Consider the following 111101-nt stretch of genomic DNA (forward strand, 5'->3'; position numbering starts at 1 on the left):
CTGCAGTGCGATGGAACGCTGCGTCGATGCGTCTGCGCCGGAAATGGACATGGTGTGGATCCTCGAGAAAAAGAATGAATGGATGAAGAAAGGGACGATGTCGCGCCACGCGGTGCGCGGCGCCATGGACATCAGTTGGGAGCCAGGCCGGACAGACCCTTGCCCATGGCGCCGATGGTCTTGGCGTTCATTTCCGCCATTTCCTTCTGGAAGTTGAGCAGGGCCTGCTTGGCCATGTTGCGGGTGCTGGCGTCGGTCAGCGCCTCCTGGTTGCGCATGTTTTGTTCCTGCAGTGCGATGGAACGCTGCGTCGATGCGTCTGCGCCGGAAATGGACATGGAAAACTCCTCAAGAATGTTGCGGCGTGAACCGCGGTTAGCGAAGACCGCACCTTGCGGTCTCCATCCGGGAGGCGCGCCGGCCATGCCGCCGCGCCGTGTCTTGTGTCGCGTGCCGTCCGTCAGTGGATGACCGGCTTGTGGGTGACCCTGCCCAGGAAATGCAGCACCCCCTGGGCGGCCTGCCGCACCGGCTGGTCCGCGCTGGTCGCCAGCACGTTGTCGATCCAGTGCCGCCAGGCGGGGTCGCCGTTGAAGAGCAGCGTGAGCGCCAGGGCGACCTTGCTCACGCCGTCGTCCGGGTGGGACTCCACGTGGTGCAGCAACTGGTCGCGCTCCTTGCCGCGCTGGCCGGCCATGGCCAGCACGATGTTGCGGTAGAGCAGGTAGGTGCTCGAGTCCTCCAGCGTGGCCTCGACCGCCTGGCTGATCGTGTCCGCGTCGCTGCCGACGCGGTACACGGTGCCCAGCAGCGCGACGCTCATCAGGTTGCGGTAGATCACCGGGTAGGGCGCGGCAGGCGCCTCGGCGGCCGTGTACGCGGCGGGAGCGGGGTGGGGTGCGTGGATCATGGTCGTGCCTTTCTCACACCGCCAGCGTCGTGCCGTGCAGGGTTTCCCAGATCTTGCGGATCACGCGCTGCGATGCCTGGAAAGCATCGACCAGCTGGCCGATCAGTTGGCGCTCGGCGTCGATCTGCGCCTGGATCCGCATCGCGCTGCTTTCGCGGGCCACTTCGTCGAAGTAGCGGATCATGGCGCGCGCACGGTCTCCGCTGAGGTCTTCGCTCAGGGCCTGCTCGAGGTTCTCCAGATCGCTGAAAATGGTGGATTCGATGGATGCGGTCATGGTCTGAAAAGGTCTCTTGGGTTTGTTATCGGAAGGACGCCGGCTGGTCGGCCGAAGCGATCCGCGAACCGGACGTGAGCGAAAGGTGCTTCACCCCATCCCGGGTCTGCATGTACTGCAGGCCGTCGGTTTCCATCAGCGCGCTCATGGCTGGCGGGCTGGTCGGGGGACGCTGGGTCGCGGCCACGTCGATGCCGCGCACGAGCGGTGCCAGATCGGTGGCCACGCGGGTGGCGTTCTGGCGCAGGGCGGGCAGGTCCGCCACCTCTCCGGTGACCGTGAACAGGCCGTTGCCGTGGTGTGTGATGCGCAGGCCGGGCTGGCCGAGGGCATCGGCGATGCTCTGCGCGACTTCCGTGGCCGACGCGAAGGACTGCACGATGCGGTCGCCCTGGAATGCGGCCAGGCGCTGGCGGAGGGCATCGGCGTCGGAGGGCTGGCGCAGCAGGCCGCGCACCACCACGCCGTCGCCCTGCTGGGCCACTTCGTAGCCCGCCACCGAGGTTTCCGCCAGGGCGCGCTCCACGCGCATCTTCAGCGGCTCGGGCGGCAGCACCGAGGTCAGCGCCTTGCGTTCCGCCTGGTTCTGGCTCAAGGGGGCGACGGCGGCGCTCAGCGCGGCCGTCATGAGCGCCGTGCCGACCACGGCGGAGGTGACGCGGGGCCACACCGACCGGATCTTGGCGGGGGCGGCCGGCGGTGCGGCCACGACGGCGGGCGACAGCCGGGCGATGATGTCCGCGTCGGCGGGCCAGGTGGCATCGGCGGGTCCGGTGCACAGCACCACGTCGCCGAAGCGCCGGGGCGTGAAGTCGGCCAGCACGGCGGATGCCTGCCCACCCTGGGATGCCGTCGCGATGTGGACCATGCCGTCCTCTCCAGCGCCGATGACCACCGGTTCGGCGGTCCAGTCGAGCAACTGGATATCCGCCGCTTCGTCCGCGCCGATCTGGTGGCGCGTTGCAGTCAAATTTATGCGGGCCCCGGCATGCCGGCCGGTCAGGATACGAAGTTGCTTCATGGCTTGCGAACCTCCGGGGAGATCGAGGAAACGGTGGTCGGTGCGTCCTGCGCGATGACGCGCGGCGTGATCAGGAACAGGCGCTCGGTGCGGCGGGTGAGGCGCTCCGTGTTGCGGAAGACCCCGCCCACGACCGGCAGCTTGGACAGGCCCGGGACCGCGTTGTCCTGCGTGTTTTCCGATTCGACGGTGATGCCGCCGATCAGCAGGCTCTCGCCTTCGCGGACGTGGGCCTCCGTGCGGATCTCGGTCTTCTTGACGAGGGGGATCTGGTCCACCACGTTGGTCTCGAACGCGCCGTCCTCGATGTAGAGACTCAGCTTGATGTTGTTCTTGCCATCCACCGGGGTGACCTGCGGCGTCATCTGCAGCAGCGTGCCGGCCTCGATCTGGAAGAGGTTGGCCTCGAGGTTCCCCGCGACGCGCACGGTGGCCACGCGCTTCTCGCGCATCACCGCCGCCCGGTTGGCGACACCCAGCACCGAGGGCTTGGACAGGATGCGCGCCTTGCCCTGCGCTTCCAGCGCGTTGACGTTGGCCAGCAGGTGGCGGCCCGCGTCGAGCACGATGGTGCTGAGCGCGGCCGGCGTGCTCGGGCCCGGCAGGTTGGTGGAGATGCTGCTCGTGCCGGCGCGCAGCGACCAGTTCACGCCCAGCGCATCCACGCTGTCGGAGTTGACCTCGATGATCGTGGCCTCCAGCTCGACGAGCTGCGGCTTCTGGTCCAGGCGGCGGATCAGCGATTCGTATTCGTCCATCCGGTCGGCCCGGCCGTACACGACGACGGAGTTCGTCCCCTCGTCGGCCTCGAAGCGGGGCGGCGCCTCGTCGGACTTGTCCGCGGCGGCGGAGCTGGGCAGCGACACCGGCTCGGGCGGGCGCGTGCCCTCGGAGGGGTTGACGCGCGGCAGCGGCGGCAGGAACTGGTTGGCCGCGGGCACGGGCACGTAGGCGCTCATCTTGCGGCGCGTCTGCTGCTGGATCTTCTCGATCACCTCGGCGCTCGTCGCCTTGGACGTCGCCAGCCCTTCGCCGTCGTCCTTGCTGTAGAGCTTGCGCAGCGTGGTGGCCACGCCGGGCACCACCGAGTCGCCCATCGAGCGGTCGCTGGCGGATGCGAACTGCAGCGAGAAAACGCGCACCGTGCGCTCGGCGCTGGCCGTGACGCCCGCATCCAGGGCTTCCAGCGCGGAGCTCACCAGCTCCACGTGCCGGGGCGGCCCGGAAACATAAATCGTGCTGCTGGCCGCATCGAAGCGGATGGGGTAGCGCTTGTCCCCCACGTCCAGGGACTGCAGCATGGCCGTGAGCTGGTCGCGGCTGAATCCCTTGATGCGGAACATGCGGCTTTGGATGGACTTGCCCGGGTAGAAATACAGCGCCGAGCCGTCGTGGTACCAGAGCATGTTGTAGGCGCGTGCCACGCTGTCCAGGAATTCCCGGGGCCTGGCGTCGAAGTTCGCGTTGACGATGCCGTCCAGCCCGTCCGCCACCACGGCGGGGATGCCCTGGCTGGCGGCGAAATCCTGCAGGACGTCCGTGAGGCGCTTGTTCTCGGCGCGGTACACGAAGCGGCCGCGGTTAAGGGCGTCGGAAGCCCGCGAGGCGGGCGTGAGCGTCTCCAGTGCCCGGGCGGCGGGGATGGCCGGTATCGCCACGGGCGCCGTGGCGGCCGGAGCGGGCGCGCTGGCGGCGGCTGCGCCGACGGCGCCTGCCGAGAAAGTCGCCGCTGCCAGCGCATGGTAGGGGGTGTGCTTGCGTGGCTGGGCCTTCTGCAGCGTGTTGCTGCGCTGGGCCGGGGCGGAAGCGGCGGCCGGGCTGGAGGGCGCGGCGTCCGCGCCGGCCGTGGCCAGCTCCGCGGCCGGCACCGCCAGGGCGGCGCCCGCACCCGCCGAGGGCAGGCTCGAGAGGCTGGCGCTCAGCCGCAGCGAGGAGGCCTGGGCCGCGGGCAGGCCGGCCATGCCCAGCGCGAGTACCGCGCCGGCCAGCAAGCCGCCGGTCATGCCGGCGGCTGCATGCCGTGGTCGGGGGGCGGAAATTTTGGGCATCACTGGAGCGCTCCGTTCGGTGTCTTCGTGTGAGGGACAGCTTAGGAGCCGGTGCCGGGCGGCACGCGCAGGGATGCGAAGCCGCGCGACGGCTTGCGAAGCCCTCGCCGCCGCGCGCCGTGCGGCGGGCTCCTTCGCCTTTCGGGCCATCGCTTCGAGCTTGCGGCCGCTGCCCGCGCGGTGTCCGTTTGCAATCGCGATGCGGGCACCCCCGCGCGCCGGATCCACTCGCGCGCGGGCCATGCCCTTCGATTGCGCTCCCGGATCGCCGCGCGGCCCCGGGGCATTTCTCCCTCAGAAAGGAACGACGATGTCACTCCCCCGCACCGCGGCGAACGAACTGGTCTATACCCACGGCTATTACGAGATCCTGTCTCCCGGCGTCATCGCCGCCGCCCTGGAATCGCGCGGGCAGCGCGCTCCCGACCTGCAGGATCCGCTGTGCTATTTCGAGCTGGGCATGGGCTTCGGTGTCTCGCTGCTCGCCCATGCGGCCAGCTTTCCGCACATGCGCTTTTTCGGCAACGACTTCAATCCCGCCCACGTGGCCTACGCGCGGAACCTCGCCCGCGAAGCGGGCCTGTCGAACGTGGAAGTGTTCGAGGACGGGTTCGAGGAATTGCCCGACCGCGACCTGCCGATGATGGACTGCATCGTGATGCACGGCGTGTACTCCTGGGTGTCTCCGGCGCTGCGGCAGGCGATCGTGCGGTTCATCGAGCGCCGCCTCAAGCCCGGCGGCGTGGTCTATGTGAGCTACAACACGCTGCCCGGCTGGGCCCCGCTGCTGCCGCTGCGCGAGCTGTTCCACCTGCACGCTTCGCGCGTGGCCGACCCGGATGCCGGCGCCGCCGAGCAGCTGCAGGGTGCCCTGGACTTCATCGGCCGGCTCGCGGCCTGCGGGGGCGGCTATGTGCAGGCCCATCCGGCCGTGGCAGAGCGCCTGCGGCATGCGCAGGCGGAAGGGCCGAATTACGCGCTGCACGAATACGTGGGGCCGGACTCGCACCCGCTGTACTTCCACCAGGTGGCCGCGGAATTCGGGGCGGCCGGACTGTCGTTCGCCGCGCCGGCCCTGCTGGCCGAGCAGGTGGACGCCGCCTGCGTGCCGGAGGAACTGGCCGCGCTGCTGGAATCGACCCCCGACCCCGTGCTGCGCGAAACGCTGCGCGACTACGGTCTCAACCGCTCCTTCCGCCGGGACCTGTTCGTGCGCGGGGGGCAGGCGCTGACGCCCGCCGAGCAGACTGCGCGCATGCTGGAGCGGGAGTGGCTGCTGGCCGCGCCGCGCGATGCCCTGCCCCAGTGCGCGGCCCTGCGGCTGGTCGGCCAGTGGCTGGGCGAGGCGGCCAGCGCCGATCTGCTCGATGCGCTGGGCGAGGGGCCGGTGCGGCTGCGGGACCTGGCGGCCAGGCCGCTGCAGCGTGGCCTGCCGGCGCAGTCCATCCATGAGGCGCTGCTGCTGCTGTCCAGCAGCGGCGTGGTGATGCCGGCGCTGCCGGCCGCGCTGCGCGCCACGGCCCGTGCGTCGGTGCAGGGTTTCAACGCCGCGGTCCTGCAGCGCGGCGGTGCGGACGGCACGCGCCACCTCGTGTGCGGAGCCTCGGGGCTCGCGACCGAATGGACGCCCGCCGCGCTGCGGCAGATCCGCGCCGCGCAGCGCCATGGCGGCGATCCGGAGGCCATCGCGCGCGCCGTGGCGGAATCGGTGGGCGGCGACGGCGTGCTGGATGCCGCCGAACTGGCGGAGAGCGCCCGGCAGTACCTCGCGCAGCGCGCTCCGCTGCTGCGCCGCCTGGAGGTGGTGTGATGGCGCGGACTGCATCCCGAACGCGTGTTGCCCGCCACATGCTGGCCGGCGTGTTCGCCCTGTCGGCCGGCGCGGCCGTGGCGGCGGGCGCCTACGACTGCCGGCTGCCCGGTGGCTCGGCCCTGCTGGTGGTGGGCGCGGACATCGCGCAACGCTTTCCCTCCATCGGAAGCTCGTGCAGCGCGGCCGCCTGGACGCCCGCGCGCGACGTCGCGCTGCCCGGCTGGCCGGACACCTCGGCGATCGCCCCCGCACGCGTGATCCACGCGCCCGCGCCCCGCGACATCTACGCGCCCACGGCCAGCGCTGCGCTGCCGGGCATGCGGTGGCCGGGAGGCGGCGCGCGGCGCGGCCCCGGCATCAGCCCCCGGGCCGATGCGCTGTCGCCCATCATCGAATCGGCGGCCCAGCGCCACGCGATCGATCCGCACCTGGTGCGCGCGGTCATCCAGGTCGAATCCGGCTATGCCCCCCGCGCCCGGTCGCCCAAGGGCGCGATGGGCCTCATGCAGCTCATGCCGGCCACGGCCGCACGGTTCGGGGCCGCCTCCGAGGACGACATCCTCAGCCCCGCCGTGAACGTCGATGTCGGCGTGCGCTACCTCCGGTTCCTGGCCGACCGCTTCAACGGCCGCACCGACCTCGTGCTGGCGGCCTACAACGCGGGCGAGGGCGCGGTCATCCGCCACGGCTACCGCGTGCCGCCCTACCGCGAAACCCAGGATTACGTGCGCAAGGTCCTGGACCTGTATCCGCTGGCGAAACGCTAGTCAGGGGGCGGCAGCCCCTGGAAAAAAGAAAGGCGGACCGACCGGTCCGCCTTCATGCGGCGCCAACGCCGCAAGGGTCGTGTTCGCCGCGCCTACTGCAGCAAACCCTGGAAGCCCGCGAACTGCTGTTCCGCAGGCTCCGCCCCCGGCACCAGCGCATCCGGGAGGGGCAGGTCGGACAGCAGCCACTGCACCAGCGTCCGGACGCCGAGCCGCGATGCCAGGGCGCCGGCATCCTGCGACAGCGTCGCGGCCTGGTCTCCCAGGTCCTGCTGTGCGAGCGCCCTGGCGGCTTCCAGCAGCAGCGCCAGGCGGTCGCCGTCCGGGCCTGCCGGCCCCGCGTCCGGCAGCGTGTCCAGGCGCCGCGCCGCCTTGGGAATCTCCGCCAGGCGGACCAGCCCGGCGATCAGCGCGGGCGAGGGACGGGCGTTGTCGAAGCCCCGCTGCGCATCCACCACCAGCCAGTCGTGCTCCAGGTCGATGTCCACGAGCCGGGGCAGGGACGGTGGGTCGGCATCGGCATGGCCGGTCAGGCTCTGGAAATCGGCGGTACTGGCGAACACGTGCGTGAGGCGGCCTTCCACCAGCATGCGCAGCGTGTGGTTGGCATCCCTGCAGCGGCCGGCGCCGGCCATCGATTCCAGCCGGATCAGCAGGCCGTGCATGGCCATGTGCAGCAGCGCCAGCGAATTCATGCCGCGGGAAAAGCGCAATTGCGAGGACACCCACAGGCCCGAAGCCTGCGGAAAGCCCTCGTCCAGCAGCAGGGGCGGCTCGACGAGCGAGACCAGGCGCAACTGGACGCCGGGCCTGCCCCCGCAGGAGACCAGCCGGTTCGCGCCGGAGCGCCATGCCGCCGGAATGGCCGACGGCGGGAGGGACGGGGTCAGTGTGTGTGCGTGCATGGTGCCACCTCGGCGGATGGAGAAACGGTGCCGCGCGCACGGCGGCGGAAGGGGTAGGCGGTCTTGCGCGTACCGCCCTGGGGCTCGAGCCGGTAGAGCAGATCGCCGTCGCGCTCGCCGGTGCGCTGCCAGCCGTGCCGGTCGAGGAAGCGCAGGCAGCGGGTGTTGTTCCGCTCCACCGCGACCGTGATGTCCGGCCGCAGCGCGAACAGCCACGCCAGGGCCGGCTTCAGCAGCAGGGCCCAGCGCCCGTGGTGGGAGGGCAGCACGGCGATGTGCGCCTCCTCGCCGTCGAAAAGGATGCCTCCGATGGGCTGCCCGTCGGCCTCGAAGCCGATCGAAGGGCAGTCCGCGTAGAACGCCGCGAAGCGCTCGCGCGTCACGGTTTCCGTGTAGCCCTGGTCGCCATAGCGCGCGGCGTCGGCGTCGTAGAACACGCCGAGGTCCGCGCGGTCCGTCAGTTTCAGCATGGGATGCTCCCTGGTGCGCGTCCGGCGGTCAGGCCGCGAGCGCGGCAGGTTCGTCTTCGGGGTCCATCTGCAGCAGCTGGCGCATCGCCTTGCGCACGTGCGGATCGTCGCTTTCCAGGCCCTGCTGCGCGTGGTAGTGCCATGTCGGGTCGCCCAGGATGTTCAGGCACAGGGCCTTGAGTTCCGGCGCTGTGTCCTCGCCCAGGGTGTTCAGGTACTGCAGGGCCTCGGTGATGTAGCCGCGCTGGATGGCGATCAGCACCGGGAAGATCAGGTGCTCCTCGGTTTCGGGGTTCAGCGCGTTCATCTCGTCGAGCAGCGTCTCGGCCTCGTCGAGGCGGTCGTCGCGCAGCGCCTCCACCAGGCGCACGGCCAGGGCGGCGACAGGGTCATCGGGAAGTTGGGTTTCGTCCATGGCTTGGCGTGCCTTTGCAAAGGAAGTGGAAATGGGGCCGGGCAGGGCGGGTACGGGCCGCCCGCCCGGCGGCGGGCCGCGTCAGGCCCGGATCTGGTAGTGGCTGATCTGGGCTTCGAACTGCACCTGCAGCGTTGCCGCCGTGGGGCTGCCACCCAGCGCGAGCTTGTCGGCGAGGCCCTGCTCGACGGTCTGGCGCGCGGCCTGGCCGATGGCGCCCTGCACCGCGTCGAAGACGCTGCGCGAGGCCTGCTCGATGGGCTGCATCGCCGCGTTGCGGGTGATGCTCGCCAGGTCGCCGCCCAGGGCGCGGGCGTTGTTGCCGCCGCCGCCCGTCAGGCCCTGCAGCAGGCGCTGCCCGATGGCATCGGTGGCCTGGCGGGTGGCCTGGTCGATGGCCATCTCGATGGACAGGCCCATCTGCTGGCGGATCTGCGCGGCGGCATGGCGCGCCATCTGGACCGGGCCTTGTCCGGCGGGGGCATCGGTGTCCGATGCCTCCGACAGCGAGGCGAAGCCCTTGAGCGACGACGCGTCCATCTGGCCGAGCGCGCTCTGGATGGCGTCCAGGATGGTGCGTGCGACCACCTGCTGCACGAACTGGTCCACGGCCAGCAGGACGGCCCCCTTGGCGGCCGCGAGGGCGGTGTACGGTGCCATCGGCGGCAGTGCGCCGTCCACGCCGCGCTGGCGGCCCGTGAAGGCATGGTTCACCGCGGCGCCGGCCACGCCCGCGGCGGCGTCCGTGCCGATGGCGCCCAGGGTGGAGCCCAGGCCCGTGCCCGTGCCCGCGCCTGCGCCCAGCGGCGACAGTTGCTGGTAGATCGCACCCTGGACGGCGGTCTGCGCCGAGACGTTCAGGCTGTCGAGCGCGGCGTCCGTGGCGGCGGTCTGCACACCGCGCAGTTGCTCGCCGGCCGTGGCGCGCGTGCCGTCGGCGCGGCGGTGGCCGGCGGTGGCCTGGAAGAGGGCGGCGTTCGCCGCGTTGTCGAAGGCGTTCGCTCCTGCTTCGCCCACGCGCGAATCGCCATTGGGGTCCAGGGTCATCTGCACCTTCATCGTGAGCGTGGACACCTGCTCCTGCGCGAAGCCAAGGGCGGCCGTGCGCGCCGTGTCCTGCACGGCGTGCTGGGCACCCTGAACCATGCCCGTGGCGCCCGTGCCGCAGCCCGCGAACCGGCCGGCGCGCGATCCGCCCAGTCCCCCGCCCACCGCCGCGCCCACCATATCGGTGGCGAGCGCTCCGAAGCGGGAAGTCCCGTTCGGGTCCAGCACCCTGGAGGCGAGATTCGTGGCTTCCTGGCCTGCCATCCCGATGGCGGCATCCACCGCCATGCGGGCCATGTTCTTGGCGACGCCGCCGGGGCCGAAGTTGGACGCCGTGTCCACCACCCCCATGGCCAGCTGTGTCAGGCCCTCGAAGGCTTTGGAGAAATTGCCCTTGGCGATGCCCTTGACCGTGTTGAGCACGCCGTCCTTGATGTTGGAGAGGCCTCCTTCCACGCTGTCCACCACGGAGTCGGCCAGCTTCTGCGCGGTTTTCTGCACCTTGTTCAGCACCTTGTCGAGCGCGCCGTCGAGCAGCGTGTTGGCCGCCATCGCTGCGGGCATGAGGTTCATGGCGCCGCGCGCCATGGTCAGGGTGGCGTCGGCCAGGCCCTTGAGGCCCTGGGCCGCGGCCTTCAGGTTCAGCGTGACGATTCCCTTGGCGATCTGGCCGACGCTGTTGACGGCTTTTTCGATTCCCTTCCCTATTGCCTGGAAGGCTTTCTTGATGGCACTCATCGGTAGTGGCTCCTGGTGTTGACGTGGAAAAAAGCACCGGTGCACCCAGGCACTTTCACCATCGGAGGGGGAATCGTGGATCGGTGGACCAACGCGACTACCACTGTGCGGGCGCGGCCCGGCGCGGCATGCAGGCGGTGCGATGCCATGTAAGAGGATGCGAAGCGACCGGCCCGTCGCCGTGGCAGGCGCCGCATGCGCTCGTCAGCGCGTACGAGAAGGTTTACCGGGCCGCGGGACCTTGCGTCGGCGCAGGGCCTTCAGCTCGTACGGGTGTCCGATTTCTGCCGCCATGCTCGGTTGCCGCCAGGGGTGCTGCTCGGCGACAGTGCCATGGCGTCAGTCCGCAAGACCCGCAAGCGCAGAACGGCTCCAGCAGTGGGCGCCGTATAACGGCACGCTGTCCGGACCGGGTGTGGACGACTGCAGACCTCGTTGCTGCTCGGCCGATGCCGGCGCATCGCGGGAACACCGCGACAATGCGTCCGGTTACGGGGTGGCTGCGGTGTGCTCGAAGGCCTGGCCTGCGAATGGGCTTGCCGCAAGTCGAACGCATCGACAGTGCCACCCTTGGGCATTACACTCAGGCGGATCCGGTTCGCGGCCTGCGCAATGGCTGCTGGACCTCCAACGACCAAACCGGCCGAGCATCATGACCTGCAGCGCATCGTTCAACGTAGCCAAGTGGTGGCGCTTCTCGTAGAAGCGGCGCACCGCTGCGGTCCCCACGACCGCAGGTTTGCCGCCCTGACCGGTGGCGGCATGTTCCCGGCTCCCGGCACGGCGGCTCTCACCAAGGAGAGTGTCTTGCCCCCATTTCCCCATTGCTTCCATGCCATCCTCGCCGGACGCGCGCGTGGATGGTTTCGTGCGCCGGTGGGCCGGACATCCCGGGCCGATGCACCGCTCGCCACCGCATCGCTGCGCGCCCGGAGCGCATCTGAAAATTAGCAATTGAATCAAGGACTTAAGTCAATGACAGTTCTGATGGTCGACAACTACGACAGCTTCACCTACAACATCGTCCAGTACTTCGGAGAACTGGGCGCCCAGGTGGAAGTGCACCGCAACGACGAGATCACCGTGGAGGAGATCGCGGCCCGCAATCCGCGCCATCTCGTCATCTCGCCCGGCCCGTGCTCGCCCGCGGAGGCCGGTGTCTCCGTGGAGGCCATCCGCCACTTCGCGGGCAAGCTGCCCATCCTGGGCGTGTGCCTGGGCCACCAGTCCATCGGGGCGGCCTTCGGCGGGCGCATCATCCGGGCCCGCGAACTGATGCACGGCAAGACCAGCACCATCACCACCACCGGCCAGGGCGTGTTCGCCGGGCTGCCGGAGCAGTTCACCGTGAACCGCTACCACTCGCTGTCCATCGAGCGCGAGTCCTGCCCCGAGGTGCTGGAGGTCACGGCCTGGACAGACGATGGCGAGATCATGGGCGTGCGCCACAAGGAACTGCCCATCGAAGGCGTGCAGTTCCACCCCGAGAGCATCCTCACCGAGCATGGGCATGCCATGCTGAAGAACTTCCTCTCGATGAAGGCGTGACCGCCATGGACGCCTCCCCGGTCTCCACCGGTCCCGCGCCGGCCGCCGCCGGTCGCCGGTAAGGATTCGCCGTGCCGGATTTCCACCATCTGCTGCTGTTCGTCGCCGCGGGCTGGCTGCTGAACCTCACGCCCGGGCCGGATGTCTTCTACATCGCCACGCATGCCCTGCGATCGGGGGCGCGCGCCGGCATCGTGGCGGGCCTGGGCGTCACCGCGGGCTGCTTCGTCCACGTGGCCGCCGCGGCGCTCGGCGTGGGGGCGCTGCTTGCCACGTCGGCCACCGCGTTCTCCGTGCTCAAGTGGGCCGGTGCGGCCTACCTGGTCTGGATGGGCGTGCGCATGCTGCGCGCCCGGCCGGGCGGCGGCCTCGCGGCCGTGGCCCGCACCGCGGGACCGGCGGGCGAGGGCGCCGCCGCTGTGGACGCCGCAGCCGGCGCGCCGCTGCGCAAGGTCTTCCTGGGCGGCTTCTGGACCAACGTGCTCAACCCGAAGGTGGCCATCTTCTTCCTGGCCTTCGTTCCCCAGTTCATCGCGCCGGGCGCGGAGCACAAGGCCCTGGCCTTCGTGCTGCTGGGCACGCTGTTCAACCTCAATGCCATCCCCGTGAACGTGGGCTGGGCCCTGGCCGCCGCCTGGATTGCGCGGCGCGCCGCCCTGGTGCAGCGCCGCATGCACTGGCTCGACCGCGCGGCCGGCGCCATGTTCGTCGGCTTCGGCATCAGGCTCGCGCTGTCCGAGCGGCCGGGCCCCTGAATCTCCCGATCTCCAGAAAAAGGCTTCCCGCCATGTCCATCACCCCCCAGGAAGCGCTGCAGCGCACGATCGAGCACCGCGAAATCTTCCACGACGAGATGCTGCACCTCATGCGCATGATCATGCGCGGCGAGCTGTCGCCCGTGATGACCGCGGCCATCGTCACCGGCCTGCGCGTCAAGAAGGAAACCATCGGCGAGATCACCGCGGCGGCGCAGGTGATGCGCGAGTTCTCCCGCAAGGTGGCCGTGGCCGACACCACCCACCTGGTGGACATCGTGGGCACCGGCGGCGACGGCGCCAATACCTTCAACATCTCCACCTGCGCCATGTTCGTGGCCGCGGCGGCGGGCGCCAAGACCGCCAAGCACGGCGGCCGGGGCGTATCGAGCAAGAGCGGCAGCGCCGACGTGATGGAGTCGCTGGGCGTCCATATCGACCTGCCGCCCGAGGCCATCGCACGCTGCATCGCCGACACGGGTATCGGCTTCATGTTCGCCCCCAACCACCACCCGGCCATGAAGAACGTGGCGCCCGTGCGCAAGGAACTGGGCGTGCGCACGCTCTTCAACATCCTCGGGCCGCTCACCAACCCTGCCGGCGCGCCGAACATCCTCATGGGCGTGTTCCACCCCGATCTCGTGGGCATCCAGGTGCGCGCGCTGCAGCGCCTGGGCGCGGAGCACGCGCTGGTCGTCTATGGCCGCGACGGCATGGACGAGGTGAGCCTGGGCGCGGCCACCATGGTGGGCGAGCTGAAGAACGGCGAGATCACCGAATACGAAATCCATCCGGAAGACTTCGGCCTGGCGATGTCGAGCAACCGCGCCCTCAAGGTGGAGACGCCCGAGCAGTCGCGCGAGATGCTGCTGTCGGTGCTGCGTGGCGAACCGGGCTCCGCGCGCGAGATCGTCTGTCTGAACGCGGGCGTGGCGCTCTACGCGGCGAACGTGGCCGCGACCATGGCCGACGGCATCGCGCGGGCCCGCGCGGCGCTGGACTCCGGCGCGGCGCTCGCGCGGCTGGAGCAACTGGTGGCGCGCACCCGGGCCCTGGCCGCCGGCGGCTGAGGCGCCAGCCGGCCGGAACCGCCCATGTGGCGCGACAGCGGAACCTGGATCGCCCTCGGCGTATCCCTGCTATTCATCGTGGCGGGCATCGTGATGCACCGCGTCTTCATCCACATCCTGAAAAATGGTGCCCCCGAAGCGGAGGCGCCTCCTTTGAAGAAAGCACCGGAACATGAGTGACATCCTGAACAAGATCGTGGCCGTCAAGCGCGAGGAAATCGCGGCGGCGCAGAAGAAGATCCCCCTGGCCGCCATGCGCGCCGACGCCGAGAGCCGCGTGCTCACGCGCGATTTCGAGGGCGCCCTGCGCGCGAAGATCGCCGCGGGCCAGGCGGCGGTGATCGCCGAGATCAAGAAGGCCAGCCCCAGCAAGGGCGTGATCCGCGAAAACTTCATCCCGGCCGACATCGCCCAGAGCTATGCCGAAGGCAATGGCAAGGTCAGCGCGGCCTGTCTCTCGGTGCTGACCGACAGGCAGTTCTTCCAGGGCCAGCCCGACTACCTCAAGCAGGCCCGCGCGAGCTGCGCGCTGCCGGTGCTGCGCAAGGACTTCATGGTCGATGCCTACCAGATCTACGAATCGCGCGCGATGGGTGCCGACGCCATCCTGCTGATCGCCGCCTGCCTGGAGGATGCGCAGATGGCGGAGTTCGAGGCCATCGCCCACAGCCTGGGCATGGCCGCGCTGGTGGAGGTGCACGACGGCGCCGAACTGGACCGCGCCCTCAAGCTGCGCACGCCGCTGGTGGGCATCAACAACCGCAACCTGCGCACCTTCGAGGTGTCGCTGGACACCACCGTCTCGCTGCGCAAAGCGGTCCCGTCCGACCGGCTGCTGGTGGCGGAATCCGGCATCCTCACGCCACAGGACGTCAAGACCCTGCGCGATGCCGACGTGCATGCCTTCCTCGTGGGTGAAGCCTTCATGCGGGCCCAGGAGCCCGGGGCCGCGCTGGCGAAGCTGTTCGCCTGATCCCGCCCACTCCGCCACCGCTGCCGGGCCCGCCCGGTATTTGCCCACCGACCATGACCCCATCCGCGCACGCCCCCTCCGCCCCGCCTTCGCAGTTGCAGAGCGCCGATCCCGCCGACTGGCCGGTGGCGTCCGGCTGGCAGCCGCTGGTCGATGATTTCTTCGCGAGCGCGCGCGGGCAGGCGCTGCTGGGCTTCCTGCGCCAGCGGCTGGATGCGGGTGCGGTGATCTTTCCGCCTCGGCCGCTGCGCGCGCTGGAGCTCACGCCGCCGGAGTCGGTGCGCGTGGTCATCCTGGGACAGGACCCCTACCACGGGCGCGGCCAGGCCGAAGGGCTGGCCTTCTCGGTCGCCCCCGGCGTGGCCCTGCCGCCCTCGCTGCGCAACATCTTCAAGGAATTGCAGCGCGACCTGGGCACACCGTTCCCCGCCTGGCCCGAGCCGGGCGGCAGCCTCGTCAAGTGGGCGAAGAACGGCGTGCTGCTGCTCAACACCTGCCTCACCGTCGAAGAGTCCCAGCCCGCAAGCCACGCGGGCAAGGGCTGGGAGCAGCTCACCGACGCCGTGATCCGCAAGGTGGGCGAGGGCGACCGGCCCGCGGTCTTCATGCTATGGGGATCGCACGCGCAGTCCAAGCGGCCGCTCATCGACGCCAGCCGCCACCTCGTGCTGACCGCCAACCATCCATCGCCCCTGTCCGCACTGAGGCCGCCCGTGCCCTTCATCGGCTGCGGGCATTTCGGCCGGGCGCGGGAGTTCCGCGAGCAGCAGAGCGGCTGACGCGTTGCGGCGAAGCGTTTCCGGCGGAGCGCCCCACGGACTCGCGTGCAGTACGTGCATGACAGTAAGCGGGAGGAAGACACCATGAGGGCCGTGTGAGCCGCTCCGGATCGCAGGGCGGGCAGTTCGCGCAAAGGTGAGCGGCTTCGCCACGGGCGGAGCGCCGCCCCGTGCGCGGGCGCAGCATGGTGCCTCCTCGGGTGGGGAAATCCGTGCGGGGTCGCGGGCTGCCCGAGCGGTCCCATCGTCAGGCGGTCTACCGTGCAATCAACAAACATCAACCGGAACCATGGCGCCCACCGCAGTGGTGCATTGCTCCAGCAGCGGACTTCCGGCGCGGGCGACGCTGCCCGGCGCGCCAGCACACCGGCACCACAGGGCGATGCACCGGCGCCTATCGCCCCCCGCACGCAGGCCGCGAGGCTGTCGCCGGAAAACCGGGCGCAGGACCGGCCGCCGAGGGCTGCGCTGCCCGCGCGGGTTCGTGCCGCGCCTCCAGCCATGAGCGATGAGACAGCGGGCGGCGTGGTCGACGAGGTCATGACGTATTTCCAGAAGTATCAGAAACTCAGGTCCAGCCCGGCGGTGTCTAGCGATGTCGCCGCGCGCATGCTGCCCGGTGCACTGAAGATGGCCCGGCGCGGCCTGGATGCCGTGCCATTCCTGAGCTTCATGCAGGTCAACAGCGTCCAGGGCCAGCGTGCACGGCAGTTTCTTCCGCAGCAGCTGGCGACCTTGGCCGGTGACCTCTCGGATGAACTGCTCAACGCTTTCTACGGGGAAAACACCGGAGGCAAGCTCCAATGGCGCATGGATGCGGCCGCTGCCGACCGGAGGCGGATGACACCGGATTTCGATCGGGAACTCAACGACTATCTGCGGGGCCTGGACGGCACTCTGCGGCAGCTCGAACCCTGCATGGACGCGATGTCGGTCGCGATCAAGAGCATGGGCACGATGGAGGAAGTCAAAACCGACGCGGACATGGCCGGTATTCTCAAGCGCGCCGTGGTCGACCTCACGGAAATGCGGTTGAACCGGATCGAGCGGCACCTCGAAGGCATCCGGCTGTGCCTCCAGCGCCTCTACATGGAACCGGAGCTGGTCGGTACACCGGCCGGAATCGCGCTCGGTGCGCTGAAAACCCTCACCGCCGACCATGAGGAAATGCTGAACGCACTCGACGTGCTGCTGGATGCACGTGCTCCCATCTCCCCCGATAAAGCGGCGCAACTGCAGAGGCAACTGGACGCGCTGCTGGGCGCCGCGCGGGCATTCGTGGAGGCCGCCGGCGCGCAGTTCTCCTCCGAAGGTGACGATCCGTACATCCCTACCGTGCGCCTGGCGCCGCACATCCTGCATTCTGTCGCGCGCATCGCTGGCGAAATGGAGGACGCCCTGGGGGCCTACAAGCTGCCGCCGTCCGTGGTCAGGCACGTGCAGGGAACCACCTATATGGGCCAGGCCATCGGCCGGCATGCGGCGATCCGCCATCCGGCCGACAGCGTGGAGTCCGCCGGAAAGATGGAAGTCGCACCCGACACACCGGCTCCCGTGGCACCGCAACGGCGCAAGGCGCAGGCACGGTCCAGAGTGCACAGGAAGGCTCCGCAGAGCGACAGCGGAACCTCGACCTCCGGCACGCAGGACACTGCGTGCGGTGCCCTGCTGCAAATGGCTCGCGAACGCCTGGGCGCCTTCAATCGCCCGCCCCAGGCCGGGGTGACCAGCCTGGACGACGTGGTCGCGGTGGGTGCATCGCTCCGCAAGGACACATCGGCCCTGCAGGTCTATCGCAACGCCGACAGCGATCCGCTGGAAGTCGGCAGGCAGATGCGGCTGGCGATCGACAGCTGGTTTGGCCATGCGGGCCGCTGGAAGGGCGTGCAGGACCAGTTGCAGGCATTGCAGGACAGTGACGGCGGGGCGCTGGCGAAAGACCTCCTGAGGAAAATCCGCGAGGAGCGGATCGAGCCGCTCAGGCAGCTGCACGCGCAGATCGATGCCGTGGAACTGGATCGGGTCAAGACCTTCGCGTATCCCCGGCTCAAGCACGTGGAGCACCTGATGCAGGCCGACCCACAGGGCCGGATCCTGAAGGTCGGCGCGCCCGTACCGCTGCGCTCGCAGGGCTTCGACGGCCGGAACCGCGCCACGCTCTTCGAGGTGACGCTGGATATCGGAACGCTCGCGAACGGCCAGCCCGCGCCGCCGCTCTACGTGCACCTGCACACCCGGCAACCGGTCACGGCCGAAACCTGCCGCACCATCGCATTCGACGACCTGGACGCCGTTCACGTCAAGAATGCGGAGCAGCGCGGAAAGGGGCGCACCTGGGAGGTGCTCAACAACGCCCTCGACAGCGTGCACCGCGGCCCCCTGGACGCGAAGGTGCTCGAGCAGCTGCAGCAGCGCATGGCCCGGGACTGATGCCGCCACGGCGGGCGCCGCGCGGGCCGCGCACCTGCAAGAATGCCGTCTCCATCCGAACGCATTCCTGAAGGAGACAACGCACCATGACTGCACCCCACGGCGACCGCGCCATCGACTGGACCCTGCCCTATGCCTCGCACCGCAGCGCGGTCATGGGCCGCAATGTCGTTTCCACCTCGCAGCCCCTGGCCGCCCAGGCCGGGCTGCGGATGCTGCAGGCGGGCGGCAATGCGGTCGATGCGGCCCTGGCCGCGGCGATGGTGCTCACCGTGGTCGAGCCCACGGGCTGCGGCATCGGCAGCGATGCATTCGCCATCGTATGGGACGGCCAGAAACTGCACGGCCTGAACGCCTCGGGGCGGGCCCCCGCCGCCTGGACACCCGGCTACTTCGCCGAGCGCGGCGGCATCCCGGAGACGGGCTGGAACGCCGTGACGGTGCCGGGCGCCGTCTCGGGCTGGGTGGCGCTCTCGCGGCGCTTCGGCCGCCTGCCTTTCGCGCAGCTCGCGCAGCCGGCCATCGATTACGCGCGCGGCGGTTTCGCCGTCTCGCCCACCATCGCCCGGCAATGGGCGCTGGGGGCCGCCAGGCTGGGGAGCCAGCCGGGGTTCGCCGAATGCTTCCTGCCCGGCGGCCGCGCGCCGCGCGCGGGCGAGATCTTCCGCAGCGAAGCCCATGCCCGCACGCTGGAGCGCATCGCCGCCACCGAAGGCGAGGACTTCTACCGGGGCGAACTGGCCCGGCAGATGGCCGCGCACGCCCGCGCGAACGGCGGCGCGATGACCGAGGACGATCTCGCGGCCCACCAGGCCGACTGGGTGGGTACCGTGAGCCGGCGCTTCGGGAACTCCGTGATCCACGAGATCCCGCCCAACGGCCAGGGCATCGCTGCGCTGATGGCGCTGGGCATGCTGGACGCGGCCGGCATCGGTGCGCAGCCGGTGGACCACGTGGACACCGTGCATGCGAGCATCGAGGCGATGAAGCTCGCGCTGGCGGATCTGTACCGCCACAACGCCGACGCGGACGCCATGCGCGTGGCCGCGCGCGACCTGCTGTCGGATGCCTACGTGCGCGAGCGCGCCGCACTCATCGACCCGGCCCGCGCGGGCGACCCCGGCCACGGCACGCCGCGCCCGGGCGGCACCGTGTACCTCGCCGCGGCCGACGAGAGCGGCATGATGGTCTCCTTCATCCAGTCCAACTACATGGGCTTCGGCTCCGGCGTGGTGGTGCCGGGCACGGGCATCAGCCTGCAGAACCGCGGCCACTGCTTCACCGCCGAAGCCGGCCACGCGAACGAGGTGGCGCCGCGCAAGCGCCCCTCGCACACCATCATCCCGGCCTTCGCGATGGATGCCGACGGCGCGCCGCGCATGGCCTTCGGCGTCATGGGCGGGCCGATGCAGTCGCAGGGCCACGTGCAGATGGCGCTGCGCGTGCTGCGCTACGGCCAGAACCCCCAGGCCGCTGCCGATGCACCGCGCTGGCGCGTGACGGGCGGCCGCGGCGTGGCCGTGGAGCCGGCATTCGATCCCGCCGTGGTCGGGGCGCTGCGCGCGCGCGGCCACGACGTGGCGGTGGAGGCGGGTGATGGCGTCTTCGCGTTCGGCGGCGCCCAGCTGGTGCTGCGGCTGGACAGCGGTGCCTATGCCGCGGGATCGGACCCGCGCAAGGACGGGCACGCCGTCGCGTACTGAAACCAGGAGGGCGGGAAGCCCCTTCGCACCGCCGTGCAGGGGTTCGCATGGGGCTCCACGCGAAGACGGCGGCAAGCGGATCATTGCGCTACTTCCGCAGTGCGGGAAACGGATGCCGGTCATGCCCTGCATTGCGTGAGGCCCGGCATTGCCTCCACCTCACTGCACGACATTCACCCATCATGCGAAACTTATTCATTGGATCCGGTAGCAGCAGCCGCCGTGCTTCACGGGCAGAGCAGACTCCGGAAGAGTTGCGTCCCGGAAGCGCGCAAAGAGCAGCCCTGTTTCACAATATCGACAGCAAGCTGGAAGCGCTTTCGTCCAACCGCTCCCGGATCACCAATGTGCTGCAGCACCAAACGTCCCACCTGATCCCTCCCAGGGATCTGCGGTCGCTGAAGCATGAGCTGAACGCCATCGGACACGACCGCCACCAGCTGGAGTTCGCGCGGGCGTTGCTGGAGGACGCGTCCCATGTCAGGCCTCGTCCGAGTCCGCTGGACGTCGTGGCCGGTGCCTACGCAGCCTTGAACAGCGCCAACCGCCACCTTGCTCGCGTCGATGACCAGAGCGTCCTGGACGATCGGGAGATCGTCCGGGGGCTCCATGAGTTCGATCCGGAGTTCCTCTATCCGCGCGAAAGGGACTGACGTCCCTGCGGCGGCCGCGACGGACCCACGTCAACGCCGCGCCAGCAGCATCGCGTCCCCGTAGCTGAAGAACCGGTAGCGCTGCGCGATCGCGTGGCGGTAGAGGCCCATGGCATGGTCGTAGCCCGTGAAGGCGCTGATGAGCATCATCAGCGTGCTCTTGGGCAGGTGGAAGTTGGTAATCAGCAGGTCCACCACCTGGAAGGCGAAGCCTGGCGTGATGAAGATGTCGGTATCGCCGGTGGCCTGCCCGCTGCGCGCCCAGGATTCGAGCGTGCGCACCGTCGTCGTGCCTACGGCCACCACGCGGCCGCCGCGCTGCCGGCAGCGCTCCAGCGCGGCCAGCGTGGCCAGCGGTACCTCGTACCACTCGCTGTGCATGCGGTGGTCCGCCAGGCTCTCGGTCTTCACGGGCTGGAAGGTGCCGGCGCCCACGTGCAGCGTGACGCTCGCGCGCTCCACGCCGCGCGCCGCCAGCGCCGCCAGCACTCCTTCGTCGAAATGCAGCGCCGCCGTGGGCGCCGCCACCGCGCCCGGCGCGCGCGCGAACACCGTCTGGTAGCGCTCGGCATCCTCGGCCGCATCGGGATCGCCGCCGCCTTCCTGGTGACGTTCGATGTAGGGCGGCAGCGGCATGTGGCCGTGGCGCTCCATGAGCGCATGCGGGCCCGCGCCGTCGGGGCTCGACAGCGCGAAGCGGAACAGCGGGCCGTCCTCGTCGGGCCAGCGGCCCAGCAGCGTCGCGCCGAAGCCCCCGCCCGCCGGGCCGCCGGCCATGTGCAGCGTGGCCCCCACGGCGGGCTTCTTGCTCACCTTCATGTGCGCGACCACCTCGTTGCCGGCCTCGCCGCCGGGGCCCACGAGCACCCGCTCGATCAACAGCTCCACCTTGCCGCCGCTGGCCTTCCCGCCGAACACGCGGGCCTTGACCACGCGCGTGTCGTTGAACACCAGCAGGTCGCCCGGCTGCAGCAGTTCCGGCAGCTCGCGGAAGATGCGGTCCACGGGCGCCTCCGCGCGGCCATCGAGCAGGCGCGAGGCGCTGCGCTCGGGCGCGGGGTGCTGGGCGATGAGTTCGGGAGGCAGCGAGAAATCGAAGTCGCTGAGGGTGAAGGCGCGGGGTGGCTGGCTGGCGGACATGGGGGCTTGAGGGCCGGACGGGCCCGTTCCAAGGAGAGGGATCAGGAAGACGAAGCCTCCGATTCTCCCATGGAGGGGTGGGCGCTTTGTCGGGCCAGGTGCCGGCGGCAGGGCGTTTGATCGCTGATCGGCGCCTTGGCGCGGGCGACTTACAGGCGGCGGTCTTCGATGGCTTTCTCGCACCGATGCGGATCGGCGATCCCGAAGCGGACAGCGCAGTAGTCCCGGAACGCCTGCTGCCGTGCCGCGTCCAGGGTGTCGAAGGCATCCCTGTCCAGCCCCTGTTGCGCAGGTTCTTGAAGAGCAGTACCCACGTGGGACGAGACTTGAGGAATGGCTCCCATGCGCTTCCAACCTCATGGTCTCCGACGTATCGGTCGAAGCCGACCCACAGCCAGCTGCCGAACAGCAGCACGGTGGCAATTCCCAGAGTGGCTCGGACCTTCACGGTGGCATGAGTCCGAAGTGGGTTCGCAATTGTTGGGCCATGGCGAGCCCGTGAACTCCCGGGCATGCACGGCTGCTGCCCGCCGCCGCTGCAAATTCTCGGTGCCCGCCCAAAGCCTTGATGGGGAAGAACTCTTTCAAGGTGCTCACCAAATTTTCTGCCGCTCTTCGCTGAAGGTCAGAGGGCTAATCGTTGGAGAAATCGAGCATGTCTTTTTGCACGCCTAGAAATTCGGAGACTCCCCCAGGCATGCCCCGCTTTTTGAATTCCTGTGTCCTGGGTGGCGGGCGGCCTCTCGCGGGCCGGTGCCTGCCACTGTAGGAGCGGCCTGGGCGCCGCATGCGGACGATTCAGCGCAAGACTTGGACGCGATCAGGGGAAGCGGCCTCGCCCTGCAGTTCCCGCAGCCGCTCCGTGCGCCAGTCGCGCGGGCTCAGGCCGTGCCACTGGCGGAAGCGCCGCGCGAAGTACGCCTCGTCCGCGAAGCCGCAGCGCCGCGCGATCTCGCCGATGCGCTCCCCGGTGGCCAGCAGCAGTTCCTGCGCGAGGGCCAGCCGGCGCTCGGTCAGCAGTTCGGTGAAGGTCCGGCCCGTTTCCTTCTTGATGAGGTGGGCGAGGTAGTTGGGCGAGAGGCAGGCCGCCTCGGCCGCGCTCGCGAGCGTGGGCTCGCCCGCCAGTTCGCCGCGCAGGTAGCGCAGCACCCGGGCCAGGGCCGCGCGCCGGCTGCCGCGCTGTGCCTGGTTGGCCGCCAGGGCACGCAACTCCACCTCCCGGTACCGGCAGGCGCGCGCCAGCAACTCCAGCAGCCCGCCGCGGATGCGCGCCGCCGATGCCAGCCGGCGCGACGTGTTCTCCTGTTGCAGCATGTCCAGCACCGCCAGCACGGCCTGCCAGTCCGCGCCACCGAAGGTGAAGTCCAGGTGTTCCTGGAACTGGAACGGAGCGAGCTCGGGCGCGAGCGCCAGCGGAACGTCCTCCAGGTCCAGCGGGTCCACGCGCAGGTCGGGCCAGAGAAAGCGCTGGCTGAAGTTCACCACCAGCCAGCGCGTGCCGGGCGGATGCGGCACCAGGTGCATGCGGTGCGGCAGCACGAAGCTCAGCGTCCCCGGGGTGAAGGGGCGCACGGTGCCGCCCACGTGGTGCTGCGTCGCCCCCTCGAGGCTCACCTGGATCTGGAAATACTCGTGCTTGTGCGGCTGCGTGAGCGGCGCGCGGCCGCTCTGGTCGCGTATGTCGAAGTCCAGGTGCCGGGAGCGCTCCGCCATCGCATACGTGCGCACGGCCGGGCACGCGCGTTCCGGACGCGCCCGGCTCATCCGGCCGTGCCCCCGGGCCGCGCCCAGAGATCGACGAGGTCCGGGAAGCGCCAGGTGTCCGGATCCTCGCGCGCGACGATCTTGTCGCCGCTCCCGGCCGCCGAGAGATCGACCACCTCGGGCGGTATGCGCAGGTCGGACCTGGTGGAGAAGAACACCTTCACGCGCGGCGAGACCAGCGAGGCGGACTGCTCCATCACCACCCCGATGCGGCCCGAGGCGAGCCGCACCAGCGAGCCGACGGGATAGATGCCGATGCTCTTGACGAAAGCCTGGAACAGCCGTGCGTCGAAATGCCCGTGCGTCCACTCGGCCATGCGGCGCAGCGACTCGGCCGGGTCCCAGCCGCGCTTGTAGGGCCGGTCGGACGTGATGGCGTCGTACACATCGCAGATCGCCGTCATGCGCGCGATCAGGCCGATGCCCTCGCCCGCGAGCCGGTGCGGGTAGCCGCTGCCGTCCATCTTCTCGTGGTGGTGCAGGCAGGCGTCCAGCACCTCCTCGTCCACGCCGCCGCAGGCCAGGAGCATCCTGTGGCCGTGCTCGGAGTGGCTGCGGATCACGTCGAACTCGTCGTCGGTGAGCTTGCCGGGCTTGTTCAGCACCGACAGCGGGATGCGCGCCTTGCCGATGTCGTGCATGAGGCCGGCCATGCCGGCGGTGCGCAGGCGCTCTCCCTCCAGGCCGATCTGGCGGCCCAGGGCCACCATGAGCGCGCACACGGCCACCGAATGCATGTAGGTGTAGTCGTCCGCGGTCTTCAGGCGCGCGAGACTGATGAGGGCCGACGGATTGCGCGTCACCGAGTCCGAGATTTCCTCGACGAGGCTGCGGGCCTCGGTCGAGTCCACCACCCGGCCCATGCGTGCCTCGGTGAACATCGAGGTCATCGTCTGGCGGGCGTGGCTGGTCAGGGCGGCCGCATGGGCCAGTTCCTCGGACATGCTGGCCGGCCGCGTTCCCCGTGGGCGCGCCTGGATGGGAGGAGCTGCCGGGGAAGGCGGGGACGGCGCGACCTTGAGCTCCGGCATGTCCTGAAGCTTCTGGAAATCCGTCTCCCTCCGGGCCTCGGCCTGCTCGGGCGTGACGGCCTCCACCCCGGCGGCGACGTCGCGCCCCTTGGACACGTCGATCCAGACCTCCTGGATGGCCGTCGCGTGGATGCGCGCGAGATCCGCCGCATCCTGAAGCACGAAACCCGTGCGCCAGAATGGATGGTCCATCCAGGACCCGCAGAACTGGTGCAGGTACATGCCCAGGGTGAGGTGCTGTACGCTGATTCGCTTGAGCATGGGGCGGAAAAAGGGGCTGGGACAGGAGGATCGGCCGGCTGCGAGAGCATGTTAGCCTTTTGCGCGCGCCCGTGGAGCGTGCGGCAAGCCGTTTCCATTTTTGCATTTATTGCGGATTTTGCCATTTCTGCGCGGCAAGCAATGTTTCCTCCGCTCTCCCGTCGTTTCGCCCATGCCCGCTCCCGCGCCCAGTCCCGCCCAGAAAGCCCTCCAGAAGCTGGGACTGTCGCGCGACATCGACCTCGCGCTGCACCTGCCCCTGCGCTACGAGGACGAAACCCGCATCACCCCCCTGCGCAACGTGCGGGATGGCGACACGGCCCAGATCGAGGCCACGGTCACGGCGAGCGAAGTGCAGCTGCGCCCGCGCCGCCAGCTGGTGGTGACGGTGGACGACGGCACGGGTACCTGCGAACTGCGCTTCTTCAGTTTCTATCCTTCCCACCAGAAGACCCTGGCCGTCGGAGCGCGCCTGCGCATCCGCGGTGAGGTCAAGGGGGGCTTCTGGGGGCGGCAGATGCTGCATCCGGCGTTCCGGCTGGCGGGCGGCGAACTGCCCGCCGCCCTCACGCCGGTCTATCCGACCACGGCCGGCCTGCCCCAGCCCTATCTGCGCCGGGCCATCGTGAGCGCCCTGCAGCGCGTGGACCTGTCCGAAACCATTCCCCCGGGGCTGGAACCTCCGATCCCGCGGTTCCTGGGCGAAGGCGGCGGGGGCCGCTCCTGGTGGACGCTGCGCGACGCGCTGGTGTTCCTGCACCATCCCGCACCCGACGTGGCCTTGGCCACGCTGGAGGACCACAGCCATCCTGCCTGGCAGCGGCTGAAGGCCGAGGAACTGCTCGCGCAGCAGCTCTCGCAGCTGGAGGCCAAGCGCGAGCGCGACCGGCTGCGCGCGCCGGTGCTGCGGCCCGCGCCGGGCGGGGAGGGGGGAGCCGCGCTGCACGAACGCCTGCTGGCCGCATTGCCCTTCGGCCTGACCGCCGCCCAGCGGCGCGTGTGCGCCGAAATCGCGGCAGACCTCGCCCGCGCCGTGCCCATGCACCGGCTCCTGCAGGGCGACGTGGGCTCGGGCAAGACCGTGGTGGCTGCGCTCTCGGCGGCCGTGTGCATGGATGCCGGCTGGCAGTGCGCGCTCATGGCGCCCACCGAGATCCTGGCCGAACAGCACTTCCGCAAGCTCATCGGCTGGCTGGAGCCCCTGCTCGCGGCCAGCGGACGGCGCGTGGCCTGGCTGGCTGGCGGCCAGAAGAAGAAGGAGCGCGCCGCCATGCTGGCGCTGGTGGAAAGCGGCGAGGCGGCGCTGGTCGTGGGCACCCACGCGGTGATCCAGGAGCAGGTGCGCTTCCGCAACCTCGCGCTGGCCGTCATCGACGAGCAGCACCGCTTCGGCGTGGCGCAGCGGCTCGCGCTGCGCCGCAAGCTCGCCGACCAGGGCATGGAGCCGCACCTGCTGATGATGAGCGCCACGCCGATCCCGCGCACGCTCGCCATGAGCTACTACGCCGACCTCGACGTCTCCACCATCGACGAGCTGCCCCCCGGCCGCACGCCCATCGTCACCAAACTGATCGCCGACAGCCGCAAGGACGAGGTCATCGAGCGCATCGGCGCGCAGGTGGCGTCCGGCCGGCAGGTGTACTGGGTCTGCCCGCTCATCGAGGAGAGCGAGGCGCTGGACCTCTCCAACGCCACCGCCACGCACCTGGAACTCAGCGAGGCCCTGCAGGGCGATCCGGCGCACGGGCAGGCGCCGGTCATGGTGGGCCTGCTGCACTCCCGCATGCCCCCGGCCGAGAAGAAGGCCGTCATGGAACTGTTCACCGCCGGCACCATGGGCGTGCTCGTCTCCACCACGGTGATCGAGGTGGGCGTGGACGTGCCCAACGCATCGCTCATGGTGATCGAGCATGCCGAGCGGTTCGGCCTCTCGCAGCTGCACCAGCTGCGCGGCCGCGTGGGCCGCGGGTCGGCGGCGTCGGCCTGCGTGCTGCTCTATTCGACGGGCGAGAGCGGCCGGCTGGGCGAGACCGCGCGCGACCGCCTGCGGGCCATGGCGGAAACCCAGGATGGCTTCGAGATCGCGCGGCGCGACCTGGAAATCCGCGGCCCCGGCGAATTCCTCGGCGCCCGCCAGTCCGGCGCGCCGATGCTGCGCTTCGCGGACCTCGCCACCGACACCCTGCTGCTGGAGTGGGCGCGCGAGACGGCCCCGCGCATGCTCGACGGGCATCCCGGCGACGCGCGCCGCCATGTGGGCCGCTGGCTCGGCGGCAAGGCCGATTACCTCAAGGCCTGATCCGGCGGCCCTGCATCCGTGGCAGACTTGGCGGCCCGCCGCCACGGTCCGCATTCCGTGTCGCGGGCGCACAATCGCACCTTCCGCATTGCCGACCCTTCAGACAATGACCCTCACAGAACTCAAATACATCGTCGCCGTTGCACGGGAGAAGCACTTCGGCCGCGCGGCGGACGCCTGCTACGTGTCGCAGCCCACCCTTTCGGTGGCGATCAAGAAGCTCGAGGACGAGCTGGAGGTCAAGCTCTTCGAGCGCAGCGCGGGCGAGGTGTCGGTGACGTCGCTGGGCGAGGAGATCGTGCGCCAGGCCCAGAGCGTGCTGGAACAGGCCGCCGCCATCAAGGAAATCGCCAAGCGCGGCAAGGATCCGCTGGCCGGCGTGCTCACGCTGGGCGTGATCTACACCATCGGTCCCTATCTGCTGCCCGAGCTGGTGCGGCACGCCATCGCCCGCACCCCCCAGATGCCGCTCATGCTGCAGGAGAACTTCACCGTCAAGCTGCTGGAGATGCTGCGCACCGGCGAGATCGACTGCGCCATCATGGCCGAGCCTTTCCCGGACACGGGCCTCGCCATGGCGCCGCTCTACGACGAGCCTTTCCTGGCGGCGGTGCCCTCGTCCCACCCCCTCGCCGAGCGCAAGAGCATCTCCGCTGCCGAACTCAAGAGCGAGACCATGCTCCTGCTGGGCGCCGGCCACTGCTTCCGCGACCATGTGCTCGAGGTCTGCCCCGAATTCGCGCGCTACGCGAGCAACGCCGAGGGCATCCGCCGCACCTTCGAGGGCTCGTCGCTCGAAACCATCAAGCACATGGTGTCCGCGGGCATGGGCGTCACGCTGGTGCCGCGCCTGTCCGTGCCGCGCGACGCGCTGCACACCGGCACCAAGCGCCGCAAGAGCGACGACACCCACATCCGCTACCTCCCCATCGAGGAGGACGACGGCAGCCCGCCGCCCATGCGCCGCGTGGTCCTGGCCTGGCGCCGCAGCTTCACGCGCTACGAGGCGATCGCGGCGCTGCGCAATGCCGTGTACGCCTGCGAGCTGCCGGGCGTCACCCGCCTTTCCTGAGAAGGGCCGGGCCCGTTTCCCCCAAGGCCCGCGGGGCTCCGGGGGGAAACGGCGCGATTGCGATACAGTTTCCCTGATTTCCAGCCCATCCAACGAAGGAGCTACTCCATGGCCAAAGCCTCCGGCAAGTCCGTCGCATCCCGGTCTCCCGCCACCGCGCCGCGCATCAACATCGGCATCAGCGACAAGGACCGCGCCGCCATCGCGCAGGGCCTCTCGCGCCTGCTCGCCGACACCTACACGCTCTACCTGACCACGCACAATTTCCACTGGAACGTGACGGGCCCGATGTTCAACTCGCTGCACACCATGTTCATGGAGCAGTACACCGAACTGTGGAACGCCGTCGATCCGGTGGCCGAGCGCATCCGCTCGCTGGGCCATCCCGCCCCCGGCTCCTATGCCGAGTTCGGCCGCCTGACCTCGCTGGCCGACGTGCCGGGCACGCCGCCCGCGGCGCTGGACATGGTGCGCATCCTGGTCGAAGGCCATGAAGCCGTGGCCCGCACCGCGCGCGACCTCTTCCCCGTGGCCGACAAGGCCAGCGACGAGCCCACGGCCGACCTGCTCACCCAGCGCCTGACCGTGCACGAGCAGACCGCCTGGATGCTGCGCTCGCTGCTGGAGGACTGAGCGGCCGGCACGACCCTTCTGGCGTCGTCGTCGCATCTTGCCGTACCGCCCGTACTGCCTGCGATGCGATGCCTCGCCAGAACCGCTTCGCTGGACCGTGTCAGCCGCTCCGAGCGCCATCCAGCCCACGCCCGCCCGCCGCGGGCGTTTTTCATTCCCGCCGCACGCCCATGCAGAGCACCGCACCGCACCGCCCCCCCCAGCCTTCGCGCCTGGCGCTGTACCTCGACCTGATCCGCTGGAGCCGGCCCGCCGGCTGGCTGCTGCTGCTCTGGCCCACGCTGTCGGCCCTGTGGATCGCGGCCGGAGGCTTTCCGGGCTGGCACCTGCTGGCCGTCTTCACGCTGGGCACCATCCTCATGCGCAGCGCGGGATGCTGCGTGAACGATGTCGCCGACCGCGACTTCGACCGGCACGTCAAGCGCACCGCGCAGCGCCCCGTCACCAGCGGCGCCGTGTCGGTGCGCGAGGCGCTGGGCGTGGGCGCGGTGCTCGCCCTGGTGTCGTTCGGCCTCGTGCTCACCACCAATGCGGCCACCATCGCCTGGTCGCTGCCGGCCCTGGCGGTGACCATTGCCTACCCGTTCGCCAAGCGCTTCGTGTCCATGCCCCAGGCCGTGCTCGGCGTGGCCTTCAGCATGGGCATCCCGATGGCCTTCACCGCGGTGGGCGGCGCCGTGCCGATGCTGGCTGCCTGGCTGGTGCTGGGCAACCTCTGCTGGGTGCTGGCCTATGACACCGAATACGCCATGGTGGACCGCGACGACGACCTGAAGATCGGCATGAAGACCTCGGCGATCACCCTGGGGCGCCACGACGTGCCGGCCGTGATGGCCTTCTACCTGGCGTTCGTCGCCCTCTGGGCCTGGGCGCTGGCGCCCTTCGGCCTGGGCTGGCCCCTGCATGCCGTGCTGGCCGCCATGCTGCTCCAGGTAGCGTGGCACTGGCGCCTCATCCGGCACCGCACCCGCGAAGGGTGCTTCCGCGCGTTCACCAGCAACCACTGGCTGGGCTTCACGCTGTTCGCGGGCATCGTGGCGGGGTTCGCGCTGCGCTGATCCGCCGCCGGCGCGCGTCCTTCGCGCCCGCCGGCCCGGCGGGCTGCTACGGCGCGAACGGCCCCTGCTGCACATGCCGGCCGCTGCGCCGCAGCAGCTCGCCGAAGGCCTCGGACATCAGGTAGGCGAACTCCACCGGCCGCTGCGTGCCGATGGCATCGCCATGCACCACGTCCGTGGCCGGATGGCACATCAGCAGCCCGCCCTCCGGCAGGCGCGGCAGCCACGTCGCCATGCGCGCCCCGTAGGCCTGGGCATCGGGCGCATCGAAGCCGTAGACCCCGCCGAAACCCGGGTTCGTCGCCAGTCCCGCCCGGCGCCAGCGCCGCGTGGCCGTCCAGCCGCCGAGCAGGGCGATGATGGATGCCTTCGGATCGCGCCACAGCCCCGGCGCGGGCGCGGTGGAGCGCACCCAGGGGCGTTCGTGGGCCGCATAGCGGGCCTGCAACTCGGCCAGCAAGGCATCGCGCGCGCGGGGCAGCTGGTGCACGTGCTGGTGGCCGTCGATGAAGTCCGGTGGCGTACGCATCGCCCGCTCGAACGCGTCCAGTTGGGTGCGCCATGCGGCGCGCAGCACCGCGACGGGGATCTGCCGCGCATAGGCCTGCAGCAACAGTGGCCCCAGCGCCCGGGCGCCGGCATGCGCACCGCCATGGCTTTCGGTCAGGTCGAAGTGCAGGCCCACCGCCAGCTGCGGACGCAGCGGCGCGAGGCATGCCGCCGCGGCCTGCCAGCGCGGCGAGGCCGTCATGCAGCTGGTGGCCGACAGGCGGCCGGCCCGCGCGAGCTGCTCCACGGCCTCGTCCACGAGGGGGTGCAGCGCATAGTCGTCCGCGCAGAGCAGCACGGCACGGGATGCACCGGGAGAGCCGGGAGGGTTCATGCGCCGCTTCCGGAGGGCGCCTTGAATGCCCAGAACTTGCTCAGCACGAAGGTGCCCAGGGCCACCAGTACCAGTACGCCGGCCTGGCTCCAGAAGTAGTGCCAATGCAGGATATGCAGCGCAGTGAAGTACATCAGCTCATTGGCTGCGAAAGTCAGGCAGGCCACCGCGAAATAGCGTGCCATGGCCGTGGGACCTCGCCTGCGCGAGGCGGCGAACGTCAGCAGCGCATGGCCGTTGTAGCTGACGGCGAATGCCACGAGGAAAGCCAGCACGTTGGCGGCCAGGGGCGGCATGCCGGCCAGCGCGACCAGCAGCCCCATCGTGCCCAGGTGCGTGGCGGCCGCCGCGCCGCCCACCAGCACGAATTGCACGCCCTGCGGCAGGCGCCGCAGCAGCACGGCCGGGCTGGACGGGCGTGGAAGCGTCACGGTTGCTCGCGCAGGGGGCTGCGGTCCTCGTCGCACGCGACCAGGTAGAGCGGGCGCCGCTTGACCTCGTCGTAGATCCGCCCCACGTACTCGCCCAGGATGCCGATGGACATCAGCTGCACCCCGGAAAACAGCATGATGCTGGCCGCCAGCGTGGGCCAGCCATCCAGCGGATTGCCGAAGACGAGGGCGGAAACCGTGATCCATGCTCCATAGACCAGTGCCGCCAGCGAGATGCAGCCACCGGCCATGCTCCACACCCGCAAAGGCAGGGTCGTGAATGCCGTGAGCCCCGACAGCGCCAGCGAGCCCAGGCCCCGCAGGTTGAAGCTCGACACGCCGCCGGCACGGTTCAACGGCACGAAGGGCAGGGCCGCCGACTTGAAGCCCACCCAGGCGTACAACCCTTTCATGAAACGGTTGCGTTCGGGCAGTGCCTTGAGTGCATCCACCACCCGGCGGTCCATCCAGCGGAAGTCGCCTGCGTTCGGCGGAATCTTGACCTTGTTCCCGGCATTGAGCAGCCGGTAGAACGCCCGCGTGCCCATGCGCTTGGCTCCGCTGTCGCCCGCGCGGTCGGCGATCACGCCGTAGACCATGTCGTAGCCGGAAAGCCACAGGGCGTGCATCTGCGGCAGCAGGTCCAGCGGATGCTGGAAGTCCGCATCGATCAGCAGCACTGCGTTGCCGCGGGCATGGTCGATGCCGGCGGACAGACCGGCCTCCTTGCCGAAATTGCGCGACAGAGCGAGATAGCGCAGGGGCAATTCACGTGCGAGCTTCATGGCGACCGCATGCGTTCCGTCGCGGCTGCCATCGTTGACGATGACGATCTCGAAGTCCGGCGTCAGTGCCCCCGCCGCCCGAGCGAGGGCATGTACGAACTCTTCCAGGTTGGACTCTTCGTTGTGCGCCGGCACCACGCAGCTCAGCCGCAGCGGAGCCCGCGGCAGCAGGCCATCGGGAGCGGCCTGCGCGAACTCGCTCTGGTACTCCGAGGGGGGCTGCGGTGGGGGCAGGGCCGTCATGGCAGTATCCAGGATGGTCAGGTGGCGTTTGCGCATGCGTCGGGCACGTAGGTGCGCCAATGCATGGTGAGCGGCGCTCCGGCGCCCCGGTACGGCCAGTGCACCTGTACCTGTCCCTGCCGCACGCGCATCCCCGGGGCGGCGTCCAGCCGTTCGAGCAATGCCGGCACGGCAGGTTCGTCGCCCAGTCCGATCCACAGTGTGCCCTTCGATTGGAGGCGCTCCAGCGTGATCCAGGGAGAGAACCGGTCGTCTCCGGTAACGAAGACCGAGGGCCGGCCAGGCAACTGTGCCGCCACCAGGCCGGTCGCCCAGTAGTCGCCCGACACGGAATCCAGCGGGCAGCGCGACTGCGCTTCCCAGAGCGACTGCACTTGCTGCGCCACCGCGGCCTGCGGCCAGTCCGTGCGCGCCGGACGCTTGCGCCACTGCGCGCCATAGGCCAGGAACGCGCCGCTCAGCACGGAAACCAGCACCAGCCACACGGCCAGTCCGCGCAGCAGCCGCGGCCGCAGGGCCGGCAGCCAGGCCCCGGGTAGCCACGCCGCCACGAGCAGGCCGCTATACACCCACATGGGTACGCCCCACATGTCCCGCAACCGCAGCCCCAGCACGACGCCCAGGGCGCAGGCCAGCAGGCAGGGGCCCAGCGCCAGGACGAGCAGGTAGCCCGGCATGCCGGCATGCAGCCGCCACGCGATGGGCCGTGCGTCGGCCATCCGCTGTCCGCGCGTGTTCCACAGCGCCGCCAGCACGATCAGCGCCAGGGGCAGATGGTTCAGCGCCTGCGTTGCGAGGAAAGACAGCGCGTCCAGCCGGGACGCGAGGAGCCCGGCGCCTTCCGCGGCGGCGCGGTCCCGTGCGTAGGCCATGGGCAGCCATCCGGATTCCCGCAGCCAGTGCAGGTGCGGAGCGAACACCAGCAGCATCGCCGCCAGCGCGAGCCACGGCCCGGGGCCCGCCAGCACGCGGCGCGCAGGCGTCAGCAGCAGATACAGCGCCAGCGCCGTCAGCAGCAGGCCGACGGAGTACTTGGTCAGCAGGCCCAGGCCCGCCACGATCCCCAGCGCCAGCCAGTGCCGCAGCCGGCCTTCCTGGAGCGCCGCCAGCAGGCAGTAACCCGCCGCCGCCCACAGCGGCATCTGCGCGATGTTGTGGTTGAACTCCAGCGCCGGCCGGGTGTAGTAGGCCACCCCCATGGTCAGCAGCGTGCCCAGCAGGGCGCGCTCGCGCGACACCAGGCGGCATCCCGTGAGCCATACCAGCCACAGCGTGGCCACGATGAACAGCTGGCTCAGCAGGAACGGTCCGACGCGGCCGAGCGCGCGGTAGGACACCTCCAGCAACCAGGGCGCCAGCGGCGGATGCTTGTAGTAGCCCCACTCCCACTCCCGCCCCCAGGACAGGCTCTCCACCACGTCCAGCGGCAGGCTGGAGCTCAGCAGGGGCGGCAGCAGCGACCAGGCGAGGACATAGAGCGCCGCCAGCAGTGCGAGGACTCTGTAGGAAATGCTGGACGGTGCGGTGGTGGCGATGGGCATGCAGGCGGGCGTGGCAGGCGCAGGCAAAAGGACCTGCGATTGTAAAAGTTGCAACGCCCTGCCGGTATCACCTTCCGAACTCGTCCCCCAGTTCCCGGGCCCGCGCCTGCGCGGCCTTCATCGCCCGGATGAAATGCTCCGGCACGCCCGCCTGTTCCATCGCCTGCACCGCCGCGAAGGTCGTGCCGCCCTTGGAGGTCACACGCTGGCGCAGCACCGCGGGCGACTCGTCCGAGCGGCGCGCCAGTTCCGACGCCCCCGTGAACGTACCCACCGCCAGCTGGTGCGCCTGCTCCGGCGCCAGGCCCATTTCCACCCCCGCGCGCGCCATCGCCTCCAGGAACAGGAAGACATAGGCCGGGCCGGATCCCGACAGCGCGGTCACGGCGTCGAGCTGTGGCTCCTCGTCCACCCAGAGCAGTTCGCCCGTGGACGACAGCACCTGCTGCACGGCCGCGCGCTGCGCGGGGCTGACCTGCGGGCGGGCATAGAGCGCCGTCATGCCGCGCCCGATCAGCGCGGGCGTGTTCGGCATGGCGCGCACCACGCAATCCGAGCCCAGCCAGGCGGCGATGCTGTCCGACCGGATGCCGGCGGCCACGCTGAGGTGCACCGCATTCGCCGTATGGGCGCGTGCCTGCTGCGCCGCCTCCTTGAACGTCTGGGGCTTGACCGCCCACACCACCACGCCGGCGCGCTCCAGTGCCGTCCCGGCCTCCGGCAGGGCCTCGATTCCGTGGTGCGCGCGCAGGGCGGCCCGCGCTTCCTCCCAGGGCTCGACCACCTCGATGCCGGAGGCCGGCATGCCCTGCCGGATCAGCCCTCCGATGATGGCGCTGGCCATGTTGCCGCCGCCGATGAAGGCGATCGCGGGTTGCTCGGATGCGGGGGAGGGGGTGTCGGGCGTCATGCGTGCGAAAGGGCGGGGCCGGCGGGCGGCCGTGGAAGAAGGGAAGGCCCGCGACGGACGCGCCGCCGCGGGCCGCGGCACCGGATGGTAGCGCTTCCTCCCGGTCAGTCCAGCGCGGCCTGGCGCACCGCATGCTCCCAGCGCGCCATGCATTCCTGCGCGCGCGCGGCGCTCAGCGTGGGCAGGAATCGACGCTCTGCGCGCCACAGCGCGGACAGGGCTTCCGTGCCCGCATAGACCCCGCTGGAGAGACCCGCCAGGTAGGCGGCTCCCAGCGCCGTGGTCTCGATCACCGCCGGCCGCACCACGGGAATGCCCAGCAGGTCGGCCTGGAACTGCATCAGCAGGTCGTTCACGCAGGCGCCGCCGTCCACCCGCAGCTCGCTCACGGGCGCGCCGCCGGCCGCCACCGCGTCGCGGCTCATCGCCTGCAGCAGCGCCGCGCTCTGGTAGGCGATGCTCTCCAGCGCCGCGCGCGCGATATGGGCGATGGTCGTGCCGCGGGTAAGGCCGGTGATGGTGCCCCGGGCGTCAGGCTTCCAATACGGCGCGCCCAGCCCGGTGAAGGCCGGCACCATCATCACGCCGCCGGAGTCCGGCACGCTCTCGGCCAGCGACTGCACCTCGCTGCTGCTCGATATGGCGCGCAGCCCGTCGCGCAGCCATTGCACCACCGCGCCACCCACGAACACGCTGCCTTCCATGGCGAAGGCCGGCTCCGGCGCCCCGTGGCCCGCGCCGGGCCGGGGAGCGATCTGCGCCGCGCTGGTCGTCAGCAGGCCGTTGCGCGAGGTCTGGAAACTGCTGCCGGTGTGCATCAGCATGAAGCAGCCCGTGCCGTAGGTGTTCTTGGCCATGCCGGCGGTGAAACACGCCTGGCCGAACAGCGCGCTCTGCTGGTCGCCCGCCACCCCGCCGATCGGGATGGCGCCGCCCAGCAGCGCTGCGTCCGTGGCGCCGAAGTCGCTCGCCGAAGGCTGCACGCGCGGCAGCAGCTTCCGGGGGATGCGCAGCAGCGCCAGGAGATCGTCATCCCAGTCGTTGGAATGGACATTGAACAGCATGGTGCGCGAGGCATTGCTCACGTCGGTCACGTGCACCTTGCCGCCCGTCAGCTGCCAGATCAGCCAGCTGTCCACCGTGCCGAAAGCCAGCTCGCCGGCCTCGGCGGCGGCGCGCGCACCAGGCACCTGGTCCAGCAGCCAGCGCAGCTTGGTCGCCGAGAAATACGCGTCGATGCGCAGCCCGGTGCGCTCCTGGATCATCGGCTCGTGGCCCTGTTCTCGCAGCTCGGCGCACAGCGGCTCGGCCCGCCGGTCCTGCCAGACGATGGCGTGGTGCACGGGCTGCCCGGTGCGGCGGTTCCACAGCACCGTCGTCTCGCGCTGGTTGGTGATGCCCAGCGCCCGCACGTCGCCGGGGCCTATGTTCGCCTGCGCGAGCGCCTGCCGTGCCGTGGCGAGCTGCGTGCGCCAGATGTCCACCGGGTCGTGCTCCACCCAGCCGGGCTGCGGGTAGATCTGCGGCAGCTCCTGCTGCGCCTGCGCGACGATGTGCCCGCGCTCGTCGAACACGATGCTGCGCGAGCTGGAGGTGCCTTGGTCGAGGGCGAGCAGATAGGTCATGGCGTCCGGGGGTATGCGATGTTGAAATGGGAGGGGGAGATGGCGGGCTCACTCCGCCACGTCGAGTTCCACCCCGGCGTCGCGCAGCAGGGCAGGAAAGGGATCGGGGGGGCGCGCGTCCGTGAAGAGCCGGTCGATCTGCGCCAGGGTCGCCACCTGCACCATGGCGGGCCGGTCGAACTTGCTGTGGTCCGTGGCCAGCCACACCTCGCGGGCCTGGGCGATGATGGTCTGCGCCACTTTCACTTCCCGCAGGTCGAAGTCGCGCAGCGAGCCGTCCGGCTCGATGCCCGAGATGCCGATGAGCGCGATGTCCACCTTGAACTGGCGGATGAAGTCCACCGCCGCCTCGCCCACGATGCCGCGGTCCCGCGCACGCACCACGCCGCCCGCCACGATCACTTCGCAGTCCGGATTGCCCGCCAGGATCGCCGCCACGTTCAGGTTGTTCGTGATCACGCGCAGCCCCCGGTGGTGCAGCAGCGCCCGCGCGATCGCCTCGGTGGTGGTGCCGATGTTCAGGATCAGCGAGCAGTTGTGCGGCACTGCCTGGGCCACGGCCCGGGCGATGCGCGCCTTGCCTTCGGCATGCAGGGTTTCACGCTGGGTGTGGCCCAGGTTCTCCGTGGTGGAGCTGGGCACCCGCACGCCGCCGTGGAAGCGCAGCAGCAAACCGCTGTCGGCGAGCTTCTGGATGTCGCGGCGCACGGTCTGCAGGGTCACGCCCAGCGTATCCGCAAGCTGTTCGACCGTGGCCGTCTGGCGGGCGCGGACTTCTTCGAGAAGCAGGAGCTGTCGGGGATTGGTGTTCACGCGAGGGTAGGGTGGCCGTCCGTGGAAAAGGTTCGGAACGGCAGAGACCCGACTTTAAAACGAACGAAAAAGAAAAAACCAAGGGTAAACCTGGAGGCAAAGCGAATCCAAAAGAACAAAAATGAACGCAATCGAAACGTATGCGTCACTGGAGATGCGCGTTCCGGCAAAACGCGCAGGTACACCCTGCGGTTCAAAACGACAGGAAAGGTGCGGGATGCAGCTGGTACTCGAGCGCATCGGCAAACAGGTGGGTGCACAAACCTGGCTCCACGGCATGGACATGGCCCTGCAGCCGGGCGCCGTCACGGTGCTGCTGGGCGCCACCCAGGCGGGCAAGACCAGCCTCATGCGCATCATGGCCGGGCTGGATGCGCCCACCGAAGGGCGGGTGCGGGTGGACGGCAAGGACGTCACGGGCGTGCCCGTGCGCGAGCGCAATGTCGCCATGGTCTACCAGCAGTTCATCAACTACCCCTCGATGACCGTGGCCGACAACATCGCCTCGCCGCTCAAACTGCGGGGCGACAACAACGTGCAGGAGCGCGTGCGCGCCCTGGCCGAGCGGCTGCATATCGACATGTTCCTGAACCGCCATCCGTCGGAACTCTCCGGCGGGCAGCAGCAGCGCGTCGCCCTGGCGCGCGCGCTGGCCAAGGGCGCGCCGCTCATGCTGCTCGACGAGCCCCTGGTCAACCTCGACTACAAGCTGCGCGAAGAGCTGCGCGACGAACTCACCCAGCTCTTCGCCGCGGGCGACTCCACCGTCGTCTACGCCACCACCGAGCCCGGCGAGGCGCTGCTGCTCGGTGGCTACACCGCGGTGCTGCACGAGGGCGAACTGCTGCAGTACGGCCCGACCGCCGATGTGTTCCATGCTCCCGCGTCGCTGCGCGTGGCGCGCGCCTTCAGCGATCCGCCCATGAACCTGCTGCCGGCCGAAACCGTGGCGGGCGGCGTGCGCGTGGCCGGCCGCGACGTGTTCGCCCTGCCCGAGCCGCTGCCGGCCGGCGCGGCCTCCGGACTCACCGTCGGCGTGCGCGCGAGCGCCCTGCGGCTCACCGCGCGGCCGGGCGACGTGTCCGTGCCCGGCACCGTGGAATTGGCGGAAATCGCCGGCTCCGACACCTTCGTGCATGCCCACACGCCCTGGGGCGAACTGGTCGCCCAGTTCACCGGCGTGCACGATTTCGCCCTCGGCTCCGCCCTCACGCTGCACCTGCAGCCCGGCGATGCCTACGTCTTCGGCGCCGACGGCGCCTTGCTGCGCGCCCCGGCGCGCCGGGGAGGGCGCTGACATGGCCCGCATCCAGCTCGAACTCGCGCACTCGTACAAGCCGGACCCGCAGCAGGACAGCGATTACGCGCTGCTGCCGCTGTCCATGGAATTCCGCGACGGCGGCGCCTATGCGCTGCTCGGCCCCTCGGGCTGCGGCAAGACCACCATGCTCAACATCATGTCGGGCCTGCTCGTGCCCTCGCAGGGCCGCGTGCTGTTCGACGGCCGCGACGTCACCCGCGCGAGCCCGCAGGAGCGCAACATCGCCCAGGTGTTCCAGTTCCCGGTCATCTACGACACCATGACGGTGGCCGAGAACCTCGCCTTCCCGCTCAAGAACCGCAAGGTGCCAGAGGCGCAGATCCGCCAGCGCGTGGGCCAGATCGCCGAAATGCTGGAGATGAGCCACCAGCTCGACATGCGCGCCGCCGGCCTCTCCGCCGACCAGAAGCAGAAGATCTCCCTGGGCCGCGGACTCGTGCGCCCGGACGTCTCGGCCGTGCTGTTCGACGAGCCGCTCACGGTGATCGACCCCCACCTCAAGTGGCAGCTGCGGCGCAAGCTCAAGCAGATCCACCACGAACTCAAGCTCACCCTCATCTACGTCACCCACGACCAGGTCGAGGCGCTCACCTTCGCCGAAGAGGTGGTGGTGATGACGCGCGGCCGCGCCGTGCAGGTGGGCTCGGCCGACGCGCTCTTCGAGCGTCCCCAGCACGTCTTCGTCGGCCACTTCATCGGCTCGCCCGGCATGAACTTCCTGCCGGCGCAACTGGAGGGCGGCGGCCTGCGCATCGGCAACCAGGCCCTGCCGCGCCCCGCGCGCGAACTGCCCGACGGCCCGCTGCAGCTCGGCGTGCGCCCCGAATACCTCGCCGTGGTGCCCGAGGGCACGCCCGGCGCGCTGCCCTGCACGGTGGACAAGGTGCAGGACATCGGCACCTACCAGCTGCTCACCGCGCGCCTGGACGGCCAGCCGCTCAAGGCCCGCGTCGCGCCCGCCGAGCTGCTGCCCGCGCCCGGCGGCACCGTCTGGCTGCAGGTGCTGGGCGCCCACACCTGCTTCTACCGCAACGAGGAGCTGTTGGCATGAGCCAGACCACCAAGCCCGTGAACCAGAAGGCCTGGTTCCTCATCCTGCCCGTCATCCTCTGTGTGGCCTTCTCGGCCATCCTGCCGCTGATGACCGTGGTGAATTACTCGGTGCAGGACATCATCTCGCCCGAGCGCCGCGTGTTCGTCGGCACCGAATGGTTCGCGCAGGTCATGCGCGACGAGGAACTGCACGGCGCGCTGCTGCGCCAGCTCGGCTTCTCGCTGGCGGTGCTGGCGGTGGAGATCCCGCTCGGCATCTGCCTGGCGCTCTCCATGCCCGCGCAGGGCTGGAAGTCCTCCGCCGTGCTGGTCACCGTCGCCCTGTCGCTGCTCATCCCGTGGAACGTGGTCGGCACCATCTGGCAGATCTACGGACGCGCCGACATCGGCCTGCTCGGCGCCGCGCTGCAGTACGTGGGCATCGACTACAACTACACCGGCAATGCCACGCACGCCTGGCTCACCGTGCTCGCCATGGACGTCTGGCACTGGACGCCGCTGGTCGCGCTGCTGTGCTTCGCCGGCCTGCGCTCCATTCCCGACGCGTACTACCAGGCAGCGCGCATCGACGGCGCTAGCAAGTGGGCCGTGTTCCGCTACATCCAGCTGCCCAAGATGCGCGGCGTGCTCATGATCGCCGTGCTGCTTCGCTTCATGGACAGCTTCATGATCTACACCGAGCCCTTCGTGCTCACCGGCGGCGGCCCCGGCAACGCCACCACCTTCCTCAGCCAGTACCTCACGCAGAAGGCCGTCGGCCAGTTCGACCTCGGCCCGGCCGCCGCCTTCTCGCTGATCTACTTCCTCATCATCCTGCTGCTGTGCTTCATCCTCTACAACTGGATGCAGCGCGTGGGCACCGACACCGCCACGGAGGACGGCCATGCATGAGAACCGCTTCCGCAAGCGCACCCTGTTCCTGATCGCCTACCTCGTCTTCGCGCTCCTGCCCATCTACTGGATGGTGAACATGAGCTTCAAGACGAACTCCGAGATCCTCTCGACCTTCTCCTTCTGGCCCGAGCATTTCACCTGGGACAACTACCGGACCATCTTCACCGACGAGTCCTGGTATTCGGGCTACATCAACAGCCTGATCTACGTCGCCATCAACATGGTGATCTCGCTCACCGTGGCGCTGCCGGCGGCCTACGCGTTCTCGCGCTACCAGTTCCTGGGCGACAAGCACGTCTTCTTCTGGCTGCTCACCAACCGCATGACCCCGCCGGCCGTGTTCCTGCTGCCGTTCTTCCAGCTCTACACCACCGTGGGGCTGATGGACACGCACCTCGCCGTCGCGCTCGCCCACCTGCTGTTCAACGTGCCGCTCGCGGTCTGGATCCTGGAAGGCTTCATGAGCGGCATCCCGCGCGAGATCGACGAGACCGCCTACATCGACGGCTACAGCTTCCCGCGCTTCTTCCTCACCATCTTCCTGCCGCTCATCAAGGCCGGCGTGGGCGTGGCCGCGTTCTTCTGCTTCATGTTCAGCTGGGTGGAGCTGCTGCTGGCCCGCACGCTCACCAGCGTGAACGCCAAGCCCATCGTCGCCACCATGACGCGCACCGTCAGCGCCTCGGGCATGGACTGGGCCACGCTCGCCGCCGCCGGCGTGCTCACCATCGTGCCCGGCGCCATCGTGATCTGGTTCGTGCGGCACTACATCGCCAAAGGCTTCGCCATGGGGAGAGTATGAGACACCCCCCTGCGCGGCTTCGCCGCTCCGTGCTTCCGCCAGAGGCGGCTGCCCTTCGTGCACGTCCAAGCCTGCGCAGGCAGGCTCGGAGCCGCGGCACTCAGCCCCCGCTCTCGCCGCGCTGCGCGCAGCGGGCAGGGGGACGACGCTGGTGGCCCGGCGAAGCCGGTTCCACGGCGTCTGCTGGTGTGGCCTGCTCCGCGGCCATCGGACGGGTGAGGCCGCGCCGGTTGTCAGGGATACCTAGCTGCGTACCCGTGTCATTTCGAATTCTGCTGAAAGGCTCCAAACATGTTTGACTGGATGGCCTGGACCACGCCCGTGGCCGTGTTCTTCGTCTGCATCGTCCTCATGCTCGCGGGCATGACCGTGTGGGAAATCAAATCGCCCACGACGCTGCGCAAGGGCTTCCTGCCCATCGCCACCACGCGCGGCGACCGGCTCTTCATCGGCCTGCTCTCCGCGGCCTACGTCAACCTCGCCTACGTCGGCCTGTCGGGCCGCATCGCGGAATGGATGAAGCTGGAGCAGGAACCTTCGGTGTGGATCAGCTTCGTGGCATCCATGCTCTTGCTCGCACTCATCCTGCGCAAGGGCTGATTTTTCACGGCCGTGCGGCTCCCCGTTCCCCGGGGCCGGCGGCCGATCGCAATGGCAGCAGGGGACACACCTAACAAGGAGACAGTCATGAAGATGCGTTTGACCGCCCTGGCGTTCGCCGCCACGGCCCTGGTGATCGGGCAGGCCGCATGGGCGGGCGAGGCGGAGGCCAAGAAGTGGGTGGACAGCGAATTCCAGCCGTCCACGCTCAGCAAGGACCAGCAGATGGCCGAGATGAAGTGGTTCATCGAAGCCGCCAAGAAGCTGCAGGCCAAGGGCGTGAAGGAAATCTCGGTCGTCTCCGAAACCATCACCACGCACGAATACGAATCCAAGACCCTCGCCAAGGCGTTCTCGGAAATCACCGGCATCACCGTCAAGCACGACCTCATCCAGGAAGGCGACGTGGTCGAGAAGCTGCAGACCTCGATGCAGTCGGGCAAGTCCATCTACGACGGCTGGATCTCGGATTCCGACCTGATCGGCACGCACTACCGCTACGGCAAGATGATGAGCCTGACCGACTACATGGCGGGCGACGGCAAGGAATGGACCAACCCCGGGCTGGACCTGAAGGACTTCATCGGCATCAAGTTCACCACCGCGCCCGACGGCAAGCTCTACCAGCTGCCGGACCAGCAGTTCGCCAACCTCTACTGGTTCCGCGCCGACCTCTTCGCCCGCCAGGACCTGAAGGACAAGTTCAAGGCCAAGTACGGCTACGAGCTGGGCGTGCCGCAGAACTGGAGCGCCTACGAGGACATCGCCGAGTTCTTCAGCAACGACGTCAAGCAGATCGACGGCAAGCCCATCTACGGCCACATGGACTACGGCAAGAAGGACCCGTCGCTGGGCTGGCGCTTCACCGATGCCTGGCTCTCCATGGCCGGTGCGGCCGACGTCGGCACGCCCAACGGCCTGCCGATCGACGAATGGGGCATCCGGGTGGCGGACGACAAGTGCACCCCCGTGGGCGCATCGGTGTCGCGCGGCGGCGCCACCAACTCGCCGGCAGCGGTCTATGCGCTCACCAAGTACGTGGACTGGATGAAGAAGTACGCGCCCAAGGAAGCCCTGGGCATGACCTTCACCGAAGCCGGCCCCGTGCCGGCCCAGGGCCAGATCGCCCAGCAGATCTTCTGGTACACCGCGTTCACCGCCGACATGGTCAAGCCCGGCCTGCCCGTCGTGAACGCCGACGGCACGCCCAAGTGGCGCATGGCCCCCGGCCCCAACGGCCCCTACTGGAAGCAGGGCATGCAGAACGGCTACCAGGACGTGGGTTCGTGGTCGTTCTTCAAGGGCCACGACGCCAACAGGACGGCAGCGGCCTGGCTCTATGCCCAGTTCGTGACCGCCAAGACCACGTCGCTGAAGAAGACGCTGGTGGGCCTGACGCCGATCCGCGAAAGCGACATTCAGTCCAAGGCCATGACCGATGCGGCGCCCAAGCTGGGTGGCCTGGTCGAGTTCTACCGCAGCCCGGCGCGCGTGGCCTGGTCGCCCACCGGCACCAACGTGCCCGACTACCCCAAGCTGGCACAGCTCTGGTGGAAGAACGTGGCACAGGCCGTCACGGGCGAGAAGACGCCGCAGGGCGCCATGGACAACCTCGCCGAGGAAATGGACCAGGTGATGGCCCGCCTGCAGCGCGCCGGCATGGCCCACTGCGCGCCCAAGCTCAACCCCAAGGGCGATCCCGCCAAGTGGCTGAGCGACCAGCACGCCCCCTGGAAGAAGCTGGCCAACGAGAAGCCCAAGGGTGAAACCATCGCCTACGACAAGCTGCTGCAGGCCTGGAAGGACGGCAAGACCCGCTGACCGGCGGCGGCCCGCCGGGGCCGCTTCCGTTTTTCGGCACTCTCCCGCCCGGCCCGCTCGCGAGGCTGCGCGGGAGATCCGCTTTTGAAGGGGCATATCAGGGTTTACCCTGTGTATTGGCCCGGTTGAATGGACAATTCATCGCCATGACTCTCCCGAACACGCCCCTGCCCACCGACCGCGCCCGACTGCTGGCGCAGCTTGCCGAACCCCGCCAGTACGACCTGGCGGTCATCGGGGGCGGGGCGACGGGGCTGGGCGCGGCGCTCGACGCCGCGGCGCGCGGCTTCAGCGTCGTCCTGGTCGAGTCCCACGATTTCGCGAAGGGCACGTCCTCGCGCGCCACCAAGCTCGTGCACGGCGGTGTCCGCTACCTCGCGCAGGGCAACATCTCGCTCGTGCGCGAGGCACTGCACGAGCGCACCACGCTGCTCGGCAATGCGCCGCACCTGGCGCAGCCGCTGCCCTTCGTGATGCCGTCCTACCGTTTCTGGGAGACGCCCTTCTACGGCATGGGCCTCAAGGCCTACGACCTGCTGGCGGGCCGCGCCGGCCTGGGTACCACCGAATTCCTGGGCCGGGAGGGCACGCTGCGCCTTCTGCCCACCGTGCGCCGCGATGGCCTGCAGGGCGGCGTCAAGTATTGGGACGGCCAGTTCGACGACGCACGGCTCGCCCTGGCGCTCGCGCGCACCGCGGCGCTGCGCGGCGCGCTGCTCGTCAACTACTGCCCGGCGCGCGAGCTCATCCACGAGAACGGCAAGGTCGCGGGCCTGCGCTGCGAGGACGCCGAAACCGGCACCCCATACACCCTGCGGGCGCGCTGCGTCGTCAACGCCACGGGGGTCTGGGTGGACGGCCTGCGCAGCCAGGACGCCGAAGCCCTCGGCCGGCCCGCGCGGCCCATCGTCGCGCCCAGCCAGGGCGTGCACATCGTGGTGGACCGGGAGTTCCTTCCCTCCGACCACGCGATGATGGTGCCGAAGACGGCAGACGGCCGCGTCCTCTTCGCCGTGCCCTGGCTCGGCAAGGTCATCCTCGGCACCACCGACAGCCCCCGCCAGGATCTGGAGCGCGAGCCGCGCCCCTTCAAGGAAGAGGCCGCCTTCATCCTGAGCGAATCGGCGCGCTACCTCACCCGCGCGCCGTCGGCCGCGGACGTGCGCAGCATCTGGGTGGGCCTGCGCCCGCTGGTGCGCCCGCCCGACGACGAGGGGGGCAACACCAAGAGCATCAGCCGCGAGCACACCGTGCTGGCGAGCCCGAGCGGCCTGGTCACGGTGACCGGCGGCAAATGGACCACCTACCGCGCCATGGCGGAGGACGTGTTGCAGAAATGCTTCGATGCCGGCCTGCTGCCGGCCCGTGCCGGCGGGGCGACCCAGCGCCTGCCGGTGGTGGGCGCGCCGGACGGCCCGGTGCAGCACGGCATGGACGAGGCCCAGGGCCCGCATTCCTACGGCTCGGAGGCGGTCTTCCTGGACAATGTACCCGGCGCGCAACACTGGCTGGCGCCGGGCCTCTCCGAGGCCATGGTCCGCTTCGCCGCGCGCCACGAGTACGCGCGCACCGTCGAGGACATGCTCGCGCGCCGCAGCCGCATGCTCTTCCTCGACGCCGCACAGGCCCTGCGCCTGGCCCCGCAGGTGGCCGCCATCCTCGCCGAAGAGCTGAGCACCGACCCGGGCCTGGCCGCGTTCGAGGCGCTCGCCGCGCAGTACCACACGGTTCCTGCGTAACGGCTTGACACGCCCTTTCTTTTTTGAAAGAATCGAGGGCTTCGCGTTTCTCTACGCGGATTTCTGCCCAGCGGGAAGCGGTGCAAATGGTTTGCACCGCGGACGACGGGCCCAAGACTGACTGGCTGATAAGCAGCCCTGCGAGGTTTCCAGGGCTGTCGATCTTCTGGTGCAAGTTGGGAATATTCACATGATCCAGACAGAATCTCGGTTAGACGTTGCCGACAATACCGGCGCGAAGTCCGTCCTGTGCATCAAGGTGCTGGGCGGTTCCAAGCGTCGCTATGCCAGCGTGGGCGACATCATCAAGGTGAGCATCAAGGAAGCCGCTCCGCGTGGCCGCGTCAAGAAGGGCGAGGTTTACAGCGCAGTGGTGGTCCGCACCGCCAAGGGCATCCGTCGCGGCGACGGTTCGCTCGTCAAATTCGACGGCAACGCAGCAGTGTTGCTGAATGCAAAGCTGGAGCCCATCGGCACCCGCATCTTCGGCCCCGTGACGCGTGAACTGCGTACCGAGCGCTTCATGAAGATCGTGTCCCTGGCTCCCGAAGTTCTCTGAGGACGCGCCATGAACAAGATTCGCAAGGGCGACGAAGTGATCGTGCTCACCGGGCGCGACAAGGGCAAGCGCGGCACGGTGTCGCTGCGCAAGGATGACTCCTACCTGGTCATCGACGGCATCAACCTGGTCAAGAAGCACGTGAAGCCGAACCCCATGAAGGGTACGACCGGCGGCATCGTGGAAAAGGCCATGCCCATCCACCAGTCCAACGTGGCCATTTTCAACGCTGCCACGGGCAAGGCCGATCGCGTGGGCATCAAGGTGCAGGCGGATGGTTCGCGCGTTCGCGTGTTCAAGTCCAGCGGCGCTGAAATCAAGGCGGCCTAAGGAGTCAACATGGCACGACTGCAACAACACTACCGCGAAAAGATCGTTCCCGAACTCACCAAGCAGTTCGGCTACACCTCGCCGATGGAAGTCCCCCGCCTCACGAAGATCACCCTGAACATGGGTGTGAGCGAAGCGGTGTCCGACAAGAAGGTCATGGACAACGCCGTGGCCGATCTGACGAAGATCGCCGGCCAGAAGCCCGTCGTGACGAAGGCCAAGAAGGCCATCGCCGGCTTCAAGATCCGCGAAGGCCAGGCCATCGGCTGCATGGTCACGCTGCGCGGCGTCCAGATGTACGAATTCCTGGACCGTTTCGTGACCGTGGCACTGCCCCGCGTCCGTGACTTCCGCGGCATCTCCGGCCGTGCCTTCGACGGCCGCGGCAACTACAACATCGGCGTCAAAGAGCAGATCATCTTCCCCGAAATCGAGTACGACAAGGTGGATGCCCTGCGCGGCCTGAACATCAGCATCACCACGACGGCCAAGTCGGACGAAGAGGCCAAGGCCCTTCTCGCCGGTTTCCGTTTCCCCTTCAAGAACTAAAGGCAGCGTATGGCTAAAGTAGCTTTGATCCAGCGCGAACTGAAGCGCGAAAAACTGGCAGCCAAGTACGCAGCGAAGTATGCGGAACTGAAGGCCATCGCCAGCGACGCCAAGCGCAGCGACGAGGAGCGTGAAGCCGCCCGCCTCGGCCTGCAGAAGCTTCCCCGCAACGCCAACCCGACGCGCCAGCGCAACCGCTGCGAAATCACGGGCCGTCCCCGTGGCACGTTCCGTCAATTCGGTCTGGCACGCGCCAAGATCCGTGAACTGGCGTTTGCCGGTGACATCCCGGGTGTCACCAAGGCCAGCTGGTAAGCAGGCAGGAGAGAACCAACATGAGCATGAGTGATCCCATCGCCGACTTGCTGACCCGCATCCGCAATGCGCAAATGGTGTCCAAGGCCACCGTTTCCGTGCCTTCTTCCAAAGTGAAGATCGCCATCGCGCAGGTGCTGAAGGACGAGGGTTACATCGACGGCTTCGAAGTGAAGTCCGAAGGCAACAAGTCCGAACTCGAAATTTCCCTGAAGTACTACGCCGGCCGTCCGGTGATCGAGCGCATCGAGCGCGTGAGCCGTCCCGGCCTGCGCGTGTACAAGGGCCGCGACTCCATCCCCCAGGTCATGAACGGCCTGGGCGTTGCCATCGTCACCACGCCCAAGGGCGTGATGACGGATCGCAAGGCACGTGCCACCGGCGTCGGCGGCGAAGTGCTTTGCTACGTCGCTTAACGTGGCATTGAGGAGAAACTGAAATGTCCCGCGTAGGAAAAATGCCGGTGGCCATCCCCAATGGTGTGGATGTGACCATCACGGAAGAACAGATCAGCGTGAAGGGCTCGGGCGGTACGCTGTCCGTGGCGCAGAACCGCCTGGTCAAGACCGTCAACAAGGACGGCAAGCTCAGCTTCGAGCCTGCCGATGAATCCCGCGAAGCCAATGCCATGAGCGGCACCATCCGCCAGCTCGTGAACAACATGGTGGTGGGCGTCAGCAAGGGCTTCGAGAAGAAGCTGAACCTGATCGGCGTGGGCTACAAGGCCCAGGCTTCGGGTGCCAAGCTGAACCTCGCCGTCGGCTATTCGCACCCCGTGAACTTCGACATGCCCGCGGGCATCACCGTGGCCACGCCGACCCCGACGGAAATCGTGATCAAGGGTGCGGACCGCCAGCGCGTGGGCCAGCTCGCCGCCGAAATCCGTGCCGTTCGTCCTCCCGAGCCCTACAAGGGCAAGGGCATCCGGTACTCGGATGAGAAGGTCACGATCAAAGAGACCAAGAAGAAGTAAGGAGCTGCAGCATGTTGACCAAGAAAGAGCAGCGTCTTCGTCGTTCGCGCCAGACCCGCATCCGCATTGCACAGCAAGGCGTGGTCCGTCTGACGGTGAACCGCACGAACCTCCACATTTACGCCAGCGTCATCTCCGAAGACGGCAGCCGCGTGCTTGCCAGCGCATCCACGGCGGAAGCCGAAGTGCGCAAGGAACTGGGCGGCTCGGGCAAGGGTGGCAATGCCGCCGCGGCCCAGATGATCGGCAAGCGCATCGCTGAAAAGGCGAAGGCCGCCGGCATCGAGAAAGTCGCATTCGACCGCGCTGGATTCGCATATCACGGCCGCGTGAAGGCCCTCGCAGAAGCCGCGCGTGAAGCCGGCCTGCAGTTCTAAGCGGAGCGAGTAGAAAATGGCTAAGTTTCAACCCAAAGTGCAGACCGAAGGACAAGACGACGGGATGCGCGAGAAGATGATCGCGGTCAACCGCGTGACCAAAGTCGTGAAGGGCGGCCGTATCCTCGGCTTCGCTGCACTGACGGTGGTCGGCGACGGTGACGGCCGCGTGGGCATGGGCAAGGGCAAGTCCAAGGAAGTGCCTGCTGCCGTGCAAAAGGCGATGGAAGAATGCCGCCGCAACCTGGTGAAGGTTTCGCTCAAGAATGGCTCCATCCACCACTCGGTGAAGGGCCATCACGGCGCCGCTTCGGTCGAACTGCATCCGGCTCCCAAGGGTACCGGCATCATCGCCGGCGGCCCCATGCGTGCTGTGTTCGAAGTGGTGGGCATCACCGACATCGTGGCCAAGAGCCATGGTTCCTCGAACCCCTACAACATGGTCCGCGCCACGTTCGACGCGCTGGTGAACTCCACGACCCCCGCGGAAGTGGCTGCCAAGCGCGGCAAGTCGGTCGAAGACATCTTCGCCTGAACGGAGCTCTGCAAATGACTACGCAACAAACCGTCAAGATTCAACTGGTGCGCAGCCCCATCGGCACCAAGGAATCGCACCGCGCCACCGTTCGCGGCCTGGGCCTGCGCAAGCTGAACAGCGTCAGCGAGCTCAAGGACAGCCCCGAAGTGCGCGGCATGATCAACAAGATCAGCTATCTGGTCAAGGTCCTCTGAGAGGTTGATGATGGAACTCAATAGCATCAAGCCCGCAGAAGGCGCGAAGCATGCCAAGCGCCGTGTGGGCCGTGGCATCGGCTCCGGCCTGGGCAAGACCGCAGGCCGCGGTCACAAGGGCCAGAAGTCGCGTTCGGGTGGCTACCACAAGGTGGGCTTCGAAGGCGGCCAGATGCCCCTGCAGCGCCGTCTGCCCAAGCGCGGCTTCAAGTCGCACCTGCTGAAGTTCAACGCCGAAGTGACCCTGAGCACGCTCGAGCAGCTCGGCCTGGCCGAAGTGGACCTCGCAGCGCTCAAGAGCGCCGGCGTGGTGGGCCAGCTCGCCAAGGTGGTCAAGGTCATCAAGAGCGGTGAGCTCACCAAGGCCGTGAAGCTGAACGGCATCGGTGCCACGGCGGGTGCCAAGGCGGCCATCGAGGCGGCCGGCGGCAGCCTGGCCTGAACGGCACCCTGAAGAAGGAACGCATTCGTGGCTACCAGCGCAGCGTCGATTGCAAAGACCGGTAAATTCGGCGACCTGCGTCGCCGGCTGGTTTTCCTGCTGCTGGCCCTGATCGTCTATCGCATCGGGGCGCACATCCCGGTGCCGGGCATCGATCCGGCCCAGCTGCAGCAGCTGTTCAGTGGCCAGCATGGCGGTATCCTGAACCTGTTCAACATGTTCTCGGGCGGGGCCCTGTCCCGCTTCACGGTGTTCGCACTGGGGATCATGCCGTACATCTCGGCATCGATCATCATGCAGCTGATGACCTACGTCGTTCCCACCTTCGAGCAATTGAAGAAGGAAGGCGAGGCCGGACGCCGCAAGATCACCCAGTACACGCGCTACGGAACACTCGGCCTGGCCATTTTCCAGTCGCTCGGCATCGCCGTGGCGCTGGAGAGCTCCGCCGGCCTCGTGCTGAGCCCGGGCTTCGGCTTCCGCCTCACCGCGGTGGTCAGCCTGACGGCAGGCACCATGTTCCTGATGTGGCTGGGCGAGCAGATCACCGAGCGTGGCCTGGGCAACGGTATCTCGATCCTGATCTTCTCCGGCATCGCGGCCGGCCTGCCGAGCTCCATCGGCGGCCTGCTGGAGCTGGTGCGCACGGGTGCGATGAGCATCCTGGCGGCGATCTTCATCGTGCTGCTGGTGGCGGCAGTGACCTACTTCGTGGTGTTCGTGGAGCGGGGCCAGCGCAAGATCCTCGTGAACTATGCGCGTCGCCAGGTGGGCAACAAGGTCTATGGAGGCCAGTCGTCGCACCTGCCGCTCAAGCTGAACATGGCCGGCGTGATCCCGCCGATCTTCGCGTCGTCGATCATCCTGCTGCCCGCCACGATCGTGAACTGGTTCAGCGCGGGTGAGTCGATGCGCTGGCTGCGCGACATCTCCGGTGCGCTGACCCCTGGCCAGCCCGTCTACGTGATGTTCTATGCCGCCGCCATCGTGTTCTTCTGCTTCTTCTACACGGCGCTGGTGTTCAACAGCCGTGAGACAGCGGACAACCTGAAGAAGAGCGGCGCCTTCATTCCCGGGATCCGTCCCGGCGAGCAGACGGCACGCTACATCGACAAGATCCTGGTGCGGCTGACGCTGGCCGGCGCGGTGTACATCACCTTCGTCTGCCTGCTGCCGGAGTTCCTGATCTTGAAGTACAACGTGCCGTTCTATTTCGGCGGCACGTCCCTGCTGATCATCGTGGTCGTCACCATGGACTTCATGGCCCAGGTGCAGAACTACATGATGTCCCAGCAGTACGAGTCGCTGCTCAAGAAGGCGAACTTCAAAGCAACACCAGGCACCTGAGGTCTGGCGAGTCGGAAGCGGATCCGCTACAATCGCGGGTTCGCCTCCAGCTAAGTGACGGTTAATGATGCCCATCGATCCATCGCGGGCACGCAAGTGTGTTCCGCGCCTGGCCGGAACGAATGGACTAGTTTTAGGAGAGTGAAATGAGAGTTTCGGCTTCGGTCAAGAAAATCTGCCGCAACTGCAAGATCATCCGCCGCAAGGGTGTCGTGCGGGTCATCTGCACCGACATGCGCCACAAGCAGCGCCAAGGTTGATTGAAAGTTTAGAGGACGCAAATGGCACGTATCGCTGGCATCAACATTCCGCCGCATCAGCATGCTGAAATCGGCCTGACGGCTATCTTCGGCATCGGACGCACGCGCGCTCGCAAGATCTGCGAAGCCTGCGGCATCGCCTACTCCAAGAAGATCAAGGATCTGACGGACGGCGATCTCGAAAAAATCCGCGACCAGATCGCCCAGTTCACCATCGAAGGTGATCTGCGCCGCGAAACCACGATGAACATCAAGCGCCTGATGGACATCGGCTGCTACCGCGGTTTCCGCCATCGCCGTGGTCTGCCGATGCGTGGTCAGCGCACCCGCACGAACGCCCGTACCCGCAAGGGTCCGCGCAAGGGTGCCGCAGCGCTCAAGAAATAAGCAGATTGAAAGATCCACATGGCAAAGTCTCCCGCCAATAACGCAGCGCAGCGTGTGCGCAAGAAGGTTCGCAAGAACGTTTCCGACGGCATCGCGCACGTGCACGCTTCGTTCAACAACACGATCATCACGATCACGGACCGCCAGGGCAATGCCCTGTCCTGGGCCTCTTCCGGTGGCCAGGGCTTCAAGGGTTCGCGCAAGTCCACGCCCTTCGCAGCCCAGGTGGCTTCCGAAGTGGCCGGTCGCGCCGCGATCGAGCAAGGCATCAAGAACCTCGACGTCGAGATCAAGGGCCCCGGCCCGGGTCGCGAATCGTCGGTGCGCGCACTGGGTGCCCTGGGCATCCGCATCACGTCCATCTCCGACGTGACGCCGGTTCCGCACAACGGCTGCCGTCCGCAAAAGCGCCGTCGTATCTGATTTTTTTGCGTAAGCCCACCGCCACCCGGGCGCATGCCACAAGGCATGGTGCGGGTGGCTCCCGCGTTTTTCGACGCGGCAGATGACATTTCAAGGAAGCTCAAGTGGCACGTTACCTCGGCCCCAAGGCCAAACTCTCCCGCCGTGAAGGCACCGACCTGTTCCTGAAGAGCGCACGCCGCTCCATCGCGGACAAGGCCAAGTTCGACTCCAAGCCCGGCCAGCACGGCCGCACCTCCGGCGCCCGCACCTCCGACTTCGGTCTGCAGCTGCGCGAAAAGCAGAAGGTCAAGCGCATGTACGGCGTGCTGGAAAAGCAGTTCCGCCGCTACTTCGAGGCTGCAGATCGCCGCAAGGGCAACACCGGTGCCAACCTGCTGTCGCTGCTCGAGTCCCGCCTGGACAACGTGGTGTACCGCATGGGCTTCGGCTCCACCCGCGCCGAGGCGCGCCAGCTGGTGTCCCACAAGGCCATCACGGTGAACGGCCAGTCCGTGAACATCGCTTCCTACCTCGTGAAGCCCGGCGACGTGGTGGCCGTGCGCGAGAAGTCCAAGAAGCAGGCCCGCATCGTGGAAGCGCTGCAGCTGGCCCAGCAGGTGGGCATCCCCGCCTGGGTGGAAGTGAATGCCGACAAGGTCGAAGGTACCTTCAAGAAGGCTCCCGACCGCGACGAGTTCGGTGCAGACATCAACGAATCCCTGATCGTTGAGTTGTACTCGCGCTAATCCACAGCGTTCATCGATCGCAATTGTTTCCCGTACCGCGAGGCATCGCGGTACGGGTGCTTCGCCAGCCTTACCGGTGTAACGAGCTGGGGGTATTGAGAGGAAGTCTGCATGCAAACCAATTTGCTGAAACCCAAGACGATCAACGTCGAGCAGCTCGGACACAACCGCGCCAAGGTCGCGCTGGAGCCCTTCGAGCGCGGATACGGGCACACGCTCGGCAACGCCATCCGGCGCGTGCTGCTGTCGTCCATGGTGGGTTACGCAGCAACGGAAGTGACGATCGCCGGCGTGCTCCACGAGTACTCGTCCATCGACGGCGTTCAGGAAGATGTCGTGAACATCCTGCTGAACCTGAAGGGCGTCGTGTTCAAGCTCCACAACCGCGACGAGGTCACGCTGAGCCTGCGCAAGGATGGCGAGGGCGTGGTCACCGCGCGCGACATCCAGACGCCGCACGACGTGGAAATCGTCAATCCCGACCACGTGATCGCCCACCTGTCGCAAGGCGGCAAGCTGGACATGCAGATCAAGGTGGAGAAGGGCCGCGGCTACGTGCCGGGCAACCTGCGCCGCTATGCCGACGAATCGACCAAGTCGATCGGCCGCATCGTGCTGGACGCCTCCTTCTCGCCGGTCAAGCGTGTGAGCTACACGGTCGAGAGCGCCCGCGTCGAGCAGCGCACCGACCTGGACAAGCTGGTCGTCGAGATCGAGACCAATGGTGCGATCACCGCGGAAGATGCCGTGCGCGCCTCCGCCAAGATCCTGGTCGAGCAGCTCGCTGTCTTCGCACAGCTCGAGGGCGGTGAACTGGCCGCGTTCGACACGCCGGCCGGCCCGCGTGGCAGCGCCACGTTCGATCCGATCCTGCTGCGCCCCGTGGACGAGCTGGAACTCACCGTGCGCTCGGCCAATTGCCTGAAGGCCGAGAACATCTACTACATCGGCGATCTGATCCAGCGTACCGAGAACGAGCTGCTCAAGACCCCGAACCTGGGTCGCAAGTCGCTCAACGAGATCAAAGAAGTGCTGGCTTCGCGCGGCCTCACGCTGGGCATGAAGCTCGAGAACTGGCCGCCGGCCGGCCTCGACAAGCGCTGATCCGGCGTTCTATAATCTCCGGTTTCCCCTGTCGGGGAACCAGTGCTGCGGGCAGTACCTGATACGGCTGCCCGTTTTAATTGACTGATAAGGAAAAGCACCATGCGCCACGGACACGGACTCCGTAAACTGAACCGCACCAGCTCGCACCGCCTCGCGATGCTGCAGAACATGATGAACTCGCTCATCGAGCACGAGGCCATCAAGACCACGGTCCCCAAGGCCAAGGAACTGCGCCGCGTGATCGAGCCCATGATCACCCTGGCCAAGGAAGACACGGTGGCGAACCGCCGCCTGGCCTTCGACCGCCTGCGCGACCGCGACAGCGTGACCAAGCTCTTCAACGTGCTCGGCCCCCTGTTCAAGGCCCGTCCCGGTGGCTATACCCGCATCCTGAAGATGGGTTACCGCGTGGGCGACAACGCCCCCATGGCCTTCGTCGAATTCGTCGAACGCCCGGAAGTCGCTGAAGTTTCTGAAAATTCTCCCGCAGACGCCGCAAAGTAAGCTATAATTTATTTCTTGCCGCGCGATGGAGCAGTCTGGTAGCTCGTTGGGCTCATAACCCAAAGGTCGGAGGTTCAAATCCTTCTCGCGCAACCAACACAAGTGCCTTGCACTTTCAGAAACGCCCACTTCATAGTGGGCGTTTTTGTTTTTGCGCTTCCCGCTGGCTCTGCTGGCCTTCCGGCTGGCGTTCTGTCCGGGCACGGCCCCCGCGAACCGGAGCCTGCCCCTGTTCCCACCCTGCTTTTCGTATCCCATGCGCCCGCTGACCCTTGGCATCGACTTCGGCACTTCCAATTCCGCGATGGCGGTCCGGCGCGACGGGGAAACGGCGCAGATGGTGCCCGTGGAGCAGTCGTTCCACACGCTGCCGACGGCGATGTTCTTCAATACCGAAGAATCCCGGACGCACGTGGGCCAGGATGCGATCGCCCAGTACCTGGCGGGTACCGAGGGGCGGCTGATGCGTTCGCTCAAGAGCCTGCTGGGCAGCGCGCTGCTGGAAGAGAAGACGGCGGTGCAGGGAACGCTGATGAGCTACCAGGACATCATCGCGCTCTTCCTGCGCACGATGGCGCAGCGCGCGCAGGCCGTCGTGGGCGATGTGCCCGCGCACGTCGTGCTGGGGCGTCCGGTGCATTTCGTGGATGGGGATCCGGCGCGGGATGCGCTGGCGGAGGGGGCGCTGCGGCGGGCGGCGGAAATGGCCGGCTTCGCGGACATTTCCTTCCAGCTCGAACCCATCGCGGCGGCGCTCGACTACGAGCAGCGCGTGGACCGGGAAACGCGCGTACTGGTGGTGGACATCGGTGGGGGGACATCCGACTTCACGGTGGTCCTGCTCGGGCCGGAGCGCTCTCGCCGTGCCGACCGCAGCGGCGACGTGCTCGCCACCGCTGGCGTGCACCTGGGCGGCACGGACTTCGACCAGCGTCTCAGCCGCTCGCACGTGATGCCCCTGCTCGGCCTGGGGCACCACGGCCCATCGGGGCGGGAAGTGCCCAGCCGCATCTTCTTCGACCTTTCGACATGGCACCTGATCCAGTGGCTCTACAGCCCCAAGGCCCTCGCGGAAGCGAAGGGGCTGCGGTCGGACTATCGTGACGCCCGCCTGCATGACCGGCTGATGGTGGTGCTGTCGGAGCGGTGGGGGCATCGCCTCGCACAGGCGGTGGAGCAGGCGAAGATCGATGTATCGAGCACCGGGGCGCCGGCAGCGCTGCCGCTCGGATGGCTGGAGCGGGATCTCGAGGCGACCGTTACCCCGGTTTCGATGGCGGGCACGCTGCAGCAGCCATTGCAGGAGGTGGTGCGGTGTGCCGCGGAATGCCTCGTCGCGGCCGACCTCGGAGCCCGGGGCGTGGACGCGCTCTACCTCACGGGCGGTTCCTCGGCCCTCAAGCCCTTGCGCGAAGCGCTGGCCGTGGCGTTTCCCGGCGTGCCCCAGGTCGAGGGGGACCTGTTCGGCGGCGTGGCCTCCGGGCTGGCGTACACCGTCCGCGCCTGAGGCGGGGGCTGGCGCGTGGCCCCCTGCCGGCCCCACGCAGCTGCTGTCTCCGCCCAGGCCTGCCGTCCGGTGGGCGCTGGCGGTCTCAGCTGTCCTCGGCGCCTTCCTTCTTCATGGCCAGCGCAGCGTCGTAGAGGGCGTTGCGCGGCGCTCCGCTGATCTCGGCCGCCAGGCGGACGGCGGTCTTGACGGGCAGTTCGGCCAGCAATTGGCGCAGGATGCGCAGGCCGGTGGCGGTGGCGGGGTGGTCATCGCCCCCGGGCAAGGCCGCGGGATGCACGACGATGGCGAACTCCCCGCGCGTGCGCGAGCTTCCTTCTTCCCCCAGCCAGGCAGCGAGGGCCTGGGCGGGCAGGGTGGCGATTTCCTCGAACTGCTTGGTGATCTCCCGCGCCAGGGTGACCGGCCGGTCGCCCAGGGGGGCCAGCGCTGCGGCGAGGTCGGCGATGCGGTGGGGCGCTTCGAGCAAGACGGTGCAGCGGTGTTCGGCCGCGAGGGCCTGGACGGCAGCCTGGCGCTCCGAGGCGCGCGTGGGCAGGAAGCCGGCGAAGAGGAATCCCCCGGCCAGCGGCCGGTGCGAGGCCGCGCCGGCATCCAGGGCTCCGGCCACGCTGAGTGCGGCCGTCACGCTGCTCGCCCCGGGCAGCGGCAGTGCGCGCAGCCCGGCCGCCTGCACGGCAGCGACGAGCCGGGCGCCGGGGTCGCTCACGCCCGGGGTGCCGGCGTCGCTCACGTAGGCGATGCGTTCGCCGCGCTGCAGCCGCTGCACGACGGCCTGCGCCGCCTCGGCTTCGTTGTGCTGGTGCACGGCCATCCATTGCGACGGGGTCTTGTCGATGCCGTAGGCGCGCAGCAGGGACTGCGTGTGGCGGGTGTCCTCGCAGGCGATGGCGTCGGCCAGTTGCAGCACGTGCAGGGCGCGCAGGGTGATGTCCGCGAGGTTGCCGATCGGCGTGGCGACGACGTACAGGGCGCCTTGCGGATAATGCTGCGCTGCGGCCGCGTCGCGCGCGGCGGACAGGGGGGAGGCGAAAGAGGCGCTCAATGGGAATCCTTGAAAAAAAGACGGCCGGCCCGGGAGGGGCCGCGCGGAAGACGACGCGGGCCGCGGGCATGGCCGCGGAGGACCGGGCGCTGGCGCATCTGCAGGCGGCCGGCCTGCGGCTGCTGGCGCGCAATTATCGGACGCCGGGCCGCGGAGGCGGGGAGATCGACCTGATCCTGCGCGACCGCGACGGCACGCTGGTCTTCGTGGAGGTGCGCAGCCGGGCGAGCGATGCCTATGGCGGCGCGGGCGCGAGCATCGGCGCGGCCAAGCGGCGGCGGATCGTGTTCGCGGCGCGGCACTACCTGCTGCGCTGGCCGTCGCCGCCGCCATGCCGCTTCGATGCGGTGCTGGTGAGCGGCGACGCGGTGCAGTGGCTGCAGGCCGCGTTCGATGCCGGCTAGCGCGGCGGTCGCCTGCCGCGCCAACGCCTTGCTACCGAAGCGGCAACACCCGGGGGGTATCATCGGCGTACATGCTCGAGCAACGCATCCAACAGCATTTCATCGATAGCGCGGACCTCAAGTACCAGGCCGCGCAACTCCTCAGTCAACCCATCGGGGCGGCCGTGCAGGCCATCCTGGCGTGCGTCACGAGCGGCGCCAAGGCCCTGGCCTGCGGCAGCGGCGCTGCCTCCGCGCAGGCGCGGCAGTTCGCGGCGCTCTGCGTGGCCGGCTTCGAGCGGGAGCGGCCCGAACTGGCGGCCGTCGCGCTCGAGCCTGACGCGCTCTGGTCCGCGCCCGGCATGCCCGGTGGCGACGCGCAGGTGCTGGCCCGGCAGGTGAGGGCGTTGGGCCAGGCGGGGGACGTGCTGCTCGCCATGGCCGACGGCAGCGCGGCCACCGATGCCGCCCTGGTGGAAGCCATCCAGTCCGCGCACGAGCGGGACATGACCGTGATCGCCCTCACTGGCCGGGGCGGCGCAGCGCTGGCCGGGCTGCTGCGCGAGACGGACGTGCTGATCGAGGTGCCGCACGACCGCGCGGCCCGCGTGCGCGAAGTGCATGCGCTGGTGCTGCACTGCCTGTGCGATGGGGTGGATGCCCAGTTATTTGGTGAACAGGAGATACCGCTATGACCTTGCAGACCTTGACCCGAACCACTGGCGCCGTGCTGGCCGCCGTCGCGCTGGGAACCGTGCTTTCGGCATGCGCCCCGCTGATGATCGGCGGTGCCGCCGTGGGCACCATGATGGCCGCGGACCGGCGCACCGCCGGCACCCAGGTGGAGGACGAGACGATCGAGCTGCGCGCGGGCAACCGGCTGCGCGATAACTTCGGCAACCGGGTCCATGTGAATGTGACCAGCTACAACCGCCAGGTGCTGCTGACGGGGGAAGTGCCCTCCCAGCAGGACAAGGAGCGGGTGGAGCAGGCGGTGCTGACCGTGGAGAACGTGCGCTCCGTCGTGAATGACCTGGCGGTGATGTCGGCCAGCACGCTGCCGCAGCGCGCCAACGATGCGCTCATCACCGGCAAGGTGCGCGCCAGCCTGGTGGACGCCAAGGACCTCTTCGCGACCGCCTTCAAGGTGGTGACGGAGCGCAACACCGTCTATCTGATGGGCCGCGTGACGCAGCGCGAGGCCGACCGTGCCACGGACATCGCGCGCGGCGTGAACGACGTGCGCAAGGTGGTGCGCGTGTTCGAGATCGTCTCGGAGCAGGAGCTGGCACGCGGATTCTCGCAGCAGCCCCAGGGCCCCGCACCGGTCACCACCGATTCCAAATAAGGGACACCCCCTGAGGCCTGGCAGAGCCAGTCCCGCGGCGTCTGCTGGCGTGGCCTGCTCCGCGGCCTTCCGACGGGCGAGGCGGTGCGGGTTTCGTGCGCCGTATTCAGCCGTTCTGCGGTTTTTTCACGCCCAGGCGGGTGATCAGGCTGGACGTGTCCCAGCGCCCGCCGCCGGCCTGCTGGACGTCGGCGTAGAACTGGTCCACGAGGGCGGTGAGGGGCAGGCGCGCGCCGTTGCGGTGGGCCTCTTCCAGCACCAGGCCCAGGTCCTTGCGCATCCAGTCCACGGCGAAGCCGAAGTCGAAGCGGCCTTCGACCATGGTCTTGCCGCGGTTGTCCATCTGCCAGCTCTGGGCGGCGCCCTTGCCGATCACGTCCAGCACCAGCGGCATGTCCAGGCCGGCATGCTGGCCGAAGGCGACCGCTTCCGAGAGGCCCTGGACGATGCCGGCGATGCAGATCTGGTTGACCATCTTGGCGAGCTGCCCGGCGCCGCTGTCGCCGATGCGCGTGAAGGCGCGCGAGAACGCCATGGCGACGGGCCGCACGGCGTCGAAGGCGTCCGCATCGCCGCCGCACATGACGGTGAGCTGGCCGTTCTGCGCGCCGGCCTGGCCGCCGGAGACGGGTGCGTCGATGAAGCGCAGGCCCAGGGTGCGTGCGGCCCGGGCCAGTTCGCGCGCGACTTCGGCGGAGGCGGTGGTGTGGTCCACGAAGACCGCGCCGGGCTGCATGCCGGCGAAGGCACCGTCGGCCCCGAGCACGACCGAGCGCAGGTCATCGTCATTGCCCACGCAGCAGAACACGATCTCCGCCCCCTGCGCGGCTTCGCGCGGCGTGGCTGCCTTCCGTGCGCCGGCGGATGCAGCGAACTCCTCGCACCATGCCGCGGCCTTGGCGGCGGTGCGGTTGAAGACGGTGACCTGGTGGCCGGCGAGCGCGAGGTGGCCCGCCATGGGGTGGCCCATCACGCCCAGTCCCAGGAAGGCGACCTTGCGCGAGGGGGTGGGGTCGTAGCTGCGCGGAGCGGTGCTGGGGGGCATGTGGATGTCTCCTGTCGTGGTTCCGGAAAACGATGAAAAAGACAGCGCCCGCCGGATGGCGGCGGGCGCGGCGCGGGTTGGCCTCAGACGATGGCGAAGTGCTCGGTACCCGATGAGAGGTCGGTGCTGCGGGCGCGCTGGCTGCCGAGCTTGATCTGCAGCCGCAGGTCGTTGAGCGAGTCGGCGTTGCGCAGCGCGTCTTCGTAGCTGATGACGTTGGCCTCGAAGAGGTCGAACAGCGACTGGTCGAAGGTCTGCATGCCGAGGTTGCGGCTCTTCTTCATGATCTCCTTGATCTCGGCGACCTCGCCCTTGAAGATCAGGTCGGCGATCAGCGGCGTGTTGAGCATCACTTCCACCGCCGCGGCGCGGCCCTTGCCGTCCTGCTTGGGGATGAGGCGCTGCGACACCATGGCGCGCAGGTTGAGCGACAGGTCCATGAGCAGTTGCGCGCGCCGTTCTTCGGGGAAGAAGTTGATGATCCGGTCCAGCGCCTGGTTGGCGCTGTTGGCGTGCAGCGTGGCGAGGCACAGGTGGCCGGTCTCGGAGAACGCGATGGCATGGTCCATGGTTTCGCGGTCGCGGATCTCGCCCATGAGGATCACGTCCGGCGCCTGGCGCAGCGTGTTCTTGAGGGCGGCCTCCCAGCTGTCGGTGTCCAGGCCCACCTCGCGCTGGGTGACGACGCAGTTCTTGTGCGGGTGCACGAACTCGATCGGGTCTTCCACGGTGATGATGTGGCCGAAGGAGTTCTCGTTGCGCCAGTCCACCATGGCCGCGAGGGTGGTGGACTTGCCCGAGCCGGTGGCACCCACGAGGATGCACAGCCCGCGCTTGGACATGGTGATTTCCTTGAGGACCTGCGGCACGCCCAGCCCGTCGATGGTGGGCAGCGTGAGCGGGATGGTCCGCAGCACCATGCCGACGCGGCCCTGCTGGATGAAGGCGTTCACCCGGAAGCGGCCGATGCCCGCGGGGGAGATGGCGAAGTTGCACTCCTTGGTGCGCTCGAAGTCCGCCACCTGCTTGTCGCTCATGATGGCGCGCGCGAGCGTGAGGGTGTGCGCCGGCGTGAGCGGCTGGGGGGATACCTTCGTGACCTTTCCGTCCACCTTGATGGCGGGAGGGAACTCCGCCGTGATGAAAAGATCGCTTCCGCCGCGCCCCACCATGAGCTTCAGCAGGTCGTTGATGAATTTGCTGGCCTGATCGCGTTCCATTCAGTGCTCCGGTCGGTGCGCCGCCGTGTCAGCGCTGGCTGTCGCTGAGGCGGGCGCTGACGACCCGCAGGCGCTGCGAGAGCTTGCGCGCGAGCAGGGCGACCAGGCTCGCGGCCAACTGGGGATCCTTGGCCATCATGTCGTCGAGGGCCTCGGCGCTGAGTACGGCGATCTCGCAATCGGTCAGCGTGGTGCAGGCGGAGAAGCGGATACCGCTGTCCAGCAGCGACATCTCGCCCAGGATGTCGCCCGGGCGGGTTTCCGCGAGCCGCAGGTGCTCGCCCCAGGGCTGCACGCGGTCCACGGCGATGGTGCCGGTGAGCAGCACGACCATGAAATTGCCGTATTCGTCCTGGCGGATCACGTCGCGGTCTGCGGGCACGGCAGCGAAGTGGAAGAAGCGCTCCATGCGCTCGACGGCGGAGGCGTCGAGGTGGGCCATGTAGCGGTCCTTGGACCACAGCGCCTGCAGCAGCTTGCCGCCGCGGCTGGCGGGCATGCGCTGGGCCGCGACTTCGACGGCGCGCGCTTCCCAGGGCACGAGCATGGAGCTGTCCACGCCCTGGCCGGCGAAGGCCGTGGTGAAGAAGACTGAATCGCTGGCGCCTTCGCCGCCGGACTTGGTGCCGCGGGACTTGGCCTTCAGCAGGCCGAGGATGCCTTTCATGGAGGTGCTCCGGTGCGCGCGGCGGGGTGATGTCTGCCGCGCGGTGTGTTGGGGGATGGGTGAACGGTGCGGTGCGAGCGGGCCGGTGTCAGCCCGGGAAGTTCTCGGGAATCTTGGCCTTGCCGCGGGCTTCCGCGGGGCTGATGATGTTGCGCCGCACGAGGTCGGTGAGGTTCTGGTCCAGCGTCTGCATGCCGACGCTGCTGCTGGTCTGGATGGTGGAGTACATCTGCGCCACCTTGGCCTCGCGGATCAGGTTGCGGATGGCGCTCGTGCCCAGCATGATCTCGTGCGCCGCCACCCGGCCCTGGCCGTCCTTGGTCTTGCACAGCGTCTGGGAGATCACGGCCTGCAGCGATTCGGACAGCATGGCGCGCACCATTTCCTTTTCCTCGGCGGGGAACACGTCGATGATCCGGTCGATGGTCTTGGCCGCGCTGGAAGTGTGCAGGGTGCCGAACACGAGGTGGCCCGTCTCGGCGGCGGTCATGGCCAGGCGGATGGTTTCGAGGTCGCGCATTTCGCCCACGAGGATGGCGTCCGGGTCTTCGCGCAGCGCGGATTTCAGCGCGGCGGCGAAGGACAGCGTCATCGGCCCGACCTCGCGCTGGTTGATCAGGCACTTCTTGGAGTCGTGCACGAATTCGATCGGGTCTTCCACCGTCAGGATGTGCCCGTATTCGGTCTCGTTGAGGTGGTTCACCATGGCCGCGAGCGTGGTGGACTTGCCCGAGCCGGTGGGGCCGGTGACGAGCACGAGGCCGCGCGGCTTGAGGGCAAGGTCGGCGAAGATGCGCGGGGCGTTGAGCTGCTCGAGCGTGAGGATCTTGCTCGGGATGGTCCGGAACACGGCGGCCGCGCCGCGGTTCTGGTTGAAGGCGTTGACCCGGAAGCGCGCCAGGCCCTCGATCTCGAAGGAGAAGTCCACTTCCAGGAACTCCTCGTACACCTTGCGCTGGGCGTCGCTCATGATGTCGTACACCATGGCGTGCACGGTCTTGTGGTCGAGGGCATCGACGTTGATGCGGCGCACGTCGCCATGCACGCGGATCATCGGAGGCAGGCCCGCGGACAGGTGCAGGTCGGAGGCCTTGTTCTTCACGCTGAAGGCGAGCAGTTGGGTGATGTCCACGAAAAACCCTTGGTCGTTTGGTACGCTTGAGAACAAACATTATGACGACGATTGGTAACAACCTCCAAGGGGTCCTGGACCGCATCGCGCGAGCCTGCGCACAGGCCGGCCGCGAGCCGTCCGGCGTGCGGCTGCTCGCCGTTTCCAAGACCTTCGGCGCCCCGTCCGTGCGCGAGGCGGCGCTGGCGGGGCAGCGGGCGTTCGGCGAGAACTACATCCAGGAGGGCGTCGAGAAGATCGCTGCCCTGGGCCAGCCGGAGTCCGGCCTCGCGCATCCGCTGGAGTGGCACTGCATCGGCCCCGTGCAGAGCAACAAGACCCGGCTGGTGGCGGAGCATTTCGACTGGGTGCACACGGTGGACCGCCTCAAGACGGCCGAGCGCCTGTCGCAGCAGCGGCCGGACCACCTGCCGGCACTGCAGGTGTGCATCCAGGTGAACGTGGATGGCGGCGCCACCAAGGCCGGGCTGCCGCCGGACGAGGCGCCCGGCCTGGCGCTGGCCGTGGCGCGGCTGCCACGCCTGAGGCTGCGGGGGCTCATGGCCATCCCCGAGCCGGCGCCGGACTTCGCGGCGCAGTTCGCGGTGCATGCGCAGGCGAAGGCGCTCTTCGACCGCCTGCGCGCTTCCGGCGCGCCGGGCCTGGAGGACTTCGACACGCTCTCGCTGGGCATGACGGCCGACCTGGAGGCCGCCATCCACGCGGGCAGCACCATGGTGCGCGTGGGCAGCGGGATTTTCGGCGCGCGCAGCTATCCGGCGCGCTGAAAACCCGGGGGCGCGGCCCCGGGGAGCGGGCCTCAGCCCCGGAATTCCTCCACGCAGCCCAGGGTGTGCTCGACGTCCTCGGGCCCCACGTCCAGGTGGGTGACCCAGCGCAGGCGGATCTGCCCGCCGCAGAGGCTGCGCGTGACGTAGATGCCGTGCTGGGACAGCCAGGCCATCAGGGCGGGGGCGATGTCCGAGTGCACGTCGGTGAACATGATGTTGGTGTGCGCGGAGGCCACGCTGAGGCGCCGGCGCAGCACCGGATGGCTGCGGCCGACCTCCGCCAGGCCTTCGGCCAGCGACCGCAGCAGGGCGTGGTCGTCCGCCATGCGGCGCACGTGGTGGTCGAGGGCATAGCGCCCGGCGGCCGCGAGCATGCCGATCTGCCGCATGGCGCCGCCCAGCATCTTGCGGGTGCGGCGGGCATGCGCGATGAAGTCGTGGGAGCCGAGCAGCAGGGACCCCACGGGAGCGCCCAGGCCCTTGCTCAGGCAGATCGAGGCGGTGTCGAAATGCGCGCAGATGGCGCGCGCCTCGTCGTACACGTCCGTGCCGTGGGCCATGGCGTTGGCGGTCGCGGCATTGAAGAGGCGGGCGCCGTCGAGGTGCATGGCCAGCTGGCGGCTGCGCGCGAGGGCGGCCACGTCGGCGATGTAGGGGTTGGGCAGGACCTGCCCGCCAGCGGTGTTTTCCAGCACCACCAGGCGGGTGCGGGCGAAGTGCGGGTCGTCCGGCTTGATGGCCGCGGCGATGTCGCGCAGGCACAACGTGCCGTCGGCGCGGTTCTCGATGGGCTGGGGATGGATGGAGCCCAGCGTCGCCATGCCGCCGCCTTCCCAGCGGTAGGTGTGCCAGCTCTGGCCCACGATGGCCTCGTCGCCGCGCTGGCAGTGGCCCATGAGCGCGATGAGGTTGGCCTGCGTGCCGCTGGGGGCGAACAGCGCGGCGTCGAACCCCAGCAGTTCCGCGGCATGGTTCTGCAGGTCGTTCACGGAAGGGTCGTCGCCGAAGACGTCGTCGCCCAGGGGGGCTGTCAGCATGGCTTCGCGCATGGCGGCGGTGGGCTGCGTGACGGTATCGCTGCGGAAGTCGTGCATCGGATCGGGCTCCTGGGGGGAGATGGGGGCGGTCTCGGCAGAGATGGTAGCTGCGACTACCTGCCCCGGGAGCGAAGCGGCGCAAATCCCCCGGGATGCCGGTGCAGGCGCGGCTGCGGGCGGTGTAAGCTGGGGGTGCCTGCGCGCGAAGCCCGGCGTTTCCGGCCCCGGACCGCTTGGGCGCCGGCCCGTCCCCAAGCCTGTTCCCGTTTCCAAGGAGTTGCCCTGCCATGCCCGGTCTGTTGCCCGATGTCGATCCCGATGGCCTGCTGGAGTTCTCGGTCGTGTACACCGACCGGGCGCTCAACCATATGTCCCGCCGGTTCGCCGGGGTGGTGCAGGACATCCTCGCCACGCTGAAGTCGGTGTACGGCGCCCACACCGCCGTGCTCGTTCCCGGCAGCGGCACCTTCGGCATGGAAGCCGTGGCCCGCCAGTTCGCCAACCGCGAGAAGGTGCTGATCGTGCGCAACGGCTGGTTCAGCTACCGCTGGAGCCAGATTTTCGACGCGGGCGGGCTGGGCGGCGGTGCCGTGGTCTGCCAGGCGCGCCAGCAGGGCGAGGGCCCGCAGGCCCCCTGGGCGCCGTGCCCGGCCGGCGAGGTGGCGCAGGCCATCCGCGCCGAACGGCCGAAGGTGGTTTTCGCACCGCACGTGGAGACGGCCAGCGGGATCCTGCTGCCGGACGACTACCTGCGCACCGTGGCGGAGGCCGCGCACGAGGTGGGCGCGCTGTTCGTGCTGGACTGCGTGGCTTCCGGCGCGATGTGGGTGGACATGCGCGCCACGGGCGTGGACGTGCTCATCTCCGCGCCGCAGAAGGGCTGGAGCGGCTCGCCCTGCTGCGCCATGGTCATGCTCAGCGAGCGCGCGCGGCAGGCGATCGAGGGAACGCAGAGTTCCAGCTTCTCCTGCGACCTCAAGAAGTGGATGCAGATCGCGGAAGGCTACGAGAAGGGGCAGCATGCCTACCACACGACCATGCCGACCGATGCGCTCGTGCGGCTGCGGGAAGTGATGTTCGAGACCCGCGACGACGGCTTCGAGCGGGTGCGCGAGCGGCAGATCGAACTGGGGGCGAAGGTGCGCGCGCTGCTGGAGTCGCGCGGGTTCCCGAGCGTGGCGGCCGAGGGCTGGAAGGCGCCGGGCGTGGTGGTGAGCTATACCACCGACCCCGGCATCCAGAGCGGCCGGAAGTTCCTGGAGGCAGGGCTGCAGACTGCCGCGGGCGTGCCGCTGCAGTGCGGCGAGGGCCCGGAGTTCCAGACCTTCCGCGTCGGCCTGTTCGGGCTGGACAAGTGGCGCAACGTGGACCGCACGGTCGGCCACCTGGCCGCGGCCCTCGACCGGGTGGCTCCCGCCCGGGGCTGACGCCCCGCGCCGTCAGCCCCTGGCGGCGCCAAGAGCGGCTGGCACGGCCCAGCGGAGGCGGTTCTGGCGAAGCGTCGCACCGCAGGCAGTACGCGCGGTACGGCAAGTTGCGTCAACGACGCCGGAAGGGGGGCGGCTGCCCTTAACCGCCAAGTCCGTACGGGCAACAGTTCCTTACGCTCCGCCGGGCGGCGGGCGGGCTATTCTCCGGGCATGGACAGCAGCAGTCGCAACCGCAATCCCGGCGACGGCGGGCCCGCGCCGGGCGTGAAGGCCCTGGGCGCCGCGGGCGGCCTCCTGGGCGTTCCCCCCGAGGGCGAAAGCCCTTTCGTGTCCCCGGCTGCCACCGAACGCGCGCTGGTGCTGGCCCGGGCGAAATGGCTGGCCACCGGGCTGTTGCTGGTGGTGGCGGCGGTTTTCGCCGCGACCTATGCATTTCCCTCGAGCCTGCTGGTGGAGTGCGTGCGCGCCATGGCCGAGGCGGCGATGGTCGGCGCGCTGGCGGACTGGTTCGCGGTGTCCGCCCTGTTCCGCAGGATCCCGCTGCCCTGGGTGCAGCGCCATACCGACATCATCGCGCGCAACAAGGAGCGCATCGGCGGCAACCTGGCGGTGTTCGTCCGCGACAAGTTCCTGGACGCCCCTTCGCTGGTGACGCTGATCCGCCGCCACGACCCGGCCGACATGCTGGCGCAGTGGCTGACGTCGCCGGGCAATGCGCAACTGCTGGGGCGGCAGGTGGCACGCCTGGCGCTCGCGGCGCTGGACGCGGTGGAGGACGCGCGCATCCAGCGCTTCATGAACCAGGCCGCGCGCGCGCTCGTGGGGCAGCTGGACCTGTCGCGCACCATGGCCGCGGCGCTGGGGGCGCTCACCCAGGGCGGCCGCCACCAGGTGCTGCTGGACGATGTGCTCGCGCGCGTGACCCTGCTGCTGCGTGCGCCCGAGACGCGCACTTTCATCGCGGAAGCCATCGTGCAGTGGATCAAGCGGGAGCATCCCCTGAAGGAGAAGGTGCTGCCCACCGACTGGCTCAGCGGCAAGGGGGCCGGGGCCATCGCCCAGGCCATCGACAGCCTGCTGGCCGAGGTGGCGAGCGATCCGGCGCACCAGCTCCGCGCGGCGCTCGATGCCGCGGTGCAGCGCCTGATCGAGCGGCTGCAGACCGACCCCGACTGGGAGCGGCGCGGCCTCGAGCTGCGCGAATACCTGCAGAACGACGAGACCCTGGGCCGCTATGTGCAGGACCTGTGGACGAGCCTGCGCGAGCGGCTGCAGAAGGACCTGGCCGACGACGACTCCGAAATCTCCCGCAGGGTGGCCGCCATGGGGCAATGGCTGGGCATGGCGCTGGCGGGTGACCCCGCGCTGCGCGTGCGGCTGAACGTGCGCCTGCAACTCTGGGCCACGCAGGTGGCGCCCGACCTGTCGCAGTTCGTGGCCGAGCACATCCGCAACACCGTGGACCGGTGGGATGCCAAGGAAATGGCGCGGCTCGTGGAGCTGCACATCGGCAGCGACCTGCAATTCATCCGCATCAACGGCACCGTGGTCGGCGGCCTGATCGGACTGGTGCTGTTCGCGCTCTCGCATGCCCGGGAAATCGCCCAGGGGCTGGGAGTCCTCGCCGCCGGCTGAGCCGGCGGCTTCCATCGCCGGAGCACCCGTGCCGCGAAGCAGCGGCGGCGCGGCCCTGCGGGTCAGCCCTTGCGCTGTTCCTCTGCCGCCGCATGGGCCCGCGCGATGGCCAGGATGACCTCGCGTGCCAGGCGCCGCTGGGGTACCGGCAGCTTGAGGTAGATGTCGAAGAGCTCGCGGTCGTCGTAGCCGAGGCCGGCATGCCATTTGTGGAGCGGTTCGCCGGCCGCGCGCAGGGCGGCGCTGCCGTCCCCCGCATCGACGAAATCTTCCAGCGGCACGCGCAGCCACTGCGACAGCGTGGTGAGCTTGCGGGGGCCCGGCATGGTTTCCCCGAGCAGCCACCGGCGCACGCCGTGGAGCGTCATGGGCTTGCCCCAGTGGCGCGTGTTGAACTCGCGTTCCAGCACCGAGGGTTTGGGCTCGTAGCCTGCCGTTTCCATTGCCTCCCGCAATTTCCGGGCGAATTTTTGTTTTGCTTGGTCCTGCATGCAGGCACGCTAGGCACCCCTGCAGAGCGTGGCGTGACTCGGAATGCAGGTTACGTTCCAGGTGTGATCCTTGGTTCAGTGGACTGTCCGGAACGGGTGTCCGGAGGTCAGCGCTGGCGCCGCCGCTCCTCTTCGGCGGCGTGCGCACGGGCGATGGCGAGAATCACTTCGCGGGCGGTGCGCCGCTGGGGCACGGGCAGCCGCAGGTAGATCTCGAACAGCTGCCGGTCGTCGTAGCCCATGCCGGCATGCCAGAGGGCGGCAGGCTCGGCGCTGGGGCGTGCGGCCGGCGGCGCCGCGTCTTCCAGGAAGTCCTGCAGGGGGATCTGCAGCCATTGGGAGAGGGTGACGAGCTTGCGGTGGTCGGGCAGGGTTTCGCCGCGCAGCCAGCGCCGCACGCCGTGCAGGCTCATGGGCTTGCCCCAGTGGCGGGTGTTGAATTCCCGCTCGAGAACGGACGGTCTGGCCTCGTAGCCCGCCTTTTCCATAGCGTTCCGTAACTTCTCGGCAAAATTTTGCTTTGCATCCTGCATGCAGTCACGCTAGGGGTCGGCTGTTCCGGTGGGGTGATTCGGCGATATAGTCACGAAAACACCGTGATTTGCAGTTACGGGTCGGGCCGGAGGCGGCATCCGGGGGCGGCGGATGCATTGCCTGGAGGCGGATCCATGACCAGGGAAAGGGCGTGCGATGGAGGACGTGGTGGACATGGCGCTGGGGGCGCCGGGAGGGGCGCCTGGCGCCGGGAGCTGGGGCGTCGCCGAAGGCGGGGAGCGTAGCGAAGGGTACAGCCCCGGGAGTCCGGGCCGGCCGGTGGCGGAGGATCCCATGGAGAGCGCCATCGCACAGCTGCGGCTGGCGTGGAGCCTCAAGGACCCCGATGTGACGGCGGACCGCTGGATCGCGTCGGCCGAATGGCCTTTCCGCGCGATGGCCCTGGCGCTGGAGGCGCGGCGGCGCGTTCTCTGGGGGCGGCTGTCGGCCCTGGGGGCGGCGCGCATGCAGGCCCAGGGGGAGGCGCTGGGCACGGTGCTGGCCCTCGCGCGCCGGCTGCCGCGCGGGATGGCGCCCACGCGCGGCGCGGGGCTGGGCGGCGCGCCGGAGCAGGGCGCTCCGCGGCTGGAGGATCTGGCGGGAGTGGTGGGCCGTGCCACGGACCTTCGCAGCTATGGCTGGCAGGCCCTGTCTCCCGGAGCCATGGTGGCCTGGGCGCTGGGGCATGGGGCCGGCGCGCTGGGCACGGCAGCGGAGAACCCGACCGTGGCCTGGCTGAGTGGCGGCCCCGTGCCGGTGGCGAACGCGCAGGGGCCCTGCCTGGTGCTCGGGGGAGTGATCGATGCGGTGGTGCTGCGTGCGCTGCGCGCCAGTGCGGAAGGCCGGGTGGACGAGGCGCTGGGAATCGCCCGGATGCACTCCGCACCGCTGCAGGACGCGGCGGAGCAGGTGGAGTGCGCCGCTGCCGTGCTGGAGGCGATCGACCTGCGCGTGCAGGAAATCACCTGGCTGCTCGGGCGCCTGGACGCGCGCCTCGGTCCGGCGGCGCACCGCGCCGGGATCGTGCTGGCGCTGCGGGAGGCGCGCCAGGCACGTTCCGTGGTTCCGCAGGGGCGTGGTTTGGGGCCCGGCCCGCAGGACACCGGGGCAGCCACGGCGAAGGTGGCCGGGCCGGCGCTGGCGGGCCCCGCGCCGGAGCTGTTGCCGGGGGAGCGTGCGGTGCTGGAAATGCTGACGACGCTGGGCGGGGCGCTGTACCGCACCGCGACGGTGCCCCTGTTGGACGATCTGGGCCGCCTGACACGGCAGAGCGGTGAAACGGTGGCCCGCGTGCGGCGCTGGCTGCTGATGACGCCGGAGGGATAGCGGCCTGCCGGTGGGAGGGTGCGACCCCGCCGCGGCCCCTCGGTGCCGCACTGGCGATGCACGGTATCGCCGCAGGCGGTACCCGGGGTGCGACAGCATGCTGCGACGGCGCGAGACAGCGGGCGGGCGGGCTCTAGAACCGGGGCAGGTCCGGGTGCGGCATCTGCCCGCCGCGCACCAGCATCTTTCCGTACTCCGCGCAGCGGCTCACCGTGGGGATGACCTTGCCCGGGTTGAGCAGGCCGGCCGGGTCGAACGCGGCCTTGAGGGCGAACATCTGCGCGTTCTCCTCGGTGGTGAACTGGGTGCACATGCTGTTCAATTTTTCCACGCCCACGCCGTGCTCGCCCGAGACGGTGCCGCCCATGGCCACGCTGGTTTCCAGGATGTCGGCGCCGAAGAGCTCGCAGCGGTGCAGCTCGTCGGGGTCATTGGCGTCGAACAACACCAGCGGATGCAGGTTGCCGTCGCCGGCATGGAAGACGTTGCAGCAGCGCAGGCCGTATTTCTTCTCCATCTCCTGGATGGCCAGCAGGATGTCGGCCAGGCGCTTGCGGGGGATGGTCGAGTCCAGGCACATGTAGTCGGGGCTGATGCGGCCGCTCGCGGGGAAGGCGTTTTTGCGGCCGCTCCAGAAGCGCAGGCGCTCGGTCTCGTTTTCGCTCACGGTGATGGCGGTGGCGCCGGCCGCGCGCAGCACCTCGCTCATGCGGCCGATCTCTTCCTCGACCTCTTCGGGCGTGCCGTCGCTCTCGCACAGCAGGATGGCCTCGGCCGCGAGGTCGTAGCCGGCCTGGACGAAGTCTTCCACGGCGGCGGTCATGGGCTTGTCCATCATCTCCAGCCCGGCCGGGATGATGCCGGCCGCGATGACGGCGGCCACCGCGTCGCCGGCCTTGCGCACGTCGTCGAAGCTGGCCATGATGCAGCGCGCCAGCTGGGGCCTGGGGATGAGGCGCACCGTGGCCTCGGTGGTGACGGCCAGCATGCCTTCGCTGCCGATCACGGCGGCCAGCAGGTCGTAGCCGGGCGTGTCCAGCGCCTCGCTGCCGAACTCCACCGGCTCGCCTTCGGCGGTGAAGCCGCGCACGCGCAGCACGTTGTGGACGGTGAGGCCGTATTTCAGGCAGTGCACGCCGCCCGAGTTCTCGGCGATGTTGCCGCCGATGGTGCAGGCGATCTGGCTGGACGGGTCGGGCGCGTAGTAGAGCTGCCAGGGCGCCGCGGCCTCGCTGATGGCCAGGTTGCGTACGCCGCACTGCACGCGGGCGGTGCGGCTGACCGGGTCGATGCCCAGGATGCGGTTGAAGCGCGCCAGCGACAGCGTGACGCCGAGGGCATGCGGCATGGCACCGCCCGACAGGCCCGTGCCCGCGCCGCGCGCCACCACCGGCACGCCCAGCGCGTGGCAGGTGCGCAGCACGGCCTGCACCTGGGCCTCGGTTTCGGGCAGGCACACCACCAGCGGGCGCTGGCGGTAGGCGGTGAGGCCGTCGCATTCGTAGGGTGTAGTGTCTTCCGCATGCCAGAGCAGCATGTGCGCGGGCAGGTGCGCGGACAGGGCCTGCACGACCTGTGCCTGCCGGGCGGCGCGCCCGGTGGCACCGGGGGGCGGGCTGGCGGTCGTGGGGCCGGGGGACGCAGCGGGGAGGGGGGCGACGGCGCTCATGCCCTGGACTTTAGAGGAAGGTGGCCCGCGGGTGCGTGAGTTTTCTTTCAGCGCCGCGTGAATCGGCCGGATGACCGGCCGGAGGGATCACACCGGCCCGGGGCTGACCGGGCGCCGGCTGCCTTCCAGCAGCCAGAGGTGCCGGCTGGCGCGGGTCAGGGCCACGTAGAGCATGTTGCGTTCCCGGTAGGCCTCGTGCCGGGCGGCGGCGCGGGGAAAGCGGCCGCGCTCGACCAGCGGCACGGCGACGTATTCGTATTCGTGGCCCTTGCAGCGCTCCACGGTCAGCAATTGCAGGCTGGGGGCTTCGTTCTGGCGGTGCTGCCGGATGCCGGACTCCACCATGAGCGCCAGTTGCCCCAGGAATTCATCGACGGACAGGCCCCTGCAGATGCGCGAGAGCGCCCGCAGGCTGTCCAGGCACTGGCGGTGTTCATGAGGGCTGATGGGGGCTTCGGCGAAGAAGCGGTGCAGCAGCGGGTGGTCGCAGAGCCGGCCGGCGTCCGCGCACACCTCGGGCGGCAGGGCGAGCCAGGCCTCGCAGGCGGCGGAGGCCACGGGCGCGTTGGGGTCGAAGCTGGCGCGCAGCAGGAAGTCGCGCATGCGGTCCGGCTGGTGGACGAGTTCGGCGGCCACGGCGCGGGTGTCCACCTCGGCGGTGGAGTGCTGCGCCAGCGCCTGCAGGTCGAACAGGCCGTTGGCCAGCACGTCGGCATCGGGCCGGCTGCCGCGGCGCACGTAGCGCATCAGCCCATCCAGGGCACTGCTCAGGATGCCCTGCGTGAGCCGCACCTGGTCGCCGCAGCCTGGCAGCGCCCGGAACAGGGCCAGCACCAGGGCGATCGCGGGGCGCTGGTAGAACCGCTTCAGGCCCTTGCAGGCGTAATGGACGCCCTCGTGGGCGAAGCGCCATTCCAGCAGCACGGAGTCCTCGGGCGAGCGCAGCACCACGGTCAGGCAGGGCGCCGCGCCGTTCGCGGGGGGCGGGGCGCCCTGCACGCGCTGGTGGATGGCCAGCAGCTGCCGGGCGCAGTCCTCGTCGCTGTCATAGGCGAGCCGTTCGAAGCGGGCGGTCTTGGTGGGGTAGTGCGTCTCGAATTCCACGCCGAAGAGCGGGTTCAGGCCTTCGCAGATGGCCTTGCCGAAGCGGTAGGTGGTGTTGAGCGTGAGCACTTCGGGCGGCTCGGGCAGTTCCTGCCGGATGCGTTGCAGCCCGTTGCCGAAGACGGAGAACGCGCCGGGCAGGATGTGCTGGTTGAAGTCGCCCGCGCCCACGAACACGCCATTGCCGCCGGCCACGAGGTGGCGCAGCACCAGCATGGCGGCCTCGTCCAGGTCCTGCAGTTCGTCGAACAGCACGGCGTCGTAGCGGCCCTCCAGCCAGGGGTATGGATCGCCGAAGTCCAGTTCGCCGAGCTGCCGGGCGATTTCGTAGGTGCAGTCGCCCGGGGCGTAGAACTGCGGTTCGTCGTCCGGCCCCCGGCGCAGGCGTTCGTACCGGCCCAGCAGCAGGTAGAGCCCGTAGTCCAGCGCGTGGTCCCGGCAGTAGGCGGCGGCGTGGGTGCCTTCGCGAGCGATGTCGCGGTGCAGGAGGCGCTGCTTGGCCAGGGCCTCGAAGCCGGTGAAGGCCTGCACGTCGAGCTCGCGGGCCAGGAAGCCGGCGGCCTCGGGCGGTGCCTCGTGCCGCAGTTCCTGCAGCAGCGCGGCGTGGGCCTGGCGGATCAGCAGCTGGCGCTCCAGCGGCTCGGTCAGTGCGTTCACAGGCAGGCCCTGCGCTTTCAGCAGCCCGGCGCAGAGCTGCTCCACCGTCATGATCCGCACCTCGCGCGCGTCGGCCGGCATGTAGCGGCCCAGCCGGTCGCGGAGGGCGGCGAGGCCCGCGTCGGAGTAGGCCAGCATGAGCACCCGGCGCGCGCCGTGCATCTGGACCAGGTCCGCCGCCTTGGTCGCCAGGGTGGTGGTCTTGCCCGTGCCCGCCAGGGCGTTGATGAGCACCGTCTTCGCCGTGGTGTTGAGGACGGCCTTCTGCTCGTCGTTCGGGCGGCGCTGGATGAAGGGGGCGGCGGGGGAGGGGGGCTGGGCCATTGGAACCAATGCAGGAGGCCCGCAGGGCCTCAGGAGAGTGACGTCAAGTGACTCGCCGGAGCCATTCGGCGAAGGCGGCGCATTCCCAGCGATCCATCGTGCCGGTGCGCCAGCAGAGGTAGTGGGCATGGGGGCTGGGCGCATCGAGCGCGAACAGCCGCACGAGGGTGCCGTTCTCCAGCCAGGACGCACCGAGCTTGAGGCGCACCAGCGCCACGCCCATGCCGGCCGATGCGGCGTCGCACATCAGGCCGATGTCGTTGAACTGCGAGCCTTCCGAGGGCTCCGCCCAGCCGAGCCCGGCGGCGGCGAACCAGGTGCGCCACGGCTCCAGCGGGCTGCGCAGCAGGGGCGTGCCTTCGAGGTCCGCCGGGCGCTCGAAGGGGCCGTGTTCGCGCAGGAAGGTGGGGGAGGCCAGGGGCGTGACGACGTCGCGCGACAGCTCCACGTGCTCCATGTCGGCGTAGTGCCCGGGGCCGAAGCGCACCACGAGGTCCGCATCCTCCGCGACCACGTCGAGCAGGGGGATGGAGACATGCAGCGCCAGGTCGATCTCCGGGTAGGCCTCGGTGAACTGGCGCAGGCGCGGGATCAGGATGGCCCGCGCGAAGGTGGGCGTGACGGCGATCTTGAGCCGCCGCTTGCCCGGCGCGGCCGCCGTGCCCGGAAAGCGCTGCAGCGCGCCCAGGCCCTCGCGCACGTGGGCCAGGTAGGCGCTGCCTTCGGTGGTGAGCGAGAAATCCGCCCGCCCGAACAGCCGCGCGCCCAGGATCTGCTCCAGCTGGCGCACGCGGTGGCTCACCGCGCTGGGCGTGACGCACAGCTCGTCGGCCGTCTGCGTCACGCTGCGCAACCGCGCCAGCGCCTCGAAGGTCAGCAGGCACTGGATCGGCGGGATGCGCTGGGCGGCGCTTCTGGAAGACGGCGAAGCGGGGTGGACGGAGGCCATCACATGGATTCCCCGAGGCGCGCAGCGCCTCGGGGGGGTGTTCCACTTTATTTGAAGATGACCGTCTTGTGGCCGTTGAGCAGCACACGGTGCTCGGTGTGCCACTTCACGGCGCGGGCCAGTACCTGGCTTTCGGTGTCGCGGCCGCGGGCCGTCAGGTCTTCCACGGTGTCGGTGTGGTCGGCGCGGGCCACGTCCTGCTCGATGATCGGGCCTTCGTCCAGGTCGGCCGTCACGTAGTGGGCGGTGGCACCGATCAGTTTCACGCCGCGGTCGTGCGCCTGGTAGTAGGGCTTGGCGCCCTTGAAGCTGGGCAGGAAGCTGTGGTGGATGTTGATGGCCCGGCCCTCCAGCTTGCGGCACAGGTCGTCCGACAGCACCTGCATGTAGCGGGCCAGCACGACCAGCTCGGCGCCTTCCTGCTGGATGATCTCGTACTGGCGCGCCTCGGCCTGGGGCTTGTTGTCCTTCGTGACCGGGATGTGGTGGAAGGGCACGTTGTAGCTGGCCGCGAGCTGGTAGAAGTCGCGGTGGTTGCTGATGATGGCGCAGATGTGCACCGGCAGCAGCCCGGATTTCCAGCGGAACAGCAGGTCGTTGAGGCAGTGGCCTTCGCGGCTGACCATGATGGCGGTCTTCATGGGCTCGCTGGCGGCGTGCAGGCTCCAGTGCATGCGGTGCGGCTCGGCGAACTCGGTGAGGCGTGCGCGCAGCGCGGCCTGGTCGTGGGTGTCGCAGGCGAAGCGCACGCGCATGAAGAACAGGCCGGTGGCGTGGTCGTTGTACTGGGCGGCTTCCTCGATGTTGCCGCCATGCTCGAGCAGGAATCCGGAGACCGCATGCACCAGCCCGAGCTTGTCCGGGCAGGAGAGGGTGAGAATATAGGCTTGGGTCATAGCGGGGCGATTGTCGCAGCACGGCCCGCAGCAACGCGGAGCAAGGAATTGATGCATGAGGAGGAGGGGGGCGCCCCCCGCAACGCTCCCGGGAGGACGGCAGGCTGGCGGGTACCCGCCGCCCTGCTCCTGTACGCTGCCGCCGGGCTGGCCTGGGTGGCCGGCGCGGAGGCGCTTTTGCCGGCCGGCAGCGTGCTGCGTGGAGCGCTGCAGGCGGCCTTCGTACTGGCGCCGGCGGGCTGCGGCGTATGGGCGCTGCGGCGCTGGCGCGCGCGCGGCCGGGAGATCGCGGTGCTGGCCCGCGGCGCCCTGCAGGCCGACGAGCGCCAGCGGCTCGCGGCCACGGTGGTGGACAACGCGGCCGAGGGCATGGTGGTGACCGATGCCGAGAGCCGCATCCTGTCGGTGAACGCGGCCTTCACGCGGCTCATGGGGTACGGCGAGGCGGAACTGCTGGGCCGCACGCCGCGGCTGTTCAAGTCGGGCCGCCACGGCCGCGCGTTCTACGAGGCCATGTGGGAAGAGCTGGGCCGCACCGGGCACTGGCAGGGCGAGATCTGGAACCGCCGCAAGAACGGCGAGGTGTTCCCCGAGCGCATGTCGCTCTCCAGCGTGCGCAATGCGCGCGGCGAGGTCACGCACTACGTGTGCCTGTTCACCGACATTTCCCAGGAGCACGAGCAGCGGCGCCGGCTGGAGGTGATGGCCCATACCGACCCGCTCACGGGCCTGCCCAACCGCACGTTCTTCGCGCAGCAGCTCGAGGAAGCGATGGCGGACGCCCGCGCCCGCGGCGAACCGCTGGCGGTGCTGCTGGTCAACCTGGACCGGTTCAAGGATGTGAACGACAGCTACGGCCACGCGGTGGGCGACCAGGTGCTGCGCCACATCGCCGCGCGCGTGCAGGAGGCGCTGCGGCCGGGCGACCTCGCGGGGCGGCTGGCGGGCGACGAGATCGGCGTGATCGCGCGCCGCGTGGACGGGGCGCAGGGTGCGGTGGCGGCCGCGCGGGCCCTGCTGGGCGCGCTGGCCGAACCCTGGCGCTCGCCCGACGGCTTCGAGGTGGTGGCCTCGGCCAGCGTGGGCATCTGCCTGTTCCCGGACCATGGCGACACCGCCGATGCGCTGCTGCAGGGCGCCCATGCGGCGGTGTACGGCGCGCGCGAGCACGGGCAGGGCGCATGGCATTTCTTCGACGAGAGCCTGACCCAGGCCGCGCGCGAGCGCCTCGCCCTGGAGGCGCGGCTGCGCTCGGCGCTGGCCCAGGGGCACCTGCAACTGCACTACCAGCCGCAGGTGGACATCGCCTCCGGGCGCATCGTGGGCGCGGAGGCGCTGGTGCGCTGGATCGACCCGGTGGAGGGCTCCATCGCGCCCGACCGCTTCATCCCGGTGGCCGAGCGCACGGGCATGATCGGCCCGCTGGGCGAATGGGTGATGCAGGAGGCCTGCCGCCAGGCCCAGGGCTGGCGCGAGGCCGGGCTGCCCGAGGTCACGGTGGCGGTGAACGTCTCCCCGCGCCAGTTCCACCTGACCGACCTGGCGGGCTGCGCGGCCCTGGCGCTGGCGGATTCCGGCCTGCCGTCCACGCTGCTGGAACTGGAGCTCACCGAGGGTGCGCTGGCGGAGCGCCCCGAGGAGGCGCGCCAGGTGCTGCTGCGGCTGCGTGGCCTGGGGCTGCGGCTGGCGATCGACGACTTCGGCACGGGCTACTCGTCGCTGGCGCACCTCAAGCGTTTTCCGATCGATGTGCTGAAGATCGACAAGGGGTTCATCCGCGACCTGCCGCAGAGCGCGGACGACATGGCGATCTGCGCGGCCATCATCGCCATGGGGCACAGCCTGGGCCTGGCGGTGCTGGCCGAGGGCGTGGAGACGCCGGAGCAGCTGGCGTTCCTGCGCAGCCGGGGCTGCGACCGCTACCAGGGCTACCTGTGCCGCAGGCCGGTGCCCTCGGCGGAGTTCGCGGCGCTGCTGGCGCAGCAGGCCGCGGGAGTTGACGCGCCTTCGCCGGCCCAGCCATAATCCGCCCGCTTTTTCCACGGCCCTTCGCTGACGGGGCCGCGAAAAACGCCGCGGCGGGCCCCGCCTGCCGCCCTCCGGCCTCCTGCCGGCTTCTTCCCGCGCGCCCCGCGCGGGCCCATCCACCGGAGCGCGCGAGCGCGGGAGAGAACGCCATGGACCCCTACCCTAGACGGCCTTCCCCTGCCATGCCCCCGGTGTGCCCGATGGCCGCCCCCTCCCACCGCATTTCCCTTGCCGCATCCGGCGCGCGCCCGGACGCCGCCTGCCGTCCGCCCCGCCGCTGACGGCATGGAGGCTCCCCGCGCGTCTGGCGCGGCTGGAGCCTTCCCATGTTCTTCTTCCGTTCTTTTCTTCCTGCTTCCTTCCAGAGGGACGAGGTGGTCGCCCTGGTGCTGCGCGACGCGCTCGCCCGCCGCCGCCCGCAGGCGCTGCGCGGCCTGCTGCAGAGCCACGGACGCGGCGCCGTGGCGGCGTGCCTGTCCCGCGAGCCGGGCGCGGTGATCGCCGATGCGCTGTCCATGCTGCCCGCGGACCAGCGCCGCGCGGTCTTCCAGCGCCTGAGCCGGCCTGCGCGCGAGCGGGCCGAGCGCATCGGCGGCCGGGCGTTCGATGCCTTCGGGCCTTCCATCCCGGCAGGCGCCTGGCGCCGGGCCCGGGCCTGGTGGGCGCGCCGCTGCCGGCGTTCCGGCGCGTCGGTCTAGCCGCGGCCACGCCGCCATTCACCAGCCGTTCCCAGCCTTTTTCCGCCCCCTGCCCGGCAGGCACCGCACCCGGACCGCACCATGCAATTCCTCCGACACTTCCACCTGTTTCCCTTCCTCGACACCCTGGTCAGCCTGCTCACCGCCTTCGGGCTGGGCGCGGCGATCGGGCTGGAGCGGCAGATCCGCCAGCGGACGGCGGGGCTGCGCACCAACACGCTCGTGGCCGTAGGGGCCGCGGCCTTCGTGGTGCTGGCCGACCGGCTCGAGGGGCCCTCCGGCGCGGTGCGCGTGATCGCCTACGTGGTGTCGGGCGTGGGCTTCCTGGGCGCGGGGGCGATCATGAAAGAGGGGGCGAACATCACCGGGCTCAATACGGCGGCGACGCTCTGGGGCTCTGCGGCCGTGGGCGCCTGTGCGGGATCGCACCTCGTGGCCGAGGCGGTGCTGGCCGCGCTGTTCGTGCTGGCGAGCAATACGCTGCTGCGCCCCGTGGCCAACCGCATCAACCGGCGTCCGGTGCAGGAAGCCACCAGCGAGGCCATCTACACCGTCTATGTGCTGTGCGAACGCGGCGTGCACGGCGAGGTGCGCGAGCGCATGGTGGAGCTGCTGGAGGGGGCGAACTACCCGGTGCGCGGCGTGGGCCAGCATGCTTTCGGGCGCACCGAGACCGAGATCGAGGCGACGCTCTACGCCACGGCGGTGGAGGCCGAGGAGCTGGATGCCGTGATGCGCGCGATCGAGGAACTGCCGGGCGTGCTGCAGGCGTTCTGGAACGCCGGGTCGGAGGAGTAGGTCCGCGGGCGGGCCGTGGCCCGGCGCCCCGTCGCTTTATCGCCGGAGCGCGGCGCAATGGTCGGTGGGTGGCAGGGGTGGAGTGGGCAGGACCGTGTCGGCGGCGCCTCCGGGCAGCGGATCGGTGGCGGATTCCGGGCGCGCGATCGCGACGCGGGCCTGCACGCCCGCGTCCCAGTGCAGCGGCACGCCGAGGTCGCGGCGGGCGTGGCCCGCGCCCGTGACCAGCAGTACCGTCTGCCCCGGCCGTCGCGCGCTGGCGGCCGTCCGGGCGAGGCTGTCGTCGCGCGCGATCTGGATGCGGGCCATGCCGGGCAGTTGCGACGCGGGCAGCAGGCCGCAGTGGCCGGCCTCCATGGCCTCGACCTGCCGGCGCAGGACGGGGGCGGGCACGCGGGCGTCCCAGGCGGCGTCCTGCATGGCCTCGCGCATCCGCGCACGGGGGAGGTTGCCGCCGAGCACCGGCACGCCGGCACGCACGGCCTCCATCGCCACCGGACCGTAGCGCGTCCAGGGCCAGGCCGCGTCGTTCCATGCGAGCGCTGCGCGCACGGCGGATTCGGAGGCATCGCGCGGCAGGCCGGCCGTGCCGTGGCCGGCCTCGGCCATCTCCATCACCAGCGCCGCCAGTTGCCCGCGGCCTGCCAGCGAGGCGACGGCCTCGCGTTCCAGCCGCTGGTGGTCCGGTGCGTCGTGCTGCTCGCCCAGCAGCAGGATCTCGGCGGGCAGCAGCGCCTGCCAGGGGTCGCCGCCGGCAGGCGGGGAGGTCGGGGCGGGGCTGGCGCATGCCGCGGCCAGGACCAGCAGGGCCAGGGAGGCGGCGCGCCCCGCGGAGCGCCGCAAGCGGATGGGCAGTTGCATGGCCGGCACCTTAACCCATCGAGGCGGGCGGCCTCGAAGGCTCTGGCTTGACTTGTATCAAGGGCCACGGTGTTGCCCGTTCCTACACTGCCGGCCATGCGCAGGCCCCTTACCCTGACCACCCGGCTGCTCGCCATCGGCAGCGGCTTTCTCGCCGTCGCCCTGCTGTCCATCGCCTTCACGCTGTGGATCACCTGGAAGCTCGAAGGCGGCGCCGCGGCCGTGAACGAGGCAGGCCGCCTGCGCATGACGATGATGCGCATGGCGCTGGCGGGGCGGGCCGAGGGCCCGGAAGCGCTGGCGCCGCTGTCCGTCCGCTTCGATGCCAGGCTGGACCTGCTGCGCCAGGGGGACCCCGCCCGGCCCCTGTTCGTGCCGTGGAACGAGGACACGCGGGCACGTTTCGCCCGCATCGTGGAGGACTGGGGCCGGCTGCGCGACGGCCGCGCCGCGCCGGACGTCGCCCGGGCAGACGCCTTCGCGGCGCGCGTGGACGGTTTCGTCGAGGCGATCGAGCGCCAGATGGCGCGATGGACCGCGGCGCTGCACCTGTTCCAGATGGCGATGATGGCCGTGGCGATCGCCGCGGCGGTGGCTTTCATGGCGGTGAGCCACTGGCTGGTGCTCGCGCCGGTGGCGCGGCTGCAGCAGGCGCTGGCCCGCATCCGGCAGGGCGACCTGCGCACGCGGCTGCCGGTGGAGTCGCAGGATGAATTCGGCCAGCTCGCCACGGGGTTCAACCTGATGGCGCACGCGCTGCAGTCGTCCCACGAGGACCTGGAGCGCAAGGTGGCCGAGAAGACTTCGCGCCTGGAAGAGCGCAACGCCCGCCTGGCGGCACTCTACGAGGTGAGCGCCCAGGTATCGGAGGCCGGCAGCCTGGATACGCTGGCGCGCGGCTTCGTGCGGCGGGTGCGCGAGATCGCGCGGGCGGACGCCGCCGCCATGCGCTGGTCCGACGAGGCCAACGAGCGCTACATGCTGCTGGCTGGCGACGGCCTGCCCGAAACCCTGGTGCGGGGCGAGCACTGCCTGCCCACCGGCCACTGTCATTGCGGCCAGCCGGAGGGCGCCTCGCGCCTGCGCATCATTCCGATGCTTCCCGGTGCGCCGGCCGGCATGCCGCACTGCGGCGAGGCCGGCTACCAGGCCCTGGTGCTGGTGCCGGTGCGCACGCAGCAGCGCGTGCTGGGCGAGGTGGACCTGTTCTTCCGCTCGGCGACCGAGATCGAGCCCGGCATGCAGGAAATGCTGGAGGCCATGGCGAGCCATCTCGCGACGGCGATGGAGGGGCTGCGGGCCACCGCGCTCGGCCGGGAGGCCGCCGTGGCGCAGGAGCGCTCCTTCATCGCGCGGGAGCTGCACGATTCCATCGCGCAGTCGCTGGCCTTCCTGAAGATCCAGACGCAGTTGTTGCGCGACGCGGTGGGCCGGGGCGACGATGCGGCGCGCGACCGCAGCATGGGCGAGCTGGACGTGGGCGTGCGCGGCTGCTATGCCGACGTGCGCGAGCTGCTGCTGCACTTCCGCACCCGCACGAGCGAGGAGGACATCGAAGGAGCGCTGCGCGCCACGCTGTCCAAGTTCGGTCACCAGACCGGTATCGCGCACGGGCTGTCGATGGCCGGCCACGGCCTGCCGCTCGCGCCCGACGTGCAGGTGCAGGTGCTGCACATGGTGCAGGAGGCGCTGTCCAACGTGCGCAAGCATTCGGGCGCCCGCCGCGTGGAGGTGCGTGTGCACCGCGAGCCGCATTGGCGCTTCGAGGTGGAAGACGATGGCCGCGGGTTCGATCCTGCCGCCGTGCCGCCCGATTCCGTGCACGTGGGCCTGGGCATCATGCACGAGCGGGCCGAGCGCCTCGGCGCGCGGATCTTCATCGAGTCCTCGCCCGGTCGCGGCACGCGCGTGCGCATCGACCTGCCGACGACCGGGGAGCCGCACGTCCCGGCCGCCGAGACGGCGGGTTTTTCCATTTCCGATTTCGCGCCGCTGGCGTCCTGAGCACCACCTCCCATGGTTTCCGACCCCCTGCCGCACCGCAGCCCATCCCTGGCGCCGGACGCCGCGCTCCTGCGGGTGTTCGTGGTGGACGACCATACGCTGTTCCGGCGTGGCCTGATCGCCCTGCTGTCGCAGTATCCGTCGCTGCGCGTGGCGGGGGAGGCCGGCGACGCCGGCGAGGCCCTGCGGCTGGCGCCGCCGCTCGCGCCGCAGGTGTTGCTGCTGGACAACCACCTGCCGGGGGTGCGCGGCATCGATGCCATCCGCGGCCTGCGCGAGGCCATGCCGGACGTGCGGGTGCTGATGCTGACGGTGAGCGAGGATGGCGAGGACCTCGCCCAGGCGCTGCGCCACGGGGCCCAGGGCTACCTGCTCAAGACCATCGAAGGCGACCTGCTGGCCGATGCCATCGGACGCGCCGCGCGGGGCGAGCCGGTGGTGAGCATGGAGCTGATGGGCAAGCTGGTGGCGGCCTTCCAGGCGCAGGGCGGCCCGCCGGCGCGGGAGCCGCGGGCCGATGCCGGGGCGGCCGCCGTTGCCGTTACCCAAGCCCCCGCGGAGGGGACCGGCCCGGGGGCTGCCGGTTCCGCTTCCCCGCTGTCGGCGCGCGAGGAAGACGTGCTGCGCGAGATCGCGCGCGGCGCGAGCAACAAGGAGATCGCCCGTGCGCTGGACATCGCCGAGACCACGGTGAAGATCCATGTGCAGCACATCCTGCGCAAGCTGGGGCTGAGTTCGCGCGTGCAGGCGGCGGTTTACGCGTCGGAACGCCAGCGCGAGTAGGCGGGCGGCGCGCAGGCGCCTTCGGCCCATGCGTGCGCCGCACAGCGCCGCGCCCACCACCAGGCCAGGCCGGCGGCCAGCGCCAGGCCCGCGAGCATGGCGGCCGCGCCCGCGGCGTCGAGCGCCACGCCCGCGGCCAGGGGCACGAGCATGCGGCTGGCCGCGAACAGGCTGGCCTGCAGTCCGTAATCGAAGGCCTGTGAGCGTGGCCGGGCGAACTGCATCATGAAGCCGAACACGCAGGCCGAAGACATCCCCATGGCCGTGGCCACCGCCAGCACGGCCGCGGCCATGCCGGCCGTGGGCGCGCCGGCCGCCACCACGGCGGCCAGAAGGGCCAGCGCAGCCGCGTTGAGCCCCGCGTAGAGCGGCAGGGCGCGCGCCGTGCCCAGGCGCCGGGTGAGCAGCGGAGATGCCGCGGCGGATACCGCGGCCACCACCCCGCCGCCCAGGCCGGCCAGCCAGGCGGCCTGCGCGGGGGCGAAGCCGTGGTCGAGCATCAGGGGCTTGAGATAGAACCAGGCCGTGCCGATGAAGGGAAAGTAGCTGACCAGCACCAGCGTCCAGTGCCAGGCGCCGGGCTGGGCGCCATAGCCGCGTACCTGTGCCGCCAGTCCGGTGGGCGCGGACCGTTGCGGAGGGCCGGGCGCCTCATCGGGCTCCCGGCGCACCACCCAGGCCAGCAGCAGGGCGCCCAGTGCCAGCGCGCCTGCCAGGCACAGGAACGGCGCCCGCCAGCCCCAGCGCGCCTGCACGAGCAGCATGGCCCCGCCGCCGACGATGGCGCCCAGCGACAGCGCCGCCGCCCGCACGCCGCCGGCGCGCATGCGCTCCTCGGGAGGCAGAAGGCGGATGGCCAGCGCGCTGACGGGAACGTCTGCCCAGGTCGCGGCCAGCGCGGCGGCGAAGGCCAGGCCGAACAGCCAGAGCCGCTCGGCCAGCAACTGCTGCCAGCCGAGGGCCAGCAGCACCACGGCATAGGCCAGGCCCAGGGCCAGCGCCCAGGTGCGGTAGCGCGACCGGCCCCGGGCGTCGCGCGCCTCCACGGGCGCGGCCAGCGCGAACTTGGCCAGCGCGGGCAGGCCCGCGAGCTGGAACAGACCGATGGCCGTGCCCGACCAGCCGTGCTGGCGCATGACCAGCGGCAGGCCCAGCCACAGATAGACGCTGGGCGCGGTCAATGCCAGGTGCAGCCAGCCGAACAGCGCCTGCAGCAGCCAGGTGGGGCGGCGCGCAGGGGTGGGGGCGGTATTCATGTCGAGGCCTTGCGGGCCACGAGCGCGGTCAGCGGCGCCATGGGAAAGCCGCGCGCGCCGATGCGCTGGATCTGCGCGAAGCCGGCCCGCGCCAGCATGGCTTCGGGCTCGCCGCGCCGCTGCACGTGGCGGCCCTGCACGCGCATGGGCAGGTAGTAGGGCAGGGTGCGCAGGGCCTCTTCGGGCGTGTCGTCCACCTCGGCGTGCGCGCAGATGAAGACCCCGCCCGGCTCCAGGGCGTCGAAGACCTTGGCGACCACGGCGGCCGCATCGGGCACGAAGTGCAGGACCGAAGAGCACCAGACCAGGTCGTATCCGCTGCCGATGCCCTCCCGGGCCAGGTCGCCACCCAGCGCGGCGAAGCGATCGGCCAGACACGACTGCCGTGCGTTCCGCGCGGCCACGGCCACGGCCTCGGGCCAGTCGAAGACGGTGGCCCGCAATGCGGGCTGGCAGCGCAGCCACGCCAGCGCGATCCAGCCGGGGCCGCCGCCCAGGTCCAGCATGTGGCGGGCGGCGGCGGCTTCGGGCACCTGCTGCAGCACGCGCAGCGCGGCGGGCACGCTGACGGCGCGCTGCTCCTGGTCGATCTGGGCGCGCGCGGCCTCGGCCCAGCCCCCGGCCGTGCCCGCGGCCAGCGGCGCGGTCGTTCCGCCACCCGCGGGGCCGTGCTCCACCAGGCCGCGCAACCGGCCGGCGGCGTTGCGCAGCGAGCGCAGCCGGAACAGCCAGGCCGCGGCGCACGACTCGGGTGAGGCGCCGTGCAGGTAGCGCAGGGCGCTGGCGCCCAGCTGGTAGCCGGCGGACGCGTCCGCGCTGCGCTGCAGCAGGCCCATGGCCCACAGCAGTTCCAGCCAATGCGCGGTGTTGGCCTCGTGCCAGCCGAGGGCCTGCGCCAGTTCGGCGGCGGAGTGCTGCGTGGCCAGCCGGTCCAGGGCGCCGGATTCGATCGCCAGCACCAGGGCCTCGGCCTGCACCTGGGCGGCGGCGAGATCCCACAGGGGCTGCAGTGCGTGGTCGCCGGCCCGGGCGGCGGAAAGATGGGTGGGCATGGGGCGTTCCTTTCTGGTGTGACTGTTCACAGGCGCCAGGTCAGGCGCAGGCCGAACTCGCGCGGAGGGCTGTACACCACGACCTGGCCGTTGAGGTAGCCCGCGGCGTCGTAGCGCCGGTCGGCCGCGTTGCGCAGGTAGGTGGCGATTTCCCAGGGGCCGCTGGCGTAGCCGGCCGAGAGGTGGACCAGCCCGTAGCCGGGAAGGCGGTGGTGGTTGGCCGCGTCCAGATAGACCTTGCCCGTGCCCTGCACGGCGGCCTGGGCCCACCAGCCCCTGGGTGCGTCGTAGCGCAGGGCCGCGTGCAGGTTGGCGTCGGGCGCGAAGGGGTTGCGGTGGCCGTCGTAGAGGGCGGTGCCGTCGCGGAAGCGGTCGAAGCGCGTACGGTTCAGGCCCAGCGCCGTCCTGAGCTGCCAGCCGTCGCCGAACACGTAGTCCAGTTCCAGGTCCGCGCCCGTGGAGCGCGCCCGCGCGGCATTGGTGATGTACACGGCGCCTGGCAGCCCCATCTGCTGCACCTGCATGTCGCGCACCTGCTGGGTGTAGAGCGACGCCGCATAGCGCAGCCGCTGGCCGCTGAGGCGGCCCTTGGCGCCGATCTCCCAGGCGCGCACGGTTTCGGGCGCGTAGGCCGCATAACCCATGGCCGGCGAGAACACGTTGAAACCGCCCGCGCGGTAACCCCCGCTGACGCTGGTATAGACCAGGGCCTGCGGCGACCACTGGTATTGCAGCGACAGCTTGGGACTGAGGCGCGACCAGGCGTCGCTGCGCGCCGCAGCGCCCGCGGGCGCGAGTTCCACGCGGTTGCGCTCGATGCGTGCGCCGGCGGCCAGTGTCCAGCGGTCGGCCAGGGGGATGGTCCAGTGCGTGAACAGCGCGGCCGTGCCGCCCTGGAGGCGGGCCGTGGGACGCATCAGGGCGGCAGGCAGCTTCTGCTCGTAGCGCAGGTCATGGTCGTCGCGGTCCACGTACAGCCCTGCCAGCCAGCGCGCGCCGCGCAGGGCGCGGGACTCGCCTTCCAGGCGCAGTTCCTGCGAGGTGGTGGCCAGGCGGTAGTCGCGGCCCACGTGCAGCAGGTCGGCGGGCTGGAAGTCCGTGTCCTGCAGGACGCGGTCGTCGAAGACATTGCGCGCGGTGATGGAGCGCAGCCGCAGTCCCGGGGCGAAGCGGTGCGACACGTCCAGCGACAGCGTCTGCCCGCGCGAGCGGTTCCAGCCCGCGGTGCCCGAGTTCACCGTGGCGCGCGGCGCGGCGATGCCGCCCCATTGCGCCGCGCCGTCGTCCCAGCGCTGCCCGGCGTAGCGCAGCGTGGCCTCGGTGCCGGCCGTGGGCGTCCAGCGCAGTGCCAGGCGGCCGCTGGCGCGGTCGCGGTCGTCCACGCGGTCGCCCGTGCCCTGGTGGCGGATGAAGCCCTCCTGGGCGCGCCATTCACCCGACAGGCCGATGAAGAGCCGGCCCGGCACCAGGGCGCGGCCCAGCTCGAAGCTGCCCGCACGCCGGCCGTGGCCGCCGGCCTCGGCGCTGACCGATGCACGGGGCATGTCGCCGGGCTGGCGCGTGACGATGCTCACCACGCCGGCTTCGGCATTGCGGCCGTACAGCGTCGATTGCGGGCCGCGCAGCACTTCCACGCGTTCCACGCCCTGCAGGTCGTGCTCGAAGCCCTGGGCCATCAGCGTGGGAACGCCATCGACCAGCAGCAGGGTGGAGGAGGAAAACGACACGAAGTTGGCCGTGAGCCCGCGCATCACGGGTGGCTGCACGCCCGACTGGCCGAAGGCCTGGAACCCGAAACCCGGCACCTGCGCGGAGAGCGCGTCCAGCCCGTGCACGCCGGCCGACTCCAGCGCCGCGCCGTCGAAGACGGAAACGCTGGCGGGCACGGCGTCGAGGTTTTCGGCCTGCTTGCCCACGGTGACCGTGATTTCGGGCAGCGGCGCACCGGGCGCGGGGGCCTGGGCTGCCGCGGCCAGCGGTGCCCATGCCAGCGCGGCCGGCCAGCGAAGGGGAAAGGAAAGGGGCATGGTGTTCTCGTCCTCGTTCGAAAAGCTCTTGCAAGCGCCTTCCGATGCTATGGATGATGAGAATGGATATCATTTGAAAACCTTTGCGCGTTGGCGCATTCCGTATGGGCAACGCGCAACCGGCCCCTGACATGACCTGCCGCATCCCGTCCTCGATCTCCGTATCTCCATCCCGCGCGCCGGGCTGGACCCGCCGTGCGCTGCCGGCCGAATTCGGCGATTGCCATGCCGAATGTTTCACCCTGGGCGACGGCATCACGCTGGCACGCTCGCACTACCGCCCGCTGCGCGATCTGGTGGAGGAGAGCGTGCAGGCCGATGCCTCGGACGGGGGGCGCACCCTGGTCATCACGCTGGGGCTGGCGGGAGAGTCGGGCTTCGTTGCCCGCGGGGGAGGGACCACGCTGCGCTTCGGCGCGGGGCGCACGACCATGGCGGCGTTCCACGGCAGCCGGGGCGAGCGCCGCTACGCGGCCGGCCAGACCGTGCGGCAACTGCGGCTGCTGCTGTCGGGCGCGGCGCTGGACCGTTACCTGGGCCCGGAGCTGGCGCGGCGGCTCACGCAGACCGATGGCGTGCGCGCCCTGGATCACCGCGCCAGCCTGCCGGCCAGCGTGGCACTGGCCCGGCGCCTGGCCCAGCCACCCGGGCCGCAGCCCACCGATGCGCTGGACCGGCACATCGCCATGCTGAACCTGGCCGCGCTGGAACTGCGCCACCTGGTGCCCACGCCCGTGGCGGACGCGGCGCCGCCGCGCTGGTCGGAAGACGAGCTGGCGCGCCTGGAGCGCGCCCGCGAGCTGCTGTCCACGCAGATGGACCGCGCGCTGACCGTGGCCTACCTCAGTGCCGCCGTGGGCCTGGGGGAGCACCGGCTGAAGCAGGGATTCCGCGCCGTGTTCGGTGCCTCGCCCCAGGCCCTGCTGCTGGAGCTGCGCATGCGCCGCGCCTGGGCGCTGCTGGAGACCGGCTGCCAGGTCGCGCAGGCCGCCTGGCAGGTGGGCTATGCCCATCCGCCGAATTTCAGCACGGCGTTCACGCGGTTCTTCGGGCGCAGCCCGAAGTCGGTGTTCGGCCGCCGTTCCTGACCGACCCCGTTCCCGCCGCCATCGCCGCGCCCTAGTTCGTTGGAACTAGACCGCGGGCCCGCGGCTAGTTCTTCTGCCTCGCCCCGGGCGTACCACCGGCGGATATGCAGAGCGCGCCGCCGGAGCGATCATGCATGCCATCGCTCCCACGAGGAAAACAAGATGGCAGACACCGCGTCCGCGACCCCGGACGGAACCCCGCGCCGCACGCGCCAGGCCTGGTCCGTGCTCGCCGTGAGCACGCTCGCCTTCACCGTGTGCTTCATGGTGTGGATGATGTTCGGCGTCATCGGCATCCCGATCAAGAAGATGCTGGGCCTGAACGCCACGCAGTTCGGCCTGCTCACGGCCATGCCGGTGCTCACGGGCTCGCTCGTGCGCGTGCCGCTCGGCATCTGGACGGACCGCTACGGCGGCCGCATCGTGATGGCCTGCCTGATGGCGGCGACGGTGCCGGCCATCTGGCTCATGGGGTATGCCACGCAGTACTGGCACTTCCTCGCGATCGGCCTGTTCGTCGGGCTGGCCGGGGGCTCGTTCTCGGTGGGAACGCCCTACGTGGCGCGCTGGTTCCCGAAGGAGCGCCAGGGCACGGCCATGGGCATCTACGGTGCCGGCAATTCCGGCGCGGCGGTGAACAAGTTCGTGGCGCCGGCCATCCTGGTGGCCTTCGGCTGGGCGGCCGTGCCCCATGCCTATGCGGCCATCATGCTCGGCACGCTGGTGCTGTTCTGGCTGTTCAGCCACAGCGATCCTTCGCACCGCGTGCCCAGCCACGTCACGTTCATGGACCAGTTGCAGGCCCTCAAGGACCCGCGCGTGCTCAAGTACTGCCAGTACTACAGCATCGTGTTCGGCGGCTACGTGGCGCTGTCGCTCTGGATGGTGCAGTACTACGTGGGCGAATACAGCCTGGACATCCGCGTCGCCGCGCTGCTGGCCGCCTGCTTCTCGCTGCCCGGCGGCGTGCTGCGCGCCATCGGCGGCGCGCTCAGCGACAAATACGGTGCCCACAGCGTGACCTGGTGGGTGCTGTGGGTCTGCTGGGTGTGCCTGTTCCTGCTGTCGTACCCGCAGACCGATTTCACGGTGCTCGCCGCGGACGGCCCGCGCAGCTTCCACATCGGCCTGAACGTGTATGCGTTCACCGCACTCATGTTCGTGCTGGGCATCGCCATGGCCTTCGGCAAGGCGAGCGTCTTCAAGTACATCAGCGACGACTACCCCGCCAACATCGGTGCCATCAGCGGCATCGTGGGCCTGGCCGGCGGCCTGGGCGGCTTCGTGCTGCCGATCCTGTTCGGCGTGCTGCTGGACTGGACGGGCGTGCGCTCCAGCGCCTTCATGCTGATGTACGGCGTGGTCTGGGTGTCGCTGGCCTGGATGTATTTCACCGAGGTGCGCCGCACCGACGTGATGGACGCCGGCCGCGGCGCGGCGGACCGTTGAATCCCCAATGCAAGGAGACCGTGACATGCCTGCCACCCCTTCTTCCTCTTCTTCCTCTCCCTCCCGCGGCGGTGCCCGGGCCGGGCGCGTGCTGACCCTGTGGACCCCGGAGGACAAGGAGTTCTGGGAACGCGAAGGCGAAGCCATCGCGCGCCTGAACCTGTGGATCTCGGTGCCCGCGCTGTTCCTGTCCTTCGCCATCTGGCAGGTCTGGAGCGTGGTCGCCGTGAGCCTGCCGGCGCTGGGCTTCCGCTATTCCACCAACCAGCTCTTCTGGCTGGCGGCGGCGCCCGCGCTCTCGGGTGCCACGCTGCGCATCTTCTACTCGTTCATGGTGCCCCTGGTGGGCGGGCGCCGCTGGACGGCGATCTCCACCGCGTCGCTGCTGGTCCCGGCCCTCGGCATCGGCTTCGCGGTGCAGGACAGCACGACGGCCTACCCGACGATGCTGGCGCTCGCGCTGCTGTGCGGCCTGGGCGGCGGCAATTTCAGCTCCAGCATGGCCAACATCAGCTTCTTCTTCCCGAAGGAGCGCAAGGGTTCGGCGCTGGGCGTGAACGCGGGGCTGGGCAACCTGGGCGTGTCGGTGGTGCAGTTCCTGAGCCCGCTGGTGATCACGGCCGGCGTGTTCGGCGTGCTGGGCGGCGATGCGCAGACGATGGTGAAGAACGGCCAGGCGCAGCAGGTGTGGGCGCAGAACGCGGCCTTCGTCTGGGTGCCCTGGATCGCGCTCGCGTCGCTGGCCGCATGGTTCGGCATGAACGACATCGCCGACGCGCGCGCCTCGTTCGCGGCCCAGGCCGCCATCTTCCGCCGCAAGCACAACTGGATCATGTGCGTGCTGTACCTGGGCACCTTCGGCTCGTTCATCGGCTTTTCCGCGGGCTTTCCGCTGCTCATCAAGAGCCAGTTCCCCGAGGTGAATCCGCTCGCCTACGCATGGCTCGGGCCGCTGGTGGGCGCGCTGATCCGGCCCGTGGGCGGATGGCTGTCGGACAAGCTGGGCGGCGCGCGGGTCACGCTGTGGAACTTCGTGGCGATGGCCCTGGCCGTGCTGGGCGTGCTGGCCTTCCTGCCCAAGGGCACGGGTGGCTACGCGCTCGCCTTCGGGCCGGCGCAGGGCAGCTTCGCGGGCTTCTTCGCGATGTTCATGGTGCTGTTCCTGACGACCGGCATCGGCAACGGATCGACCTTCCGGATGATCCCCGTGATCTTCCTGAACCTGCGCCTGGCCGAAGTACGCACGGGCGGCGCCGGGGCCCGCGCCCAGGCCACCCGCGAGGGCAACACCGAAGGCGCCGCGGCCCTGGGCTTCGCGGGCGCGCTGGGCGCCTACGGCGGCTTCTTCATCCCCAAGAGCTACGGCAGCTCCATCGCCGCGACGGGGGGGCCGGAACTGGCGCTGTGGGCGTTCGCCGCGTTCTACGCGCTCTGCATCGGCATCACCTGGTGGTACTACGCGCGCCGCCATGCAGAGATGCCGTGTTGATGACCTACCCCCTGTGCGGCTGCGCCGCTTCCCCCTTCTCTCACGCTGCGCGTGGGAAGGGGGACCACACCGGTGGCCCGGCCAAGCCGGTTCCACGGTGTGTGCTGGCGCGGCCTGCTCCGCGGCCACCGGATGCGTGATGGCGTGCCAGCTCCCGGCGAAGCGGGCGCAGCGTCAACACGACGGATGACATGACGACTTTCCAAGGAACCACGATGAGTCACTTTCTCGACCGCCTCACGTACTTCAGGCAGCCGCGCGAATCGTTCGCGGGCGGCCATGGCCAGGTCAATGGCGAAGACCGCACCTGGGAAGACGCCTACCGCAACCGCTGGGCGCACGACAAGACCGTGCGCTCCACCCACGGCGTGAACTGCACGGGCTCGTGCTCGTGGAAGATCTATGTCAAGGGCGGGATCGTCACCTGGGAAACCCAGCAGACCGACTACCCGCGCACCCGCTGGGACATGCCCAACCACGAGCCGCGCGGCTGCGCGCGCGGCGCGAGCTACAGCTGGTACCTCTACAGCGCCAACCGCGTGAAGTACCCCATGGTGCGCGGGCGCCTGCTCAAGGCCTGGCGCGAGGCGCGGGCCACGATAGGGCCGGTGGAGGCCTGGGCCGCGATCGTCGGCGACGAGGCCACGCGCCAGGGCTGGCAGCGCGTGCGCGGCCTGGGCGGCTTCGCGCGCTCCAGCTGGGACGAGGTGAACGAGATCGTCGCGGCCGCCAACATCCACACCATCCGGCGCCACGGGCCGGACCGCATCATCGGCTTCTCGCCGATTCCCGCGATGTCGATGGTGAGCTACGCGGCCGGTTCGCGCTACCTGAGCCTGATCGGCGGCGTGTGCATGAGCTTCTACGACTGGTACTGCGACCTGCCGCCCTCCAGCCCGCAGGTCTGGGGCGAGCAGACCGACGTGCCCGAATCGGCCGACTGGTACAACGCCGGCTACATCATCGCCTGGGGTTCCAACGTGCCGCAGACGCGCACGCCGGACGCCCACTTCTTCACCGAGGTGCGCTACAAGGGCACGAAGACGGTGGCCGTGACGCCCGACTATTCCGAAGTCGCCAAGCTGGCCGACCTCTGGATGAACCCCAAGCAGGGCACCGACGCCGCCGTGGCGATGGCCATGGGCCACGTGATCCTCAAGGAGTTCTACTTCCCCGAGCAGGGCGAGCGCAGCGCGTACTTCGACGAGTATGTGCGCCGCTACACCGACATGCCCATGCTGGTGACGCTGCGCGAGCAGGCGCTGCCGGACGGCCGCGTGGTGCGCGTGCCCGACCGCTACGTGCGCGCCAGCGATTTCGCGGACCGGCTGGGCCAGGACAACCATCCCGAGTGGAAGACCGTGGCGCTCGATGCGCACGGCGAGGTGGTGTGCCCGCAGGGCGCGATCGGCTTCCGCTGGGGCCCGGACGGCCGCGCCGACCAGGGCCAGTGGAACCTGGAGGACAAGGACGCGCGCACGGGCGAGGCGGTGCGGCTGCGCCTGTCGCTGATGGAAGGCGGCCCCCATGAAGCCCAGGGCTGGGAGACGGCGCAGGTCGGCTTCCCGTACTTCGGCGGCATCGAAAGCGAGCATTTCCCGGCGAACGTGCAGTCCGACGTGATCGCGCGCACCGTGCCCGTGCGGCGCCTGGCCACCGTGGATGCGGATGGCACGGCGCGCGAGGTGCTCGTGGCCACCGTGTTCGACCTGCAGGTGGCGCAGTACGGCGTGGCGCGCGGCCTGCCCGGCGAGAACGCCGCCACCGGCTACGACGACGACACGCCCTACACCCCCGCATGGCAGGAGAAGATCACCGGCACGCCGCGCGCGCAGGTGATCGCGGTGGCGCGCCAGTTCGCCGAGAACGCGCACCGCACGCGCGGCCGCTCGATGGTCATCATCGGCGCGGCGATGAACCACTGGTACCACTGCGACATGAACTACCGCGGCATCATCAACATGCTGATGATGTGCGGCTGCATCGGCCAGAGCGGCGGCGGCTGGGCGCACTACGTGGGCCAGGAGAAGCTGCGGCCGCAGACCGGCTGGACGGCGCTGGCCTTCGCGCTCGACTGGGTGCGCCCGCCGCGCCAGCAGAACTCCACCAGCTTCTTCTACGCGCACACCGACCAGTGGCGCTACGAGAAGCTCGGCGTGGAAGAGGTGCTCTCGCCCCTGGCCGACCGCGCTCAGTTCGGCGGCAGCATGATCGACTACAACGTGCGCGCCGAGCGCATGGGCTGGCTGCCCTCCGCGCCGCAGCTGCAGACCAACCCGCTGCAGGTGGTGCGCGACGCCGAGGCCGCGGGCATGGACCCGAAGGCGTATGCGGTGCAGGGCCTGCAGAGCGGGTCGCTCAAGATGAGCTGCACCGACCCGGACCACCCGGACAACTGGCCGCGCAACATGTTCGTGTGGCGCTCCAACATCCTGGGCTCGTCGGGCAAGGGGCACGAATACTTCCTCAAGCACCTGCTGGGCACGCGCAACGGCGTGCAGGGCAAGGACCTGGGCGAGGGCGATGCGAAGCCCGCCGAGGTGGAATGGCACGCGCAGGCGCCCGAGGGCAAGCTGGACCTGCTGGTCACGCTCGACTTCCGCATGAGCACCACGTGCCTCTATTCGGACATCGTGCTGCCCACCGCCACCTGGTACGAGAAGAACGACCTCAACACCAGCGACATGCACCCGTTCATCCACCCGCTCTCCACGGCGGTGGACCCGGCCTGGCAGTCGCGCAGCGACTGGGAGATCTACAAGGGCTTCGCCCGTGCGTTCAGCGCACTCGCGCCCGGCCACCTGGGCGTGGAGCGCGACCTGGTGCTGAGCCCCATCGCGCACGACACGCCCGGCGAACTCGCCCAGCCCTTCGGCGTGGCCGACTGGACGCGCGGCGAATGCGATCTCATCCCCGGCAAGACCGGGCCGCAGATGAGCGTGGTGGAGCGCGACTACCCGAACCTCTACCGCCGCTTCACCGCGCTCGGTCCCCTGATGGAGAAGGTGGGCAACGGCGGCAAGGGCATCGGCTGGGACACGAAGGACGAGGTGCAGCAGCTGCGCGAGCTCAACGGTACCGTGCCGGACAACGGCCCCACGCAGGGCATGCCGCGCATCGATTCCGACATCGATGCCTGCGAGGTGATCCTGCAGCTCGCGCCCGAAACCAACGGCCACGTGGCCGTGAAGGCCTGGGACGCGCTCGGCCGGCAGACCGGCCGCGACCACACCCACCTGGCGCTGCACCGCGAGGACGAGAAGATCCGCTTCCGCGACGTGCAGGCCCAGCCGCGCAAGATCATCAGCTCGCCCACCTGGAGCGGGCTGGAAAGCGAGAAGGTGAGCTACAACGCCGGCTACACCAACGTGCACGAGCTCATCCCGTGGCGCACCCTCACGGGCCGCCAGCAGTTCTACATCGACCACCCGTGGATGCAGGCGTTCGGCGAGGGCTTCAGCAGCTACCGCCCGCCGGTGGACCTGAAGGCCACGGCCGAAGTGCAGGGCCGCAAGCCCAACGGCCACCCCGAGATCGCGCTCAACTTCATCACGCCGCACCAGAAGTGGGGCATCCACTCGACCTACACCGACAACCTGCTCATGCTCACCCTGAGCCGCGGCGGGCCCTGCGTGTGGATCAGCGAGGACGACGCGAAGCGCGCGCAGATCGAGGACAACGACTGGATCGAACTCTTCAACGCCAACGGCGCGCTCACCGCCCGCGCGGTGGTGAGCCAGCGTGTGAAGCCCGGCATGGTGATGATGTACCACGCCCAGGAAAAGATCGTGAACACCCCCGGCTCGGAGGTGACCGGCACGCGCGGCGGCATCCACAACTCGATGACGCGCGTGGTGCTCAAGCCCACCCACATGATCGGCGGCTACGCGCAGCTGAGCTACGGCTTCAACTACTACGGAACGATCGGCACCAACCGCGACGAATTCATCGTGCTGCGCAAGATGAACCGCGTGGACTGGCTCGACACGCCCGTCGCCGACCCGCTCGTCCGCCCCACCCTGGACCAAGGAGAAACCGCATGAGAGTCCGCGCACAGATCGGCATGGTGCTCAACCTGGACAAGTGCATCGGCTGCCACACCTGCTCCGTCACCTGCAAGAACGTCTGGACCAGCCGCCCGGGCATGGAATACGCCTGGTTCAACAACGTCGAGACCAAGCCCGGCGTCGGCTACCCCAAGGACTGGGAGAACCAGGACCGCTGGAACGGCGGCTGGGTGCGGCGCGCGGACGGCTCCATCGCGCCGCGCCAGGGCGCGAAGTGGAAGCTTTTGATGAAGATCTTCGCCAACCCCAACCTGCCGGAGATCGACGACTACTACGAACCCTTCACCTACGACTACGCGCACCTGCAGTCCGCGCCCGAGATGAAGGCCGCGCCCACCGCGCGCCCGCGCAGCCTGATCACGGGCAGGCAGATGGACAAGATCGTCTGGGGCCCGAACTGGGAAGAGATCCTGGGCGGCGAATTCTCCAAGCGCAGCCGCGACAGGAACTTCGAGGACGTGCAGAAGGACATGTACGCGCAGTTCGAGAACACCTTCATGATGTACCTGCCGCGCCTGTGCGAGCACTGCCTCAATCCGGCGTGCGTGGCCTCGTGCCCCTCGGGCTCGATCTACAAGCGCGAGGAAGACGGCATCGTCCTCATCGACCAGGACAAGTGCCGCGGCTGGCGCATGTGCGTCTCGGGCTGCCCCTACAAGAAGATCTACTACAACTGGAAGAGCGGCAAGGCCGAGAAGTGCATCTTCTGCTATCCGCGCATCGAGTCGGGCCAGCCCACCGTGTGCTCGGAGACCTGCGTGGGCCGCATCCGCTACCTGGGCGTGCTGCTCTACGACGCCGACCGCATCGCCGAGGCCGCGAGCGTGGAGCGCGACCGCGACCTGTACCGCGCGCAGCTCGACATCTTCCTGGACCCGAACGACCCCGAGGTGATCGCGCAGGCCCGCATCGACGGCATTCCCGACGCCTGGATGGAGGCCGCGCGCAGGAGCCCTGTTTACAAGATGGCGGTGGACTGGAAGGTGGCCCTGCCGCTGCACCCCGAGTACCGCACGCTGCCGATGGTCTGGTACGTGCCGCCGCTCTCGCCCATCAGCGCCGCGGCCAACGCGGGGCACGTGGGTGCCAACGGCCTCATCCCGGACGTGGGCCAGCTGCGCATTCCCGTGCAGTACCTCGCCAACCTGCTCACGGCCGGCGACACCGCTCCGGTGGTGCGCGCGCTCGAACGCATGCTCGCCATGCGCGCCTTCCAGCGTGCGAAGCACGTGGAGCAGCGCACCGACCTCGACGTGCTCGCGCAGGTGGGCCTCACGCAGGAGGAGGTGGAGGACATGTACCAGACCATGGCCATCGCCAACTACGAAGACCGTTTCGTCATCCCCACCACGCACCGCGAGTATGCGGAGAACGCCTTCAACGTGCGCGGCGGCTGCGGCTTCAGCTTCGGCAACGGCTGCTCCGACGGCGTGAGCGACGTGAGCCTGTTCGGTGCCGAGAAGAAGCGCACCATCCCCATCAAGGCGGAAGTCTGACATGGGCGCCACCACCGACCTCCGCACTGCCCGGGCGGCCATCGCCGGCCGCCATCCCGGCAGCGCCACGCTGCGCGTCTTGGGCGCGCTGCTCGACTACCCCGGCGCCGCGCTGCGCGCGCACCTGGCGGAACTGCCCGCGCTGCTCGATGCCGATGCCGCGCTGGCCGCACCGCGCCGCGCGCAGGTCGCCGGCCTGCTGGAACTGCTCGGCGCGGGCGACCCGCTCGATGCCGAGACCGCCTACGTGGAGCTGTTCGACCGCGGGCGCGCCACCTCGCTGCACCTCTTCGAGCACGTGCACGGCGATTCGCGCGATCGCGGCCCCGCCATGATCGACCTGGGCGAGACCTACGCCCGCGCCGGCCTGCTGCTGCGCGAGGACGAATTGCCCGACTACCTGCCGGCGGTGCTGGAGTTCGTCTCCACCCAGCCGCCGCGCGAGGCGCGCGCCTTCCTCGGCGAGATCGCGCACCTGCTGGCCGCCATCCACGGCGCACTCGTGCAGCGCGGCAGCGCGCAGGCGGCGCCGTATGCGCAGGCCTATGCGGCCGTGTTCGCCGCGCTGCTGGAACTCGCGGGCCAGCCGGTGCCCCAGGTGCCCGCCGCGCCCGCGAAGGCGGCCCCTGAGCCCGGCATCGACGAGAGCTGGACCGAGCCCGCGGCCTTCGACGGCTGCGCCAACCTCGGCCAGGCCCGCGCCGGCCAGCCCCAGCCCATCCACATCGTCCGCGCCGGAAGCTCCGGCGCATCCCGAGGAGCGAACCCATGACCGCCGCCCTGCACGATTTCCTGTTCCAGGTGTACCCGTATGTCTGCTTCACCGTGTTCGTGGTGGGCAGCCTGATCCGCTTCGACCAGAACCAGTATTCCTGGAAGAGCGATTCCTCCCAGATGCTGCGCGCCGGCCTGCTGCGCTGGGGCAGCAACCTGTTCCACTTCGGCGTGCTGTTCCTGTTCTTCGGGCACATGGTGGGCCTGCTCACGCCGCACAGCGTCTATGGCGTTTTCATGAGCGCGGCCGCCAAGCAGATGATGGCCGTGTCGGCCGGCGGCGTGGCGGGCGCGATGTGCTTCGCCGGCCTCAGCATGCTGCTGTGGCGGCGGCTGTTCGACCCGCGCATCCGCCACACCAGCCACGCGACCGACATCGCGGTGCTCGTGGTGCTGTGGGTGCAGCTGGTGGTGGGGCTCGTCACGCTGCCGTACTCGATGCAGCACACCGACGGCAGCGTGATGCTGATCCTGGCCGACTGGGCGCAGCGCATCGTCACGCTGCGGCCGGTGGATGCCACCGCGCTCGCGGTGCTGCCGTGGCCCTACCTGTTCCACATCGTGTTCGGCATGACGATCTTCCTGCTCTTCCCGTTCAGCCGGCTGGTGCACGTGTGGAGCGGCTTCGGCACCGCCGCCTACCTGCTGCGCGCACCGCAGCTGGTGCGTTCGCGCCGCATGAACGTGCCGCCGGGCCACGACCTGCCTGGCCAGCCCAGCGCCGTGCCGTCGCCCGACGTGGCCCGCGCCATCGACAACCCGCGCGCCACGCGCTAGCGGCCTTCGCACCGGAGCACACCATGTCCTGCACCTGCCAAGACTCTCCTGCCTCCACCGGCTGCCGCGGCTCCGGTTCCGGGGGCGATCTGGATCACGCCGTCGGCATCGCCCCCGGCTTCGATGCGGACCTTCCCGGGCACGGTCCCGGCTCGCCCGCGCCGGCCGTCCCGGGCCCCGTTGCCTCGGTCAACGGCGTCGCGCTGCACCGCGCGGATGATGCGCCCGATGCGGACACGCTGCGCCAGCGTGCCTGCACCGAGCTGCTGCGCCAGGCCGCCCAGCGCGCCGGCCTGTTGGCGGCCGATGACGCGCCCGCCGACGACGGCACCACCTCCGAAGCCGCGACGCAGGCCATCGAGGCACTGCTGGAGCAGGCCCTCGCCGTGCCCGACCCGTCGGAGGATGCCTGCCGCCGCCACTACGAGGCGCACACCGCGCGCTACCGCGACGGCGAGCGCGTGCACCTGCGGCACGTCCTCTATGCCGTGACGCCGGGCGTGGACGTGCAGCGCCTGCGCGAACGCGCCGAAGCCGAACTGCTGCAACTGCGCTGCGCCCACGACGGAGGCGAGGCCTTCGCGCGTGCCGCACGGCAATGGTCCAACTGCCCTACCGGCGCGGAGGGTGGCGACCTGGGCTGGCTGGCGCGCGGCGACTGCGCGCCCGAGTTCGCGCGCGAGGTGTTCGGCGCGCAGGAGGTCGGCGTGCTGCCGCGCCTGGTGCACAGCCGCTTCGGCCTGCACGTGGTGGAGGTGGTGGCGCGCGACGCGGGCCGCCAGCGCGGCTACGGCGAGGTGCGCGAGGCCGTCGCGCTCGCGCTGCGCCAGCAGTCCTGGGTGAACGCGCTGCGGCAGTACCTGCAGGTGCTCGCGGGCGAAGCCGCGCTGCAGGGCGTGGACCTGGACGGCGCCGACACGCCGCTCGTGCAGTAGCGTTCCCGGGCTCCGCCACGCCATGCCCGACGAGCTGCTGCAGCGCCTGCGCCGTTTCCACGACGATGCGTTCCCGCGCTACCGCCAGCGCTTCCAGGACCTGGTGGCGCAGGGCCAGCGGCCCACCACGCTCTTCATCGGCTGCTCCGATTCGCGCCTGGTGCCGCACCTGCTCACCGGCACGGGGCCGGGCGAACTCTTCCTGGTGCGCAACGTGGGCGCCTTCGTTCCGCCCTGCGACGGCTCGCACGGCCACCACGGCACGGCCGCCGCGATCGAATTCGCGGTGCTCAGCCTGCAGGTGCGGCGCATCGTCGTCTGCGGGCACAGCCACTGCGGCGCGGTGAAGGCGCTCTACGGCGAGGTGCCGGCCGAAGCCCTCAACCTGCAGCGCTGGCTGGAGCTCGGCCGCGAAGCCGTGCTGCCCGTGCAGGCCACGCCCGAGGCGCTGCGGCGTACCGAACAGCGTGCCGTGGTGCTGCAGCTCGAACGCCTCATGGACTACCCCATGGTGCGGCGCCGCGTGCAGGCGGGCGAACTCACGCTGCATGGCTGGCACTACGTGATCGAGGAAGGCGAGGTGCATGTCTTCGACCTGGAGCAGGCCGGTTTCGTGGCCGCATCCAGTGCCGACCACAGCGGCACCGGGCCCTATGCGCCCTACGTCGAGCACGACGGGCAAGTCCTTTGCGCCGACGTTGACATAGCCCAGTGCGGCGCGCCGGCGCAGGAGTAGAAAGACGGCTTGGCCGTGTTCAGGAACTGGAACCCATGCAACGCGATCCGATCGACTCCCTCGCGCCCGACGCGGCGCCCCGCCTGCCCGAGCAGCCCATCAGCCTCGACGTGCTGCGCGAAAAGTACCTCAAGCCCGGCGAGGCCGATGCCGAGACGCTCTACCGGCGCGTGGCCCGCGCCCTGGCCTCGGTCGAGGCGCCCGAAGTGCGCGAGGCGATCGAGGCGCGCTTCCTCGCCAACCTGCGGGCCGGCGCCATCGGCGCGGGGCGCATCATGAGCGCCGCGGGCACCGCCATCCAGGCCACGCTCATCAACTGCTTCGTGCAGCCCGTGGGCGACTGCATCCAGGGCATGGACGAGGGCGGCTACCCCGGCATCTACGAAGCATTGCGCGAAGCGGCCGAGACCATGCGGCGCGGCGGCGGCGTGGGCTACGACTTCTCGCGCATCCGCCCGCGCGGCGCCGAGGTGAAGGGCACGGCCTCCATGGCCTCGGGGCCCTGCAGCTACATCAATGTGTTCGACCAGTCCTGCGCCACGGTGGAGAGCGCGGGCGCGCGCCGCGGCGCGCAGATGGGCGTGCTGCGCATCGACCACCCGGACGTGCTGGACTTCATCACCGCCAAGCGCACGCCCGGCCGCTGGAACAACTTCAATGTCTCCGTCGGAGTGCCCGATGCCTTCGTGCAGGCCGTTCTGGACGATGCGCCGTGGGAGCTGGTGCATCCCGCGCGCCCCGGCGCCGCGCTGCGCGAGGAGGGCGCCCGCCAGCGCGCCGACGGCCAGTGGGTCTATCGCACGCTGCCCGCGCGGGAGCTGTGGGACACGATCATGCGCTCGGCCTACGATTTCGCCGAGCCGGGCATCCTGTTCCTCGATCGCGTCAACACCGACAACAACCTGGCGTACTGCGAAAGCATCGCGGCCACGAATCCCTGCGTGACGGCGGACACCTGGGTGATGACGGACGCCGGCCCCGCGCAGGTGGCCGACCTCGTCGGCAGGCCGTTCACCGCGATCGTGGACGGGCGCGCCTTCCCCACGCTCAGCGCCGGCTTCTTCGCCACCGGCCACAAGCCCGTGCTGCGGCTGCGCACCCGCCAGGGCCACGCGTTGCGGCTGACGGAAGACCACTTGGTGCGGCGCGTGGCGAAACAGACCCGCTACGTGCGCGAGTTGGAGTGGGTGGCCGCGGGCGCGCTGCAGCCCGGCGACGACATCGTGCTGAACGACCACCGCGCCCTGCCGGGCTGGAGGGGCGAGGGCACCGGGGCCGAAGGCTACCTGCTGGGCCTGCTGATCGGCGACGGCACCTTGAAGGCCGACAAGGCGGTGATCTCCGTCTGGCTCGCGCAAGAGCAAGAGGAAGATGCGCTGCTCGTCGCCAATGGCGCGCCCGCGCCCTCCAGCGGCGCGCACGGCATCCTGAGGGCCGCCGAGGCTGCAGCGGCGACGCTGTCGCACCGGGCGGATTTCCGCGGATTCCAGCGCACGGTGGCGCGCAGCGGCGGGGCCTGCGCGGAGCGGCGCATGGCCAGCGGCGCCGTGCGTGCGCTGGCGCTGCACATGGGCATGCGCCCCGGCGCGAAAACCATCACCGCCGCCATGGAGCGCGCATCGTCCGCGTTCTCGGTGGGCCTGCTGCGCGGCCTCTTCGATACCGATGGCTCGGTGCAGGGCCGCCAGGACAAGGGCGTGAGCGTGCGGCTCGCGCAGAGCAACCCGGCGTTGCTGCAGACCGTGCAGCGCATGCTGCTGCGCCTGGGCATCGCCTCCACGCTGTACCCGGACCGGCGCACGGCCGGGTTGCGCCTGCTGCCCGATGGGCGCGGCGGCCAGGAGCCGTATGCCATACGGGCGCAGCACGAACTCGTCGTGAGCGGCGACAACCTGCGCGTTTTCGCCGAACGCATCGGCTTCGAAGACGCGGACAAGGCCGAGCGGCTGGCGACGGCGCTCTCCGGCTATCGGCGTGCGCTGAACCGTGAGCCGTTCACCGCCACCGTGCAGGACGTGCTGCCGGACGGACACGAGGACGTCTACGACGTCACCGTGGCCGACTGCCATGCCTTCGACGCCAATGGCCTCTGCGTGCACAACTGCGGCGAGCAGCCGCTGCCTTCCTACGGCTGCTGCGACCTCGGCCCCATCATCCTGCCGCGCTTCGTCCGCCATCCGTTCGGCTTCGCCGGCGAGCCGGCCTTCGATTTCGATGCTTTCGCGGCCAGCGTCGCCACGCAGGTGCGCGCGCTCGACAACGTGCTGGACGTCACCTTCTGGCCGCTGCCGCAGCAGCGGGCCGAATCCGCGGCCAAGCGGCGCATCGGCGTGGGCTTCACGGGACTGGGCAATACCCTTGCCATGCTGCGCCTGCGCTACGACACCGATGCGGGCCGCGCCATGGCCATGCGCATCGCCGAATGCATGCGCGACGCCGCCTATGCCGCCTCGGTGGAGCTGGCGAAAGAGAAAGGCGTGTTCCCGAAGTTCGACGCCGCGGGCTACCTCGCGCCCGGCACCTTCGCAAGCCGCCTGCCGGCCGCGCTGCAGGAGGCCATCCGCACCCACGGCATCCGCAACAGCCACTTGCTCTCGATCGCGCCCACCGGCACCGTGAGCCTCGCTTTCGCAGACAACGCCTCCAACGGCATCGAGCCGCCGTTCTCGTGGACTTACACCCGCCGCAAGCGCGAGGCCGACGGCAGCACCAGCGAATACGCGGTGGAGGACCACGCCTGGCGCCTCTACGGTGCGCTGGGCGGCGACGTGAACGCTCTGCCCGACTACTTCGTGAGCGCGCTGCAGATGCCCGCTGCCGGGCACATCGCGATGATGGAGGCCGTGCAGCCCTTCATCGACACGGCCATCTCCAAGACCGTGAACATGCCGGCCGACTATCCCTACGAGGACTTCAAGAACCTCTATCTGCATGCCTGGCGCGCGCGCCTCAAGGGCCTGGCCACCTACCGGCCCAACGCCATCCTGGGCGCGGTGCTGGAGGCGCCGGCTGCCGCGCCGGAGGCCGGCACCGCGACCACATCCGCTGCGCACGACGCATCAGAGTCTGCGGATAGGCCGGCCGTGCAGTCGTCAGCCATGCCTCCCGCCACGCCCGCGGACCCGATGCGCGCCGTGATCGAAAGCCGCCCCAAAGGCGCGCTCTCCGCCGTGGCCGAGAAGGTGGAGTACTGGACACAGGAGGGCCGCAAGACGCTCTACCTAATCGTCTCGTTCCTGCCCGTGCCGGACGGCCACGGCGGCACGGTGGACCGCGCGATCGAGTTTTTCATGCCCGTGGGGCAGAGCGGCGAATCGCAGCAGTGGATCACCTCCAGCATGCGCCTGCTCTCGCTCGCCGCGCGCGGCGGCTTCCTGGAGCGTGCGCTCAGCGACATGCGCAAGGTCGCGTGGGACCGCGGGCCCGTGCGCCTGGGCACGCACACCCGTGCCGACGGCGCCCGCGTGCCGCTCTGGCACGACTCGGAAGTGGCCGCCATCGCCTACGCCATCCAGAACATCCTGGCCCAGCGCGCCGCCGCGCCCGCCGGGCCCATGCGCCAGCAGGAGCTGCCGCTGGACGCTCCCGCCGCGCCCACCGGCCTGCCTCCCGCGATGGCCGGCCGCAAGTGCCCCGAGTGCGGCGCGCATGCCGTGATCCGCAAGGACGGATGCGATTACTGCACGCAGTGCGGGAACCTGGGCAGCTGCGGATAGATCCGGGCAGGCCCGGACGGGCATGTCGCTCCGGCCCGCGCATGGAGCCTCCCATGGCGGAGGGGCGGGTCCGTCCCGACGGGGACGATCCGCGCCTTGCCGAAGCGGTCGAGAGCGCCCTGCAGGAAGGGGGATCGCAGGGCTACGAACTCTCCGGCCACCAGGCGGTCCTGCGGGGGCGAAGATGAAGGCCGCCAGGAAGCTGGCAGGCAGTCTGGTCGGGGAACAACTGCGGCAGGAGGCGTCCTCAGGGCTTGCCGGCCCCTCATGCGGGGGGCGCGTGGCACACCGCCTCGACGTTGTGCCCGTCCGGGTCGCACACGAAAGCACCGTAGTAGTGGGGGTGGTAGTGCGGTCGCACGCCCGGGGGGCCGTTGTCGGTGCCGCCCGCCGCCAGGGCCGCGGCATGGAAGGCATCCACCGCCGCGCGGTCGGCCGCCCGGAACGCGACGTGGATGGCCGGCCGGTTGGGGCCGCCGCTGCGGATCCAGAAGTCGGTCTTGGGCGGCTCGCCGAAGCCGGCCATGTCCGTGCTGCCCGTGAGTTCCGCGCTCACTTCCATGAGCAATTGGTAGCCCAGGGGCGCGAGCGCCTGGGTGTAGAACGCCTTGCTCTTCTCGTAGTCGGCGACGGCGATGCCGGTGTGGTCGATCATCCTGGTTCCTCCTTGCCTGTGGTTGCACGCAGCCCGAGCCGAATGGCCCCTGCATTTGCCGCGAGCATTGTGGGGGCGGCTCAGGCTTGGGCAGATGGACTCGCGGGCACCGCATCGATCGTAGCGCCAGACAGCGCGTGATCGCTTCGGCGGAGCGGCGTCCGGGCTGTGCCAGGTCGCGGCCATTGCCCCAGGTCAATGGTGCGGGCCGCGGTGCGAGCGGCCGGCCCGCAGCCCGGGAGGACAATGCCGGAACACCCCGGTCTTCCCCCGCCGCCCGATGATCCGCTCGTCCGTCCCCTTTCCATCCCGGCCTCCCGGCGCTGGCGCTGCCGATGCGGCCGTCCCCGGCCTGCGCAGCCCCGCCGCCGGCTTCGACCAGCCCTTCGAGATGCTGCACGCCTGCCACGAGCGCGTGCAGCGCACGCTGGGGCTGCTGGAGCGCCTGCGCGCCCACCTGCGCGTGCAGGGCTGCGACGCGCAGGCCCGCGAGGCCGCGCGCGACGTGCTGCGCTACTTCGACATCGCCGCGCCACTGCACCACGAGGACGAGGAACTGCACGTGTTTCCGCCGCTGCTGGCGCAGGGGCCCGCCCCGGTGGTGGACCTCGTACGGCAGTTGCAGCGCGATCATGCCGCCATGGCAATGCTGTGGTCGCAGGCGCGCGTGCCGCTGGCCGCCGTGGCGGGCGGGGAGCCCGGTGCGCTGCCCTGGTCGCCGGAACAGGAGCGGGCGCTGGACGATTTTGCCGACCTGTATGCCGGGCACATTGACCGGGAGGAGGCGGTGGCCTATCCGGTGGCGCAGGGGCTGCTGCCGGAGGCCGTGCTGGATGGCATGGGGCAGGAGATGGCGCGGCGGCGGGGCGCCGCATAGTCCGGGGGGCGTCCTCGCGCCTTCGGGCACCGGCACCGCGTTACTCGCCGGAGTCTCGCCAGGCGGACCGGAATCAGTCGTGTGCGAGAGACGGGAATCCGGGGGGCACCGATGAGGTCAGCCAGACACCGTTCTCCACTTGGTGGAACATGTGCCCGCCCGCATGCAGGCGCTGCGCCGCGATCCGCAGGACCACGGGCTCGCCATGGCGGCGACCCACCTCCAGGGCAGTTAATGGTGCGTGTTTCTCTCTGAAAAGTTGCCCTTTTTCATGCAAAGCATCGCGTGCCGCTATGCAGTGCAGTTGTTGTTACTTATTGTTTCGACAACGGTTGAGTCTGAAAATTCCGGTGCCGGACTCCTCGTGTCCGGAGCGCCAACTACCGGAATCCACCCATGGTCTTCGCCCTTCGCGCGGTATTCAGACTACCCGCCATCACTTCCCTGTGCGTCCTTTCGATTTTCCACGCTGGCAGCGGCTGGGCGCGAGAGCCGATTCCCCTGCTGCTCCAGGCCAGCGAAGGCGAACAGCTCACGCGGCGGTGGGGCTATCCCATGACCATCAAGGTCGATCCCGTGACGGCGGGCGCGCGCGATTTCTCCGCCGGCACCGAAGACATCGCTCCGGGAAAGAAGATACCCCTGCACCAGCACCCGCACATGGAGGAGCTCGTCATCGTGCAGTCGGGCTCACTGCTTGCGCACGTCGGCGACCAGCACCGGGTTGTCGGGCCGGGGGGCATGGCCTACGCCCCGGCCGGAACCTGGATGGGTTTTGAAAATACCGGCAATACGACGGCGACCGTCATCTGGATATTCCCCCGGCCGGGCTTCGAGGAATATGTCAGGGCCACGTCCGTGCCCGCCGGCGCGGCGGTCACGCCCCTGGGCGGCGATGAACTCGCCGCCATCCGCCAGCGGTATCGCGGGCATATCGAACTCAACGGGGGCGATCTGGCTGGCTATCCCACCGAGGCATTGCCGCCCGCCGTCGCCATCTCCGAACGTTCCAAGCCATAAGCGCCGCAGGCGTTTTCCACCGTATCGGGGCCTGAGGGCGCGCGGCTCCGCACTCTGCAAGAAGGAGGGGTTTTGCATGCCCGAAAGAATATTGTCCAGCCAGGGGACTCTCCTCGCAGAACCCGCAGCCTTGCCCCAGGGGCAGGCCGGAGCGGGGATCCGTCCCGATGCGCGCCGCTGGATGGCGCTCGCCGTGCTGCTGACCGGTGCCTTGCTGCCCCCGCTGGATTTCTTCATCGTCAATGTCGCGCTGCCGGCCATGCGCGCCGACCTGGCGGCCAGTGCAGCCATGTCGCAAATGGTCATTTCCGTGTATGCCGCTGCGTATGCCGTCACGCTGATCCTGGGCGGCCGGCTCGGCGACCTGTACGGCCGCCGGCGCGTTTTCATCTGCGGCATGCTGGGGTTCGGCGCGTCGTCGGTGCTGTGCGGGCTGGCCACGTCCCCCGGTGTGCTGGTGGTCGGCCGCCTGCTGCAGGGGCTGACCGCCGCCGTCATGGCGCCGCAGCCGCTGGCAACGATCCACGCCCTTTTTCCCGCGCACGAGAAGAACCGCGCTCTGGGCCTGTACGGGGCCGTCTTCGGGATGGCCGCCGTGGCAGGACAGGGCCTGGGGGGCGCACTGGTGGCCGCCGACTGGTTCGGCCTGGGCTGGCGCAGCGTTTTCCTGGTCAATCTACCCGTCGTCGCCCTGGCCGTGCCCGCCACGCTGATGCTGGTGCGGGAGAGCCGCTCGGCACAGGCGATGCTGCTGGACGTGCGCGGCGCAGGCCTCCTGGCGGCCGGCCTGCTGGCGCTGCTGATTCCCCTGATCGAAGGCCGCGAGCACGGATGGCCCTGGTGGTGCTTCGGGCTGCTGGTGGCATGTGTGCCGCTGCTGCGGGCTTTCTGGCGTTTCGAACAGGGCCTGGAGCGTGCGGGTGGTGCGCCGCTGCTCGCGCCGTCGCTGCTGGCGCAGCCGGGGCTGCGCCGCAGCCTGGCTGCCACGCTGTGCTTTTATTCCATCGCGCCGTTCTTCCTGATTTTCTCCATCTACCAGCAGGCGGGCCTGGGCCGTGGCCCTCTCGCCGCGGGGCTGGCGCTCATGCCGATGGGCGTGGGGTTCCTGTGCGGCTCGCTGTGCAGCCGCGGGGCCGCCCTGCGGCTGGGCGCGGGAACGGCCACCTTCGGCATGGTGGTCGAGGTGCTGGGCATGCTGAGCGCCTCGGCCCTGGCCGTGGCCCACCATGCGCCGTGGCTCGTCCTGCCGCTGTTCGCCATCGGCCTGGGCCAGGGCATGGCCATGCCGGCCCTGGTGCGCCTGAACATGGACCAGGTTGATGCCCGCTGGGCGGGGCTGTCCGCGGGCCTGGTCCACGCCACCCTGCAGATCGGCGCGGCGATTTCCGTGGCCGTCATCGGGGGGCTCTTTTTTGTCCTGGCGCCCCAGGGGGCGGGTGCCGGGGCGGTGCAGGTCGGGTTCTCCGTCACCTCCGCCATCATCGGCGCGTGCCTTGCGGGCGCGGCCATGCTGGCATGGAAAGTCCGCCCCCGGGCGGACTGATCGCCAGCGCTCCAGGGCTCGCTGCAGATTGCGGGCGCCCAAAGAAAAAAGCACCCGAAAAGGGTGCTTGGTTGATCCGGGATGGAGGTGGGCCTCAGTGCACCACCACCGGGTTCTGCGCCAGCCCCACGTACCCGTCGAGCGTGTCGTCCACCTCTTCCTGGGTGGGCGTGTCGCGCTGCCAGGCCAGGATCTGCTGCTGGAACATCTCGGCCCAGGAGCCGTCGAGGTACACCTCCTTGCCGGAGCGCTTGTCCACGATCTCGAAGCCGTGGCGCACGAGCTGGTGCACGGGCGGCACGCCAGCGGGTGCCTCGGCCTCGCCGGTGTCGGGCTGCATGTGGACCACCACGAAGGAGTCGGAGTCGTAGAGCATGTGCATGGTGTTCCCCTGTCGGTCAAACAATCGTTTACTTGGGTCAGATGGCCACCCGGGCCCCGAAGTTCAAGACCCTCGGAAACCCGTCCTTGCATACGCCGTGCCAGCCCTCCCGGACCGGAGCCCGGACGGCGCGCCCGAAAGCGGATGCGTGAGCCCAGTATTTCATGAAAAGCCCGGCCGTGCAGGCTGCGGGGCGAAGTCACGCCACCGTCCCACGAAGCTGTGGGCGAAACCGCACACCGCCCTGGCGTGGCCGCCTGCCCGCGCGCGAGGGGCGGCCCGCCCGCTTCAGGGGCTGCCGCGGCCCGACAGCTGCAGGTCGGCGTAATCTCCATTGCCCTTGGTGAGGCGGATGCGGGCGGGCAGGAAGCCCAGCGAGGGGGCCAGCCACAGTTCCGCCTTCTCGTCGGCATCGCGGCGCGGCAGGCGTTCCAGCTTCAGCGCCGGGGTGGGGCCTATCGGCAGGTCGAGCGTCTCGGTGCCTTCGATGGTGAAGGTCCAGCGGTCGGCATTACGGGCTCCCACGGTGGTGAAGGTGATGCGGGTGCCGTCGGGGTAGCGCTCGGGCGCGGCCGCCAGCAGGGCACCGAGCTGGATGAACACGCTCAGCCGGTCCTGCGCGCCCGCGGCGATGGCGGCCGGGGCGTTGCCCCCGCTGAAGGTGGCACGGCCCGCGCCGAAGTCGAAATCCGCCGCCTGCTCCCTGCTGGCCTGGTCGCCGAAGCGCCTGGGCTGCAGGCCCGCGGGCGTGACCACGCCGCTGCTGGTCTGCGACCGGGATCCGAGCAGGAAGGCCTTGATCTCCTGCCGGGCCTCGTAGCCGGCATCGTCGTGGCGCCAGACGAGCGTGGCATCGGCACGGTAGGTGAATTTCTTCACTTCGCCGCTCACGTCGAACGCGAGGCGCAGCGAGGGTGGCAGGCGCACGGGCGGCGGGTTGGCGCTGGCATCGGTGGCAGGCCCGTTCGGAGGGCGGATCTCCACGCCCGCATTGCGGGTGTCGGCGGGATCGCTGGCGCCGGCGGCGGGTGCCGGGGCCGCGGCAGCCGTTGCGCCGGATGCCGCGGAGGAAGCGGCGGAGGAAGCGGCGGAGGAGGGGGCGCTGGCCAGGGCCGCGGCGGCCTGTGCGGCGGTCCGCGCCGCCTGGGCCGCGTCCGTGGCCGTGTCCGCTGTCGCTTCCGTGGCGGAGGAGGGGGCCGCCTCCGCCATCGGGGGGGCGGACGGCGCCTCGCCTGCGTCGGCAGGGACTGGCGGGGGGGCCGGAGCGGCCTCTTCGGCCGGAGAGGGCGAGGGGGCTGGCACGGGGGGCGGAGCCGGCGGCGCGGGGCGCGGCTTGCGGACTTTCGCCGGCCTGGGCGGCGGTGATGGTGGTGATGGCGGCGCGGCCGGCTGCGCCGCAGGCGGTTCCGGCGCGGCGGCGGGTTCCGGGGCCGGCGGGGCGGGCGGTGGCGCCAGCATGCGCGTATGGAAGGCCATGCGTTCGGGCCGTCCTGCGTCCGTGCCGCCGGTCCAGCGCGGCAGGCCGAACAGCACGAGCGCATGCAGGGCGGCCACCAGGGCGGTGAGCGCCGCCAGGACGCGGCGCGGCATCAGCGGCCCCCGCGGCGGCAGGCAGCGGCCATGCTCATGCCTGCCCGTAGCCCAGGTCGCTGGAGAGCCGGCGCGCCACGGCACGCAGCGGCGCGTCGATGGCGCCGCCCCATTCCGGGTCGAACGTGGCGATGGAGCCCAGCGTGGTGATGCCCAGGGCCAGGTGGCCGCCCGCGTCGAACACCGGCGCGCAGAAGGCCACGATGCCCGGCAGCAGCGTGTCCACCACGCGCGCGGAGCCGCGCTGGCGCACTTCCTCCAGCATGGGCTGCAGGGCCTCGGGCGTGGCGGGAATGTCCTTGCGGCCGCGCCGGGCGGCCTCGGCCAGTTCCTCGGCGATGAGCCCGGCCGTCACGTCGGGCGCCAGGTGCGCGGCGAAGCAACGGCCGGTGGCGGAGGACAGCAGCGGCATCACGTCGCCCAGCCGCAGGTTGGCGGTGACGGACTGGTGCGACTCCTCCCAATGGACGATGGTCGGCCCCCGGTTGCCCCAGACGGCCAGGGCCAGCGTCTGCTGGATGTCTTCCATGAGGGCCGGCAGGCGCTCGCGGGCGAGCCGCACCGGGTCCAGCCGGGCGAGGGAGGCCAGTCCGAGCTTCAGGGCCGCCGGGCCCAGGTCGTAGCGGGCGGTGCGCTGATCCTGCGCGACGAGGCCCATGCGCTGGAAGCTCACGAGGTAGCGGTGCGCCTTGGCGGCGCTCATGCCGGCGGCGGCGGCGAGGTCCTTGAGCATCAGCGGGCCCCGGCTGCGCGTCAGGCCCTCCAGCAGCGAGAAGCCCACTTCCACCGATTGAATGCCCGCCCTTTCCTTGTCCATCTGCAATAGAATTCCCGCAGTTTTGTTTAGTTAAATCAATTTAACCATTCGTAATTTGTGTCAGGCAGCGTACCGGCTCGCTGCGGAGACAACAAGGTCTGAGCCCCATGAAACTCGCCACCTACAAAGATGGTTCCCGCGACGGCCAGCTGGTCGTCGTTTCCCGCGACCTGGGCACGGCGCATTATGCGACCGGCATCGCGAGCCGCCTGCAGCAGGTGCTCGACGACTGGGGCTTCCTCGCCCCGCAGCTGCAGGACCTCTACGAGCAGCTCAATGCCGGCCGCGCGCCGCATGCCTTCCCCTTCGAGCCCGAGCGCTGCATGGCCCCGCTGCCGCGCGCCTACCAGTGGGCGGACGGCTCTGCCTACATCAACCACGTGGAGCTGGTGCGCAAGGCGCGCAACGCCGAGGTGCCCGAGAGCTTCTACGCCGATCCGCTCATGTACCAGGGCGGCAGCGATGATTTCCTGGGCCCCTGCGACGACGTGGTGGTGCCCAGCGAGGCCATGGGCATCGATTTCGAGGCCGAGATCGCGGTGGTGACCGGCGACGTGAAGATGGGCGCCACGCCCGAGCAGGCGCTCGACGGCATCCGGCTGGTGATGCTGGCCAACGACGTCTCCCTGCGCAACCTGATCCCCGCGGAGCTGGCCAAGGGCTTCGGCTTCTTCCAGTCCAAGCCCGCCACCGCCTTCAGCCCCGTGGCCGTCACGCTGGACGAGCTGGGCGACGCCTGGGAGGGGGGGCGCCTGAACCTCACGCTGCAGTCCACCTGGAACGGCCGCAAGGTCGGCATGTGCGATGCCGGGCCCGAGATGACCTTCCATTTCGGGCAGTTGATCGCCCACATCTGCAAGACCCGCAACGTGCGCGCCGGCTCCATCGTGGGCAGCGGCACGGTCAGCAACAAAGGCGTGGAGCAGAACGGCCGCATGGA

At 69.9% G+C, this 111101-nt stretch carries 107 protein-coding genes and 1 tRNA gene (1 of these 108 running past the window's edge); 68 read left to right on the top strand and 40 right to left on the bottom strand.

What is annotated here, in order from left to right; genetic code table 11:
• Positions 1 to 131: 131 nt before the first annotated feature.
• From BLR99_RS11145 to sctC, 5 genes are all read right to left on the bottom strand, one after another.
• The gene (locus tag BLR99_RS11145) at positions 132 to 338 is read right to left on the bottom strand and encodes a hypothetical protein (protein ID WP_048857558.1); all 207 of its coding nucleotides are present in this window, start codon (positions 336 to 338) and stop codon (positions 132 to 134) included.
• A gap of 122 nt (positions 339 to 460) precedes the next feature.
• Positions 461 to 910, bottom strand: coding sequence for a hypothetical protein (locus BLR99_RS11150; RefSeq protein ID WP_017438942.1), 450 nt, complete (start codon positions 908 to 910; stop codon positions 461 to 463).
• A 13-nt stretch (positions 911 to 923) separates the two neighbouring features.
• A complete protein-coding gene (locus BLR99_RS11155) occupies positions 924 to 1187 on the bottom strand; it encodes a hypothetical protein (protein WP_017438943.1) in 264 nt (87 codons plus the stop codon).
• 25 nt (positions 1188 to 1212) lie between these two features.
• Positions 1213 to 2208, bottom strand: a complete 996-nt coding sequence (gene hrpD5 / locus BLR99_RS11160) for an HrpD5 family protein (RefSeq protein WP_048857559.1) — start codon at positions 2206 to 2208, stop codon at positions 1213 to 1215.
• Entirely contained in the window at positions 2205 to 4256 is a 2052-nt protein-coding gene (gene sctC, locus BLR99_RS11165) for a type III secretion system outer membrane ring subunit SctC (protein ID WP_048857560.1), read from the bottom strand. Before sctC ends, hrpD5 begins: the two co-directional genes overlap by 4 nt.
• Before the next feature lie 310 nt (positions 4257 to 4566).
• Between sctC and BLR99_RS11170 the strand changes: the two genes are divergently transcribed.
• Both BLR99_RS11170 and BLR99_RS11175 read left to right on the top strand, forming a co-directional pair.
• Positions 4567 to 6066 (top strand): class I SAM-dependent methyltransferase, encoded by a 1500-nt coding sequence (locus tag BLR99_RS11170; RefSeq protein ID WP_048857561.1) that lies wholly within the window; start codon positions 4567 to 4569, stop codon positions 6064 to 6066.
• On the top strand, positions 6066 to 6836 hold the full coding sequence (locus BLR99_RS11175; protein WP_046060346.1) for a lytic transglycosylase domain-containing protein: 771 nt from the start codon (positions 6066 to 6068) through the stop codon (positions 6834 to 6836). The genes BLR99_RS11170 and BLR99_RS11175 overlap by 1 nt, the downstream gene beginning before the upstream one ends.
• Positions 6837 to 6928: 92 nt before the next feature.
• Here BLR99_RS11175 and BLR99_RS11180 read toward each other — a convergent pair whose 3' ends face one another.
• The 4 genes from BLR99_RS11180 to BLR99_RS11195 all read right to left on the bottom strand — a co-directional run bounded on the left by BLR99_RS11180 (position 6929) and on the right by BLR99_RS11195 (position 10411).
• Positions 6929 to 7741: a hypothetical protein gene (locus BLR99_RS11180; RefSeq protein ID WP_048857562.1), complete on the bottom strand. Its 813-nt coding sequence runs from the start codon at positions 7739 to 7741 to the stop codon at positions 6929 to 6931.
• Positions 7723 to 8211 carry a GNAT family protein gene (locus BLR99_RS11185; protein WP_017439541.1) on the bottom strand — a complete coding sequence of 163 codons (489 nt, stop codon included), beginning with the start codon at positions 8209 to 8211 and terminating at the stop codon, positions 7723 to 7725. The genes BLR99_RS11180 and BLR99_RS11185 overlap by 19 nt, the downstream gene beginning before the upstream one ends.
• A 28-nt stretch (positions 8212 to 8239) precedes the next feature.
• On the bottom strand, positions 8240 to 8626 hold the full coding sequence (locus tag BLR99_RS11190) for an HrpB1 family type III secretion system apparatus protein (protein ID WP_017439542.1): 387 nt from the start codon (positions 8624 to 8626) through the stop codon (positions 8240 to 8242).
• Between the two features lie 81 nt (positions 8627 to 8707).
• Positions 8708 to 10411, bottom strand: coding sequence for a hypothetical protein (locus BLR99_RS11195; RefSeq protein ID WP_048857563.1), 1704 nt, complete (start codon positions 10409 to 10411; stop codon positions 8708 to 8710).
• A 975-nt stretch (positions 10412 to 11386) separates the two neighbouring features.
• Between BLR99_RS11195 and BLR99_RS11200 the strand changes: the two genes are divergently transcribed.
• The 9 genes from BLR99_RS11200 (at position 11387) to BLR99_RS22585 (ending at position 20322) form a co-directional block, all read left to right on the top strand.
• Positions 11387 to 11959 (top strand): anthranilate synthase component II, encoded by a 573-nt coding sequence (locus tag BLR99_RS11200; protein WP_011793758.1) that lies wholly within the window; start codon positions 11387 to 11389, stop codon positions 11957 to 11959.
• A gap of 71 nt (positions 11960 to 12030) precedes the next feature.
• Positions 12031 to 12714, top strand: a complete 684-nt coding sequence (locus BLR99_RS11205; protein WP_048857564.1) for a LysE family translocator — start codon at positions 12031 to 12033, stop codon at positions 12712 to 12714.
• 32 nt (positions 12715 to 12746) lie between these two features.
• Positions 12747 to 13784, top strand: a complete 1038-nt coding sequence (gene trpD / locus BLR99_RS11210) for an anthranilate phosphoribosyltransferase (RefSeq protein ID WP_046060354.1) — start codon at positions 12747 to 12749, stop codon at positions 13782 to 13784.
• 24 nt (positions 13785 to 13808) lie between these two features.
• Positions 13809 to 13964 carry a hypothetical protein gene (locus BLR99_RS23105; RefSeq protein WP_017439563.1) on the top strand — a complete coding sequence of 52 codons (156 nt, stop codon included), beginning with the start codon at positions 13809 to 13811 and terminating at the stop codon, positions 13962 to 13964.
• Positions 13957 to 14757, top strand: a complete 801-nt coding sequence (gene trpC, locus BLR99_RS11215) for an indole-3-glycerol phosphate synthase TrpC (RefSeq protein WP_011793761.1) — start codon at positions 13957 to 13959, stop codon at positions 14755 to 14757. Before BLR99_RS23105 ends, trpC begins: the two co-directional genes overlap by 8 nt.
• A gap of 53 nt (positions 14758 to 14810) precedes the next feature.
• Complete coding sequence (locus BLR99_RS11220) at positions 14811 to 15536, top strand: uracil-DNA glycosylase (RefSeq protein ID WP_011793762.1); 726 nt, start codon at positions 14811 to 14813, stop codon at positions 15534 to 15536.
• 525 nt (positions 15537 to 16061) lie between these two features.
• Positions 16062 to 17966: a T3SS effector XopP-like protein gene (locus BLR99_RS11225; protein WP_017439423.1), complete on the top strand. Its 1905-nt coding sequence runs from the start codon at positions 16062 to 16064 to the stop codon at positions 17964 to 17966.
• Positions 17967 to 18052: 86 nt separating this feature from the next.
• The gene (locus BLR99_RS11230; RefSeq protein WP_074687170.1) at positions 18053 to 19669 is read left to right on the top strand and encodes a gamma-glutamyltransferase family protein; all 1617 of its coding nucleotides are present in this window, start codon (positions 18053 to 18055) and stop codon (positions 19667 to 19669) included.
• A gap of 182 nt (positions 19670 to 19851) precedes the next feature.
• A complete protein-coding gene (locus BLR99_RS22585; protein WP_138919940.1) occupies positions 19852 to 20322 on the top strand; it encodes a hypothetical protein in 471 nt (156 codons plus the stop codon).
• A 30-nt stretch (positions 20323 to 20352) separates the two neighbouring features.
• Here the strand turns inward: BLR99_RS22585 and queA are convergent, their stop codons facing one another.
• From queA to BLR99_RS11250, 4 genes are all read right to left on the bottom strand, one after another.
• Positions 20353 to 21462 carry a tRNA preQ1(34) S-adenosylmethionine ribosyltransferase-isomerase QueA gene (queA, locus tag BLR99_RS11240; RefSeq protein ID WP_046060357.1) on the bottom strand — a complete coding sequence of 370 codons (1110 nt, stop codon included), beginning with the start codon at positions 21460 to 21462 and terminating at the stop codon, positions 20353 to 20355.
• Between the two features lie 149 nt (positions 21463 to 21611).
• Positions 21612 to 21776 (bottom strand): hypothetical protein, encoded by a 165-nt coding sequence (locus BLR99_RS23280; RefSeq protein ID WP_211481580.1) that lies wholly within the window; start codon positions 21774 to 21776, stop codon positions 21612 to 21614.
• A 484-nt stretch (positions 21777 to 22260) separates the two neighbouring features.
• Positions 22261 to 23226, bottom strand: a complete 966-nt coding sequence (locus tag BLR99_RS11245; protein ID WP_011793766.1) for an AraC family transcriptional regulator — start codon at positions 23224 to 23226, stop codon at positions 22261 to 22263.
• The gene (locus tag BLR99_RS11250; RefSeq protein ID WP_074687172.1) at positions 23223 to 24518 is read right to left on the bottom strand and encodes an HD-GYP domain-containing protein; all 1296 of its coding nucleotides are present in this window, start codon (positions 24516 to 24518) and stop codon (positions 23223 to 23225) included. Before BLR99_RS11250 ends, BLR99_RS11245 begins: the two co-directional genes overlap by 4 nt.
• Before the next feature lie 172 nt (positions 24519 to 24690).
• On the opposite strand from BLR99_RS11250, the gene recG reads away from it, so the two are divergent.
• From recG to ubiA, 4 genes are all read left to right on the top strand, one after another.
• Positions 24691 to 26817, top strand: a complete 2127-nt coding sequence (gene recG, locus BLR99_RS11255) for an ATP-dependent DNA helicase RecG (protein ID WP_074687174.1) — start codon at positions 24691 to 24693, stop codon at positions 26815 to 26817.
• Between the two features lie 106 nt (positions 26818 to 26923).
• Positions 26924 to 27889: a LysR substrate-binding domain-containing protein gene (locus tag BLR99_RS11260; protein ID WP_011793769.1), complete on the top strand. Its 966-nt coding sequence runs from the start codon at positions 26924 to 26926 to the stop codon at positions 27887 to 27889.
• A 108-nt stretch (positions 27890 to 27997) separates the two neighbouring features.
• Positions 27998 to 28522 (top strand): Dps family protein, encoded by a 525-nt coding sequence (locus BLR99_RS11265; RefSeq protein WP_017439162.1) that lies wholly within the window; start codon positions 27998 to 28000, stop codon positions 28520 to 28522.
• 170 nt (positions 28523 to 28692) lie between these two features.
• Positions 28693 to 29580: a 4-hydroxybenzoate octaprenyltransferase gene (gene ubiA, locus BLR99_RS11270; protein ID WP_046060360.1), complete on the top strand. Its 888-nt coding sequence runs from the start codon at positions 28693 to 28695 to the stop codon at positions 29578 to 29580.
• Positions 29581 to 29626: 46 nt separating this feature from the next.
• On the opposite strand, the gene BLR99_RS11275 is transcribed toward ubiA, so the two are convergent.
• The 7 genes from BLR99_RS11275 to BLR99_RS11305 form a co-directional block, all read right to left on the bottom strand.
• The gene (locus BLR99_RS11275; RefSeq protein WP_011793772.1) at positions 29627 to 30463 is read right to left on the bottom strand and encodes a ChbG/HpnK family deacetylase; all 837 of its coding nucleotides are present in this window, start codon (positions 30461 to 30463) and stop codon (positions 29627 to 29629) included.
• Positions 30460 to 30894, bottom strand: a complete 435-nt coding sequence (locus tag BLR99_RS11280) for a GtrA family protein (protein WP_017439121.1) — start codon at positions 30892 to 30894, stop codon at positions 30460 to 30462. The genes BLR99_RS11275 and BLR99_RS11280 overlap by 4 nt, the downstream gene beginning before the upstream one ends.
• The gene (locus tag BLR99_RS11285; protein ID WP_074687186.1) at positions 30891 to 31922 is read right to left on the bottom strand and encodes a glycosyltransferase family 2 protein; all 1032 of its coding nucleotides are present in this window, start codon (positions 31920 to 31922) and stop codon (positions 30891 to 30893) included. The genes BLR99_RS11280 and BLR99_RS11285 overlap by 4 nt, the downstream gene beginning before the upstream one ends.
• Positions 31923 to 31939: 17 nt before the next feature.
• The gene (locus tag BLR99_RS11290) at positions 31940 to 33463 is read right to left on the bottom strand and encodes a glycosyltransferase family 39 protein (RefSeq protein ID WP_046060361.1); all 1524 of its coding nucleotides are present in this window, start codon (positions 33461 to 33463) and stop codon (positions 31940 to 31942) included.
• A 67-nt stretch (positions 33464 to 33530) separates the two neighbouring features.
• Positions 33531 to 34373 carry a pyrroline-5-carboxylate reductase gene (proC, locus tag BLR99_RS11295; RefSeq protein ID WP_011793776.1) on the bottom strand — a complete coding sequence of 281 codons (843 nt, stop codon included), beginning with the start codon at positions 34371 to 34373 and terminating at the stop codon, positions 33531 to 33533.
• A 104-nt stretch (positions 34374 to 34477) separates the two neighbouring features.
• Positions 34478 to 35998 carry a glycerol kinase GlpK gene (gene glpK / locus BLR99_RS11300; RefSeq protein ID WP_046060362.1) on the bottom strand — a complete coding sequence of 507 codons (1521 nt, stop codon included), beginning with the start codon at positions 35996 to 35998 and terminating at the stop codon, positions 34478 to 34480.
• Positions 35999 to 36046: 48 nt separating this feature from the next.
• Positions 36047 to 36811 (bottom strand): DeoR/GlpR family DNA-binding transcription regulator, encoded by a 765-nt coding sequence (locus BLR99_RS11305; protein ID WP_011793778.1) that lies wholly within the window; start codon positions 36809 to 36811, stop codon positions 36047 to 36049.
• Between the two features lie 217 nt (positions 36812 to 37028).
• On the opposite strand from BLR99_RS11305, the gene BLR99_RS11310 reads away from it, so the two are divergent.
• The 26 genes from BLR99_RS11310 (at position 37029) to BLR99_RS11435 (ending at position 55581) form a co-directional block, all read left to right on the top strand.
• Positions 37029 to 38108 (top strand): ABC transporter ATP-binding protein, encoded by a 1080-nt coding sequence (locus tag BLR99_RS11310; RefSeq protein WP_046060363.1) that lies wholly within the window; start codon positions 37029 to 37031, stop codon positions 38106 to 38108.
• Position 38109: 1 nt separating this feature from the next.
• Positions 38110 to 39183: an ABC transporter ATP-binding protein gene (locus BLR99_RS11315; RefSeq protein ID WP_017439144.1), complete on the top strand. Its 1074-nt coding sequence runs from the start codon at positions 38110 to 38112 to the stop codon at positions 39181 to 39183.
• The gene (locus BLR99_RS11320) at positions 39180 to 40076 is read left to right on the top strand and encodes a carbohydrate ABC transporter permease (protein WP_017439145.1); all 897 of its coding nucleotides are present in this window, start codon (positions 39180 to 39182) and stop codon (positions 40074 to 40076) included. The genes BLR99_RS11315 and BLR99_RS11320 overlap by 4 nt, the downstream gene beginning before the upstream one ends.
• Positions 40069 to 40881 carry a carbohydrate ABC transporter permease gene (locus tag BLR99_RS11325; protein ID WP_011793782.1) on the top strand — a complete coding sequence of 271 codons (813 nt, stop codon included), beginning with the start codon at positions 40069 to 40071 and terminating at the stop codon, positions 40879 to 40881. Before BLR99_RS11320 ends, BLR99_RS11325 begins: the two co-directional genes overlap by 8 nt.
• Before the next feature lie 291 nt (positions 40882 to 41172).
• Positions 41173 to 41481, top strand: a complete 309-nt coding sequence (locus BLR99_RS11330; RefSeq protein WP_011793783.1) for a DUF2160 domain-containing protein — start codon at positions 41173 to 41175, stop codon at positions 41479 to 41481.
• 87 nt (positions 41482 to 41568) lie between these two features.
• A complete protein-coding gene (locus tag BLR99_RS11335; protein WP_011793784.1) occupies positions 41569 to 43302 on the top strand; it encodes an ABC transporter substrate-binding protein in 1734 nt (577 codons plus the stop codon).
• A 146-nt stretch (positions 43303 to 43448) separates the two neighbouring features.
• The gene (locus tag BLR99_RS11340) at positions 43449 to 45041 is read left to right on the top strand and encodes a glycerol-3-phosphate dehydrogenase/oxidase (RefSeq protein ID WP_074687176.1); all 1593 of its coding nucleotides are present in this window, start codon (positions 43449 to 43451) and stop codon (positions 45039 to 45041) included.
• Between the two features lie 190 nt (positions 45042 to 45231).
• Complete coding sequence (rplN, locus tag BLR99_RS11345; RefSeq protein WP_013593070.1) at positions 45232 to 45600, top strand: 50S ribosomal protein L14; 369 nt, start codon at positions 45232 to 45234, stop codon at positions 45598 to 45600.
• A 9-nt stretch (positions 45601 to 45609) separates the two neighbouring features.
• Positions 45610 to 45930, top strand: coding sequence for a 50S ribosomal protein L24 (gene rplX / locus BLR99_RS11350; RefSeq protein WP_011793787.1), 321 nt, complete (start codon positions 45610 to 45612; stop codon positions 45928 to 45930).
• Positions 45931 to 45939: 9 nt separating this feature from the next.
• Positions 45940 to 46479 carry a 50S ribosomal protein L5 gene (rplE, locus tag BLR99_RS11355; RefSeq protein WP_011793788.1) on the top strand — a complete coding sequence of 180 codons (540 nt, stop codon included), beginning with the start codon at positions 45940 to 45942 and terminating at the stop codon, positions 46477 to 46479.
• A 9-nt stretch (positions 46480 to 46488) separates the two neighbouring features.
• Entirely contained in the window at positions 46489 to 46794 is a 306-nt protein-coding gene (gene rpsN / locus BLR99_RS11360) for a 30S ribosomal protein S14 (RefSeq protein WP_011793789.1), read from the top strand.
• A gap of 20 nt (positions 46795 to 46814) precedes the next feature.
• Positions 46815 to 47210, top strand: coding sequence for a 30S ribosomal protein S8 (rpsH, locus tag BLR99_RS11365; RefSeq protein ID WP_011793790.1), 396 nt, complete (start codon positions 46815 to 46817; stop codon positions 47208 to 47210).
• Between the two features lie 23 nt (positions 47211 to 47233).
• Positions 47234 to 47767 carry a 50S ribosomal protein L6 gene (gene rplF / locus BLR99_RS11370; protein ID WP_074687178.1) on the top strand — a complete coding sequence of 178 codons (534 nt, stop codon included), beginning with the start codon at positions 47234 to 47236 and terminating at the stop codon, positions 47765 to 47767.
• Between the two features lie 11 nt (positions 47768 to 47778).
• Positions 47779 to 48144 carry a 50S ribosomal protein L18 gene (rplR, locus tag BLR99_RS11375; protein WP_011793792.1) on the top strand — a complete coding sequence of 122 codons (366 nt, stop codon included), beginning with the start codon at positions 47779 to 47781 and terminating at the stop codon, positions 48142 to 48144.
• Between the two features lie 16 nt (positions 48145 to 48160).
• Positions 48161 to 48679, top strand: coding sequence for a 30S ribosomal protein S5 (gene rpsE, locus BLR99_RS11380; protein WP_011793793.1), 519 nt, complete (start codon positions 48161 to 48163; stop codon positions 48677 to 48679).
• A gap of 14 nt (positions 48680 to 48693) precedes the next feature.
• Entirely contained in the window at positions 48694 to 48876 is a 183-nt protein-coding gene (gene rpmD / locus BLR99_RS11385) for a 50S ribosomal protein L30 (RefSeq protein ID WP_011793794.1), read from the top strand.
• 10 nt (positions 48877 to 48886) lie between these two features.
• Entirely contained in the window at positions 48887 to 49318 is a 432-nt protein-coding gene (gene rplO, locus BLR99_RS11390) for a 50S ribosomal protein L15 (RefSeq protein WP_011793795.1), read from the top strand.
• 27 nt (positions 49319 to 49345) lie between these two features.
• Positions 49346 to 50665, top strand: coding sequence for a preprotein translocase subunit SecY (gene secY / locus BLR99_RS11395; protein WP_011793796.1), 1320 nt, complete (start codon positions 49346 to 49348; stop codon positions 50663 to 50665).
• A gap of 146 nt (positions 50666 to 50811) precedes the next feature.
• Positions 50812 to 50925 carry a 50S ribosomal protein L36 gene (gene rpmJ / locus BLR99_RS11400; protein ID WP_011793797.1) on the top strand — a complete coding sequence of 38 codons (114 nt, stop codon included), beginning with the start codon at positions 50812 to 50814 and terminating at the stop codon, positions 50923 to 50925.
• A 21-nt stretch (positions 50926 to 50946) separates the two neighbouring features.
• Entirely contained in the window at positions 50947 to 51312 is a 366-nt protein-coding gene (gene rpsM / locus BLR99_RS11405) for a 30S ribosomal protein S13 (protein WP_011793798.1), read from the top strand.
• 18 nt (positions 51313 to 51330) lie between these two features.
• Positions 51331 to 51735 carry a 30S ribosomal protein S11 gene (gene rpsK, locus BLR99_RS11410; RefSeq protein ID WP_011793799.1) on the top strand — a complete coding sequence of 135 codons (405 nt, stop codon included), beginning with the start codon at positions 51331 to 51333 and terminating at the stop codon, positions 51733 to 51735.
• Positions 51736 to 51839: 104 nt separating this feature from the next.
• The gene (gene rpsD, locus BLR99_RS11415; RefSeq protein WP_011793800.1) at positions 51840 to 52463 is read left to right on the top strand and encodes a 30S ribosomal protein S4; all 624 of its coding nucleotides are present in this window, start codon (positions 51840 to 51842) and stop codon (positions 52461 to 52463) included.
• A 111-nt stretch (positions 52464 to 52574) separates the two neighbouring features.
• Positions 52575 to 53567 (top strand): DNA-directed RNA polymerase subunit alpha, encoded by a 993-nt coding sequence (locus tag BLR99_RS11420; protein WP_011793801.1) that lies wholly within the window; start codon positions 52575 to 52577, stop codon positions 53565 to 53567.
• 102 nt (positions 53568 to 53669) lie between these two features.
• A complete protein-coding gene (gene rplQ / locus BLR99_RS11425; protein ID WP_017438158.1) occupies positions 53670 to 54074 on the top strand; it encodes a 50S ribosomal protein L17 in 405 nt (134 codons plus the stop codon).
• Between the two features lie 19 nt (positions 54075 to 54093).
• Positions 54094 to 54170: transfer RNA gene (locus BLR99_RS11430), tRNA-Met, on the top strand.
• A gap of 160 nt (positions 54171 to 54330) precedes the next feature.
• Positions 54331 to 55581 (top strand): Hsp70 family protein, encoded by a 1251-nt coding sequence (locus BLR99_RS11435; protein WP_074687188.1) that lies wholly within the window; start codon positions 54331 to 54333, stop codon positions 55579 to 55581.
• Positions 55582 to 55666: 85 nt separating this feature from the next.
• Here the strand turns inward: BLR99_RS11435 and rsmI are convergent, their stop codons facing one another.
• Positions 55667 to 56626, bottom strand: coding sequence for a 16S rRNA (cytidine(1402)-2'-O)-methyltransferase (gene rsmI / locus BLR99_RS11440; protein ID WP_046060365.1), 960 nt, complete (start codon positions 56624 to 56626; stop codon positions 55667 to 55669).
• Between rsmI and BLR99_RS11445 the strand changes: the two genes are divergently transcribed.
• From BLR99_RS11445 to BLR99_RS11455, 3 genes are all read left to right on the top strand, one after another.
• Positions 56626 to 57030 carry a YraN family protein gene (locus BLR99_RS11445; RefSeq protein ID WP_046060366.1) on the top strand — a complete coding sequence of 135 codons (405 nt, stop codon included), beginning with the start codon at positions 56626 to 56628 and terminating at the stop codon, positions 57028 to 57030. The genes rsmI and BLR99_RS11445 overlap by 1 nt on opposite strands.
• A gap of 71 nt (positions 57031 to 57101) precedes the next feature.
• Positions 57102 to 57704: an SIS domain-containing protein gene (locus tag BLR99_RS11450; RefSeq protein ID WP_046060367.1), complete on the top strand. Its 603-nt coding sequence runs from the start codon at positions 57102 to 57104 to the stop codon at positions 57702 to 57704.
• A complete protein-coding gene (locus tag BLR99_RS11455; RefSeq protein ID WP_017438694.1) occupies positions 57701 to 58357 on the top strand; it encodes a BON domain-containing protein in 657 nt (218 codons plus the stop codon). Before BLR99_RS11450 ends, BLR99_RS11455 begins: the two co-directional genes overlap by 4 nt.
• Before the next feature lie 106 nt (positions 58358 to 58463).
• Here BLR99_RS11455 and BLR99_RS11460 read toward each other — a convergent pair whose 3' ends face one another.
• The 4 genes from BLR99_RS11460 to BLR99_RS11475 form a co-directional block, all read right to left on the bottom strand.
• Entirely contained in the window at positions 58464 to 59402 is a 939-nt protein-coding gene (locus BLR99_RS11460; RefSeq protein WP_011793808.1) for an NAD(P)-dependent oxidoreductase, read from the bottom strand.
• An 83-nt stretch (positions 59403 to 59485) separates the two neighbouring features.
• A complete protein-coding gene (locus tag BLR99_RS11465; RefSeq protein WP_011793810.1) occupies positions 59486 to 60622 on the bottom strand; it encodes a PilT/PilU family type 4a pilus ATPase in 1137 nt (378 codons plus the stop codon).
• 28 nt (positions 60623 to 60650) lie between these two features.
• On the bottom strand, positions 60651 to 61289 hold the full coding sequence (locus tag BLR99_RS11470; protein ID WP_011793811.1) for a Crp/Fnr family transcriptional regulator: 639 nt from the start codon (positions 61287 to 61289) through the stop codon (positions 60651 to 60653).
• 88 nt (positions 61290 to 61377) lie between these two features.
• Positions 61378 to 62421 carry a type IV pilus twitching motility protein PilT gene (locus tag BLR99_RS11475; RefSeq protein WP_011793812.1) on the bottom strand — a complete coding sequence of 348 codons (1044 nt, stop codon included), beginning with the start codon at positions 62419 to 62421 and terminating at the stop codon, positions 61378 to 61380.
• 41 nt (positions 62422 to 62462) lie between these two features.
• Here BLR99_RS11475 and BLR99_RS11480 point away from each other — a divergent pair, with 41 nt between their 5' ends.
• Positions 62463 to 63188 (top strand): YggS family pyridoxal phosphate-dependent enzyme, encoded by a 726-nt coding sequence (locus BLR99_RS11480; RefSeq protein ID WP_011793813.1) that lies wholly within the window; start codon positions 62463 to 62465, stop codon positions 63186 to 63188.
• A 32-nt stretch (positions 63189 to 63220) separates the two neighbouring features.
• Here BLR99_RS11480 and ltaE read toward each other — a convergent pair whose 3' ends face one another.
• A complete protein-coding gene (gene ltaE / locus BLR99_RS11485) occupies positions 63221 to 64285 on the bottom strand; it encodes a low-specificity L-threonine aldolase (RefSeq protein ID WP_017439707.1) in 1065 nt (354 codons plus the stop codon).
• 230 nt (positions 64286 to 64515) lie between these two features.
• On the opposite strand from ltaE, the gene BLR99_RS11490 reads away from it, so the two are divergent.
• Positions 64516 to 65655, top strand: a complete 1140-nt coding sequence (locus BLR99_RS11490; RefSeq protein ID WP_046060368.1) for an aminotransferase class V-fold PLP-dependent enzyme — start codon at positions 64516 to 64518, stop codon at positions 65653 to 65655.
• Positions 65656 to 65868: 213 nt separating this feature from the next.
• Positions 65869 to 67293 carry a DUF445 domain-containing protein gene (locus BLR99_RS11495; protein ID WP_116212437.1) on the top strand — a complete coding sequence of 475 codons (1425 nt, stop codon included), beginning with the start codon at positions 65869 to 65871 and terminating at the stop codon, positions 67291 to 67293.
• Between the two features lie 62 nt (positions 67294 to 67355).
• Here the strand turns inward: BLR99_RS11495 and BLR99_RS11500 are convergent, their stop codons facing one another.
• Both BLR99_RS11500 and BLR99_RS11505 read right to left on the bottom strand, forming a co-directional pair.
• Positions 67356 to 67784: a hypothetical protein gene (locus tag BLR99_RS11500; protein WP_011793817.1), complete on the bottom strand. Its 429-nt coding sequence runs from the start codon at positions 67782 to 67784 to the stop codon at positions 67356 to 67358.
• 107 nt (positions 67785 to 67891) lie between these two features.
• Positions 67892 to 68317, bottom strand: a complete 426-nt coding sequence (locus tag BLR99_RS11505; RefSeq protein WP_017439513.1) for a hypothetical protein — start codon at positions 68315 to 68317, stop codon at positions 67892 to 67894.
• Between the two features lie 295 nt (positions 68318 to 68612).
• Here BLR99_RS11505 and BLR99_RS11510 point away from each other — a divergent pair, with 295 nt between their 5' ends.
• Positions 68613 to 69644, top strand: coding sequence for a hypothetical protein (locus tag BLR99_RS11510; protein ID WP_233427228.1), 1032 nt, complete (start codon positions 68613 to 68615; stop codon positions 69642 to 69644).
• A 133-nt stretch (positions 69645 to 69777) separates the two neighbouring features.
• Here BLR99_RS11510 and BLR99_RS11515 read toward each other — a convergent pair whose 3' ends face one another.
• From BLR99_RS11515 to purU, 4 genes are all read right to left on the bottom strand, one after another.
• Positions 69778 to 71313 carry an FAD-linked oxidase C-terminal domain-containing protein gene (locus tag BLR99_RS11515; protein ID WP_011793820.1) on the bottom strand — a complete coding sequence of 512 codons (1536 nt, stop codon included), beginning with the start codon at positions 71311 to 71313 and terminating at the stop codon, positions 69778 to 69780.
• 87 nt (positions 71314 to 71400) lie between these two features.
• Complete coding sequence (locus BLR99_RS11520; RefSeq protein ID WP_011793821.1) at positions 71401 to 73398, bottom strand: UvrD-helicase domain-containing protein; 1998 nt, start codon at positions 73396 to 73398, stop codon at positions 71401 to 71403.
• Positions 73399 to 73441: 43 nt separating this feature from the next.
• Positions 73442 to 74347, bottom strand: coding sequence for a LysR substrate-binding domain-containing protein (locus BLR99_RS11525; RefSeq protein WP_046060370.1), 906 nt, complete (start codon positions 74345 to 74347; stop codon positions 73442 to 73444).
• 47 nt (positions 74348 to 74394) lie between these two features.
• The gene (gene purU / locus BLR99_RS11530) at positions 74395 to 75243 is read right to left on the bottom strand and encodes a formyltetrahydrofolate deformylase (protein WP_011793823.1); all 849 of its coding nucleotides are present in this window, start codon (positions 75241 to 75243) and stop codon (positions 74395 to 74397) included.
• A gap of 51 nt (positions 75244 to 75294) precedes the next feature.
• Here purU and BLR99_RS11535 point away from each other — a divergent pair, with 51 nt between their 5' ends.
• From BLR99_RS11535 to BLR99_RS11545, 3 genes are all read left to right on the top strand, one after another.
• Positions 75295 to 77268, top strand: a complete 1974-nt coding sequence (locus tag BLR99_RS11535; RefSeq protein WP_011793824.1) for a putative bifunctional diguanylate cyclase/phosphodiesterase — start codon at positions 75295 to 75297, stop codon at positions 77266 to 77268.
• Positions 77269 to 77597: 329 nt separating this feature from the next.
• On the top strand, positions 77598 to 77969 hold the full coding sequence (locus BLR99_RS11540; protein WP_011793825.1) for a hypothetical protein: 372 nt from the start codon (positions 77598 to 77600) through the stop codon (positions 77967 to 77969).
• An 81-nt stretch (positions 77970 to 78050) separates the two neighbouring features.
• Complete coding sequence (locus BLR99_RS11545) at positions 78051 to 78767, top strand: MgtC/SapB family protein (RefSeq protein ID WP_011793826.1); 717 nt, start codon at positions 78051 to 78053, stop codon at positions 78765 to 78767.
• A gap of 36 nt (positions 78768 to 78803) precedes the next feature.
• On the opposite strand, the gene BLR99_RS11550 is transcribed toward BLR99_RS11545, so the two are convergent.
• On the bottom strand, positions 78804 to 79628 hold the full coding sequence (locus BLR99_RS11550; protein WP_011793827.1) for a ChaN family lipoprotein: 825 nt from the start codon (positions 79626 to 79628) through the stop codon (positions 78804 to 78806).
• Positions 79629 to 79724: 96 nt separating this feature from the next.
• On the opposite strand from BLR99_RS11550, the gene BLR99_RS11555 reads away from it, so the two are divergent.
• Positions 79725 to 81632 (top strand): type IV pili methyl-accepting chemotaxis transducer N-terminal domain-containing protein, encoded by a 1908-nt coding sequence (locus BLR99_RS11555; protein WP_046060372.1) that lies wholly within the window; start codon positions 79725 to 79727, stop codon positions 81630 to 81632.
• Between the two features lie 12 nt (positions 81633 to 81644).
• Positions 81645 to 82415, top strand: coding sequence for a LuxR C-terminal-related transcriptional regulator (locus BLR99_RS11560; protein ID WP_011793828.1), 771 nt, complete (start codon positions 81645 to 81647; stop codon positions 82413 to 82415).
• Here the strand turns inward: BLR99_RS11560 and BLR99_RS11565 are convergent.
• Genes BLR99_RS11565 through BLR99_RS11575 form a run of 3 tightly spaced genes read right to left on the bottom strand, consistent with a single transcriptional unit; the run spans position 82388 to position 86750 of the window.
• Entirely contained in the window at positions 82388 to 83671 is a 1284-nt protein-coding gene (locus BLR99_RS11565) for an MFS transporter (RefSeq protein ID WP_011793829.1), read from the bottom strand. The genes BLR99_RS11560 and BLR99_RS11565 overlap by 28 nt on opposite strands.
• Positions 83668 to 84723, bottom strand: coding sequence for a methyltransferase (locus tag BLR99_RS11570; RefSeq protein WP_011793830.1), 1056 nt, complete (start codon positions 84721 to 84723; stop codon positions 83668 to 83670). The genes BLR99_RS11565 and BLR99_RS11570 overlap by 4 nt, the downstream gene beginning before the upstream one ends.
• A 26-nt stretch (positions 84724 to 84749) precedes the next feature.
• Complete coding sequence (locus BLR99_RS11575; RefSeq protein WP_011793831.1) at positions 84750 to 86750, bottom strand: TonB-dependent receptor; 2001 nt, start codon at positions 86748 to 86750, stop codon at positions 84750 to 84752.
• Between BLR99_RS11575 and BLR99_RS23675 the strand changes: the two genes are divergently transcribed.
• The 11 genes from BLR99_RS23675 (at position 86749) to BLR99_RS11625 (ending at position 103277) form a co-directional block, all read left to right on the top strand.
• Complete coding sequence (locus BLR99_RS23675; protein WP_258868843.1) at positions 86749 to 86880, top strand: hypothetical protein; 132 nt, start codon at positions 86749 to 86751, stop codon at positions 86878 to 86880. The genes BLR99_RS11575 and BLR99_RS23675 overlap by 2 nt on opposite strands.
• A gap of 1 nt (position 86881) precedes the next feature.
• A complete protein-coding gene (locus BLR99_RS11580; RefSeq protein WP_041827219.1) occupies positions 86882 to 87838 on the top strand; it encodes a helix-turn-helix transcriptional regulator in 957 nt (318 codons plus the stop codon).
• 162 nt (positions 87839 to 88000) lie between these two features.
• Entirely contained in the window at positions 88001 to 89287 is a 1287-nt protein-coding gene (locus BLR99_RS11585; RefSeq protein ID WP_011793833.1) for an MFS transporter, read from the top strand.
• 25 nt (positions 89288 to 89312) lie between these two features.
• Positions 89313 to 90776, top strand: a complete 1464-nt coding sequence (locus BLR99_RS11590) for a NarK family nitrate/nitrite MFS transporter (protein ID WP_011793834.1) — start codon at positions 89313 to 89315, stop codon at positions 90774 to 90776.
• A 215-nt stretch (positions 90777 to 90991) separates the two neighbouring features.
• Entirely contained in the window at positions 90992 to 94819 is a 3828-nt protein-coding gene (locus BLR99_RS11595) for a nitrate reductase subunit alpha (protein WP_017438285.1), read from the top strand.
• Positions 94816 to 96339 (top strand): nitrate reductase subunit beta, encoded by a 1524-nt coding sequence (gene narH, locus BLR99_RS11600; protein ID WP_011793836.1) that lies wholly within the window; start codon positions 94816 to 94818, stop codon positions 96337 to 96339. Before BLR99_RS11595 ends, narH begins: the two co-directional genes overlap by 4 nt.
• 1 nt (position 96340) lies before the next feature.
• Positions 96341 to 97111, top strand: a complete 771-nt coding sequence (gene narJ, locus BLR99_RS11605) for a nitrate reductase molybdenum cofactor assembly chaperone (RefSeq protein ID WP_011793837.1) — start codon at positions 96341 to 96343, stop codon at positions 97109 to 97111.
• On the top strand, positions 97108 to 97890 hold the full coding sequence (narI, locus tag BLR99_RS11610) for a respiratory nitrate reductase subunit gamma (protein ID WP_017440331.1): 783 nt from the start codon (positions 97108 to 97110) through the stop codon (positions 97888 to 97890). The genes narJ and narI overlap by 4 nt, the downstream gene beginning before the upstream one ends.
• 23 nt (positions 97891 to 97913) lie before the next feature.
• On the top strand, positions 97914 to 98825 hold the full coding sequence (locus BLR99_RS11615) for a peptidylprolyl isomerase (RefSeq protein WP_011793839.1): 912 nt from the start codon (positions 97914 to 97916) through the stop codon (positions 98823 to 98825).
• Positions 98826 to 98847: 22 nt separating this feature from the next.
• Complete coding sequence (locus BLR99_RS11620) at positions 98848 to 99561, top strand: carbonic anhydrase (RefSeq protein ID WP_011793840.1); 714 nt, start codon at positions 98848 to 98850, stop codon at positions 99559 to 99561.
• 35 nt (positions 99562 to 99596) lie between these two features.
• Complete coding sequence (locus BLR99_RS11625) at positions 99597 to 103277, top strand: ribonucleotide reductase barrel domain-containing protein (RefSeq protein ID WP_011793841.1); 3681 nt, start codon at positions 99597 to 99599, stop codon at positions 103275 to 103277.
• A gap of 265 nt (positions 103278 to 103542) precedes the next feature.
• Here BLR99_RS11625 and BLR99_RS11630 read toward each other — a convergent pair whose 3' ends face one another.
• Positions 103543 to 103932 carry a VOC family protein gene (locus BLR99_RS11630; protein WP_011793842.1) on the bottom strand — a complete coding sequence of 130 codons (390 nt, stop codon included), beginning with the start codon at positions 103930 to 103932 and terminating at the stop codon, positions 103543 to 103545.
• A gap of 280 nt (positions 103933 to 104212) precedes the next feature.
• Here BLR99_RS11630 and BLR99_RS11635 point away from each other — a divergent pair, with 280 nt between their 5' ends.
• From BLR99_RS11635 to BLR99_RS11650, 3 genes are all read left to right on the top strand, one after another.
• The gene (locus tag BLR99_RS11635) at positions 104213 to 104809 is read left to right on the top strand and encodes a hemerythrin domain-containing protein (protein WP_011793843.1); all 597 of its coding nucleotides are present in this window, start codon (positions 104213 to 104215) and stop codon (positions 104807 to 104809) included.
• 396 nt (positions 104810 to 105205) lie between these two features.
• Positions 105206 to 105829 (top strand): cupin domain-containing protein, encoded by a 624-nt coding sequence (locus tag BLR99_RS11645; RefSeq protein ID WP_011793897.1) that lies wholly within the window; start codon positions 105206 to 105208, stop codon positions 105827 to 105829.
• A 76-nt stretch (positions 105830 to 105905) separates the two neighbouring features.
• Positions 105906 to 107372: an MFS transporter gene (locus BLR99_RS11650; RefSeq protein ID WP_011793898.1), complete on the top strand. Its 1467-nt coding sequence runs from the start codon at positions 105906 to 105908 to the stop codon at positions 107370 to 107372.
• Between the two features lie 94 nt (positions 107373 to 107466).
• On the opposite strand, the gene BLR99_RS11655 is transcribed toward BLR99_RS11650, so the two are convergent.
• The 3 genes from BLR99_RS11655 to BLR99_RS11665 all read right to left on the bottom strand — a co-directional run bounded on the left by BLR99_RS11655 (position 107467) and on the right by BLR99_RS11665 (position 110161).
• Positions 107467 to 107754, bottom strand: coding sequence for a BTH_I0359 family protein (locus BLR99_RS11655; protein WP_011793899.1), 288 nt, complete (start codon positions 107752 to 107754; stop codon positions 107467 to 107469).
• A gap of 288 nt (positions 107755 to 108042) precedes the next feature.
• Positions 108043 to 109344, bottom strand: coding sequence for a DUF3108 domain-containing protein (locus BLR99_RS11660; protein WP_041827224.1), 1302 nt, complete (start codon positions 109342 to 109344; stop codon positions 108043 to 108045).
• Positions 109345 to 109378: 34 nt separating this feature from the next.
• On the bottom strand, positions 109379 to 110161 hold the full coding sequence (locus tag BLR99_RS11665; protein WP_011793901.1) for an IclR family transcriptional regulator: 783 nt from the start codon (positions 110159 to 110161) through the stop codon (positions 109379 to 109381).
• Positions 110162 to 110268: 107 nt separating this feature from the next.
• Between BLR99_RS11665 and BLR99_RS11670 the strand changes: the two genes are divergently transcribed.
• On the top strand, positions 110269 to 111101 hold the 5' portion of the coding sequence (locus tag BLR99_RS11670) for a fumarylacetoacetate hydrolase family protein (RefSeq protein ID WP_011793902.1). Its footprint extends 178 nt past the window's final position; 833 of the gene's 1011 nt are visible here — the first part of the coding sequence; its start codon is at positions 110269 to 110271; its stop codon lies off the right edge, out of view.

Origin of the sequence: Paracidovorax citrulli, assembly GCF_900100305.1 — a bacterium.
GTDB lineage: Bacteria > Pseudomonadota > Gammaproteobacteria > Burkholderiales > Burkholderiaceae_C > Paracidovorax > Paracidovorax citrulli.

Excerpts from the sequence above, each read along its gene's own strand:
- rpmD (WP_011793794.1), top strand. The coding sequence starts at position 48,694 with ATGACTACGCAACAAACCGTCAAGATTCAACTGGTGCGCAGCCCCATC.
- BLR99_RS11250 (WP_074687172.1), bottom strand. The coding sequence starts at position 24,518 with ATGCTCAAGCGAATCAGCGTACAGCACCTCACCCTGGGCATGTACCTG.
- trpC (WP_011793761.1), top strand. The coding sequence starts at position 13,957 with ATGAGTGACATCCTGAACAAGATCGTGGCCGTCAAGCGCGAGGAAATC.
- BLR99_RS11490 (WP_046060368.1), top strand. The coding sequence starts at position 64,516 with ATGCCCGGTCTGTTGCCCGATGTCGATCCCGATGGCCTGCTGGAGTTC.
- BLR99_RS11325 (WP_011793782.1), top strand. The coding sequence starts at position 40,069 with ATGCATGAGAACCGCTTCCGCAAGCGCACCCTGTTCCTGATCGCCTAC.
- BLR99_RS11170 (WP_048857561.1), top strand. The coding sequence starts at position 4,567 with ATGTCACTCCCCCGCACCGCGGCGAACGAACTGGTCTATACCCACGGC.
- rplE (WP_011793788.1), top strand. The coding sequence starts at position 45,940 with ATGGCACGACTGCAACAACACTACCGCGAAAAGATCGTTCCCGAACTC.
- BLR99_RS11315 (WP_017439144.1), top strand. The coding sequence starts at position 38,110 with ATGGCCCGCATCCAGCTCGAACTCGCGCACTCGTACAAGCCGGACCCG.
- BLR99_RS11505 (WP_017439513.1), bottom strand. The coding sequence starts at position 68,317 with ATGCAGGATGCAAAGCAAAATTTTGCCGAGAAGTTACGGAACGCTATG.
- recG (WP_074687174.1), top strand. The coding sequence starts at position 24,691 with ATGCCCGCTCCCGCGCCCAGTCCCGCCCAGAAAGCCCTCCAGAAGCTG.
- BLR99_RS11340 (WP_074687176.1), top strand. The coding sequence starts at position 43,449 with ATGACTCTCCCGAACACGCCCCTGCCCACCGACCGCGCCCGACTGCTG.
- BLR99_RS11650 (WP_011793898.1), top strand. The coding sequence starts at position 105,906 with ATGCCCGAAAGAATATTGTCCAGCCAGGGGACTCTCCTCGCAGAACCC.
- narH (WP_011793836.1), top strand. The coding sequence starts at position 94,816 with ATGAGAGTCCGCGCACAGATCGGCATGGTGCTCAACCTGGACAAGTGC.
- narJ (WP_011793837.1), top strand. The coding sequence starts at position 96,341 with ATGGGCGCCACCACCGACCTCCGCACTGCCCGGGCGGCCATCGCCGGC.
- BLR99_RS11230 (WP_074687170.1), top strand. The coding sequence starts at position 18,053 with ATGACTGCACCCCACGGCGACCGCGCCATCGACTGGACCCTGCCCTAT.
- BLR99_RS11310 (WP_046060363.1), top strand. The coding sequence starts at position 37,029 with ATGCAGCTGGTACTCGAGCGCATCGGCAAACAGGTGGGTGCACAAACC.
- ubiA (WP_046060360.1), top strand. The coding sequence starts at position 28,693 with ATGCAGAGCACCGCACCGCACCGCCCCCCCCAGCCTTCGCGCCTGGCG.
- BLR99_RS11450 (WP_046060367.1), top strand. The coding sequence starts at position 57,102 with ATGCTCGAGCAACGCATCCAACAGCATTTCATCGATAGCGCGGACCTC.
- BLR99_RS11665 (WP_011793901.1), bottom strand. The coding sequence starts at position 110,161 with ATGGACAAGGAAAGGGCGGGCATTCAATCGGTGGAAGTGGGCTTCTCG.
- rpsM (WP_011793798.1), top strand. The coding sequence starts at position 50,947 with ATGGCACGTATCGCTGGCATCAACATTCCGCCGCATCAGCATGCTGAA.
- BLR99_RS11495 (WP_116212437.1), top strand. The coding sequence starts at position 65,869 with ATGGACAGCAGCAGTCGCAACCGCAATCCCGGCGACGGCGGGCCCGCG.
- narI (WP_017440331.1), top strand. The coding sequence starts at position 97,108 with ATGACCGCCGCCCTGCACGATTTCCTGTTCCAGGTGTACCCGTATGTC.
- rpsN (WP_011793789.1), top strand. The coding sequence starts at position 46,489 with ATGGCTAAAGTAGCTTTGATCCAGCGCGAACTGAAGCGCGAAAAACTG.
- BLR99_RS11420 (WP_011793801.1), top strand. The coding sequence starts at position 52,575 with ATGCAAACCAATTTGCTGAAACCCAAGACGATCAACGTCGAGCAGCTC.
- BLR99_RS11260 (WP_011793769.1), top strand. The coding sequence starts at position 26,924 with ATGACCCTCACAGAACTCAAATACATCGTCGCCGTTGCACGGGAGAAG.
- BLR99_RS11180 (WP_048857562.1), bottom strand. The coding sequence starts at position 7,741 with ATGCACGCACACACACTGACCCCGTCCCTCCCGCCGTCGGCCATTCCG.
- BLR99_RS11335 (WP_011793784.1), top strand. The coding sequence starts at position 41,569 with ATGAAGATGCGTTTGACCGCCCTGGCGTTCGCCGCCACGGCCCTGGTG.
- BLR99_RS11150 (WP_017438942.1), bottom strand. The coding sequence starts at position 910 with ATGATCCACGCACCCCACCCCGCTCCCGCCGCGTACACGGCCGCCGAG.
- BLR99_RS11625 (WP_011793841.1), top strand. The coding sequence starts at position 99,597 with ATGCAACGCGATCCGATCGACTCCCTCGCGCCCGACGCGGCGCCCCGC.
- BLR99_RS11500 (WP_011793817.1), bottom strand. The coding sequence starts at position 67,784 with ATGCAGGACCAAGCAAAACAAAAATTCGCCCGGAAATTGCGGGAGGCA.
- rplR (WP_011793792.1), top strand. The coding sequence starts at position 47,779 with ATGTTGACCAAGAAAGAGCAGCGTCTTCGTCGTTCGCGCCAGACCCGC.
- BLR99_RS11635 (WP_011793843.1), top strand. The coding sequence starts at position 104,213 with ATGATCCGCTCGTCCGTCCCCTTTCCATCCCGGCCTCCCGGCGCTGGC.
- rplX (WP_011793787.1), top strand. The coding sequence starts at position 45,610 with ATGAACAAGATTCGCAAGGGCGACGAAGTGATCGTGCTCACCGGGCGC.
- glpK (WP_046060362.1), bottom strand. The coding sequence starts at position 35,998 with ATGACCTATCTGCTCGCCCTCGACCAAGGCACCTCCAGCTCGCGCAGC.
- rpsH (WP_011793790.1), top strand. The coding sequence starts at position 46,815 with ATGAGCATGAGTGATCCCATCGCCGACTTGCTGACCCGCATCCGCAAT.
- BLR99_RS11320 (WP_017439145.1), top strand. The coding sequence starts at position 39,180 with ATGAGCCAGACCACCAAGCCCGTGAACCAGAAGGCCTGGTTCCTCATC.
- rpsK (WP_011793799.1), top strand. The coding sequence starts at position 51,331 with ATGGCAAAGTCTCCCGCCAATAACGCAGCGCAGCGTGTGCGCAAGAAG.
- trpD (WP_046060354.1), top strand. The coding sequence starts at position 12,747 with ATGTCCATCACCCCCCAGGAAGCGCTGCAGCGCACGATCGAGCACCGC.
- BLR99_RS11220 (WP_011793762.1), top strand. The coding sequence starts at position 14,811 with ATGACCCCATCCGCGCACGCCCCCTCCGCCCCGCCTTCGCAGTTGCAG.
- BLR99_RS11275 (WP_011793772.1), bottom strand. The coding sequence starts at position 30,463 with ATGAACCCTCCCGGCTCTCCCGGTGCATCCCGTGCCGTGCTGCTCTGC.
- BLR99_RS11480 (WP_011793813.1), top strand. The coding sequence starts at position 62,463 with ATGACGACGATTGGTAACAACCTCCAAGGGGTCCTGGACCGCATCGCG.
- BLR99_RS11290 (WP_046060361.1), bottom strand. The coding sequence starts at position 33,463 with ATGCCCATCGCCACCACCGCACCGTCCAGCATTTCCTACAGAGTCCTC.
- BLR99_RS11145 (WP_048857558.1), bottom strand. The coding sequence starts at position 338 with ATGTCCATTTCCGGCGCAGACGCATCGACGCAGCGTTCCATCGCACTG.
- BLR99_RS11655 (WP_011793899.1), bottom strand. The coding sequence starts at position 107,754 with ATGCACATGCTCTACGACTCCGACTCCTTCGTGGTGGTCCACATGCAG.
- BLR99_RS23105 (WP_017439563.1), top strand. The coding sequence starts at position 13,809 with ATGTGGCGCGACAGCGGAACCTGGATCGCCCTCGGCGTATCCCTGCTA.
- proC (WP_011793776.1), bottom strand. The coding sequence starts at position 34,373 with ATGACGCCCGACACCCCCTCCCCCGCATCCGAGCAACCCGCGATCGCC.
- BLR99_RS11550 (WP_011793827.1), bottom strand. The coding sequence starts at position 79,628 with ATGCAACTGCCCATCCGCTTGCGGCGCTCCGCGGGGCGCGCCGCCTCC.
- BLR99_RS11540 (WP_011793825.1), top strand. The coding sequence starts at position 77,598 with ATGTTCTTCTTCCGTTCTTTTCTTCCTGCTTCCTTCCAGAGGGACGAG.
- rplF (WP_074687178.1), top strand. The coding sequence starts at position 47,234 with ATGTCCCGCGTAGGAAAAATGCCGGTGGCCATCCCCAATGGTGTGGAT.
- BLR99_RS11265 (WP_017439162.1), top strand. The coding sequence starts at position 27,998 with ATGGCCAAAGCCTCCGGCAAGTCCGTCGCATCCCGGTCTCCCGCCACC.
- BLR99_RS11535 (WP_011793824.1), top strand. The coding sequence starts at position 75,295 with ATGCATGAGGAGGAGGGGGGCGCCCCCCGCAACGCTCCCGGGAGGACG.
- BLR99_RS11460 (WP_011793808.1), bottom strand. The coding sequence starts at position 59,402 with ATGCCCCCCAGCACCGCTCCGCGCAGCTACGACCCCACCCCCTCGCGC.
- BLR99_RS11190 (WP_017439542.1), bottom strand. The coding sequence starts at position 8,626 with ATGGACGAAACCCAACTTCCCGATGACCCTGTCGCCGCCCTGGCCGTG.
- BLR99_RS11570 (WP_011793830.1), bottom strand. The coding sequence starts at position 84,723 with ATGCCCACCCATCTTTCCGCCGCCCGGGCCGGCGACCACGCACTGCAG.
- BLR99_RS11455 (WP_017438694.1), top strand. The coding sequence starts at position 57,701 with ATGACCTTGCAGACCTTGACCCGAACCACTGGCGCCGTGCTGGCCGCC.
- BLR99_RS11155 (WP_017438943.1), bottom strand. The coding sequence starts at position 1,187 with ATGACCGCATCCATCGAATCCACCATTTTCAGCGATCTGGAGAACCTC.
- BLR99_RS11580 (WP_041827219.1), top strand. The coding sequence starts at position 86,882 with ATGACCTGCCGCATCCCGTCCTCGATCTCCGTATCTCCATCCCGCGCG.
- rplQ (WP_017438158.1), top strand. The coding sequence starts at position 53,670 with ATGCGCCACGGACACGGACTCCGTAAACTGAACCGCACCAGCTCGCAC.
- BLR99_RS23675 (WP_258868843.1), top strand. The coding sequence starts at position 86,749 with ATGGTGTTCTCGTCCTCGTTCGAAAAGCTCTTGCAAGCGCCTTCCGAT.
- BLR99_RS11620 (WP_011793840.1), top strand. The coding sequence starts at position 98,848 with ATGCCCGACGAGCTGCTGCAGCGCCTGCGCCGTTTCCACGACGATGCG.
- BLR99_RS11545 (WP_011793826.1), top strand. The coding sequence starts at position 78,051 with ATGCAATTCCTCCGACACTTCCACCTGTTTCCCTTCCTCGACACCCTG.
- BLR99_RS11445 (WP_046060366.1), top strand. The coding sequence starts at position 56,626 with ATGGGAATCCTTGAAAAAAAGACGGCCGGCCCGGGAGGGGCCGCGCGG.
- BLR99_RS11330 (WP_011793783.1), top strand. The coding sequence starts at position 41,173 with ATGTTTGACTGGATGGCCTGGACCACGCCCGTGGCCGTGTTCTTCGTC.
- BLR99_RS11435 (WP_074687188.1), top strand. The coding sequence starts at position 54,331 with ATGCGCCCGCTGACCCTTGGCATCGACTTCGGCACTTCCAATTCCGCG.
- BLR99_RS11285 (WP_074687186.1), bottom strand. The coding sequence starts at position 31,922 with ATGACGGCCCTGCCCCCACCGCAGCCCCCCTCGGAGTACCAGAGCGAG.
- BLR99_RS11645 (WP_011793897.1), top strand. The coding sequence starts at position 105,206 with ATGGTCTTCGCCCTTCGCGCGGTATTCAGACTACCCGCCATCACTTCC.
- BLR99_RS11565 (WP_011793829.1), bottom strand. The coding sequence starts at position 83,671 with ATGAATACCGCCCCCACCCCTGCGCGCCGCCCCACCTGGCTGCTGCAG.
- hrpD5 (WP_048857559.1), bottom strand. The coding sequence starts at position 2,208 with ATGAAGCAACTTCGTATCCTGACCGGCCGGCATGCCGGGGCCCGCATA.
- BLR99_RS11575 (WP_011793831.1), bottom strand. The coding sequence starts at position 86,750 with ATGCCCCTTTCCTTTCCCCTTCGCTGGCCGGCCGCGCTGGCATGGGCA.
- rplO (WP_011793795.1), top strand. The coding sequence starts at position 48,887 with ATGGAACTCAATAGCATCAAGCCCGCAGAAGGCGCGAAGCATGCCAAG.
- ltaE (WP_017439707.1), bottom strand. The coding sequence starts at position 64,285 with ATGCACGACTTCCGCAGCGATACCGTCACGCAGCCCACCGCCGCCATG.
- rpsE (WP_011793793.1), top strand. The coding sequence starts at position 48,161 with ATGGCTAAGTTTCAACCCAAAGTGCAGACCGAAGGACAAGACGACGGG.
- purU (WP_011793823.1), bottom strand. The coding sequence starts at position 75,243 with ATGACCCAAGCCTATATTCTCACCCTCTCCTGCCCGGACAAGCTCGGG.
- BLR99_RS11465 (WP_011793810.1), bottom strand. The coding sequence starts at position 60,622 with ATGGAACGCGATCAGGCCAGCAAATTCATCAACGACCTGCTGAAGCTC.
- BLR99_RS11200 (WP_011793758.1), top strand. The coding sequence starts at position 11,387 with ATGACAGTTCTGATGGTCGACAACTACGACAGCTTCACCTACAACATC.
- BLR99_RS11660 (WP_041827224.1), bottom strand. The coding sequence starts at position 109,344 with ATGCCGCGCCGCGTCCTGGCGGCGCTCACCGCCCTGGTGGCCGCCCTG.
- BLR99_RS11185 (WP_017439541.1), bottom strand. The coding sequence starts at position 8,211 with ATGCTGAAACTGACGGACCGCGCGGACCTCGGCGTGTTCTACGACGCC.
- BLR99_RS11560 (WP_011793828.1), top strand. The coding sequence starts at position 81,645 with ATGGTTTCCGACCCCCTGCCGCACCGCAGCCCATCCCTGGCGCCGGAC.
- BLR99_RS11510 (WP_233427228.1), top strand. The coding sequence starts at position 68,613 with ATGGAGAGCGCCATCGCACAGCTGCGGCTGGCGTGGAGCCTCAAGGAC.
- BLR99_RS11520 (WP_011793821.1), bottom strand. The coding sequence starts at position 73,398 with ATGGCCCAGCCCCCCTCCCCCGCCGCCCCCTTCATCCAGCGCCGCCCG.
- queA (WP_046060357.1), bottom strand. The coding sequence starts at position 21,462 with ATGTCCGCCAGCCAGCCACCCCGCGCCTTCACCCTCAGCGACTTCGAT.
- BLR99_RS11245 (WP_011793766.1), bottom strand. The coding sequence starts at position 23,226 with ATGAGCCGGGCGCGTCCGGAACGCGCGTGCCCGGCCGTGCGCACGTAT.
- BLR99_RS11525 (WP_046060370.1), bottom strand. The coding sequence starts at position 74,347 with ATGGCCTCCGTCCACCCCGCTTCGCCGTCTTCCAGAAGCGCCGCCCAG.
- BLR99_RS11630 (WP_011793842.1), bottom strand. The coding sequence starts at position 103,932 with ATGATCGACCACACCGGCATCGCCGTCGCCGACTACGAGAAGAGCAAG.
- sctC (WP_048857560.1), bottom strand. The coding sequence starts at position 4,256 with ATGCCCAAAATTTCCGCCCCCCGACCACGGCATGCAGCCGCCGGCATG.
- BLR99_RS11595 (WP_017438285.1), top strand. The coding sequence starts at position 90,992 with ATGAGTCACTTTCTCGACCGCCTCACGTACTTCAGGCAGCCGCGCGAA.
- rplN (WP_013593070.1), top strand. The coding sequence starts at position 45,232 with ATGATCCAGACAGAATCTCGGTTAGACGTTGCCGACAATACCGGCGCG.
- BLR99_RS11195 (WP_048857563.1), bottom strand. The coding sequence starts at position 10,411 with ATGAGTGCCATCAAGAAAGCCTTCCAGGCAATAGGGAAGGGAATCGAA.
- BLR99_RS11585 (WP_011793833.1), top strand. The coding sequence starts at position 88,001 with ATGGCAGACACCGCGTCCGCGACCCCGGACGGAACCCCGCGCCGCACG.
- BLR99_RS11470 (WP_011793811.1), bottom strand. The coding sequence starts at position 61,289 with ATGAAAGGCATCCTCGGCCTGCTGAAGGCCAAGTCCCGCGGCACCAAG.
- BLR99_RS11515 (WP_011793820.1), bottom strand. The coding sequence starts at position 71,313 with ATGAGCGCCGTCGCCCCCCTCCCCGCTGCGTCCCCCGGCCCCACGACC.
- BLR99_RS11590 (WP_011793834.1), top strand. The coding sequence starts at position 89,313 with ATGCCTGCCACCCCTTCTTCCTCTTCTTCCTCTCCCTCCCGCGGCGGT.
- BLR99_RS22585 (WP_138919940.1), top strand. The coding sequence starts at position 19,852 with ATGCGAAACTTATTCATTGGATCCGGTAGCAGCAGCCGCCGTGCTTCA.
- BLR99_RS11555 (WP_046060372.1), top strand. The coding sequence starts at position 79,725 with ATGCGCAGGCCCCTTACCCTGACCACCCGGCTGCTCGCCATCGGCAGC.
- BLR99_RS11615 (WP_011793839.1), top strand. The coding sequence starts at position 97,914 with ATGTCCTGCACCTGCCAAGACTCTCCTGCCTCCACCGGCTGCCGCGGC.
- BLR99_RS11175 (WP_046060346.1), top strand. The coding sequence starts at position 6,066 with ATGGCGCGGACTGCATCCCGAACGCGTGTTGCCCGCCACATGCTGGCC.
- rpmJ (WP_011793797.1), top strand. The coding sequence starts at position 50,812 with ATGAGAGTTTCGGCTTCGGTCAAGAAAATCTGCCGCAACTGCAAGATC.